Source organism: Dyella sp. 333MFSha, assembly GCF_900102405.1.
Lineage (GTDB): Bacteria > Pseudomonadota > Gammaproteobacteria > Xanthomonadales > Rhodanobacteraceae > Luteibacter > Luteibacter mycovicinus.
Genome location: NZ_FNBR01000003.1, coordinates 1 through 113,401 on the forward strand (window position 1 = coordinate 1; position 113,401 = coordinate 113,401).

General features: G+C 65.6%; 105 protein-coding genes and 4 tRNA genes (1 of these 109 cut by a window edge). 54 read left to right on the forward strand and 55 right to left on the reverse strand.

What is annotated here, in order from left to right:
* From BLT40_RS13320 to BLT40_RS13340, 5 genes are all read right to left on the reverse strand, one after another.
* Positions 1-188, reverse strand: a 188-nt coding sequence (locus BLT40_RS13320) for a GTP-binding protein (protein WP_231873829.1), incomplete at its 3' end; no start/stop codon positions are given.
* A 63-nt stretch (positions 189-251) separates the two neighbouring features.
* Positions 252-327: transfer RNA gene (locus BLT40_RS13325), tRNA-Thr, on the reverse strand.
* Between the two features lie 26 nt (positions 328-353).
* Positions 354-427, reverse strand: a tRNA-Gly gene (locus BLT40_RS13330).
* 17 nt (positions 428-444) lie between these two features.
* Positions 445-530: transfer RNA gene (locus BLT40_RS13335), tRNA-Tyr, on the reverse strand.
* Between the two features lie 169 nt (positions 531-699).
* The gene (locus tag BLT40_RS13340; protein WP_036115531.1) at positions 700-1,185 is read right to left on the reverse strand and encodes an acyl-CoA thioesterase; all 486 of its coding nucleotides are present in this window, start codon (positions 1,183-1,185) and stop codon (positions 700-702) included.
* 102 nt (positions 1,186-1,287) lie between these two features.
* On the opposite strand from BLT40_RS13340, the gene BLT40_RS13345 reads away from it, so the two are divergent.
* From BLT40_RS13345 to BLT40_RS13355, 3 genes are read left to right on the forward strand one after another with little or no spacing between them, the layout of a single operon-like run.
* Entirely contained in the window at positions 1,288-3,204 is a 1,917-nt protein-coding gene (locus tag BLT40_RS13345; protein WP_090353989.1) for a SpoIIE family protein phosphatase, read from the forward strand.
* On the forward strand, positions 3,185-3,610 hold the full coding sequence (locus BLT40_RS13350) for an ATP-binding protein (RefSeq protein WP_052191137.1): 426 nt from the start codon (positions 3,185-3,187) through the stop codon (positions 3,608-3,610). The genes BLT40_RS13345 and BLT40_RS13350 overlap by 20 nt, the downstream gene beginning before the upstream one ends.
* Complete coding sequence (locus BLT40_RS13355) at positions 3,607-3,981, forward strand: STAS domain-containing protein (RefSeq protein WP_036115534.1); 375 nt, start codon at positions 3,607-3,609, stop codon at positions 3,979-3,981. Before BLT40_RS13350 ends, BLT40_RS13355 begins: the two co-directional genes overlap by 4 nt.
* Positions 3,982-3,987: 6 nt before the next feature.
* Here the strand turns inward: BLT40_RS13355 and BLT40_RS13360 are convergent, their stop codons facing one another.
* The 9 genes from BLT40_RS13360 to BLT40_RS13400 form a co-directional block, all read right to left on the reverse strand.
* Positions 3,988-4,458 carry a MarR family winged helix-turn-helix transcriptional regulator gene (locus tag BLT40_RS13360; protein WP_079522489.1) on the reverse strand — a complete coding sequence of 157 codons (471 nt, stop codon included), beginning with the start codon at positions 4,456-4,458 and terminating at the stop codon, positions 3,988-3,990.
* A 113-nt stretch (positions 4,459-4,571) separates the two neighbouring features.
* Positions 4,572-5,663, reverse strand: a complete 1,092-nt coding sequence (ychF, locus tag BLT40_RS13365) for a redox-regulated ATPase YchF (RefSeq protein ID WP_090353993.1) — start codon at positions 5,661-5,663, stop codon at positions 4,572-4,574.
* 34 nt (positions 5,664-5,697) lie between these two features.
* Positions 5,698-6,276 (reverse strand): aminoacyl-tRNA hydrolase, encoded by a 579-nt coding sequence (gene pth / locus BLT40_RS13370; protein WP_036115540.1) that lies wholly within the window; start codon positions 6,274-6,276, stop codon positions 5,698-5,700.
* 51 nt (positions 6,277-6,327) lie between these two features.
* Positions 6,328-6,969, reverse strand: coding sequence for a 50S ribosomal protein L25/general stress protein Ctc (locus BLT40_RS13375; protein ID WP_036115544.1), 642 nt, complete (start codon positions 6,967-6,969; stop codon positions 6,328-6,330).
* 79 nt (positions 6,970-7,048) lie between these two features.
* Positions 7,049-7,987, reverse strand: a complete 939-nt coding sequence (locus BLT40_RS13380) for a ribose-phosphate diphosphokinase (protein WP_036118253.1) — start codon at positions 7,985-7,987, stop codon at positions 7,049-7,051.
* A gap of 71 nt (positions 7,988-8,058) precedes the next feature.
* Positions 8,059-8,135, reverse strand: a tRNA-Gln gene (locus BLT40_RS13385).
* Between the two features lie 66 nt (positions 8,136-8,201).
* Positions 8,202-9,593, reverse strand: coding sequence for a 4-(cytidine 5'-diphospho)-2-C-methyl-D-erythritol kinase (gene ispE, locus BLT40_RS13390; RefSeq protein WP_079522486.1), 1,392 nt, complete (start codon positions 9,591-9,593; stop codon positions 8,202-8,204).
* Positions 9,594-9,636: 43 nt separating this feature from the next.
* Positions 9,637-10,254: a lipoprotein insertase outer membrane protein LolB gene (lolB, locus tag BLT40_RS13395; protein WP_079522485.1), complete on the reverse strand. Its 618-nt coding sequence runs from the start codon at positions 10,252-10,254 to the stop codon at positions 9,637-9,639.
* Between the two features lie 55 nt (positions 10,255-10,309).
* On the reverse strand, positions 10,310-12,016 hold the full coding sequence (locus tag BLT40_RS13400; RefSeq protein ID WP_255364014.1) for a tetratricopeptide repeat protein: 1,707 nt from the start codon (positions 12,014-12,016) through the stop codon (positions 10,310-10,312).
* A gap of 137 nt (positions 12,017-12,153) precedes the next feature.
* Here BLT40_RS13400 and hemA point away from each other — a divergent pair, with 137 nt between their 5' ends.
* Genes hemA through ppk2 form a run of 3 tightly spaced genes read left to right on the forward strand, consistent with a single transcriptional unit; the run spans position 12,154 to position 15,360 of the window.
* Positions 12,154-13,425 carry a glutamyl-tRNA reductase gene (hemA, locus tag BLT40_RS13405; protein WP_036115550.1) on the forward strand — a complete coding sequence of 424 codons (1,272 nt, stop codon included), beginning with the start codon at positions 12,154-12,156 and terminating at the stop codon, positions 13,423-13,425.
* A gap of 31 nt (positions 13,426-13,456) precedes the next feature.
* On the forward strand, positions 13,457-14,536 hold the full coding sequence (gene prfA, locus BLT40_RS13410; RefSeq protein ID WP_090353998.1) for a peptide chain release factor 1: 1,080 nt from the start codon (positions 13,457-13,459) through the stop codon (positions 14,534-14,536).
* 47 nt (positions 14,537-14,583) lie between these two features.
* Positions 14,584-15,360 carry a polyphosphate kinase 2 gene (ppk2, locus tag BLT40_RS13415; RefSeq protein ID WP_079522482.1) on the forward strand — a complete coding sequence of 259 codons (777 nt, stop codon included), beginning with the start codon at positions 14,584-14,586 and terminating at the stop codon, positions 15,358-15,360.
* Here the strand turns inward: ppk2 and BLT40_RS13420 are convergent.
* From BLT40_RS13420 to BLT40_RS13450, 7 genes are all read right to left on the reverse strand, one after another.
* Positions 15,354-16,205: a cytochrome c oxidase assembly protein gene (locus tag BLT40_RS13420; RefSeq protein ID WP_079522481.1), complete on the reverse strand. Its 852-nt coding sequence runs from the start codon at positions 16,203-16,205 to the stop codon at positions 15,354-15,356. The genes ppk2 and BLT40_RS13420 overlap by 7 nt on opposite strands.
* Before the next feature lie 2 nt (positions 16,206-16,207).
* Positions 16,208-18,061, reverse strand: a complete 1,854-nt coding sequence (locus BLT40_RS13425; protein ID WP_079522480.1) for a GldG family protein — start codon at positions 18,059-18,061, stop codon at positions 16,208-16,210.
* 1 nt (position 18,062) lies between these two features.
* Entirely contained in the window at positions 18,063-18,797 is a 735-nt protein-coding gene (locus BLT40_RS13430; RefSeq protein ID WP_090354000.1) for an ABC transporter permease subunit, read from the reverse strand.
* Positions 18,794-19,729, reverse strand: a complete 936-nt coding sequence (locus BLT40_RS13435) for an ABC transporter ATP-binding protein (protein ID WP_036115569.1) — start codon at positions 19,727-19,729, stop codon at positions 18,794-18,796. The genes BLT40_RS13430 and BLT40_RS13435 overlap by 4 nt, the downstream gene beginning before the upstream one ends.
* Before the next feature lie 69 nt (positions 19,730-19,798).
* Complete coding sequence (locus tag BLT40_RS13440) at positions 19,799-21,175, reverse strand: SRPBCC family protein (RefSeq protein ID WP_079522478.1); 1,377 nt, start codon at positions 21,173-21,175, stop codon at positions 19,799-19,801.
* 228 nt (positions 21,176-21,403) lie between these two features.
* A complete protein-coding gene (locus tag BLT40_RS13445; RefSeq protein WP_036115573.1) occupies positions 21,404-22,045 on the reverse strand; it encodes a response regulator in 642 nt (213 codons plus the stop codon).
* Positions 22,042-23,301, reverse strand: coding sequence for a sensor histidine kinase (locus tag BLT40_RS13450; RefSeq protein ID WP_079522477.1), 1,260 nt, complete (start codon positions 23,299-23,301; stop codon positions 22,042-22,044). Before BLT40_RS13450 ends, BLT40_RS13445 begins: the two co-directional genes overlap by 4 nt.
* Before the next feature lie 189 nt (positions 23,302-23,490).
* On the opposite strand from BLT40_RS13450, the gene BLT40_RS13455 reads away from it, so the two are divergent.
* The 6 genes from BLT40_RS13455 (at position 23,491) to BLT40_RS13480 (ending at position 27,272) form a co-directional block, all read left to right on the forward strand.
* Entirely contained in the window at positions 23,491-24,087 is a 597-nt protein-coding gene (locus BLT40_RS13455) for a GNAT family N-acetyltransferase (protein ID WP_079522476.1), read from the forward strand.
* The gene (gene minC / locus BLT40_RS13460) at positions 24,084-24,857 is read left to right on the forward strand and encodes a septum site-determining protein MinC (protein WP_079522475.1); all 774 of its coding nucleotides are present in this window, start codon (positions 24,084-24,086) and stop codon (positions 24,855-24,857) included. The genes BLT40_RS13455 and minC overlap by 4 nt, the downstream gene beginning before the upstream one ends.
* A 34-nt stretch (positions 24,858-24,891) precedes the next feature.
* Complete coding sequence (gene minD / locus BLT40_RS13465) at positions 24,892-25,704, forward strand: septum site-determining protein MinD (protein ID WP_036115578.1); 813 nt, start codon at positions 24,892-24,894, stop codon at positions 25,702-25,704.
* Between the two features lie 2 nt (positions 25,705-25,706).
* Positions 25,707-25,970, forward strand: a complete 264-nt coding sequence (gene minE, locus BLT40_RS13470) for a cell division topological specificity factor MinE (protein ID WP_036115579.1) — start codon at positions 25,707-25,709, stop codon at positions 25,968-25,970.
* Entirely contained in the window at positions 25,967-26,446 is a 480-nt protein-coding gene (locus tag BLT40_RS13475) for a hypothetical protein (protein WP_079522474.1), read from the forward strand. Before minE ends, BLT40_RS13475 begins: the two co-directional genes overlap by 4 nt.
* 148 nt (positions 26,447-26,594) lie before the next feature.
* Entirely contained in the window at positions 26,595-27,272 is a 678-nt protein-coding gene (locus BLT40_RS13480; RefSeq protein ID WP_079522473.1) for a hypothetical protein, read from the forward strand.
* Positions 27,273-27,310: 38 nt separating this feature from the next.
* On the opposite strand, the gene BLT40_RS13485 is transcribed toward BLT40_RS13480, so the two are convergent.
* Complete coding sequence (locus BLT40_RS13485) at positions 27,311-28,579, reverse strand: multidrug effflux MFS transporter (RefSeq protein WP_090354552.1); 1,269 nt, start codon at positions 28,577-28,579, stop codon at positions 27,311-27,313.
* A gap of 114 nt (positions 28,580-28,693) precedes the next feature.
* On the opposite strand from BLT40_RS13485, the gene crcB reads away from it, so the two are divergent.
* From crcB to BLT40_RS13500, 3 genes are read left to right on the forward strand one after another with little or no spacing between them, the layout of a single operon-like run.
* Entirely contained in the window at positions 28,694-29,083 is a 390-nt protein-coding gene (crcB, locus tag BLT40_RS13490) for a fluoride efflux transporter CrcB (protein ID WP_079522472.1), read from the forward strand.
* Between the two features lie 24 nt (positions 29,084-29,107).
* Entirely contained in the window at positions 29,108-30,232 is a 1,125-nt protein-coding gene (cfa, locus tag BLT40_RS13495; protein ID WP_079522471.1) for a cyclopropane fatty acyl phospholipid synthase, read from the forward strand.
* Between the two features lie 35 nt (positions 30,233-30,267).
* A complete protein-coding gene (locus BLT40_RS13500) occupies positions 30,268-31,704 on the forward strand; it encodes an MFS transporter (protein ID WP_090354003.1) in 1,437 nt (478 codons plus the stop codon).
* Here BLT40_RS13500 and BLT40_RS13505 read toward each other — a convergent pair.
* Complete coding sequence (locus tag BLT40_RS13505; RefSeq protein ID WP_139382805.1) at positions 31,636-32,880, reverse strand: carboxylate--amine ligase; 1,245 nt, start codon at positions 32,878-32,880, stop codon at positions 31,636-31,638. The genes BLT40_RS13500 and BLT40_RS13505 overlap by 69 nt on opposite strands.
* Before the next feature lie 113 nt (positions 32,881-32,993).
* Positions 32,994-33,275 carry a hypothetical protein gene (locus tag BLT40_RS13510; RefSeq protein WP_197056550.1) on the reverse strand — a complete coding sequence of 94 codons (282 nt, stop codon included), beginning with the start codon at positions 33,273-33,275 and terminating at the stop codon, positions 32,994-32,996.
* A gap of 161 nt (positions 33,276-33,436) precedes the next feature.
* Here BLT40_RS13510 and BLT40_RS20065 point away from each other — a divergent pair, with 161 nt between their 5' ends.
* On the forward strand, positions 33,437-33,646 hold the full coding sequence (locus BLT40_RS20065) for a hypothetical protein (RefSeq protein ID WP_036115595.1): 210 nt from the start codon (positions 33,437-33,439) through the stop codon (positions 33,644-33,646).
* On the opposite strand, the gene BLT40_RS13515 is transcribed toward BLT40_RS20065, so the two are convergent.
* From BLT40_RS13515 to BLT40_RS13535, 5 genes are all read right to left on the reverse strand, one after another.
* The gene (locus BLT40_RS13515) at positions 33,621-34,055 is read right to left on the reverse strand and encodes a hypothetical protein (RefSeq protein WP_079522467.1); all 435 of its coding nucleotides are present in this window, start codon (positions 34,053-34,055) and stop codon (positions 33,621-33,623) included. The two genes, BLT40_RS20065 and BLT40_RS13515, sit on opposite strands and share 26 nt — an antisense overlap.
* A 116-nt stretch (positions 34,056-34,171) precedes the next feature.
* Positions 34,172-36,607 (reverse strand): GH92 family glycosyl hydrolase, encoded by a 2,436-nt coding sequence (locus BLT40_RS13520; protein WP_090354005.1) that lies wholly within the window; start codon positions 36,605-36,607, stop codon positions 34,172-34,174.
* A gap of 25 nt (positions 36,608-36,632) precedes the next feature.
* Complete coding sequence (locus tag BLT40_RS13525; protein ID WP_255364029.1) at positions 36,633-38,012, reverse strand: glycoside hydrolase family 125 protein; 1,380 nt, start codon at positions 38,010-38,012, stop codon at positions 36,633-36,635.
* A 53-nt stretch (positions 38,013-38,065) separates the two neighbouring features.
* Entirely contained in the window at positions 38,066-40,753 is a 2,688-nt protein-coding gene (locus BLT40_RS13530) for a beta-mannosidase (protein WP_176809181.1), read from the reverse strand.
* Positions 40,750-43,368, reverse strand: a complete 2,619-nt coding sequence (locus BLT40_RS13535) for a TonB-dependent receptor (protein ID WP_079522500.1) — start codon at positions 43,366-43,368, stop codon at positions 40,750-40,752. Before BLT40_RS13535 ends, BLT40_RS13530 begins: the two co-directional genes overlap by 4 nt.
* 723 nt (positions 43,369-44,091) lie before the next feature.
* Between BLT40_RS13535 and BLT40_RS13540 the strand changes: the two genes are divergently transcribed.
* Complete coding sequence (locus BLT40_RS13540; RefSeq protein ID WP_090354010.1) at positions 44,092-45,747, forward strand: DUF3300 domain-containing protein; 1,656 nt, start codon at positions 44,092-44,094, stop codon at positions 45,745-45,747.
* Positions 45,748-45,792: 45 nt separating this feature from the next.
* Here BLT40_RS13540 and zwf read toward each other — a convergent pair whose 3' ends face one another.
* The 4 genes from zwf to recQ form a co-directional block, all read right to left on the reverse strand.
* Entirely contained in the window at positions 45,793-47,646 is a 1,854-nt protein-coding gene (gene zwf, locus BLT40_RS13545) for a glucose-6-phosphate dehydrogenase (protein ID WP_079522462.1), read from the reverse strand.
* Complete coding sequence (locus tag BLT40_RS13550) at positions 47,643-49,469, reverse strand: glycoside hydrolase family 15 protein (protein ID WP_079522461.1); 1,827 nt, start codon at positions 49,467-49,469, stop codon at positions 47,643-47,645. The genes zwf and BLT40_RS13550 overlap by 4 nt, the downstream gene beginning before the upstream one ends.
* Positions 49,470-49,545: 76 nt before the next feature.
* Positions 49,546-51,204: a YbaL family putative K(+) efflux transporter gene (gene ybaL, locus BLT40_RS13555; RefSeq protein ID WP_197056549.1), complete on the reverse strand. Its 1,659-nt coding sequence runs from the start codon at positions 51,202-51,204 to the stop codon at positions 49,546-49,548.
* A 252-nt stretch (positions 51,205-51,456) separates the two neighbouring features.
* On the reverse strand, positions 51,457-53,271 hold the full coding sequence (gene recQ, locus BLT40_RS13560; RefSeq protein WP_090354013.1) for a DNA helicase RecQ: 1,815 nt from the start codon (positions 53,269-53,271) through the stop codon (positions 51,457-51,459).
* 148 nt (positions 53,272-53,419) lie between these two features.
* Between recQ and BLT40_RS13565 the strand changes: the two genes are divergently transcribed.
* Complete coding sequence (locus tag BLT40_RS13565; protein WP_090354016.1) at positions 53,420-53,710, forward strand: hypothetical protein; 291 nt, start codon at positions 53,420-53,422, stop codon at positions 53,708-53,710.
* Positions 53,711-53,716: 6 nt separating this feature from the next.
* Here BLT40_RS13565 and BLT40_RS13570 read toward each other — a convergent pair whose 3' ends face one another.
* Positions 53,717-54,079, reverse strand: a complete 363-nt coding sequence (locus tag BLT40_RS13570; protein WP_090354018.1) for an MGMT family protein — start codon at positions 54,077-54,079, stop codon at positions 53,717-53,719.
* Positions 54,080-54,153: 74 nt separating this feature from the next.
* On the opposite strand from BLT40_RS13570, the gene BLT40_RS13575 reads away from it, so the two are divergent.
* Positions 54,154-54,558, forward strand: a complete 405-nt coding sequence (locus BLT40_RS13575) for a hypothetical protein (RefSeq protein ID WP_036118298.1) — start codon at positions 54,154-54,156, stop codon at positions 54,556-54,558.
* Between the two features lie 36 nt (positions 54,559-54,594).
* Here the strand turns inward: BLT40_RS13575 and BLT40_RS13580 are convergent, their stop codons facing one another.
* Complete coding sequence (locus BLT40_RS13580) at positions 54,595-55,719, reverse strand: inorganic phosphate transporter (RefSeq protein WP_036115614.1); 1,125 nt, start codon at positions 55,717-55,719, stop codon at positions 54,595-54,597.
* Positions 55,720-55,732: 13 nt separating this feature from the next.
* The gene (locus BLT40_RS13585; protein ID WP_036115617.1) at positions 55,733-56,362 is read right to left on the reverse strand and encodes a DUF47 domain-containing protein; all 630 of its coding nucleotides are present in this window, start codon (positions 56,360-56,362) and stop codon (positions 55,733-55,735) included.
* Between the two features lie 143 nt (positions 56,363-56,505).
* Here BLT40_RS13585 and BLT40_RS13590 point away from each other — a divergent pair, with 143 nt between their 5' ends.
* Positions 56,506-57,831 (forward strand): hemolysin family protein, encoded by a 1,326-nt coding sequence (locus BLT40_RS13590; RefSeq protein WP_090354021.1) that lies wholly within the window; start codon positions 56,506-56,508, stop codon positions 57,829-57,831.
* A 30-nt stretch (positions 57,832-57,861) separates the two neighbouring features.
* Here BLT40_RS13590 and BLT40_RS13595 read toward each other — a convergent pair whose 3' ends face one another.
* Positions 57,862-58,632: an RNA methyltransferase gene (locus BLT40_RS13595; protein ID WP_090354024.1), complete on the reverse strand. Its 771-nt coding sequence runs from the start codon at positions 58,630-58,632 to the stop codon at positions 57,862-57,864.
* Positions 58,633-58,767: 135 nt separating this feature from the next.
* Here BLT40_RS13595 and BLT40_RS13600 point away from each other — a divergent pair, with 135 nt between their 5' ends.
* On the forward strand, positions 58,768-59,571 hold the full coding sequence (locus BLT40_RS13600) for an inositol monophosphatase family protein (protein WP_036118304.1): 804 nt from the start codon (positions 58,768-58,770) through the stop codon (positions 59,569-59,571).
* 148 nt (positions 59,572-59,719) lie between these two features.
* A complete protein-coding gene (locus BLT40_RS13605) occupies positions 59,720-60,802 on the forward strand; it encodes a metallophosphoesterase (protein ID WP_090354026.1) in 1,083 nt (360 codons plus the stop codon).
* Here BLT40_RS13605 and hda read toward each other — a convergent pair.
* Genes hda through BLT40_RS13620 form a run of 3 tightly spaced genes read right to left on the reverse strand, consistent with a single transcriptional unit; the run spans position 60,799 to position 63,648 of the window.
* Entirely contained in the window at positions 60,799-61,494 is a 696-nt protein-coding gene (hda, locus tag BLT40_RS13610) for a DnaA regulatory inactivator Hda (RefSeq protein ID WP_090354028.1), read from the reverse strand. The two genes, BLT40_RS13605 and hda, sit on opposite strands and share 4 nt — an antisense overlap.
* Entirely contained in the window at positions 61,491-62,657 is a 1,167-nt protein-coding gene (locus BLT40_RS13615; RefSeq protein ID WP_090354030.1) for an AI-2E family transporter, read from the reverse strand. The genes hda and BLT40_RS13615 overlap by 4 nt, the downstream gene beginning before the upstream one ends.
* A 4-nt stretch (positions 62,658-62,661) precedes the next feature.
* Positions 62,662-63,648, reverse strand: coding sequence for a DUF2066 domain-containing protein (locus BLT40_RS13620; protein ID WP_176809183.1), 987 nt, complete (start codon positions 63,646-63,648; stop codon positions 62,662-62,664).
* A gap of 136 nt (positions 63,649-63,784) precedes the next feature.
* Here BLT40_RS13620 and purM point away from each other — a divergent pair, with 136 nt between their 5' ends.
* The 3 genes from purM (at position 63,785) to BLT40_RS13635 (ending at position 66,263) form a co-directional block, all read left to right on the forward strand.
* On the forward strand, positions 63,785-64,822 hold the full coding sequence (gene purM / locus BLT40_RS13625) for a phosphoribosylformylglycinamidine cyclo-ligase (RefSeq protein ID WP_079522452.1): 1,038 nt from the start codon (positions 63,785-63,787) through the stop codon (positions 64,820-64,822).
* 8 nt (positions 64,823-64,830) lie between these two features.
* Positions 64,831-65,466: a phosphoribosylglycinamide formyltransferase gene (gene purN / locus BLT40_RS13630; protein ID WP_090354035.1), complete on the forward strand. Its 636-nt coding sequence runs from the start codon at positions 64,831-64,833 to the stop codon at positions 65,464-65,466.
* Between the two features lie 98 nt (positions 65,467-65,564).
* Positions 65,565-66,263: a DUF3108 domain-containing protein gene (locus BLT40_RS13635; RefSeq protein ID WP_036115642.1), complete on the forward strand. Its 699-nt coding sequence runs from the start codon at positions 65,565-65,567 to the stop codon at positions 66,261-66,263.
* 113 nt (positions 66,264-66,376) lie between these two features.
* Here the strand turns inward: BLT40_RS13635 and murA are convergent, their stop codons facing one another.
* Together murA and BLT40_RS13645 are read right to left on the reverse strand one after the other, a co-directional pair.
* Complete coding sequence (gene murA / locus BLT40_RS13640; protein WP_036115645.1) at positions 66,377-67,636, reverse strand: UDP-N-acetylglucosamine 1-carboxyvinyltransferase; 1,260 nt, start codon at positions 67,634-67,636, stop codon at positions 66,377-66,379.
* A gap of 57 nt (positions 67,637-67,693) precedes the next feature.
* Entirely contained in the window at positions 67,694-67,933 is a 240-nt protein-coding gene (locus BLT40_RS13645) for a BolA family protein (protein WP_090354037.1), read from the reverse strand.
* Between the two features lie 170 nt (positions 67,934-68,103).
* On the opposite strand from BLT40_RS13645, the gene BLT40_RS13650 reads away from it, so the two are divergent.
* The 12 genes from BLT40_RS13650 (at position 68,104) to ptsP (ending at position 78,138) form a co-directional block, all read left to right on the forward strand.
* The gene (locus BLT40_RS13650) at positions 68,104-69,117 is read left to right on the forward strand and encodes a KpsF/GutQ family sugar-phosphate isomerase (RefSeq protein WP_090354040.1); all 1,014 of its coding nucleotides are present in this window, start codon (positions 68,104-68,106) and stop codon (positions 69,115-69,117) included.
* Between the two features lie 55 nt (positions 69,118-69,172).
* Positions 69,173-69,721, forward strand: coding sequence for a KdsC family phosphatase (locus BLT40_RS13655; RefSeq protein ID WP_090354043.1), 549 nt, complete (start codon positions 69,173-69,175; stop codon positions 69,719-69,721).
* Positions 69,718-70,317 carry an LPS export ABC transporter periplasmic protein LptC gene (gene lptC, locus BLT40_RS13660; RefSeq protein WP_239708968.1) on the forward strand — a complete coding sequence of 200 codons (600 nt, stop codon included), beginning with the start codon at positions 69,718-69,720 and terminating at the stop codon, positions 70,315-70,317. The genes BLT40_RS13655 and lptC overlap by 4 nt, the downstream gene beginning before the upstream one ends.
* A complete protein-coding gene (gene lptA / locus BLT40_RS13665; RefSeq protein ID WP_052191132.1) occupies positions 70,280-70,879 on the forward strand; it encodes a lipopolysaccharide transport periplasmic protein LptA in 600 nt (199 codons plus the stop codon). Before lptC ends, lptA begins: the two co-directional genes overlap by 38 nt.
* A 4-nt stretch (positions 70,880-70,883) precedes the next feature.
* Positions 70,884-71,603, forward strand: coding sequence for an LPS export ABC transporter ATP-binding protein (gene lptB, locus BLT40_RS13670; RefSeq protein ID WP_036115655.1), 720 nt, complete (start codon positions 70,884-70,886; stop codon positions 71,601-71,603).
* Positions 71,604-71,725: 122 nt separating this feature from the next.
* On the forward strand, positions 71,726-73,213 hold the full coding sequence (locus BLT40_RS13675; protein WP_090354046.1) for an RNA polymerase factor sigma-54: 1,488 nt from the start codon (positions 71,726-71,728) through the stop codon (positions 73,211-73,213).
* A gap of 122 nt (positions 73,214-73,335) precedes the next feature.
* Positions 73,336-73,689 (forward strand): ribosome hibernation-promoting factor, HPF/YfiA family, encoded by a 354-nt coding sequence (gene raiA, locus BLT40_RS13680; RefSeq protein ID WP_036115658.1) that lies wholly within the window; start codon positions 73,336-73,338, stop codon positions 73,687-73,689.
* A 116-nt stretch (positions 73,690-73,805) separates the two neighbouring features.
* Complete coding sequence (hprK, locus tag BLT40_RS13685; RefSeq protein ID WP_036115660.1) at positions 73,806-74,756, forward strand: HPr(Ser) kinase/phosphatase; 951 nt, start codon at positions 73,806-73,808, stop codon at positions 74,754-74,756.
* Positions 74,757-74,776: 20 nt separating this feature from the next.
* Positions 74,777-75,658, forward strand: coding sequence for an RNase adapter RapZ (rapZ, locus tag BLT40_RS13690; RefSeq protein WP_176167863.1), 882 nt, complete (start codon positions 74,777-74,779; stop codon positions 75,656-75,658).
* Positions 75,659-75,696: 38 nt separating this feature from the next.
* Entirely contained in the window at positions 75,697-76,089 is a 393-nt protein-coding gene (locus tag BLT40_RS13695) for a PTS sugar transporter subunit IIA (protein WP_043692529.1), read from the forward strand.
* Positions 76,082-76,351 carry an HPr family phosphocarrier protein gene (locus BLT40_RS13700; RefSeq protein WP_079522447.1) on the forward strand — a complete coding sequence of 90 codons (270 nt, stop codon included), beginning with the start codon at positions 76,082-76,084 and terminating at the stop codon, positions 76,349-76,351. Before BLT40_RS13695 ends, BLT40_RS13700 begins: the two co-directional genes overlap by 8 nt.
* Before the next feature lie 32 nt (positions 76,352-76,383).
* On the forward strand, positions 76,384-78,138 hold the full coding sequence (gene ptsP, locus BLT40_RS13705; protein ID WP_079522446.1) for a phosphoenolpyruvate--protein phosphotransferase: 1,755 nt from the start codon (positions 76,384-76,386) through the stop codon (positions 78,136-78,138).
* 615 nt (positions 78,139-78,753) lie between these two features.
* Here the strand turns inward: ptsP and BLT40_RS13710 are convergent.
* Positions 78,754-81,225: an acyl-CoA dehydrogenase gene (locus tag BLT40_RS13710; RefSeq protein WP_090354049.1), complete on the reverse strand. Its 2,472-nt coding sequence runs from the start codon at positions 81,223-81,225 to the stop codon at positions 78,754-78,756.
* Positions 81,226-81,288: 63 nt separating this feature from the next.
* Positions 81,289-82,164, reverse strand: coding sequence for an alpha/beta hydrolase (locus BLT40_RS13715; protein ID WP_090354052.1), 876 nt, complete (start codon positions 82,162-82,164; stop codon positions 81,289-81,291).
* Between the two features lie 140 nt (positions 82,165-82,304).
* On the opposite strand from BLT40_RS13715, the gene BLT40_RS13720 reads away from it, so the two are divergent.
* The 5 genes from BLT40_RS13720 to BLT40_RS13740 all read left to right on the forward strand — a co-directional run bounded on the left by BLT40_RS13720 (position 82,305) and on the right by BLT40_RS13740 (position 86,909).
* Positions 82,305-82,895 carry a TetR/AcrR family transcriptional regulator gene (locus tag BLT40_RS13720; RefSeq protein ID WP_036115672.1) on the forward strand — a complete coding sequence of 197 codons (591 nt, stop codon included), beginning with the start codon at positions 82,305-82,307 and terminating at the stop codon, positions 82,893-82,895.
* A 126-nt stretch (positions 82,896-83,021) separates the two neighbouring features.
* Positions 83,022-84,812, forward strand: a complete 1,791-nt coding sequence (locus tag BLT40_RS13725) for a phosphoenolpyruvate carboxykinase (GTP) (RefSeq protein WP_090354054.1) — start codon at positions 83,022-83,024, stop codon at positions 84,810-84,812.
* Positions 84,813-85,002: 190 nt separating this feature from the next.
* Entirely contained in the window at positions 85,003-85,557 is a 555-nt protein-coding gene (locus BLT40_RS13730; RefSeq protein WP_036115678.1) for an RNA polymerase sigma factor, read from the forward strand.
* Positions 85,554-85,976 (forward strand): hypothetical protein, encoded by a 423-nt coding sequence (locus BLT40_RS13735; protein WP_079522442.1) that lies wholly within the window; start codon positions 85,554-85,556, stop codon positions 85,974-85,976. Before BLT40_RS13730 ends, BLT40_RS13735 begins: the two co-directional genes overlap by 4 nt.
* A 24-nt stretch (positions 85,977-86,000) precedes the next feature.
* Positions 86,001-86,909, forward strand: coding sequence for a DUF4097 family beta strand repeat-containing protein (locus tag BLT40_RS13740; RefSeq protein WP_090354057.1), 909 nt, complete (start codon positions 86,001-86,003; stop codon positions 86,907-86,909).
* Between the two features lie 995 nt (positions 86,910-87,904).
* Here the strand turns inward: BLT40_RS13740 and BLT40_RS13745 are convergent.
* Positions 87,905-88,864, reverse strand: coding sequence for a hypothetical protein (locus tag BLT40_RS13745; protein WP_090354060.1), 960 nt, complete (start codon positions 88,862-88,864; stop codon positions 87,905-87,907).
* A 266-nt stretch (positions 88,865-89,130) separates the two neighbouring features.
* Here BLT40_RS13745 and BLT40_RS13750 point away from each other — a divergent pair, with 266 nt between their 5' ends.
* Complete coding sequence (locus tag BLT40_RS13750) at positions 89,131-92,025, forward strand: bifunctional diguanylate cyclase/phosphodiesterase (protein ID WP_079522822.1); 2,895 nt, start codon at positions 89,131-89,133, stop codon at positions 92,023-92,025.
* A 7-nt stretch (positions 92,026-92,032) separates the two neighbouring features.
* Here BLT40_RS13750 and BLT40_RS13755 read toward each other — a convergent pair whose 3' ends face one another.
* Entirely contained in the window at positions 92,033-92,959 is a 927-nt protein-coding gene (locus tag BLT40_RS13755; protein WP_255364017.1) for an Hsp33 family molecular chaperone HslO, read from the reverse strand.
* A 107-nt stretch (positions 92,960-93,066) separates the two neighbouring features.
* On the opposite strand from BLT40_RS13755, the gene mtgA reads away from it, so the two are divergent.
* Genes mtgA through BLT40_RS13770 form a run of 3 tightly spaced genes read left to right on the forward strand, consistent with a single transcriptional unit; the run spans position 93,067 to position 95,264 of the window.
* Positions 93,067-93,807, forward strand: coding sequence for a monofunctional biosynthetic peptidoglycan transglycosylase (gene mtgA / locus BLT40_RS13760; protein WP_090354064.1), 741 nt, complete (start codon positions 93,067-93,069; stop codon positions 93,805-93,807).
* Between the two features lie 8 nt (positions 93,808-93,815).
* Positions 93,816-94,793, forward strand: coding sequence for a glycosyltransferase family 2 protein (locus BLT40_RS13765; RefSeq protein WP_090354067.1), 978 nt, complete (start codon positions 93,816-93,818; stop codon positions 94,791-94,793).
* Between the two features lie 42 nt (positions 94,794-94,835).
* Positions 94,836-95,264, forward strand: a complete 429-nt coding sequence (locus BLT40_RS13770) for a CBS domain-containing protein (RefSeq protein ID WP_090354069.1) — start codon at positions 94,836-94,838, stop codon at positions 95,262-95,264.
* On the opposite strand, the gene BLT40_RS13775 is transcribed toward BLT40_RS13770, so the two are convergent.
* The gene (locus BLT40_RS13775) at positions 95,254-96,549 is read right to left on the reverse strand and encodes an NTP/NDP exchange transporter (RefSeq protein WP_255364018.1); all 1,296 of its coding nucleotides are present in this window, start codon (positions 96,547-96,549) and stop codon (positions 95,254-95,256) included. The genes BLT40_RS13770 and BLT40_RS13775 overlap by 11 nt on opposite strands.
* Positions 96,550-96,774: 225 nt before the next feature.
* Between BLT40_RS13775 and BLT40_RS13780 the strand changes: the two genes are divergently transcribed.
* On the forward strand, positions 96,775-98,136 hold the full coding sequence (locus BLT40_RS13780; protein ID WP_079522827.1) for a serine hydrolase domain-containing protein: 1,362 nt from the start codon (positions 96,775-96,777) through the stop codon (positions 98,134-98,136).
* A 110-nt stretch (positions 98,137-98,246) separates the two neighbouring features.
* On the opposite strand, the gene BLT40_RS13785 is transcribed toward BLT40_RS13780, so the two are convergent.
* The 3 genes from BLT40_RS13785 to gcvH all read right to left on the reverse strand — a co-directional run bounded on the left by BLT40_RS13785 (position 98,247) and on the right by gcvH (position 101,014).
* Positions 98,247-99,275 carry an energy transducer TonB gene (locus tag BLT40_RS13785; protein ID WP_090354073.1) on the reverse strand — a complete coding sequence of 343 codons (1,029 nt, stop codon included), beginning with the start codon at positions 99,273-99,275 and terminating at the stop codon, positions 98,247-98,249.
* Between the two features lie 270 nt (positions 99,276-99,545).
* Positions 99,546-100,187, reverse strand: coding sequence for a met regulon transcriptional regulator MetJ (metJ, locus tag BLT40_RS20750; protein ID WP_043692504.1), 642 nt, complete (start codon positions 100,185-100,187; stop codon positions 99,546-99,548).
* A gap of 431 nt (positions 100,188-100,618) precedes the next feature.
* Positions 100,619-101,014 carry a glycine cleavage system protein GcvH gene (gene gcvH / locus BLT40_RS13795; protein WP_079522829.1) on the reverse strand — a complete coding sequence of 132 codons (396 nt, stop codon included), beginning with the start codon at positions 101,012-101,014 and terminating at the stop codon, positions 100,619-100,621.
* Between the two features lie 299 nt (positions 101,015-101,313).
* Between gcvH and BLT40_RS13800 the strand changes: the two genes are divergently transcribed.
* Both BLT40_RS13800 and BLT40_RS13805 read left to right on the forward strand, forming a co-directional pair.
* On the forward strand, positions 101,314-102,459 hold the full coding sequence (locus BLT40_RS13800; RefSeq protein WP_176167889.1) for a DUF3103 family protein: 1,146 nt from the start codon (positions 101,314-101,316) through the stop codon (positions 102,457-102,459).
* Between the two features lie 54 nt (positions 102,460-102,513).
* On the forward strand, positions 102,514-102,987 hold the full coding sequence (locus BLT40_RS13805; protein ID WP_079522831.1) for a hypothetical protein: 474 nt from the start codon (positions 102,514-102,516) through the stop codon (positions 102,985-102,987).
* 20 nt (positions 102,988-103,007) lie between these two features.
* Here the strand turns inward: BLT40_RS13805 and gcvT are convergent, their stop codons facing one another.
* Positions 103,008-104,114 carry a glycine cleavage system aminomethyltransferase GcvT gene (gene gcvT / locus BLT40_RS13810; RefSeq protein WP_090354075.1) on the reverse strand — a complete coding sequence of 369 codons (1,107 nt, stop codon included), beginning with the start codon at positions 104,112-104,114 and terminating at the stop codon, positions 103,008-103,010.
* 111 nt (positions 104,115-104,225) lie between these two features.
* On the opposite strand from gcvT, the gene BLT40_RS13815 reads away from it, so the two are divergent.
* Genes BLT40_RS13815 through BLT40_RS13830 form a run of 4 tightly spaced genes read left to right on the forward strand, consistent with a single transcriptional unit; the run spans position 104,226 to position 107,706 of the window.
* The gene (locus tag BLT40_RS13815; RefSeq protein WP_090354079.1) at positions 104,226-105,368 is read left to right on the forward strand and encodes an MlaE family ABC transporter permease; all 1,143 of its coding nucleotides are present in this window, start codon (positions 104,226-104,228) and stop codon (positions 105,366-105,368) included.
* On the forward strand, positions 105,365-106,150 hold the full coding sequence (locus tag BLT40_RS13820) for an ABC transporter ATP-binding protein (protein WP_176167890.1): 786 nt from the start codon (positions 105,365-105,367) through the stop codon (positions 106,148-106,150). Before BLT40_RS13815 ends, BLT40_RS13820 begins: the two co-directional genes overlap by 4 nt.
* 3 nt (positions 106,151-106,153) lie before the next feature.
* Positions 106,154-107,092 (forward strand): MlaD family protein, encoded by a 939-nt coding sequence (locus tag BLT40_RS13825; RefSeq protein ID WP_043692487.1) that lies wholly within the window; start codon positions 106,154-106,156, stop codon positions 107,090-107,092.
* Entirely contained in the window at positions 107,089-107,706 is a 618-nt protein-coding gene (locus tag BLT40_RS13830) for an ABC-type transport auxiliary lipoprotein family protein (protein ID WP_090354083.1), read from the forward strand. Before BLT40_RS13825 ends, BLT40_RS13830 begins: the two co-directional genes overlap by 4 nt.
* Here the strand turns inward: BLT40_RS13830 and BLT40_RS13835 are convergent.
* Positions 107,703-108,266 (reverse strand): alpha-ketoglutarate-dependent dioxygenase AlkB family protein, encoded by a 564-nt coding sequence (locus BLT40_RS13835; RefSeq protein WP_255364019.1) that lies wholly within the window; start codon positions 108,264-108,266, stop codon positions 107,703-107,705. The genes BLT40_RS13830 and BLT40_RS13835 overlap by 4 nt on opposite strands.
* Positions 108,267-108,304: 38 nt before the next feature.
* Entirely contained in the window at positions 108,305-109,705 is a 1,401-nt protein-coding gene (locus BLT40_RS13840; RefSeq protein ID WP_090354086.1) for an amidase, read from the reverse strand.
* A 163-nt stretch (positions 109,706-109,868) separates the two neighbouring features.
* Here BLT40_RS13840 and BLT40_RS13845 point away from each other — a divergent pair, with 163 nt between their 5' ends.
* Entirely contained in the window at positions 109,869-111,476 is a 1,608-nt protein-coding gene (locus BLT40_RS13845) for an electron transfer flavoprotein-ubiquinone oxidoreductase (RefSeq protein ID WP_090354092.1), read from the forward strand.
* A 3-nt stretch (positions 111,477-111,479) separates the two neighbouring features.
* Here BLT40_RS13845 and BLT40_RS13850 read toward each other — a convergent pair whose 3' ends face one another.
* On the reverse strand, positions 111,480-112,412 hold the full coding sequence (locus BLT40_RS13850; RefSeq protein WP_090354095.1) for a glycosyltransferase family 2 protein: 933 nt from the start codon (positions 112,410-112,412) through the stop codon (positions 111,480-111,482).
* A protein-coding gene (locus BLT40_RS13855; RefSeq protein ID WP_090354097.1) for a glycosyltransferase family 2 protein crosses the window boundary here: on the reverse strand, positions 112,412-113,401 show its 3' portion. 12 nt of this gene lie beyond the right edge of the window; only the last 990 of its 1,002 coding nucleotides appear in the window; its start codon lies beyond the right edge, outside the window — the gene reads right to left on this strand; the stop codon is at positions 112,412-112,414. The genes BLT40_RS13850 and BLT40_RS13855 overlap by 1 nt, the downstream gene beginning before the upstream one ends.

A 113,401-nucleotide genomic window follows, 5' to 3' on the forward strand; every position in this document is an offset into this window, starting at 1 on the left:
ATCGTGATGCCGCGTGCCTTCTCTTCCGGCGCCGCATCGATCGAACCGTAGTCCTTGAACTCGCCACCGAAACGCTCGGCGCCGATCTTGGTCAGGGCAGCCGTGAGCGTGGTCTTGCCGTGATCGACGTGACCGATGGTGCCGACGTTGACGTGCGGCTTCTTACGTTCGAACTTACCCTTTGCCATGAGCGCTAAACTCCGCTGGAGCCAATGAGATAGTAAAAAAGGAACCGCCGCGGGCGACGAAGATGGTGCTCATGACTGGAATCGAACCAGCGACCTCTTCCTTACCAAGGAAGTGCTCTACCGACTGAGCTACATGAGCACGAAACGCAGCGCGCGTAAGATCAATGGAGCGGGAGACGGGAATCGAACCCGCACAATCAGCTTGGAAGGCTGAAGTTCTACCATTGAACTACTCCCGCACTGCGCGGAACTCGTTTGGTGGAGGAAGGTGGATTCGAACCACCGAAGGCGTAAGCCAGCAGATTTACAGTCTGCCCCCGTTGGCCGCTTGGGTATTCCTCCAACATAGAACGCCTATTGTCGCGAGCGCCCCGGAAACTGTCAATAACTTCCGCACGTAAAATACACATGCCTTGACCGTTTGCCGACGCCCGGACAGCCCACCGATACGGGTTGTCGGTGAGCGAGCCGCGCAGTGTAACGAGGCGGATCGCCCTTGGGAAGCGTTTTGTCAGGCCTCGCGCGTGGCGAGCACCAGTGGCTCCATCGCACGCGACATTTCCATCAGCTTGAGGGCGTACTCCTGCAGGCGCAGATCCCTCTCTTCCACCGGCTTCCAGGGCGGAACCGGGGTCGGCTTGCCGCCGTCCGCCTTGTCCATGGCCACGAAGACCATCACACAACTGGTGGCCAGACGCTGTTCGCCGCTACGGAGGTCCCGTGCGAGAACGTCCACCGCGAGGTGCATGCTCGACGTGCCGGTATGGATCAGACGGGCGCGGACGGTCACGAGGTCGCCGATGAGAATCGGTGCAAGGAACTGGATGCCACTGACCGAGACGGTCACGCAATAGGCGCCACTCCAGCCCACCGCACAGGCGTACCCTGCCTGATCGAGCCACTTCATGACCATGCCGCCGTGGACTTTGCCGCCGAAGTTCACATCGGTCGGTTGGGCCAGGAAACGGAATTCGACTTCTCGCTGGGTGCCGGACATGCCGCTACCTTGCTGGGGAAAAGTCACATTATGGCCGCTGGGCGGCTTGTCGGACCGCCCCGCGCGGCATAGATTCGAAGCCATCGTCCCCGGGAGCGCCCCATGGTCCTTCGCAGCGTCGCCTCGCGACTCGCCCTGGCAATGCTTTTGGGGTCGGCGATCATCATGGTCGTGACGGGCGGCCTGCTGCTATCCCACACCCGCGAGCAGACGCTTGCCCAGACCCAGCGCGAAGCGGCCGCCGTCGTCCAGTCCGCCGCCGTCCGCATCCAGGGGCGCATCGATGGCGTCGCCACGATCGGGCGCACCGTCGCCGCCCTGCTCCACGATCGTCGCGACCAGGCACCCTCGCTCATTCGCGACGCGCTCGCCGCCAATCCGGAAATCGTCGACATCAGCGCCGCCTTCGTGCCGCGGGACAGCGCGGCGGTACGCGATCAGGACGCCCCGGTGGTACGTCGCGATCCCGACGGCAAGCTGACCGCCGGCAGCCGGAGGACGGACGCGGAGCCCTACTGGACATCCGACTGGTTCGTGCAAGGCCTGAACTGCGACAGCGGCTGTTGGCAAGCGCCATTCCGGATGGCCGGTCGTCCCGAGACCCTGGTGGGCTATTCGGTCGCGATACCGGGCACGAGCCGCATCCCGGTCACCGGCGTCGCCGACGCGACCATCAGCCTCGACTGGCTCCAGCGACTCCTCAGCCAGCTTGGCAAGCCTGAACACGCTTCCGCGTTCGTGGCCGACAGCGACGGCATCTTCCTCGCGCATGACTGGACGTCGTACATCGGCAGCCGGGCCAGCCGCCCTCTGAGGGAGGCCATGGCGACGGGAAAGAACCCGGTACGGCTGACGCCCGAGATGGGCGCGCGCGTGAGCGAGCCCGTCTGGGTCTACTACGTACCGATTCGTGGGACCGGCTGGATCTTCGGACTGAGCATGCCTGAGCGCGCCGTGCTGGCCGACCTCCGGCGCACCTACATGGTGGACATCCTGCTGGGATTGCTGGCGCTCGCCGGCGTCTCTCTCATCGCACTCATCGTCACACGCCGCCTGATGGCCCCACTGGGCGTCCTCGCCGAGCGCGCGGAAAACGTGGCGCGAGGCGACCTGGATTTCGCCCTGCCCGACGTCCGGCGGAACGACGAGGTAGGTCGCCTCACCCGGGCCTTCGACCATATGCGGCATCAGCTCGCGGGCCATATCGATACCGCGAAGCGCACCGCCCGTGAGCAGGAGCGTATCGCCAGCGAGCTGGAGATCGCCCGCCAGATCCAGCTTGCCCTCATCCCGGAACCGCGCTGGCTCGCCGCGGACGGTCGTATCGAGCTGTTTGCCGCGCTGCGCCCGGCCAGTGCGGTGGGCGGCGATCTGTACACGTATTTCGCGCTCGGCGCGAAGCACGTCTGCGTCATGGTCGGCGACGTCTCCGACAAGGGCGTGCCGGCCGCCCTGTTCATGGCGCGGACGATCACTCTCGCGCGCACCATCGCCACGCACGCACGGTCGCCGAGCGACATCCTCGCCGCGCTCAACCGTGAGCTGTGCAAGGGCAACGACACCTGCATGTTCGTCACCCTCCTGTGCGGTGTCGTGGAGACCGAAACCGGGATGCTCAGCATGGCCAGCGCCGGGCACGAACAGCCCGTACTGCACGCCGGCGGAAGCGCCATCCTCGTCGACGTCGAAACCGGCCCCGCCCTCGGCCTCGATCGCGAAGCGCGCTACCCTGTGCGGGTGATGACACTGCTGGGGGGCGACACCGTAATCATGTACACCGATGGCGTCAGCGAAGCGCACGCAGGCAATCAGCGCCTTTATGGCGCGGATGCCTTGCTCGACAGCGTCTCGCGCATCGGCGAAGGCGCGACACCGGAGGCGCTCGTCACCGGCGTTCTGAACGACGTCGACGCTTATGTCGAGGGCGCCCCCGCTTACGACGACATCGCACTGCTCGCGCTGACCTGGCACGACGCCGGGGTGAAAGGAGTCCGCCTCGATGCGGTTGCGCATTCCTAATCGTCTCGAGGACGTGTTTCTTGCCCTCGACCGCGCCGGGAGCGCGCTCGAACGCGGCGACGTCGATCCCGCCTGTCGCACGGACGTCCGCCTCGTGCTCGAAGAGCTGCTGGTGAATACGGTCCGTCATGGCTATCCCGACGGGCGCGACGGCAGCATCGAGATTCAGCTGGACATCGGCAACGACATGGTCCGACTCGAGCTGCGCGACGATGCCATGCCCTTCGATCCGCTGGAACCGGAACCGCCGGAACTCCCTGGCGATATCGCCCTGCGCGACATCGGCGGACTCGGCTTGCATCTTGCACGCAGCATCGCCAGCGATTTCCACTATGCACGCGACGAACACGGCAACCGTGTCGTCATCCGCTTCGATCCATCCCTGTCCGACGAGCCTGCCCCATGACCCTGATCGTTCGCAGTGAATCCCCGACCACCGACCGCAGCACCGTGTGGCTGGAAGGCCGCCTCGATGCGGCGACCTTTGGCGAATTCGACGACGCACTGCGCGATATCACCCCGCTCGTGGACAACGGGGGCACGCTCATCATCGATCTGTCCGCCCTCGATTACATCAGCAGCGCCGGCCTGCGCAGCCTCGCGCAGCTACGCAAACAGATGCAGGATCGTGCCGGCCGCACGCTGCTGCTCAACCCGCAACCGCAGGTGAAGAAGGTTTTCGAGATCGTGAAAGCGGTGCCGGTCGCGGAAGTATTCGCCAGCGTGGCCGAGCTGGATCAGTACCTGGATCACATGCAGCGGCAGATCACCGGCTGAGGTCCGTTAGCCGCTCTTCGCGGTATCGATCAGGCTGGCGCGCAGCGTTTCCAGCTGCGCCTTCAGACCGACGAGTTCATCGATCTCGCAACCGGTCGCGCAGAACACGTCGACGGGAACATGCCCGGTTTTCTCGCGCAACGCCCTGCCTTCGTCGGTGAGCGTGACGAGGACCTGCCGCTCATCGCGCGTACCGCGCGTGCGCACCACGTGGCCCGCTGCCTGCAATCGCTTCAGCAGCGGGGTGAGCGTGGCCGAGTCGAGAAACAGCCGGTCGCCCAGCTCCGACACGGTGATGCCGTCGCGCTCCCACAGCACGAGCATGACAAGGTATTGCGGGTAGGTAAGGTCCAGCTTTGCCAGTAGCTGGCGGTAGAGCTTCCCCATCGCGAGATTCGCGGAATACAGCGAGAAGCACAGCTGCCCGTCGAGGGTACGCGGGGCTTCTACGCCTTCAGGCAGCGATTTCTTGCTCATGCCCCGGAATGTAGGGTCGTGGATATTGAATTGCAAGCGATTGAATTGCGCGGCGCAAAAAAAAGGCCTCGCGCGAGCGAGGCCTTTCTTTCTTTACCGATGGCCCACCAGTATCAGACGTTGAAGCGGAAGTGCAGAATGTCGCCTTCCTTCACCAGGTAATCCTTGCCTTCCAGACGCAGACGCCCTGCTTCCTTCGCGCCCTGCTCGCCGTTGAACTTGATGAAGTCGTCATAGCCCACCGTCTCGGCACGGATGAAACCGCGCTCGAAGTCGGTATGGATGACACCGGCCGCCTGCGGCGCGGTGGACCCGGCGCGGACCTGCCAGGCACGGACTTCCTTCTCGCCGGCGGTGAAATATGTCTGCAGGCCAAGCAGCGTGTAGCCTGCGCGGATGACGCGGTTGAGGCCCGGCTCTTCGAGGCCGAGGTCCTTCAGGAACTCGTCGCGATCGGCGTCGTCGAGCTGGGAGAGCTCTTCTTCGATGGCGGCGCAGATGGGCACGACCTCGGCACCCTCTTCCACGGCACGCGCACGCACGGCGTCGAGGTGCGGATTGTTCTCGAAGCCGTCTTCCGCCACGTTGGCGATGTACATCAGCGGCTTCATCGTGATCAGGAACATGTCGCGGACGAGGGCTTTCTCCTCGGCATCGAGGCCAGCCGCACGGGCCGACTTGCCCTGATCGAGCGCGACACGGAGCTTCTCCAGCACCGGTTTCTTCGCGATCGCGTCCTTGTCGTTGGCCTTGGCCGAACGCGTGGCGCGGTCGAGCGCCTTCAGCACGGCCTCCAGATCGGCCAGCGCCAGCTCGGTATCGATGGTCTCGATATCGGCGATCGGGTCCACCTTGTTCGCCACATGAATGACGTTGCCGTCTTCAAAGCAACGCACGACGTGCGCGATGGCGTCGGTCTCGCGGATGTGCGCGAGGAACTTGTTGCCCAGACCCTCGCCCTTCGACGCGCCCGCCACGAGACCGGCGATGTCGACGAATTCCATGGTGGTGGGAATGACGCGCTGCGGCTTCACGATGCCGGCCAGCGCGGTCAGGCGCAGGTCGGGCACGGGGACGATGCCGGTGTTCGGCTCGATCGTGCAGAACGGGAAGTTGGCGGCGGCGATGCCCGCCTTGGTCAGCGCATTGAAAAGGGTGGACTTGCCGACGTTAGGCAGGCCGACGATGCCGCATTTGATGCCCATGGCGATCTTGGTCCGGTAAAGGTGATTGGTGCGGTCAGGCGACCGTGTGCAGGCGCTTCATCGCCTCTTCGAACTTGCCATCCAGCGCCAGCGGCAGCACGTCGAACGCGCGCCCGATGCCGTGCATGATGGCGTCCTCGTCGGCCGCGTTGGGGCGACCGAGCACCCACGGGGTGACCTTGTCCTTGTGCCCCGGGTGGCCGATGCCGACCCGCAGACGGTGAAACTTGCCGTGCCCGAGATGGGCCACGATGTCACGCAAGCCGTTCTGGCCGCCGTGGCCACCATCGAACTTCATGCGGACGGTGCCGGGCGGGAGGTCCAGTTCGTCGTGGGCGACGAGGCACTCTTCCGGCGCGATCTTGTAGTAGCGCAGCGCTGACGCGACGGCGATGCCACTCTTGTTCATGAATGTCGCGGGCTTGAGCAGCCAGACGGTCTCGCCACCGATACGCAGCTTGCAGGTCTCGCCATGCAGCTTGCCGTCGAAGGTCCAACGCTCCCCCTGGTCCATGGCCAGGGCGTCGACACACCAGAACCCGGCATTGTGCCGGGTCCTGACGTATTCGGCCCCGGGGTTACCGAGGCCGACGATAAGACGAAGTGTCGCCATAGACCGAAGCGGGTGCGGCCCGCGGCGCCGGAGCGCGCGGACCGCCGCCGATTACTTCTTGTCTTCGGTCGAAGCGTCGCCTTCAGCGGCCGGCGCTTCCGGATCGACTTCTTCCTGGATCGAGGCGACGGTCACGACGGCGACGTCGTGTTCCTTGCCCAGGGCCAGTTCCGGGATTTCCACGTTGGCCGGCAGCTTGAGGTCGGACAGGTGGATGATCGAGCCGGCGTCGAGCGTGGCCAGGTCGAGTTCGATGAACTCCGGCAGGTGCTTCGGCAGGCACGAAACCACGACTTCCGTCAGGTTGTGCGAGATGACCAGACCCGAGGTCTTGCCAGCCGGCGACTTTTCCTGGTTGAGGAAGTGGATGGGCACGGCGACCTTGACGGCCTCGTTCTCGTTAACGCGCAGGAAGTCCATGTGCAGCATGAGCTGACGGAACGGGTGCTTCTGCCAGTCCTTGATCAGAACCTTCTGCTTCTTGCCGTCGACCGTGAGGTCGATGACCGAGGAGTAGAACGACTCGAAGCGCGAGCCGAGCAGCACGTCGTTGTGGAGAACCTGGATAGCCTGCGGAGCCTCGTTGGCGCCGTAGACGATAGCCGGCACGTAACCCGCGGTACGAAGGCGGCGGCTCGCACCCTTCCCTTCGATCTTGCGGCTCGTGGCGGTGAGCTGATGATTGGTAGCCATGGTGTTGCCTCAAGTAAACCGCCTCACGGCGGTGGTAAAGGGCTTCCCCGCGACCAGGGAAGCCCGAAAAATCAGATACTTAGTCGATATATAGCGAACTGACCGATTCACCGAAGGCGATCCGGCGGATGGTCTCCGCGAGCAGTTCCGCGACCGACAACTGACGGATTTTCGCACAGTTACGGGCGTTGTCGCGCAACGGCAGCGTATTGGTGACCACCAGCTGGTCGAGCGAGGAGCCTTCGATGTTGGTGATCGCGGCGCCCGACAGCACCGGATGGACGCAGTAGGCGACGACCTTGCGGGCGCCCTTTTCCTTCAGCGCGGCCGCGGCGGCGCACAGGGTGCCGGCGGTATCGACGATGTCGTCGACCAGAATGCAGGTCTTGCCTTCGACGTCGCCGATGATGTTCATGACCGTGGCCACGTTCGCCTTGGGCCGGCGCTTGTCGATGATCGCGAGATCGGCGTCGTCCAGGCGCTTGGCGAGCGCGCGAGCGCGCACCACGCCACCGACGTCGGGGCTGACCACGATCAGGTCGTCCATGCTGTGATGACGCCAGATGTCCGCCAGCAGTACCGGCGAGGCGTACACGTTGTCGACCGGAATATCGAAGAAGCCCTGGATCTGGTCGGCATGCAGGTCGATCGTCAGCACGCGGTCGGCGCCGGCGGTCGCGATCATCTTGGCGGCCAGCTTGGCCGTGATCGGCACGCGCGACGAGCGCGGGCGACGATCCTGGCGGGCATAGCCGAAATACGGCATGACCGCGGTGACGCTGCCGGCCGATGCGCGCTTGAGCGCGTCGATCATGACCAGCAGGTCGAACAGATTCTCCGCACTGGGGGCACCCGTCGGCTGAATGACGAAGACCTCCTGCTTACGGACGTTTTCTTCGATCTCGATCTGCGCTTCGCCATCGCTGAACCGGCCGATGAGGGCCTTGCCGAGCGGGATGCCGAGCCGCGCGGCGACATCGTCGGCGAGCGCACGGTGCGCATTGCCGGTAAACAACATCGGGGTGGACGTGTCCACGGAGGAACTCCTGGCGTGAGATGGGTGGGTATCGGCTATGTGCCACCGTGAGGTGGCTGGGGCGGCAGGATTCGAACCTGCGCATGCGGGAATCAAAATCCCGTGCCTTAACCAGCTTGGCGACGCCCCAACAATTCGTTCCGGCGAGCCATCCGGCCCACCTTGGCTTTGCCGCAGCCCGCGGCCCTTCCCGTCCTTACGACATGTGTCCTTGAGCAGCGTCGATCCGGTCCCGCGTCACCAGCAGCGGGGAAGGATCGATGCCCACCGCCACGTGGGCGACGAAGCCCGCGGGACAGCGTGAGGCGATGCCGAGCGCCGCCTCGTGGGTTCTTGTTTCGAGAAAAATGCAACCGCCGCTGCCGGAAAGCCGCGCGCGACCGAAGCCGCCCAGCCAGTCCAGTGCCGCCGCCACCCGCGGGTGACGCGCGCGAACCACAGGCTCGAAGGCGTTCTCCGCGGAATCCCCGGAAACAAAGGCCGAAATTGTCGCCTGAGGGGCATGACGTGTCAATTCGGGCGCGGCAAAAAGTGCCGCGGTGGGCACGTGCTCGCGGGGATCGACGACGACGTACCAGCGGCGGGGCAGACGGATCGGCGTCAGCTGCTCGCCCACGCCCTCGGCCCAGGCGGAGCGGCCCCTGACGAAGACCGGCACGTCGGCACCGAGGCGGACCGCCAGGGCCGCCAGGGCATCTTCATCCAGGCCCGTTTTCCACAAGGCGTTCAGGCCCACCAGGACGGTGGCGGCATCGGAGCTGCCCCCGCCGAGACCGCCGCCCATGGGTATCCGCTTGAACACCTCGATGTCGGCGCCCAGGGCGGTGCCGGTCTCGGCGGCCAGGAGGCGCGCCGCGCGAACCGTCAGATCGGCATCCTCCGGGACACCCGCCACCGGGGTCGGACGCGCGATCCTTCCATCGTGGCGCACGCGCAGGCGAACCTCGTCGCCCCAGTCCAGCAGGCGGAAAACCGTCTGCAAGGCGTGGTAACCGTTGTCGAGGCGGCCGACGATCCGCAGAAAAAGATTGAGCTTGGCCGGGGCCGGCCAGACGGTCCAGTCGCCCGGCGCCAGCGGGGCCAGGTCGCGACTCATGAACACGCGCAGGTGGTCGGGGAAACCGTTTTCGCGGTCGCGTTCCAGTGCCCGGGCGAAGCCGGGCGCGTGCTTGTCGACCACCACGAAGCCATGCTTCGCGTAGAAAGGCGCATTCCACGGCACGTCGGCCAGCGTGCCCAGGTCGACGCGACGGAAGCCGGCCTCGCGCGCCCACTGACAGGCACGCTCCAGCAGCGCCGCACCGATGCCCTGGCCACCGAAAGCGGGAAGCACGTCGATTTCAGCGATGCCGATCGCATCCGGGCGCCCATCGGTCTCGAGGCAGACGAAACCGACGACCTCGTCATCCACCGTGGCGACCCAGACACGCCCCCGGGAGATCAGTTCGTGGACGATCTCGCGCGGCAAGGCCATGGACGAATACGACGGCCACGCCGGATGTCCACGGAACAACGCCACGGCGGCACGCTCGATGTCGCACAGCCGCTCGGCGTGATCCGCGACGGCGCGGGTGATCTCAAAGTTCATCGCGGGAGCCGGATGTGCACGGGGCGCCGAGTATAGCGGCCACCTATTTCGCGAAGGACCAGTCCTCGATCGCCAGGCGCACCTTGTACGGTGCCTTCTCGGCGAAGACGCGGGCGGGCATGGCCGGCTGGCGCGTGGCATCCCACGTCTTGTAGTCGACGGTCCAGCCGTCCTGGATGAGACGTGAGGGCAAGCGGTCGGCGCCAAACGTGATCTCGGCTGGCCCCGTATCGGCGCGCAGCCCCAGGGCCCAGCGCTTCAGTTCGCCCAGAGGGATCTGCCAGCCCACCGTGCTCGCCATGAGCGACTCGGCGTCGGCGCCATGGCGGGTACCGCCGTCGAGGCCTTCGAGATCGGCACCGTCGGGGCCACCGGTCAGGCGGAACGTACGGCCGGTGATCGGCCCACGCACCGTGAACTCGTAGCGCTCACCGTCCTGCCGCCATGTGAGGCTGCCGGAGTTGCTGTCCTTACCGTCGGAAACCGACAACTTACCCTGGAGCGTCCAGTGGTCGGTATCGGCGAGGCTGCGTTCGCGCTGCTCCTGCATGCCCAGCGTGGCGGCGTCGCCCACGTTGCGCACGGGAGCGCGAGTGGTCGCGCAGGCGGTAAGGAGCAACAGGGGCAGTGCGGCAAGGAGCGTTCTGGCGGTCTGGCGCATGAATACGGGATCTTCTGCAGGAGCGCGCCATGCGCGCGATCGGGGCGGACGCGGCCTAGGGACGCAGCTTTTGTTCGGTCTTCCGCAGCGCCGCGTTTTTCGGGTCGAGGCGGCGCACTTCGTTGAGCACCTTACGTGCCTCATCGTGCTCGCCCCGTGTCCACAGGACTTCGGCGAGGTGCACGCCGATGTCGCCGTCCTTGTGCTGTGTCCAGGCGCCACGCAGGGTGGTCTCGGCCTGGTCCAGCTGCCCTTGCCGGTATTTCAGCCAGCCCCACGAGTCGGCCACGGACGGATCGTCGGGTCGCGCGGCACGGGCGGCCTGGATCAGATTCTGGGCTTCCGGCAGATCGCGGTCGTTGTCGGCGAGGGTGTAACCCAGCGCATTGCTCGCCTCGATGTCGCCGGGCTTCAGCTCGAGGACCTTGCGAAAGTCGGCCACGGCCTGATCGATCTTGCCGGCCTCGGCGTTGGCGAGCCCGCGCGAATACAGCATGTCGGTGTCATCGGCCTTGACCTGCAAGGCCTTGTCATAGGCATTGACCGCCGCGTCGAACCGACGCGCATCCATGTACAGCTCGCCGTCGAGCGCGAAGGCCTTGCGCAGCTGATCGGGGCGGTCGGCGTACTGGGTCTGCAGCTCCGCCACGATCTCGTGCGCGTCGTCGTCCTTGCCCTGCAGGTGCAGGATCACGGCGCTGCGCACGGATGCATCGAAGATCCGCGGATCGTCGTCGCCGACCGCGGCATACCAGTCCAGGGCGTCTTCCTGCTTGCCGAGCAGTTCGGCCAGCTGTCCGAGGGTGAAGGCGTTATCGGCCTGAACGTCATCCGGTTGCCGGCGGATCTCGTCATAGAGCTTGCCCTCGGCCGCCTTGTCGCTGGCACGCGCGGCGAGGGTCATCCGCATAAGGTAAGTGTCGACGTCCTGGCTTCCGGTGGCCAGCACGCGGGCGGCCGCCTTCTCGTCATCGCCCTGCGCCAGCAACGTGGCATACGCGAGGCGGAGATGCGTGTTTTTCGGATCCCTGGCGACCGCCTTGGCGAACAGCCGCTTCGCGCCTTCCTTGTCGCCCGCGCGGAATTTCTGCTGCGCCGCCCAGCCGTACGTGGTGGCGTCGTGGAAACGGGCCTGCGCGCCCTCTCCGATCGTTTTCGCGTAGTCATGCCGACCCAGGCTTTCCCCCAGTTCGGCCATGGCCAGCCAGGCGGTGGAATCGTTGGGAAGCCGCTGCGGCGTGGCGATGCGCTCGAGCAGCTGCCCGGCCTGGGCGGCGTCCCGGGCGGTGACCAGGGTCCGACCGAACTCACGCCAGGCATCGGGGTCGCCGGTGCCGACCATGATCTCCATCTGGCGCTGCGCCTCGGCGGTATCGCCGCGATCCAGAGCCATCCGCGCGCGGGATTCGGCAAGCTCGAGCGGCTTCGCGCCGAGCCTGGCCCAGCGATCCAGCGCTTTCGCGGCGGCGTCCTGGTCATGCACGGCCAGGGCCAGCTCGGTCGCCCGGGCGGCCACACGGGGGTCGTCGCCCAACTGGGCCGCGCGGCCGTAAGCGTCCGATGCCGCCTTGAGATCGTTGGCGGCAAGGGCGAAGTCGCCCGCCATCAGTTGCGCCTGGAGGTCGCGTTCGGGGGGCAGAATCGCCACCTGAAGCCGGTCGAGGGGCTGGACACCCGTGCGTACGGCCTGGGGCGCGGTCCGCGGCGCCGTGGCGCAACCGGACAGGGCCGCGAGGGCACCGACGACCACATATTGACGCACTCGCTTGAACTTGGACCGACCGCTCAGCACACTACTCTCCGATTTCGTCCGATAGCCGATGCAATAAGCCCGGCCCTTGTGAGCGCACAATGCGCCCTTAGCTTAGCCGACGCCACCGAAGCCGACTCCAGCCCGTCATGCCACTCATCGCCCTCGGGCTCAATCACCTCACCGCGCCGGTCAGCCTGCGCGAGCAGGTGGCATTCGACGCCACGGCGACGCCGGAGGCGCTCGATGAGCTTGTCCGGCAACCCGGCGTCGAAGAGGCGATGATCCTCTCCACCTGCAACCGCACCGAGCTGTATTGCAGCGTGACCGAGGGTTTCGAGGGCGTGCCCGGCCAGTGGCTGTCCCGACAGCATCGTCTGACCCCGCAACGGCTGGACGAGTTCCTCTACCGCCATGACGAACACGACGCGGTGCGCCACATGTTCCGGGTGGCGACCGGACTCGACTCCATGGTGCTGGGCGAGCCGCAGATCCTCGGCCAGGTCAAGGACGCCTACCAGCATGCGCGCACGGCCCAGTCGCTGCGCGCCCCGATGGAACGCCTGCTCCAGCACACCTTCGCAGTGGCCAAGCGGGTCCGGACGGACACCCGTATCGGTGCACACACGGTCTCGGTCGCCTACACGGCGGTGCGCCTGGCCGAACAGGTCTTCACGGATCTGCGTCAGGCCTGCGTCCTGCTGATCGGCGCGGGCGAGACGATCGAACTGGCGGCGCGCCATCTGACCGACAAGAAGGTGCGCCGGCTGATCGTGGCCAATCGCACCCTCGAGAACGCCCAGGAACTCGCCAGCCGCTACAGCGGCTATGCCATCTCCCTGGCCGACCTGCCCCGCCACCTCGCCGAGGCCGACATCGTGATCACCTCGACGGCCTCGCGGCTGCCGGTGGTGACGAAGGCAATGGTTACCGATGCCATCGCCGCCCGCCGCCGCCGTCCGATGTTCATGGTCGATATCGCCGTGCCACGCGATATCGAGGCGGAGGTGGCGCAGCTCGACGACGTGTACCTCTACGGCATCGACGACCTGAAGCAGGTCATCGACGAGAACCGCCGGTCCCGCGAAATGGCGGCCCGCGAAGCCGACGCCATCATCGACCTCCAGGTCGAACGCTACATGTCCTGGCGCCGCGCACTCACCCTGCGCAACCCTGCCGTGGACATGCGCCTCGCGGCCGAGACGCAGCGCGACGAAGTGCTGGCCAAGGCGCAGGCCATGCTGGCCAGAGGACGTCCCGCGGAAGAAGCCCTCGCGTTCCTGGCCAATACCCTGACCAACAAGCTGCTGCACGCACCCAGCGCACGCCTGCGCGATGCCGCCCTTTCAGGCGATCTGGACCTGCTTCACGCCGCCGGCCGGCTGTATGGACTGGACCCGGACGACGACGTTTCCGCATGATGTCGGGCTATAGCCCTCTGTCGTGCCTTTGATGACTCCCTCGATCCGCCGCAAACTCGAAGCCCTCGCCGAACGTCACGAGGAAGTCGGCCGCCTGCTCGCGCAGCCGGACGCCCTCGCCGACAACCAGCGCTTTCGCGATCTTTCAAGGGAATACGCCCAGCTCGAGCCTGTCGCCCTGTCCCTGCGGGAGCACGACGAGGCCCAGCGCGAGCTGGCCGAGACCCGCGCCATGCTCGACGATCCCGAGATGCGCGACATGGCCGCGGACGATATCGAGCGGATCGAGGGCCGCCTGACCGAGCTGGATGGCGAGCTGCAGATCCTCCTGCTGCCGAAGGACCCGCGTGACGAGGGCAATCTCTTTCTCGAAGTACGCGCCGGCACCGGTGGCGACGAGGCGGCGATCTTCGCCGGTGACCTTTTCCGCATGTACGCCCGCTATGCGGAGCGACAGCGCTGGCACGTCGAGATCCTCAGCGCGAACGACGGAGAGCATGGCGGGTACAAGGAAATCGTCGCCCGTATCGAGGGCCGCGGCGCCTACTCGAAGCTGAAGTTCGAATCGGGTACCCACCGCGTGCAGCGTGTGCCCGAAACCGAGTCGCAGGGCCGTATCCACACCTCGGCGGCGACCGTGGCGATCCTGCCCGAGCAGGACGATATCGACGAGATCGAAATCCGCGACGGCGACCTCAAGGTCGACACCTTCCGGGCCTCCGGTGCCGGTGGCCAGCATGTGAACAAGACGGACTCGGCCATCCGCATCACCCATCTGCCGACGGGGACGGTGGTCGAATGCCAGGACGAGCGCAGCCAGCACAAGAACCGCGCCCGGGCGATGAGCCTGCTCAAGGCCCGCCTTCTGGACGCGGAGCGGAGCAAGCAGAGTGCCGCGCAGGCCGAATCCCGCCGCCTGCAGGTCGGCTCGGGCGATCGCAGCCAGCGCATCCGCACCTATAACTTCCCGCAGGGACGGATCACCGATCACCGCATCAACCTCACGCTGTACCGGCTCACCGAGGTACTGCAGGGCGATATGGACGAGCTGGTCGACACGCTGACCCGCGAGGCGCAAGCCGACGAGTTGCAAAGTCTGACGGCGGGATGACATTTTCTGCCCCACAATCGGTCACCCTCCCCGCGTGGAACGAACCGATGGGCAAGAAAAAGAAGAAAGCCTACGAACACGACCTCGAAGCCCTGCAGATCGAACTGATCGGCCTGACCCGATGGCTGCGCCGCACCGGCAAACGCATGGTCGTCCTCTTCGAAGGCCGCGATGCCGCCGGCAAGGGCGGCACCATCAAGGCCATCACCGACAAGCTCGATACCCGCGCCGCGCGCGTCGTCGCCCTGGGCAAGCCGTCGCAGGACGAGCAGACCCAGTGGTACTTCCAGCGCTACGTGGCACACCTGCCATCGGCGGGCGAGCTGGTCCTGTTCGACCGCAGCTGGTACAACCGCGCCGTCGTCGAGCCGGTGATGGGCTTCTGCACCGACGAGCAGTACGACGCTTTCATGAAAGCCTGCCCGGCGTTCGAGAAACTGCTGACCGACGACGGCATCATCCTGCTCAAGTACTGGCTTTCCGTGGATCAGCAGGAGCAGGAGGAACGCTTCGCCGAGCGCGCGGAAGATCCGTTGAAACGCTGGAAGCTGTCACCTGTCGACCTCAAGGGACGGGAGAAATACGCCGAAACGGGCGACCTGCGTGACGCCATGATCCAGCACACGCACACGGCCGATGCGCCCTGGTTCGTGGCCGACTTCAACGATCAGAAAACCGGGCGGCTCAACCTGATCCGCCATCTGCTCGACCAGATCCCCGATCAGCTCGTGCCCAACGAGGAAATCGAGTTGCCGCCGCTGAAGGGCAAGCCGAAGAAGGACAAGGTCACCGCCAAGGCGGAAAAGGTGGCGAAGGTCTACTGACGCGCCGCCACGCGACGCACGGGCGCCCGTCGTGGCAGGCGCCCGGCGCGCGAGAGGCGCAGCCACTGCCGCATCGCGAGCAGGCCGCCCGCGGATTCGATCATCGCCGCGGGCACCCACATGATCACTCCTCCGATCAGCTGGCCCGTCAGGACGTTGAGCGTGAAGGCACGACCGCAGATCTCGAAGATCGGATAGAGATCGGTCTTCGAGAAGGTGACGATGGCGCCGGCGACGATCTGCGGCGTCATCGTGATTCCGGGCGACAACACGCGCCATCCGGGTGACATGCGGCCGGGTGGCTTCGGCCGGTGGTCGAGCACCAGCCACCAGTAGGCCAGCCCCGACAGCACCATCGACCAGTTCATCGCGCGGTAGATGCGCCAGTCCAGCATGGCGAGCGTCTGCATGTCGGGAATCAGCCAGACGACGATGAGCGCGACGAAAAGCAGTGTGACGACCGCCGGGTGCAGCAGTATCGCCGACAGTGCGCGCGATACCGGCGAACGCCCGGCGCGACGCAGCCGGATGCGCCACGCCGGCGGAAGGCCGGCCCGCAGCACCGTTCCCGGATAGGAGGCGATGATCAGCAAGGGCGCCAGATGATGGAGAAGCACTTGCTGGATGCGGTGCATGAAAAACTCGTGCTCCGCGAAGTAGTCGAAGTAGGTATGCAGCGCGACGTAGATCATCGCCATACCGAGCCAGAACGCCGCCTTGCGCGCCATCGACACCCGCAGTCGCCGGCACCCCGCCGCATACAGCAGCGCCGTCGCGACGAACACGATCACGAAGACCCAGGAGAACTCCCAGGGAACGATCCACTTCAGCGCGCCGGCGGCCACCGTCAGGCCGCGCGGCGACCGCGACGGGTACGGCGCCAGCCGTAGATCAGGCCGATGAGCGCAACCAGCCCCGGGACGAGCACGATGTTGATGAACTTCAGGCGCAGGCCCAGCGCGTCGATCTCGGCGTTGAGCTGGTGCTGCACGTCGCGCAGTTCCTTGCCGATCGCGAGCTTGCGCTGAAGATACTGCTCGACCTCGCGCCGCTGCTCCGCCGTGGCCGTGCCGCCGCTTCCGCCCTTGCTGGGCTGAAGCTCGGCCAGACGCCGCTGGGTATCGTAGAGCTCGTTCTCCAGCTCGCGTTTCTTGGTCAGGAACTTGCGGTCCGCCGCGGCCTGCAGCGCGCGGACCCGGGTGAACGGCCGCTGCGCATTGACCCGTCCACGAATGGACAGCAAGGCGGTGGACCCGCCAAGGTTGTCGACGATGTTCGAGACGAAGTCGCCGTTATTGGCAAACGGCGTCAGCTGCTGCTGCCCGAGCAACGGCTGCACGTCGATCCACAAGCGATCCGAAAGCAGGTCGGTGTCGGCGACGAGCACGATTTCGCCGGGACCGGCCGCCTGATCGAGGTGCCCCTTCCCCGTACGCTCGGGGAACGCCGTGTGGAAGGTGTCGCGCAGCCGCGCAGCCAGGACATAGCGCTCGTGACTGGGCTCGTAGTTTTCCATCAGCGTCGTCGGATCGTTCGCGGCATCGCGCACGCGCTGCGCGGCGACCACGGCCGCTTCGTCGGACGTCTGCACGAGCGGAATCAATCGCGCCTTCGTGTCCTGCGATAGCTCGAAGTGACCCGCCGTCGAGAAATTCACGCGCTGCAGGCTTGCCGTCACCACATCGTCGTGGTTGAGGTCCTGGGTCCCCAGGCCGAGCATCGCCGGATGGCCGATATTGTTGCCGTTGAGGTCGATCGTCAGCGCATGCGACCGGTCCAGCACGACCTGAGTCGGGTCGAAGACCACGCCCCAGGCCTCGAACAGACGATGCAGATCGGAATCGTGATCGTCCACCGTGCCCCGCGGATCGATCAGGGGCGCGCTGTCCATTTCCGAATCGGGATCGACGAAAACGACAAGGTGTCCGCCGCGCAGCACGTACTGGTCGATCGCATACTGCGCGTCGTCCGACAGGCGCTTGGGATGAACCAGCAGCAACACCTTGATCGACGGATCGATGTGGGTGAGTCCCTCAGGATCGATCGTCGTGACGTCGGCGATCTGGTCCAGCTGATGGAACAGTGTCCACGGCGCTTCGCCGATCACCGGATTGCCTTCCACCGGCAGCGAGCTCACCACCCCGAGTTTCGGCTTTTGCGGCATGCCAAGCTCATAGAGCAGTTTGGCGATGTCGTATTCGACGAACGATTCTCGCGCGGGGTCGAAGAACGGGATCGCCTGGGGCGGCACTTCGCCCGAGCCGTCCATGCCGACGAGGCCGAAGAACACGCGCTCGCCATTGCTGCCACCGGTGGCAGGCGTCAACCCGTAGCCTTCGGCAGCGTCTTCATCATCGGAATAAGGCACCGGGTCGATGACGCGGAACCTTACCCGGCCATGGGCGCGAACCGCGATCTCTCGCAGCATCTCCTGCACACGCTGCTCGTAGCTGCGCAACTGCGGAAGATCGCGCGTGGCGTGGTCGGAGAAATACAGCGTGACGGTCAGCGGCTTGCGCAGGGCATCGACGATCTGCAGCGTGCCCGGCGTCAGGGTGTAGATACGGTCGGCCGTGAGGTCGACGCGTGCCGTGCGCAACGACATCGAGCTGATCGCCACCGCCGCAAGGAAAAGCACGGCGATCGCCACCAGTGCCGCGCGCAGGCGCAACGAACGGGTGATCCTGAAGCGACGGGCCATCTCAGCGCGTCCTCTTCAGGTCGAGCACCACGACACTCGCGCCGAGCCAGGCGACGATGGTGGCGAAGAAGTACACCAGGTCGCGCAGATCGAGTACGCCGCGGGCGATGGCGTTGGCGTGTCGCGCCATGCTCAGCTGCCCCATGGCGCCGATCAGCTTCGGCGGCACCGAGTCCTGGAAAAAATCGAGCACCTGGGGCTGTCCGACCAGGAGCAGGAGGAAGCACACCGACGCGGTCAGGATGAACGCGATGATCTGGCTCCGGGTAGCGGTGGACATGCACGCCCCGATCGCGATGAACGCGCCGGCCATCAGCCAGCTGCCGACGTAGCCGGCGAGGATCACCCCGTTGTCGGGATCGCCGAGGTAATTCACCGTGATCCAGATCGGAAAGGTCAGGACCAGACAAATGCCGATGAAGGCCCAGGCGGCCAGGAACTTGCCCAGCACGGCCTGCGAAATCGAGACCGGCAGCGAGAACAGCAGTTCGAGCGTACCGGACGCCCGCTCCTCGGCCCACATCGACATGGTCACGGCGGGCACCAGCACGAGGTACAGCCAGGGATGCATGTCGAAGAAAGGCTGCAGGTCGGCCAGCCCGCGATCGTAGAAATCGCCGCTGTAAAACGTCAGCGTACCGGCCAGCACGAGGAAGATGACCATGAAGACGTAGGCCACCGGCGTGACGAAATAGCCCCACAACTCGCGGCGCGCGATGGCGGTGACAGCGCTCATGCGTGACCTCCGCGCGGCTGCGTCGTGATCTGCCGGAAGACTTCGTCCAGCCTTCCCTGCTCCAGCTGAATCTCCGAAACCCGCAGATTCTGCGTGCGAAGGAGCGCCTGCACCTCGTCGAGGATCGGCTGCCCCGGTTTCGGGAACACGGTGACCCGCCCATCCAGCGGATCCACTTCCACCATCGACACGCCCGGAATGCGCGCAAGCATCTCGCGGGACACCGCACTGCCCTGCGCGCTGAAGGAAACGGCACCGTGATACCGCGAGCGCGCCTCCAGCTCGGCCGGTGTCGCGTCGGCGAGGAGCTTGCCGTTGGCGATGATCGCGACGCGATTGCACAAAGCGTGCACCTCTTCGAGCAGATGCGTGGAAATCAGGATGGTGCGCTCCCGCGCCATGGCATCGATGAGCATGCGCACGGAATGCTTCTGGTTGGGATCCAGGCCGTCCGTCGGTTCGTCGAGCATCAGTACCGGAGGATCGTGCAGGATCGCCTGCGCGAGGCCGACCCGGCGACGCAGGCCCTTGGACAGGGTACCGATGGTCTGCTCCAGCACGTCTTCCAGTTCGAGACGGGCGACGACCTCATCGAAGCGCCGATACGCGATGTCGCGGTCCAGGCCACGAACCCTGACGATGAACGTAAGGAACTCACGGACCGTCATCTCGCCATAGCTGGGCGCACCCTCCGGCAGGTAGCCCAGGGCGCGCTTGGCCGACAGGGGCTCCTTGCGGACGTCGTGGCCACAGACGCGGGCGGTGCCGGACGTCGGAGTGAGGAACCCCGCGATCATGCGCATGGCCGTGGACTTCCCGGCGCCATTGGGGCCGAGCAGCCCCAGCACCTGGCCCGGTTCGGCACGCAGGGAAAGGGCATCCACCGCGATCAGCGGGCCATAGCAACGGGTCAGTCGGTCGGTCTCGATCATTGACGACAATTAACGCATAAAAAAGCCCCGGGGTTACCGGGGCTCTTCGTGTCGCATGGCTTACGAGGCTTACTGGGCCATCGTCGGCGCGGTGCCCGCTTCGGCCGGAGCCGCAGCGGTACCCGCCGGAGCGGGGGCGGAGGACGAGCCGGCCGGAGCCGATTCTTCCAGGCCCGGCTGCTTCAGGCCGGCTTCCTGTTCCGGAGTCTGCTCCGGAATGTTGTCGCCCTGCAGCGGCAGGTAGATCTCGAACTTCTGCTCGTCGTAACCCTCGATCGTACCGTGGTTGTTGGTCGGCGCCTTCACCTGGATGTCGTAGGGACGGAAGGTGACGTCGTCGAACTTGTAACCATGGGTCTGCGAGTAGGCTTCGAGCATCTGACGCGTCTGCGGCAGGCCGGCACCGGTGCCGTTCCACTCCGCCTTGAGCGCCTTGCCACCGAAGGCGAGAACAGCCTTGACGTTGCCGTCGACGATCACGCGGCCGAGCTTGTCCTTGCTACCCGGCGCGGCCGAATCGGCAGCGGCCGGAGCGGCGGCCGTCGAGGCGGCAGCCGGAGCGGCGGCGTCGAGCGAAGGACGCTGGGCGGCCGTCAGTTCGACGTCCTGACCATTGATCTTCAGCGTGGTGGCGTCGATCTCGGCGGCGACGTCGAACGTATAGTTCTGGTCGCCCCAGTTCGTGGTGAAGGTGATGCGCGGGCTGACGATGTTCACGCCCAGCTTCTTCGCCGCGGCCTGAAGTTCGCCCCAGGCCTTGTCCGACGCGGTATCGACGTCGTCGAGGGTGCGCGGAGCCGTGGTCGACACGAAGAGGATCGGCTTGGCCGGCTGGTCGGCGATGGCCGGAACCATCTTGCTGTAGTCGATGTTCGGGATCGCAGCCATCAGGTTCTGAAGGTTGGACAGGCTGAACTGAATCAGCGCGTCCGGATCGCCGTGGATATAGAGGTTGGAGAAGCGGTTGACCAGGTTGAAGCCGTAGTCGACGTCGTAAGCCCACTTGACCTTGACGAGCTTCTGGCTGCGGCCGGTACGCTCGAGGTTGATGGTGAACTTCTTGTCGCTACCGCGCCAGGCGTTGTCCACGTTCCAGACAATGGTGCCCTTGCCGGCATCGGAGATCTTGGAGAAATCCGGGTCGATCGAGGCGATCTCGAGCGAGCCGTCACCGACCTTCTTGTCGTCGGCCTTCCAGGCAATCTTGGCACCCGGACCGTAGGCCTTGCCCGAAAGCTCGAACTGGACCTTGGGATCGAAGGAGCGAAGGACGGTGTAGTCAGGGAAACGACGGAAGTTGCTAAAAACGTCGTAAACCTGGCGCAAGTCCTTGCTGATCAGCATTTCGCGCTCGACGTGTCCGGCCGAGGGCATAGCCAGCCCGACAACGACGCCCAATACGGCGACGATGACGAGGGCAACGATAAATTCTAACAGACGCGTCATTCCACGGTTCTCCGAACGTCTTACGAACAGGCTCCGCACACGGCCATGGACGCCGCATGGTCACCCCTGAAGAATCGGCCGTGGCTTGGGGTTCGCCAGCGCCGAAAGAGCCGATGGTAGCTGCTCACGACAGGGAACGCCATTGGGTCCCCTGCCCTTTTTCGCAAGCCTGCACAAGCGGATTTTCGGCCGGAAGCTCCCGGACGATGCCGCCCGGTCGAGCCGGGCTCAGACGATCCCGAGTTCCAGCGCCTTCAAGACGGCGCGCGTGCGGTCCCGCACGCCCAGTTTGGAAAGGATGTTGGACACATGGTTTTTCACCGTCCCCTCGGCGACGCGCAGGGAATTGGCGATTTCCTTGTTGCTGTAGCCGCCCGACAGCAGCCGCAGGATCTCGGTCTCGCGTTCGGTCAGCGGATCCGGCTGCTCCAGGCTGGAAAACTGGTTCTGGATGCGACCGACGCCGGCCAGCAGGCGCTGGGTGACCATGGGCGCCACCAGCGAACCGCCGGCGGAAACGGTGCGTACGGCCTCGACGAGCTGATCGAGCGACACGTCTTTCAACAGATACCCACGGGCACCGGCTTTCAGGCCGGACAACACCAGCTGGTCGTCGTCAAAGGTAGTCAGGATGATCGTCGGCGGGAGTTCATTGCGACCGCCCAGGGTCTGCAGGACCTCCAGGCCGCTCATGTTGGGCATGCGCAGATCGAGCAGGACCACGTCCGGCCGTACCTGGGGGATCGTCTGCACCGCCTGGGCGCCGTCGGCGCATTCCGCCACGACGCGGATATCGCCGGCGAGGTCCAGCAAGGAGCGGATGCCCTGGCGCACCAGGTTCTGATCGTCAACGAGGCAGACGGAAATCATGGGTGGTCCTCGGAAGGAACGGAAAGTGTGGCACGCGGGAGGGCCTCGGCGTCATCCGTGACCTCCAGCGTGTGACGAGCCGGGGCGTGGGCCAGCGTGGGCTCCTCACCCAGTGGCAGGCGGGCGGTCAGGGCGAATCCGCCCTGCATCCCGCCCCCGAAGGTGACCGTCCCGCCGAACTCGGCGAGACGTTCGCGCATGCCGTTCAGGCCGTTGCCCGGGTGGAACTGGGTACTGCCACGACCGTCGTCGCGCGCGTCCAGACAGAGTTCGTCCGGCCCGGTATGACGGAAGGTCAGCCAGAGATTGCGAGCGTTGGCGTGACGGACCGTATTGGTGAGGATCTCCTGGGCGCAACGCAACAGCATCTGCGCCCGACGCGGATCCTCCACGCCGAAACGCGGCGGGACGCTCAGGTGCACGGCCAGCCCAGGCACGCCTTCCGTGAGACTGCGCAGGGCCTGGGTGAGATCGATGGCGTCGTCCTGACGCAACTCGCTGACCACCTCGCGCACGTCCGCCAACAGCTGCTTGGCGGTTTTCTGCGCCTTCAGCACATGTTCGCGGGCCGTGTCGTTGGTGAGATGACTCGCGACCTCGAGATTCAGGCTGAGCGCCGTGAGGTGGTGACCGACCAGATCGTGCAGGTCGCGCGCGATGCGCATGCGCTCGGCGATGCGGGTCGACTCAGCCAGCAGCGCGCGGGTCGCGCGCAGTTCCGCGTTCAGATGACGCAGTTCCTCGCGCTCGTCCGCCTGCTGGCTGGCGATCAGCGAGGCGATGAACATCAGGGCCGAGAATCCGAAATAAAGGACCGCCTGCATCACCGAGGCGACCAGCGACCAGCCGACCGCGGCATAGAACAGGGGTATCAGGGCGACGTGCGCCAGCACCATCCAGGCCATCGCCAGGGGCAGGCTGATGATCCAGGGAACCACGGCGGCGACGATCACCAGCAGGAGCGCACTGACGCCGCTCTTGCTCAGCCCGCCCACGGCGAGCGCGGTGCCGGTCAGGATCAGCAGGACGGCGACACGCGTGAAACCGTCCACGCGCGAGCCCAGCTGGCGGGTCAGGAGCCAGTAGACGACGCCGAAGACGAGGTAACACGCGATCCAGGCCAGCAAGGCCATGTCGCCGATCTGGCCTGGCTGGTTACCGGCGCGCTGGATCGACAACGGGAGGCCCGCGCAGAGGTAGGCCAGATAGGTGGCGTACCGCAGCAGCCGGACGTGATTGAACTGAAGCTTGGACATGGCCTCATCATAGGGCCTTGCGCGCCGCCCACCACCTGATAGAAGTCACGCTCCGGCGGGCGGCAAGCGTTGGCTTTACAACGGTTTTACATCCGCGTCGCGCTCCCCGGCGAGTCACGGGCATGCCATAATGCCGCGCATTCGGCGGCCTGGGGGTCGCTTTCCAAGAACACTCAAGCGGAGCAACGAATGGCCCTTGCCATCCGCGACGTGCGCGAGCACGACCTGGATGCCGTGCTCGCACTCAATAACGAGGCAGGCACCGGCATTCTCGCCACGGACATCTCCCGCCTGCGCTACCTGTACGACATCGCGCATTACTTTCGCGTGGCCGAACAGGACGGCCGCATCCTCGGCTTCCTGATCGCCATGCGCCAGGACGCCGACTACACCAGCCCCAATTTCCGCTGGTTCCAGGCCCATTACGAAAGCTTCGTGTATATCGATCGCATCGTGATCGCATCCGAATCGCGCGGACATGGTCTGGGCCGCATTTTCTACTGCGATGTACAAAGTTATGCCGAGGTACGTGTGCCGCTTTTGACCTGCGAAGTCTTCCTTGAACCCCGCGACGACCAGACCGTGCTGTTCCACGGCACCATGGGCTTCCAGGAAGTCGGTCAGCAAAAAATGGGAGAGACCGGCCCGAAGGTGAGCCTGCTCGCCCGTGAACTGCCCAGTTTCCCGTTCGTGCGCGAGCGGTACCTCGAGCAGGACGGCCTGCCCGCCGTCGCATGGCTGGGTGAGCGGAAACGCCCGGCGGATGACGCAGGGGTGCGCGCATGAACGCCCGCGCCGAATCCCTCGAAGCCGCCTGCGACCTCCGCTTCGGCCAGGTCGGTATCGCCTGCGTGCGCCTGCGCCGCGTCGATGCCGCCGCGCTGGTCGAAGAACTCGAACGCCGCGTCCGCTCCGCGCCGCAGATGTTCAACCGCGCCGCCGTGGTCCTCGACCTCTCACACCTGCCGAAGCTGCCGGACGACGGCATGGTCGACGCGCTGCTCGAAGCCATCCGCAGCGCGGGCATGCTGCCCGTCGGCATTGCTTATGGGACGGCGGAGACCGAAGCGCTCGCCGAGCGCATGAATCTCCCGCTTATCGCCAAGTTCCGTGCCCAGTACGAACCCGCGTCGGGCGATGCCGCCGTGCAGGTCGCGCCGCCCGCACCGGGCCGCGCCGAACCGGCCCGCGCTCCGCTGGATAACGACGAAGACGCCGGCGGCGCCACGACAGCCCAGCACCACATCGGCAGCGCCGTGCGCTCCGGCCAGCAGATATACGCCCGCGACCGCGATCTCGTGGTCATGGCTGCCGTCGCCAATGGCGCGGAAGTCATCGCCGATGGTTCCATCCATGTCTACGGCAGCCTGCGCGGCCGTGCCATGGCCGGGGCACAGGGCGACGAGTCGGCACGCATCTTCTGCTCGGATTTCCGTGCCGAGCTGGTGGCTATCGCCGGTCACTACCGCGTGTTTGAAGACATGCCCAAAGAATTCGAGGGCCAGGCCGTCCAGTGCTGGCTCGACAGTGGAAAACTCATGGTCGCACGGCTCTGATGCCGTCCGTCGCAGCAACACTCGGAGACATCTCTTGACAGAAATTATCGTCGTCACCTCCGGCAAGGGCGGAGTCGGCAAGACCACCACCAGCGCCTCCCTCGCCACCGGCCTCGCCATGCAGGGCAAGAAAGTCGCCGTCATCGACTTCGACGTCGGCTTGCGCAATCTCGACCTGATCATGGGCTGCGAGCGGCGCGTGGTTTACGACTTCGTCAATGTCGTGCACGGCGAAGCCACGCTCAAGCAGTCGCTGATCAAGGACAAGCGCCACGAAAACCTCTTCGTGCTCGCCGCCTCGCAGACGCGCGACAAGGACGCCCTGACCCAGGAAGGCGTGGAAAAGGTCCTCGACGAACTTACGAAGGAAAACTTCGACTTCGTCGTCTGCGACTCCCCCGCCGGCATCGAAAAGGGCGCGCACCTGGCGATGTACTTCGCCGACCATGCGGTCGTCGTCGTCAATCCGGAAGTCTCCTCGGTCCGCGACTCCGACCGCATTCTCGGCCTGCTTTCGAGCAAGACCCGTCGTGCGGAAAAGGGCGAGGCACCGATCAAACAGCACCTCCTGCTCACGCGCTACAACCCGAACCGGGTCGAGGCCGGCGAGATGCTCAGCGTCAAGGACGTCGAGGAAATCCTCGGGATCAACGTCGTCGGTGTCATCCCGGAATCGGAGAACGTACTCGCCGCGTCCAACGCGGGCGTGCCGGTCATCCTGGATGACAACTCGAACGCCGGTGCGGCCTATAAGGACACCGTCGCGCGCATTCTGGGCGAAGAGCGTCCGCTTCGCTTCCTCGAGCCGGTCAAGAAGGGCTTCCTCAAGCGCGTGTTCGGAGGCTGAGCATGGGTATCCTCGATTTCCTGAAGCGTAAACCCGAACCGAGCGCCGGCGTCGCCAAAGAGCGTCTGCGCATCATCGTCGCCCAGGAGCGCTCGACGCGCGGCGGTCCCGACTACCTGCCGCTGCTGCGTAACGAGCTGCTCGAAGTGATCCGCAAGTACGTCAACGTCGACGTCGAGGCAGTCAACGTGACGCTCGAACGTGACAGCGGCCACGAAGTACTCGAACTCTCCGTCGCCTTGCCGGACGGCAAGTCCGCGATATGAGTCCGGCCGATCCCGCCGACGCGGTTCTCCGCGTCGGCGACATCGGTTTCGACGAACCGCGGCAGCTGCTCAAAGGTTTCGGCCTCAGCCTCGTCGAGGTCTCCACTGGCGAAACCATACCGGGCAGTTACTGGGGCGACACCGAAGCCGGCATCATCGGCACGACGGTCTACGCGCGCACCGACACCCCGGTCCACTCCCTGCTCCACGAAGCCTGCCACCTCATCGTGCTGCCGGAGGACAAGCGTGCGCTCGTTCACACCGATGCGACGGATTCCATCGAGGAGGAGGATGCCACCTGCTACCTGCAGATCGTGCTCGGCGGACACCTTCCCTCGGTAGGCAGTGCACGCATCATGGAAGACATGGACCGCTGGGGTTACACCTATCGTCTGGGCTCCACGCGAGCCTGGTTCGAGCAGGACGCGCCTGAGGCGCGCGCGTTTCTTCGTGAACGCGGACTGCCTGTCGGCTGACTTGCACAAACCAGGCGTTTTTTTCAGATTTATCCGATTCTAAAGACGGATCGGCTCCCTTAGCCTTGGATCAGGCATCGCCCGACGTTGCCGCGGAGACATCCGTGGGCGTCGAGGTGCGTGAGCCTGTCGGCAATGGAGAAAAACGATGAAGTATGTCATCCCTGGTCCACGGGAGAATCCCCCCGCTCGCGGCAACACGGGCGGCGTCGGCACCGCTACGTCGTCTTACGGTGGCGATATCGTAAAAAGAATCGACCGTCTGGAAACCGACAGCCAGTTCATTCGCCGCGACCTGGATGAGATCCGGGGCGACACGCGCGCCATCAAGGACCAGCTACATTCAATGGATAAGAGACTCACCGTCATCGAACACTCCAGCGACGCGGGATTCCGATCCATCTGCCAAAAAATGGATGCGGGCTTCGCTGCTGTCGATCAGAAGTTCGCTGCCGTCTACCAGAAAATGGATGCGCGCTTCGCTGCTGTCGATCAGAAGTTCGCTGCCGTCTACCAGAAAATGGATGCGGGCTTCGCTGCTGTCGATCAGCAGTTCGCTGCCGTCTACCAGAAAATGGACGCGGGCTTCGCTGCCGTCGACCAGAAAATGGACGCGGGTTTCGCCGCTGTCTACCAGAAAATGGATGCCAACTTTTCATCCATCCACCAGACACTGTCAACGGTCCCGACGAAGCTTCAGCTGGCGCTGATGGCTCTCGCCGGCCTCGCGATGATCCTGGGCTCGGCTTTCGCCGTCGTCGCCGCATTGTTGAGGTCCACAGGCCATGCGGAAGTCGCGAATGTGCTGGACGCGGCACGAGGCTGAAAGTGCTACCCCCCCCTATCTTGCCGCCGGACCGATACTCAACCCGGTTCGTTGCGCTCGATCTGCGAAACCACGCCCGACGCCGCCCCGGCCTTCGCACGCGCCAGGCGGCGGCGCTCCAGCGACACGTACCACAGCCACGCCGCGAGACCGATCAGGCAGATCGTTGTGGCGCCGATGGCAAGAGTCAGCATGTTGTCGGACAGCGCCGGCGAAAGCACGCCGGCCACGAGAGCCGTGAGGATCAGACTGCCGAACGCCTGGACCGATGACACGCCGCCGCGCTGCTCCGGAAAACGGTCCAGCAACAACAACGTCAGCGTCGGGAAGGCCAACTGGACCCCGCACCCATACAGAGCCAGCGGCAGCGTCGACCACGGCACCCGTGGGTGATCCAGCGTCACCGCCAGGATCAGATTGAACGCGCACGACGACAGCATCGACGCATAGCCCCAGGACACCGTGCGGGCCGCACTGGCCCTTCCCGCCACCCGGCCTGAAATGAAGGCACCGGCGACCATACCGCTGACCACCGGCACGAACAGCCACGGAAACCCGCTCGCGCCCAGACCCAGCAGGTCGCGAATCAGATGCGGCGCCGACGCGATATAGAGAAACAAACCGGAGAAATTGACCGACGCCGCGATCGCCAGTGGCCAGAACGGCAGGTCGCTGAGGATCGCCCTATAGCCGCGCAACAGCGGTCGCGGACGAAATACCGTGCGATGCGCAGGCGGATGCGACTCGACCAGGAAATACGAGACGCCCAGGGTCAGCAACGTCGTGAAGCCGGTCAGCGCCCAGAAGATGCCGCGCCAGCCATCGATGCCCAGCAGCCACGCGCCGACGATAGGCGCGATGGCCGGCGCCACGCCGAAGATCATCATCACCTTGGACATCATGCGCTGGGCTTCTTCGCCGTGCATGGTGTCACGCACGACGGCCCGACCCACGACGATGCCGGCGCCGCCGCAAAGACCCTGCAGGATGCGGCAACCCAGCAGGAAGCTGAAGCTCGGCGCCAGGGCCGCACCGACGGACGCCACGGTGTAGACAGCCATCGCGATGACGATCACGGGCTTACGGCCATAGGCGTCCGACAACGCGCCGTGGAACAGACTCATGACCGCATATGCCAGCAGGTAGACGCTCAGCAACTGCTGGAGAGCGACGGCGCCCACCCCGAAGTCGCGGCCGATGTCCGGGAAGCCCGGAAAGATCGCATCGATCGAGAACGGCCCGATCATCGACAGAGCGGCCAGCAGAAACGGCAGGTAGCGCCTCGGGTCGCGCGTCGCGGAGGTCATGGGAGCGGCCATGGCGTTCAGGGGAACGATCAGTATAGCGGCAAGGCTTCGATCCCCTCGCCCGGCTCACCGCAAAGCCCCATAATCGAACCGCCACATCGCATCGAGGGTCACATGGGCTATAGCGGATTTCTTGCTGTGGGGATCGGCGGCGCCGTGGGCAGCCTGCTGCGCTGGTGGCTGGCCGTGGCGCTCAATGCCCTCGTTCCCAACATCCCGCTCGGGACGCTTTGCGCCAATCTGGCCGGCGGCCTGCTGATGGGCGTCACGCTCGGCGTGTTCGACCACTTCCAGACGTTGCCGGTTGAACTACGTCTGCTCATCGCCACCGGCTTTCTCGGCGGGCTCACCACGTTCTCGACGTTCTCGGCGGAATCCACCGGGTTGCTGCTGCGGCAGCAATACGCCTGGTTCGCCGCGCATGTCGCACTGCACCTCATAGGTTCGATCGGAATGACGGTTGCCGGGCTGACGATTGCCCGCGGAGTGCTTCGCCACGTTTGACGAGGATCCAAAGGAGTTCCATCGATGGCTCACGATGTTTCTTCCCTCAAGGCACGTGCACAGATCCTCCTGCAAAAAGCCGGCATCACGCTCGGCGGACAACGCCCGACCGACCTGGTGATTCACGACGAGCGGACCTACGCGCGTGTCTTCGCCCACGGTACGCTCGGTTTTGGCGAGGCCTATATGGATGGCTGGTGGGATGTCGGCGATCTGCCCGCTTTTTTCGCCCGCGTGTTGTCGTCGCACCTCGACGAGTCGGTGCTCACGCTGGACACGCTGATGGCGCATCTCAAGGCGCGGCTGATCAACCGCCAGCGCGGCGCGCACGCCTGGGACGTCGGACGACGTCATTACGACCTGGGTAACGACCTCTTCGAGGCGATGCTTGGCAAACGCATGGTCTATTCGTGTGCCTATTGGGCACACGCCGACAATCTGGATGACGCGCAGGAAGCCAAGCTCGACCTGATATGCCGAAAGCTGGCCCTGCGACCCGGCCAGCGCATCCTCGACATCGGCTGCGGCTGGGGCGAGGCACTGAAGTTCGCCGCCGAGCGCTATGGCGTCAGCGGTGTAGGCGTGACCGTTTCACAGGAGCAGGCCGCCTACGCCCGCGAGCTATGCCGGGGCCTGCCCGTGGAGATCCGCCTGCGGGACTACCGTGAACTCGACGAGCCATTCGACGCGATCCTCTCGGTCGGCATGTTCGAGCACGTCGGCGGCAAGAACTACCGCACATGGTTCGAAGTGGCCCGACGCTGCCTGCGCAAGGATGGCCTCGTTCTGCTGCACACCATCGGCAGTAACGGCGCGCCGGGACGGCCGGACCCATGGATCGACAAGTACATCTTTCCCAATTCGCTGATTCCCTCGATGAGCCAGGTGGCTGGCGCGCTCGAGGGGCTTTTCGTCGTGGAGGACTGGCATAACTTCGGCGCGGACTACGACCGCACGCTGATGGCATGGCGCGCCAACGTGGATGCGGCCTGGCCACGACTGGCCTCACGTTACGACGAGCGCTTCCGCCGGATGTGGAATTTCTACCTGGGCTGCTCCGCGGGTGTCTTCCGCAGCCGTCGCGACCAGTTGTGGCAGCTGACCCTGTCGCCGCACGGCAGGCCCGGCGGGTACCGCGTGCCGCGCTGACGGTATGACCACTTCATGCCTCGTACGGTCGGCGCATGAATCCCAAGGCCACGCTCCCCGACGGTATCGTCGAGACCGATGTCCCCGCGCGGCTCGACCGGCTGCGCTGGGGGCGCTTTCATACCCTGGTGGCCGTGGGCCTCGGGATCACCTGGGTGCTCGACGGGCTCGAGGTGACCATCACCGGCTCCATCGCCGGTGCGCTCAAATCCAGCCCCGTCCTCCACCTTACCGATGGTCAGGTCGGTCTGGCGGGCAGTCTTTACCTCGTCGGTGCCGTGCTGGGCGCGCTTTTCTTCGGGTGGCTTACCGACCGACTCGGGCGGAAGAAGCTGTTCACGGTGACGCTGGGCCTGTATCTGACGGCCACGGCCGCCACGGCTTTCTCGCCGGACTTTCTCACCTTCGTGATCTTCCGCGCACTGACCGGCGCGGGCATCGGCGGCGAGTACGCTGCCATCAACTCGGCCATTCAGGAACTGATTCCCGCACGCTATCGTGGTCACACGGATCTGGTCATCAATGGCAGCTTCTGGATCGGCGCCGCACTGGGCGCGCTCGCCGCCGTAGGCCTGCTCGACATGGGCTGGGTATCCGCCGAGATCGGCTGGCGACTGACCTTCGGGCTGGGCGCCGTACTGGGCCTGGGCATTCTTTTCCTGCGGCACTGGATTCCGGAGAGCCCGCGCTGGCTGATGCTTCACGGTCGCATCGAGGAGGCCGAGGCCGTCGTCGCCGCCATCGAGAAGCGCCTCGGCGTCTCGCCCCCTTCCGAACCGCTGCCACGACTGCGCCTGCGTCCGCGCGGACTGACCCTCGCCGATGTCGCCCGTACACTGTTCCGTGTCTACCCGAAGCGGACCGTCCTGGGCCTGGTACTGATGGCCACGCAGGCGTTTTTCTACAACGCGATCTTCTTCACCTATGCGCTTGTGCTCGGCCGCTTCTACGGAGTGGCCGATGCGGATGTCGGTCTCTATCTGCTCCCATTCGCCGCCGGCAATTTCCTCGGCCCGCTTCTGCTCGGGCGGCTGTTCGACACGCTGGGCCGGCGGACGATGATCGTCGCGACCTATGCACTGTCCGGACTGCTGCTGTTCGTCACCGCCTGGCTCTTCGTGCACGGCCACCTCGACGCGCGAACGCAGACGATCGCCTGGAGCATCGTGTTTTTCTTCGCCTCCGCGGCCGCCAGCTCGGCCTACCTCACCGTCAGCGAGAGCTTCCCACTGGAGTTGCGCGCCCTGGCCATCGCCCTGTTCTACGCCTTCGGCACGGCACTCGGCGGCGTCGCCGGCCCGTGGCTGTTCGGCCGCCTCATCGGCAGTGGCGAGCGCATGTCCATCGGCTGGGGCTACGCGCTAGGTGCTTCGCTGATGCTGATCGGGGCGGCAGCCGCGTGGTTACTTGGCATCGCCGCCGAGCGACGGTCCCTCGAAGATGTCGCCGCCCCGCTCGGCAGGGCCGACTGACAAACCGAACCGTTTACGCAGCAGGCCGCGGATGAAATGCCATGCAGGCCATGGATCGTCGCGGCGGAACACGTGCAGATCAGCACCGACCCACTCCATCAGCAGGCGGATCCAGCCCGGATGCCTGGCCGCCGGGGTAGAACAAATGCTGGCGATATCGTGATACAGGTCCACGCAGGCGATGCCGTCGCGATAGGCACGCGTCGCGCGTTTCACCGGCAGGCCCTGCGCGTCTTGCCAGGCCATTTCGCAGACGTTGACGCCGCTGCGCGCCGCGAACTCCACATAGGTCCAGGCGCGCGTATTCACCTCGATCAGGCGGAACGCGCCGTCGCGCGCATCGCGCTTGAACTCCGCGCTGAAGATGCCCCGGTAGTCCAGTCCATCGAGGACGCGACAGGTGCTGCGCACCGCGTCCGGCACGATCGCGAGCGGCACGGCCTCAGAGCACGAACTGTTGCCGAAGTCCGGAGGCGACATCCGGCGGCGACGACGGGCGAAGAGCCCGGTATACGCGCCCTGCCCGTCACGAAACCCGTCAATGAAGAAATGTTCGCTGGGTGGGCCGGGAACGTACTCCTGCGCCATGACGCGAAACCCCTGCGCGTGGAACCGGGCCCAGGCGTCACGCAATGCGCTCCGTCCTTGCACCCAGACGCCTTTGACGCCCGTGACATCACTGAATTTCTGCGAATTGACCGGCTTGAGGAAGACCCTGTCCAGGGTTTCGAACGGAATCGCCTCCACGTCCGCTGCGTCGGCCAGACGGAAGGTGCGCGGATGTGGCACATGGATCGCCGCCAGATAGCCGGCAAACAGTGACTTGTCCTGAAGCAGGGCCTGCGCATCACGTCGCGCGGTGCTTGCAAGGAAACGCCAGCCGAGCACGCTGTGCGGAAGATCGGCGAGCCACAGCGCGGCATCGTCGGCACCCGGGATGATCACGGCCCGGGCCAGCGGCAGTGCCGCCAGTGCCTCGATGGCTTGCGGCCCCGGACTACCGTCCCAGCCCCGACAGCCGGGTAACGCCCTGAAATAGCGCGATCGCGTGACGATGTCGTCCGGCGGACACGCGACATAGGCAGGGATGCCGGCCAGATGAAGGCTGCGCAGAATGCCCAGTGCGGTGGGGCCACGCCCCATCACGATGGCAGGCAACCGTTGATCCGTTTGCATCACGCCCCCTGTCGGGCACCGCGCCGGAGTGGCGCACCCTGCAGGTCCAATGTGACATCGGTATCGACCGGGGCACAGATCGCCACACGATCTATGCCGTGCGGACGAGGGCGTCAGACCGGAGCGTCAGCCACGGCGAAGGGGAGCACGCCCGGTTCCCGGCCCTCCGCCTGGCGACGCGGCGGGGCCTGACGCGGTACGGATGGCGAGGTGCGCCCCAGTGTGATGTTCTTGGAAGCGCGGACTTCGCGATTGGCGAATGTCCAGATCTCACCCGTGGCCGTGATGAACACCGTCCAGTACAGATCAGACTCCGGGCCATAGTCGAGCAGGAAATGGGCAAATCCCTCGCCTTTCGGCGTATTCATGGGCAGCGGCGGATTCAGTTGCAGCATAGGGCTTCTCCTCGTGCCATGGATTTACAAGGAGGCGCCGTCGTGGGCGGGTGAACGTGTTGTGGGTCACGCGTCACCGTACGCGGACAGCATTTTCCTCGCCGGGCCCGCTAAAATGCACCGGACACACAGACAGCCAGTTCACCAGGGGTAACCAGCGCGTGCAGTCACGTAATTTCCGGGTATCGGTCGTCCAGCCCGGTGGCAAGCTAGCCATCGAGGTCGAATTTAATGAGAAAGTGCATGGCCTTTCCGGCGACACGCTATGGCTGTCCCTAGAGGACGACACCCGTGTCGAGGACGCCGAAGCGCTTCGCGCGCTGCTGGAGCGGGTGGGTCACCGCATCACGGTAACGAACGTACGCTCCTGACGGGCGCGCTGGCGCTGTCTTTCACCGCCACCGCCAGCGGCACCACGGTCGGCAGCAGCCGATGGTTGGTGCCGTGCACCTTGCCGCAACCCATGCATTCGCGCGTCGTCCCGAGCCCGCGGCGCGCCGCCCGCGGAGACGCCAGCAGGCAGCCGCACACGTAGCAACCCGCGATGACACCGCGGTCCCAGAGGCGCAGCCTCAGCAACTGGATGGCAGCCGAGCCGACGGCCACGAAAAGACCGCCGGCGAAGAGCCAGGCGGGCAGATTGGAATAAAGAGACACCAGTCCAAAATCGCCCGGCGTCTGCTGGGCGGCCCGGGTCACGCCAGCGGCCAACGATCCCGTACCGAAGGCCAGAAGGCTCGGCATGAACAGTCGAAGATACATACGCCCGGCGTAAGACATGTCTGAAAACCCTCCCCCGCCGGCCCTTCCGGCGCGAGGAGAGTGTCGTTACCGGGGTCTAGCCGCCGTGAATGGGCTCGGATGGCGGGCGACGCAGCGTTGCAGGGTCGAAAGCCTTACGCGCTGGGGGCGCTACCGAAGGATGGCGGGCGGTCCGCCAGCGCCTTGCCGAATTCGACATTGGGTTTGTCCCCCATCACGAAGCTCAGCGTGCCACCCGCCTCCAGGTCCTTGTGGGCGATCCAGCTCTTCGTCCACGGCTTTCCGTTCCACGACACCGACTGGATATACGGGCGCCCGGGTCCGTTGTCTTTCGCCTCGATCACCAGTGTGCGGCCCGCACCCACCTGAACTTCCGCACGATCGAGCAGCGGGCTGCCGAAAACGTAGTGGGTGCTGACGGGATCCACGGCATACAGACCCATCGAGCTCATGATGTACCACGCGCTCATCTGGCCACAGTCTTCGTTGCCCGGAAGGCCATCGGGCTCCGGCAGGTACATGGTCTCGAGCAGCATGCGCACGCGCGCCTGGGTCTTGTGGTGCGCACCGGTGTAAGCGTACAGGTAGGGCATGTGATGCCCCGGTTCGTTGCCAAAGGCGTACTGGCCCACCATGCCGGCGATATCCGGCGGCGCGTTTTCCGGCAGCGTGGGATCGGCATTGAACAAACCGTCGAGCTTGGCCTCGAACGCCTGCTCACCACCGAACAGCCGCATGTAGTTGTACAGATCGTGCTGATTGAGGAACGTAGCCTGCCAGGCATTGGACTCGGTGAAATCGCGCCAGCGCTTCGAATGCCCGATGGCGATGGGATCGAACGGCTGCAGCCATGAGCCGTCTTCCGCACGCGGACGAACAAACTGCATGTCCTTGTCGAACACGTTGACGTAATTCTGCGAGCGCTTGCGCAGCAGCTTCGCCTCGTCGGCGTGACCCAGAGCGTCGGCCATGTGCGCTACCGCCCAGTCGTCGTACGCGTACTCGAGCGTCTTGCTGGCGGCCTCGCCTTCCTTGTCGCTGGGAATGAAGCCGAGCTTGCGGTAGTACGTCAGGCCGAAGTAATCGTCCTGCATGGCACGACGCTGGAACACCGGCCAGGCCTTGGCATAATCGATACCCTTGAAGCCCTTGGCCTGCGCCTCCGCTACGACCACGGCGGAGTGATAACCGATCATGCAGACCGTCTCGATCCCCTGCAGCGGCCAGACCGGCGCGCCACTGGGGCTTTCCACCGCGAGACGGACCAGACCGTCGACCAGGTCGGGTACGCGATCGGACTGGTAGAGCGTGAACAAGGGGTGCTCGGCCCGATAGGTATCCCACAGTGAGTACGTGCTGTAGTTGTGCCGCCCCTCAGGCAACGTGTGCACGGCCTTGTCCATGCCACGATAGCGCCCGTCGAAGTCGCTGAAAACCGTGGGCGCCAGCATCGTGTGATACAGCGAGCTGTAGAACGTCCGCTTGATCTTGTCCGACGACGATTCGATGCGGATCTTCGACAGTTCCTGGATCCACTCGGCCTCGGCCGACGCGCGAACACCGTCGAAGTCCCAGCCGGGAATCTCGTTGTCCAGGTTGCGCATCGCGCCGTCGATGTCCACGCCGGAGATACCGACCTTGACCAGCAGGGGCTCGGATGAGGCCTTGTCGAAGTGCAACGCGGCCTTGAGGTGATTGCCCTTCGCCGTCGTCGACCCCTTGGGCAGCGCCTTGTCCTCGTCGTACAACGTGACGCTGGCGGCGGGACGCGACAGCTTCATCGCGAAGTAGATCACCCGGCCGGAGGCCCATTGCCATACGCGACGACCGCCGACCAGCGTGTCGTTACCGACCAGGGTCAGCTCGGCATCGGTCACGTTGGCGGGCTTGTCCATCGCATCGCCGTAGCCATGCGCCAGATCGAACAGAATGTGCGCGTCGCCTTCCTTGCCGAACGTATAACGATGGATGCCGGCGCGCAGCGTCGCGGTCAGTTCGGCGAGGATGTCGAAGCGGGTGAGCTTGGCGCGGTAGTAACCCGGGTGGGCCTGCTCGCCGGTGTAGTGCGAGCGGTAACCCTTTACGCCACTGCGATAGCCCTTCTCGGGCTTACCGTCGCCCTGCTTCTTCGCATCGAAGCGCGACACGTAATTGACGCCGTCGAAATCGCGGTCGCCAGGCTGCAGCAGCACGGGGCCCATCGAGGGCATGACCAGGAAATCGAGCATGTCGGCCGCACCGGTACCGCTCAGGTGGGTGTGCGAGAAGCCCATGATCGAGCCGTCGCCCTGGTGGTAACCGGACGAACCATCCCACTGCGCGTTGTAGGTGTCCGGGCTCAGCTGGACCATGCCGAACGGTCGGGTCGCACCGGGATAGGTGTGACCGTGACCGCCCGTGCCGACGAAGACGTCGACGTAACGCAAGACGCTGTCACCGACGGTGCCGCCGCCGGATGATGGCGCTTTCAGGCTTTCTTGTACGCCACCGGCCAGCGCGGTGAGGGAGCCTAGCTGACCGATGGCGGTGAAGGCAGCCATCCCTTGCAGAAAACGTCGACGGTTGACCATAAATCGCTCCAGCTCGGATGTCGCGTCAGACGCGACGCAGGGTGTCGGGGTGCTTGTCGGCGAGATGAACGATCAGCTCACCGAAAAGGGTGTTGGCCCAGGCGAACCAGGCTCGCGTGAACTTCTTCGGGTCATCCTGATCGAAGGCTTCGTGCATGAAGCCACTGCCGTTATGCGTGGTCCTGAGCCAGTGCAGGCACTGGCGGATTTCAGCCGCGTCATCCGTCGTGAAAGCCTTCATCATGATCGACATCGGCCAGATCATACGCAGACCTTCATGCGGACCGCCGATACCTTCACCGGCCGTGCCCTTGAAGAAATACGGATTGGCCGTGCTCCAGACGTGCTGACGCGTGCGTGCATAGCGAGCATCATGCTTCGCGCTCTCCAGGTACGGCAGCGCGAGCAGGCTGGGCACGTTGGCGTCGTCCATGAACAACTGGTTACCATAGCCGTCGACTTCGTAGGCCCAGAAATCGTCCTGGCCGTCGTGCATCACGCCGTACTTTTCGACTGCCGCCTCGACCTCGTCGGCCAGCGCATTGGCCTCGCTGGCGAACGCCTGGTCACCGAACAACGTGCCGTGCATCTGTGCAAGGCGACGCAGCGTCACCACCGCGAACAGGTTGCCGGGGATATTGAACGGATAGACCGTCGCATCGTCCGAAGGGCGGAACATGGCGTGGATCATGCCGACCGGACGCGTCGGCTGACCGTAGCCATCGAGGAACTGGCTCTCGGTCGGCTTTGGCGACGGGCGCTGAAACTGGTACGGGCCGTGACCGTCCTTGCGCTGCTGTTCGCGGAAGGTCGTCACGATACTGCGTGTGGCGGCGCGCCACGACTCGTCGAACGGCTCGCGGTCGCCCGTGGTCTGCCAGTAGCCATGTGCGAGGCGTACGGGGTAGCAGAGCGAATCGATCTCCCATTTGCGCTCGGCCACGCCGGGACGCATGTCGGTGATGTCGGCCTGCGCCCAGTCCATCTTGCTCTTGCCCTTGGTATCGGGCAGGAACGCGTTGGCATAGGGGTCGATGAGTATGCAGCGTGCCTGGCGGCGGATCAGGCCACGAAACAGCTTGCGCAGCCCCTCGTCTTTCGGGGTCAGCGGAAGATAAGGCCAGACCTGCGCGGACGAGTCACGCAGCCACATGGCGTCGATATCGCCGGTCACCACGAAGGTATCTTCGTAGCCGTCCAGGCGGCCGAGCTCGACCGTGGTGTCCAGCGTGTTCGGGAAGCAGTTCTCGAAGATCCAGGCGAGCTCGGGATCGGCGATTTTCTTCTTCGTCGCGGCGATGAGGTGTTCCACCGCATCACTGGTGAACTTGCGCTTGCCCACCGGTGGACGCTGACTGGTGAAGCGCGACGCAGCGGCGGCGCCCATGCTCATGCCCCCCATCATCGCGACGCCCGGTGCGAGCGAAAGCCATTTCATCACATTGCGACGGGAGGGATTCACGGCGTGGTCTCCTTCAGGGCATCGACGAGCGAGCGAACGGTAATCGCCCGGCGAAGGGCTTCGGTATCGGTGCTGCCATCGACCTCGATGTCGATGCTTTCACCGGGCAACAGGTCGAACGCGTTCTGCGAAAGACGGACGTCGATATCGCCCGTATCGACCCAGACCGCGCGGGCGAGACGTTTCGCGCTCACCGTCAGCACCAGGCCGTGTGCGCCATCATGCAGTGACGTGGTCAGCTCCGGCGTGGGCAATGCCAGCGTCCGGGCGGCGCCGAAATACAGGAGGTGATGCGCCGCGGGCTTGCCATCCTCCAGCAGATCGAAGGCGGCGACCGTCTTGCGCGGATCGGCGCCCTTGAGCAGCGTCGCATCGTCCACGGTCGCCGCCCGGGTGCTGGACAGCGCCGTCGCGTGCACAGGAATACGGGTCTCCCGCAGCAGCTTGCCGCCCATGTCGTAGACACGAGTGCGCAGGACGGCGTCGAAGTCGCTCGTGCGGTCGGACACGGCGAAGACATCCGTCTTACCATCACGACGCAGCGGCACGACATCCACCGGCGCATAGAAACGCTTCGCGTGGAACTGCAGCGCCTTCCAGCGGTTGAAGTAGTCGACGCTGGCCCAGGACGCGCCCGGCCACACATCGTTCAACTGCCAGTACAACGTACCCATGTTGCGCGGGCGGGCGCTGCGCAGGTGCTCGGCGGCCAGTTCGATCCCTTCGGCCTGCATGACCTGACTGAGGTAGACGAACGACGGGAAATCCTTCGGTTCGCCGTACTCCTGGCGGATGTACAGCAACAGACGCTGGTTGCCGTCGCCGTTGGCGAACTTCTGGTGCGCGCGCATCACCTTCGACTCCGGCTGCATGTCCTCCGGCTGGGCGAAGGCCTTGATCGTGGCCATCACCGGGAAGGACTGCAGACCGTATTCGGACTGGAAGCGCGGCGTGATGTCGAGGTAGTGCGAGATAGGCTCAGAACCCGACCACACTTTCCAGTAATGCATGTCGCCGTCGGTCTCGACATTGGCCGGACCGTCGAAGTCCGTGCTCGGCGAGCTGGCCCAGTACGGCACCTGCGGCGACAGATCCGACACGACCTTGCGCAGCGTCTTGTCGAAGATCGTACGCATGCCGTCTTCGACCTTCTTCACTTCATCGGCGTTGACGAATTTCTGGAAGTCGATGCGATCGGGCCATTCCTCCCAGCCCGTCTGCACTTCGTTGTTACCGGCCCAGAGTACGATCGAGGGGTGATCGCGCAGGCGCGTGACCTGCTCCTCGGCTTCGATGCGGGTGCTCTCGCGGAACGCATCGTCGTACGGCGTCACCGCGCCGCCGAACATGAAGTCCTGCCAGATCATCACACCCAGACGGTCAGCCGCCGCGTAGAACGCGTCGTCCTGGTAGGTGCCGCCGCCCCACAGGCGCAACATGTTCATGTTGGCGTCCTTCGCGGATCGAAGGATGGCTTCCAGCCGCTCGCTGGAGACGCGCGAAGGGAACGCATCGTATGGAATCAGGTTGGCGCCCTTGGCGAAGATCGGCACGCCGTTGACGACAAACGCGAAGCCCCTGCCCCACTGGTCCTTGTCGCGACGCAGCTCGACCTTGCGCAGGCCGGTTTCGCGATCGGCCCCGGCAACCGTCGATCCGCCGGAGTCGACGCTGGCGTGGAACCGGTAGAGATTCGGTTCGCCGTAGCCGACCGGCCACCAGCGTTGCGGATGGTCGATGCTCAGCGGCACCCCGACGTGGTTCTCGCCGGCCTTCAGGGCGACCTCACGCTGTTCGCTACCGGTCTTGCCGTCCGGCCCGGTCCACTCGACCTTGAGGGTGACCGCGCCCGCCTTGTCGGCACGCACGTCGAGTTGCGCGTCCAACCTGGCCACGTCCGCTTCGACCTCGGTCTGAGCGATATGGAAGTCGGCGACGCGGAGGTCATCCCAGCTTTCCAGGCGCACGGGGCGCCAGATACCGAGCGTGACGTAACGCGGACCCCAGTCCCAGCCGTACTGGTAGTTGGCTTTGCGGACGTAGTTGGAGGTCTGCTTACCCTTCGGCTCATCGCCGAAGGACGAATCGAATTCGCCCGGCAACGCATACGGCTGCTTCAGCAGCCACGGCTGCACGCGTGCGATGGGGGACTGCAGGTGCACGGTGAGCGTATTGCTTCCCGCGTGCAGGGTGTTCTTTACCGGCAGGCGCCAGCGGCGGAACATGTTGTCCGCCGAGAGCAGCTTCTTACCGTTGAGGCTGACCTCGGCGAAGGTGTCGAGGCCGTCGAAAACGAGATCGACGTGACCGCGCCTGAGCGTGGCCGCGTCGACGTCGAAGCTGAGCTGGTAGTCCCAGTCGGAGAGGCCGATCCATTGGAGGCTGGCCTCGTTGTCGCGCCAGAACGGGTCGGGGATGTTCTTCCGGGCGAGCAGGTCGGTCTGGATCGCGCCGGGGACGGTGGCGGGTTGCCACTCATCCAGCCGCTCGCACGATGACGTGCATTGCCTAAGTCGTTTCAGCTGGGCTGAGGGTTCGCCAGCAGGGTTGGCTCCCGCCGGCGTGGCGGTATGGGACAGACGGAATTGCCAGCCGACGGAGAGGTCTCTCTCCGTCGGCGTGGCCGCGCCGGCGGCGCCGACGACTAGCCAGGCCGCCAGTGCCAGCGACGCGCGGGGCGTCACAGCTTGAAGCCCATCGTCACCATGTAGGTGCGGCCGTTCTTGTACGCGTTGAGCGGCTGGGCCGGCGTGTTGTTGTAGACCATATACGTCTCGTCCAGCAGGTTGGTGGCGTCGAGCGAAAGGCGGATATGGTCATTTAGCTGATAACCCACCGTCGCGTCCAGTTCACGGAAGATGCCCGTGATCTGCTGCGACTGGAGCTGGGCGATCGACGTGAAGTACGACGAACGCCAGCTATAGGTCAGGCGCGCGCTCCACGGACCCTGCTCGAAGAACGGCGACAGGTTGAACGAGTTCTTCGAGTTGTACGGCAGCGGAAAGTCGTTGCTGGTGTCCGCGTCTGAGTAGGTGTAGTTCGCCAGCATGCCGAAGCCATACGCGAAGTTCTGCTGGTAGGTCAGCGAGGCACCCTTGACCTTGGCCACGCCGGCATTGGTCGGCACCTGCATCTGGTACACGTCGTCGTGCTGCTCGGTCAGGTTGTACTGCGTCTGGGCGACGTTGGTGTTGAGGATGTAGCCCGAGATGCGACGGTAGAACAGCTCAGCGGACAGCACGCTGTTTTCCGAGAAGTACCACTCGGCCGAGGCGTCGTAGTTGGTCGACTTGTACGGCTTGAGGTCGATGTTGCCTGCGGAGCCGGTCAGGGTACGGTCGTCCAGTGCCACGTACGGGGTCATCTGCTGATAGCGCGGACGCGCGATGGCCTTGGCCGCGGCGAAACGCAGCGTCACGTCTTCGGCGGCGTCGAACGCGATGTTGAACGACGGCAGCCAGTCGTGGTACGCGCTGCGCTTGTTCACGGCGGCGTAATTGCCGTTACCGATGCTGTTGTAACCGTCCACCGTGTCACGTGTGCGGAAGTAGCGCGCACCGATGTTGCCGCGATAACCGTCGCCGGCGAAGTCGCCCTGCACGTAGAACGCGCGGTTCTGCTCGGCGATGCTGTAGGTGGCTTTCGGGTCGAGCGACGTGTTCGTGACCAGACTCGACACATAGGCCTTCATCAGGCCCGGATCGATCGTGGTCCAGTTGCCCATGTTGCCGGCCGAGTCGAGCCCGTCGAGGTAGCCGCCCGGCGTGCCGCCGTTGGCAAGGTCGGCGAGGCTGGTACCGGCGTAAGCCGTGGCCGGAATATTGGCCGTGTATGCGTCCTGACCATCCAGATGATTGGTCGCCTTGATGCCGACCGAGATCTGGTTCAGCGGACCCCAGGCGACGTCGTGCGAGAAGTCGAACTGGAAGTAACGTTCGCGATCGTAGCTCGGCGCGTAGCTGTAACCGGCACCGTGAGCGAGCGCGGCGGACGGGTTGTCCGGGCTGTTGTAGTTGATCTGCGGATGCTCGCCGTCGAGCGCGTAATTGAAGCCGCCGAAGTTCTGGAACTGCATGTTCCAGATGCCATCCGAACCGCCGGTGGAGCCGGTGTAACCGACCTGGCTCGACGCCGTCCAGCCGTCACCGAACCAGTCGGCGCGAAGGTTGGCCACACCGGTGTTCACCGTCGAATCGCGCTCGTAACCGTCCAGATAGGTCGACGTGTTGGCGTCGTAGCTACCCGTGGTCGCGACACCGTTCTGGAAACCGAGTGCGGTCGCATTGGCCGCCGAACCGGACCACTCGCCGTAATGGCTCTGGTTGAAGTTGTTGAACTTCTCGGTGACGTAGAGGCCGGTGAAGTTCAGCTCGAACGCGTCGTTCGGCTTCCACTGCAGACCGGTCGACACACCGTCGCGCTTGCGGCGCTGCTGGAACCACGCCGTGTTGACGGCGGTCGGGTAGACGCCCTGCTGGTTCGGCGGGACCACGGCCGGATTGAACTGGTGATCCGGGTTGGTATCGGTCGGATCGTTGACGCGCTGGTAGCCGAAGACTTCGGTGCCCTGGCGGTCGATGATCTTGTCGGAGTGCATGATGGAGCCGAGCACGCCGAAGGTGTTGTCCTGGTTCTTCCAGCTGTAAAGCACCGACGCGTTCGGCTTGCCCTTGTCCGCGCGATCGTTGTAACCGTAGCTCACGGTACCGGTCAGCGTGTTGGCCTTGAGATCCAGCGGACGACGCGTGTTGACGATGACGGTACCGCCGATCGAGCCCTCGTCGATGTTCGCCTGCGGCGTCTTGTAGACCTGCGCATTACCGATGATTTCCGAGGTCAGCAGGCTGTAGTTGAACGAGCGGCTGTCGGGATTGTTCGGATCGGACGTCCAGTTGGTCGAGGCGACGGTCTGGCCGTTGAGCAGCAGGCGGTTGAGCGCCGGATCGGTACCCAGGATGCTGACCTTGTCGCCTTCGCCGAAGTTGCGGTCGACGCTGATACCGGGCAGATGCGAGAGCGATTCGGCCACGTTGGTGTCCGGGAACTTGCCCACGTCTTCGGCCGAGATGGCGTCGACGATGGAGTCGGCGTTGCGTTTCAGGTCGAGCGACTTCTGCAGGCTGGCGCGAATGCCGGTGACCGTCACGGCGCCCAGGTTAGCGGCGTCCTGCGGGTTGGCGTTCGGGTCGGCCGGCTTGGCGGCATCGGTCTTCTTCGTCGTGCTGGCGGCCGGGGCGGGGGAAGCCGCGTCCTGTGCGATCGCGTTGCCGGTGGCCAAGAGGCCGGCGAGGATAGCCATGGAAAGTACGCTGATGCGGGGGTTCACATCGTTCTCCTGAGGAATGCCTGGTGTTTTCGCGAGACGCACGACACCGCGCGGGCTATTGCCCGCGTTGATCGTCATGCGTATCGCCGGATTTCTTTCTGCCCTGCGCCCTGTCGCCGATGCGCCGCCTTCCGGCCCTGCGCTGATCGCGCTCATATCGCGATTGCAACGGTATTACCGAGCGGATTTTTAGGGGCCGCTGACAACGTTGTCAACCGCTTTTTTAACTCGATCTAAAGTCATACAAATGAGCCCAAGTCATTGTCTTGAAAGCGTTTAGCGGAATAATGAAAATACTGCACTGCGGTATATCTCAAGAGCCATTTGGATCGATCCATGCGCTCCTGAGCCCGGGTCGCGATCACGAGAAACGGCGCTGTGACGCGGTTTTTATCGGACCGGACGTCCGGCGGCGCGCGGGGGCGGCGCGATGCCGTCGCTTTGCTGCACTGCAACCAGAAATGCGACGGATTTCACACGTCGGCAGGATCGCGGGGCCGCGAATTTGGACGATTCAAGCGCGCGACTTTGCGGAAAACACCGGTCAAACCCGCAGTTTCTCGCGAAGACCGACGGGCGCATGAACGGGTTCCTCGCAACCGCGCATCGAACCGGCAACAGACAGCGACCAGTCACCCTTCCGGACCGAATCTGCTGGCGACACATCGGCCCCCCGATTTTCTGCAAGGACCTCCCATGAAGCGCGTGAGTCTGCACCTCGTCCGCACCACCCTGCTTTCCGCCTCGCTGGTCGCCGCGCTCGGCGCATGCAACCGCACACCACCGGACGAGGCGCCCGCCGCTGCCAGCGCGCCGGCGGCGCCAGCCAGCGCCGCTCAGGCGACGGCCGATCCCGGCTATGCGCGTCCCACGGCCGACCAGCTTTACGCGCTGGTGTCGCCCATCGCCCTGTTCCCCGACAAGTTGGTCGCACTCACACTCGCCGGCTCGACGCATCCCGATCAGGTCGATGCCGCTCGCGGTTTCCTGGACAGCAATCGCAACCTCAACGGCGGAGCGCTCATCGACGCCGCCGACGCTCAGCCCTGGGATCCAAGCGTGAAGTCCCTCGTGGCCTTCCCCGCCGTTCTCGATCAACTGGCGAACAACCGCGACTGGACCGCGGCGCTCGGCGATGCTTACGCCAACGAGCCGACCGACGTCCTGAATGCGATCCAGGTGATGCGCGACCGCGCACGGTCGCATGGTTCTCTGAAGAGTTCGTCGCAGCAGGTCGTCCAGGTCGACGAGGCGCCGCCTGTCGACGAAGGTGCGAGCGTGGCCTCGATCGTTCCCGCGCCCGCCCGCACGATCGTCATCGAGCAGGCGCAATCCGATGTGGTCTACGTGCCGCAGTACGACCCCGACGTGGTTTATGGCGAACCGGTGTACTCCCGCGTATACCGCACGCACTGGTACGAAGCGCCCGCCACGCGTGGCGAGGTCGTGACCGCCGGACTGGTGTCCTTCGGCGCGGGCATCCTGGTGGGGCAGCTGTTCGCCTCGCACGATCATTACGACCGTCCGCACGGCGGCTGGAACGAGTGGAACACCGCGTGGGGACGTGGGCCGCGGGGCGACTATCGCGGTCGTCCCGCCGTGGTCTACGACAACCACCCCTACGTCGTGAATCGCACCACGATCAACCGCACGGTCAACAACACCTACGTCAATCGTTCGGTGAACATCGACAACCGCCACGACAACGACAACGTCGCGATTCACAACGCGCCACCCCAGGCCCAGCAGCGAGCGCTGCAGCGTCCCGACTTCGACCACATGCAGCGCCCGAACTTCACGGCCGCCATGGCGCATCCGACCGCCGCGAACGAACGACCGGCGCTGCCGCCGCAGGCGCGGCAGGGCGCGTCAGCGCCGCAGGCTGTCGCCCGGCCTGAGCAACAGCCGCCCATTCACGCCATGCAGCACGAAGACCCTCGCGTCGCCAACGTGCATGCCGTCGGCGCCCGTCCGCAACCCTTCGGCGACCGTCATGCGCAACCCGCCGAAGCGCCACGACCCGCTGCGTTCCAACACTCCGCGGAAGCGTCGCGACCGGCCCCGACACCTCGCATCGAGCAGCCGAGGCGTCCGGAACCGGCGTTCCAGCAGGAAGCCCGCCCGCAGGCTCAGCGGGAACCGCAGGTCGAGCGGGAGCCGCGGCCGCAGCGTGAAGCGCAGCCGCAGCGTGAGGCGCAGCCGCAGCGTGAGCCTCTGCCGCAGCAACGCAGCGAACCACCGCGTGAGCGTCCCGCGCCTCAGCAGCACCAGCAGCAAGCCGCGCAGCATCCGCAACCCCGGCACGAAGATCACGCGCCGCCTGCGCACCACGATCACGACAAGCACGACTGAGCAAAAAAAAGCCCCGGATTGACCGGGGCTCGTGATGACGTTCGCTTACTGCTTACGTGGTCGCTTCGCAGCCGCCGCCCTGGTGGGCGACGCCTTACGCGCGGCGACCACCCGCTTTGCGGGCGCTTTTTTCGCCGTCGCCTTTTTGACCGCGACCTTGCGCGCGGAGACGGTCTTCTTCGCCGGCGCCTTTGCCACCGCCGCCGATTTGCGCGCAGGCGCCGTCTTCTTCACCGACGTCGCACGCAACGACTTCTTCGCCGCCGCACGCTTCTTCGTGGCGCGACCTTCCGCCGACTTCGTCGACGAAGGCAACACATCCGACTTCGGCTTGGCCGTACGACGCGCGTTGAGCTCAGCCGCCGAATTCAGCGGACGCCAGGAGCGACCGCCCATGGCCAGGAGCGTGTCCGACGAGGCCGGACCCGCGCTGCCCGACGCATAGTTCGGGAAGTCCGCCGGCGTGCGCTGCGCCCAGTCGTCGAGAATCGGCTGCACCGCGCGCCAGCAGGCTTCGACCATGTCGGCGCGCTGGAACAGCGTGGCGTCACCGGTCATGCAGTCATACAGCAGCGTTTCGTAGCCCACGTTCGGCTCGGCGCGGAACCAGTCCGCGTACTTGAAGTCCATCCGCACCGGCGCGAGTTCCACGCGCGGGCCGGGACGCTTGACGTCGAACTGCAGCGAGATGCCTTCATCCGGCTGAATCTGCAGTACGAGCCAGTCGGGACCGAATGCATCCATGCCCGTGCCACGGAACGGGGCGAACGGCGCGGACTTGAAGCGGATGGCGATTTCCGTCGTGCGACGACCCATGTGCTTGCCGGTGCGCAGATAGAACGGCACGCCCGACCAGCGCCAGGTGTCGATCGACAGCTTCATGGCGACGAAGGTCTCGGTGACCGAGTCCGGTGCGACATTGGGCTCATCACGGTACGACGTGGCCAGTTCGTTGTTCACCGCGCCCGGACCGTACTGGCCGCGGACGGCGTCTTCCGGCTGGATCGGACGGATGGCTTCGATGGTTTCCGCCTTGCGCGTACGCACGGCTTCCGCGTCGAAAGAGGTCGGCGGTTCCATCGCGACCATCGCCAGCAGCTGGAACAGATGATTGGGCACCATGTCTCGCAGCGCACCGGTCTGCTCGTAGAACGAGCCACGACGCTCGACACCTACCGTCTCGGCCACGGTGATCTGCACGTGGTCGATGCGGTCGCGGTTCCAGATCGGCTCGAACAGGCCGTTGGCGAAACGGAACGCCATGATGTTCTGCACCGTCTCCTTGCCGAGGAAGTGGTCGATGCGATAGATCTGGTCTTCGCGCAGCACCTTGAGGATGCGCTCGTTCAGCGCGTGCGCCGAGGCGAGATCGTGACCGAATGGCTTTTCGATGATGACGCGGCGCCAGAACTCGCCGTCGGCACCGCCGTCGTCCACGAGGCCGGCGTTCCGCAGCTGTTCGATCACGTCGCCGAAGAAGCGCTCGGGCGTGGCGAGGTAGAACAGCACGTTGCCCTGGGTGCCGCGACGCTTCTCGGCGTCGCGCAGCTTGACCGCCAGGCTCTGGAACGCCGACAGATCGTCGAAGTCGCCCGCGTGGTAGGTCATCTGAGAGCTCAGCCAGCCCCAGGCGTCTTCGTCGAGCTTGCCGCCGCCATTGCTGACGTACTTCTCGAGCGACGTGTGCAGGCTCTTGCGCCAGGCGTTGTCGGTCATCTTGCCGTGGTTGAAGCCGATGATCGAGAAGTTGTCGGACAGCAGTCCGGTGCGGCGCATGTTGTAGAGCGCGGGAACGACGAGGCGGCTGGTGAGATCACCGGCGGCGCCGAAAATCACGACGGTACACGGGTCGGCCGGGTGAGCGCGCGAGGTAACGCGCTTCGTGGGGGCGGGGCTCATGCACGGACTCCTTGGGGATGTTGGGCTTCGGGGGTGGCGTGGATGTCGGCGGTCGCGCTGTAACCATGCGCCAGGCTAAAGGCGGCATTAATCAACGCAACGTGCGAAAAGGCTTGTGGGAAATTGCCCAACAGCCGTTTCGACCGTGGATCGTACTCCTCCGCGAGCAGTCCGAGGTCGTTCGTGAGGCCGATCAGGCGCACGAAAAGCTCGCGCGCCTCGTCCAGGCGCCCCAGCAGGACATAGTTTTCCACCAGCCAGAAACTGCACGGCAGGAACTCGCCCTCGCCCGGCGGCAGCCCGTCGACGCCGCTGCGTGTGTCGTAGCGGCGTACGAACCCATCGACCAGCAGATCCTCTTCGATGGCCCGCACCGTCGCGACGATCCGGGGATCGTCACGCGGCAGGAAATCGGTGAGGGTGACGATCAGCAGGCTGGCATCGAGTTCTCTGGAGCCATACGACTGCACGAAGCAACCGCGCTCGGGATCCACGCCTTTGGCGAGGATGTCGGCCTTGACCTCATCGGCGATGGTGCGCCATCGCTGCGAAAATGCCGGGTCACGGCCTTCGCGGTCCTGTTCGGAAGCCCGCTGGAAGGCCAGCCATGCCATCACCTTCGAATGGACGAAGTGGCGCGGCTCGCCGCGGATTTCCCAGATGCCTTCGTCGGGGTGGCGCCAGATGCTGGCGAGATGCTCGAGGAAGACGTTCTGCACCTCGTCGGCCTCGGGCTGCATCGCGACGCCGTGCTTCACCGCGTGCGAGAACGCACCCACCAGCTCACCGAAGATATCGAGCTGAAACTGGTTCGAAGCCGCGTTGCCCACGCGTACCGGCTTTGCGCCTTCGTAACCGTCCAGCCAGTCGAGTTCGTATTCCTCGAGGCGGCGCTCACCGGCGATCCCGTAAAGCACCTGGAGCTGGTCCGGCGACCCGGCCACCGCGCGTCGCACCCAGTCCCGCCAGGCACTGGCTTCATCGTGGTAGCCCGCGTTCACCAGCGCGGAGAGGACGAAGGTGGCGTCGCGGGCCCAGCAGAACCGGTAATCCCAGTTACGCTCGCCGCCGAATTGTTCCGGCAGCGACGTCGTGGGCGCGGCCACGATGCCGCCCGTGGGGAGATAGCTCAGGCCTTTGAGGACGACCAGCGAGCGGCGGACGATCTCGCTCCACTCGCCGGCGCCATTGCAGCGCCCCGACCAGTCTTCCCAGAAGGCCAGCGACTTCTCCAGCGCGTCGTAAGGATCGATCGCTTCGGGAGGGGACAAATGCGACGGGCCCCAGGCCATCACGAAGGGAATGGAATCACCCATGGACACGGCGAAGCGGGCCACGCTGTGCATCCCTTCCCCTTCGACCGAGACGGGACTGCGGACGACCAGCATGTCCGGCCCGGCGACCGCCGTCACGGTCCGCTCGTCAACCCGCGTCACCCACGGCATGGCGTTGCCATAGTCGAAGCGAATGGTCAGCACGGCCTCGAAGTCGACCCGGCCTTCGACGCCCTCGACGATGCGGGTCACCCCGACCTGGTCGCCGGCGAACGGCATGAAGTCGATCACGCGGGCGACACCGGTGGCCGTGCGCCATTCCGTTTCGAGGATCAGGGAGCCGTCGACGTAGCCGCGCCGGACCGTGGCATCCGGGTCGGCGGGAGCGATACGCCAGCGCCCGTTGTTCTCGTTACCCAGCAAGGCGGCGAAGCAGGCGGCGGAGTCGAAACGTGGCAAACACAGCCAGTCGATCGATCCGTCCTTCGCCACCAGCGCCGCGCTGCGGCAGTTGCCGAGCATCGCGTAGTCTTCGATCCGGGATGCCATCGTGTCCTCGTCGCCAGCGGGTAGTCCCTTTTACGGTAGCCAGCCACGCGTTAGAACGACGTATCCGGGGCCGGTTTCAGTGCCCCGATGGCGCCCGCTGCGGGAGCGACGCGTTGAACATGCTGTGGGCCACTTCCTGTTCGCCATAGATGACCTGCGTGGCACCCATGCCATCCATGTGAGCCACACATTCTTGCGAATGGGCACGCGCGACGATCGGCAGGTCGGGGCGCAACGCACGCGCCGCACGTACCACCTGCCCCCCTTCGAAGGGGTCCGATACCGCCACGATCAGGGATCGTGCGCCGGCAAGGTTGGCCTCGGCCAGCACGAGCGCGGCAGCCGCATTGCCGATGACGATCTCGGCACCGTGCTGCTCGCGCAGTTCGCGCACGGCGTCTTCGTCGGTCTCGATCACGAGCGTACGCGTACCCGTGGCCTGCAACTCGGCGAACACGCGGCGACCTACCCGGCCAAACCCGACCAGCACGGTGTGACCCGCCAGCGATGGATCGGTGTGCTCGTCCGGCGCATCGCGGTCATGCCGCGCGATCCACCTGTCGAGCGCACCGAACAGCAGCGGATTGACCAGGATCGAGACGATGGCCGCGGCGAGCAGAATGTCTCGCGCCTCCTCGCTGAGCAGATGCAGGGAGACGCCCAGCCCCGCCAGGATGAAAGAGAACTCGCCGATCTGGGCGAGACTGGTCGCGATGGTCAGCGCGGTCTTCTTCGGACGACCGAATGCACGAACGATGGCGAACGCGGCGACCGACTTGCCGATGATGATGATCAGGCAGGCGGCCAGGACGATCCACGGCTGCTCGACGAGGATATGCGGGTTGAACAGCATGCCGATGGAGACGAAGAACAGCACCGCGAAAGCGTCGCGCAACGGCAGTGTTTCTTCCGCGGCCTGCTGCGAGAGCTTGGACTCGCCCATCATCATGCCGGCGAAGAAAGCGCCGAGTTCGAAGGAGACGTCGAACAGGTGCGCCGCGCCGAAGGCGATACCGAGGGCGATGGCGAGAACGGCCAGACGGAAGAGTTCACGCGAGCCGGTGCCGGAGACCGCCTGCAACGTCCATGGGATCACGCGCTTCCCGACGATCAGCATCAGCGCCACGAACACGATGACCTTGCCGATGGTCCAGGCCACGGTCTCGGCCAGCGCCATCATGCTCGGCGGGTGATCGCCCTGCTCCGCCCCGAGGAAGCCACCGATGGCGGGCAGCAGGACCAGCGCCAGCACCATGGCCAGGTCTTCGACGATCAGCCAGCCGACGGCGATACGTCCGCGATCGCTGTCGAGCAGGCGACGTTCTTCCATCGCACGGAGCAGCACCACCGTACTGGCGACGGAAAGCGCGAGACCGAAGACGAAGCCCTGCGCCACCGGCCAGCCAAGACCCCAGCCAAGCAGCATGCCAAGACCGGTCGCCACGCCCATCTGCACCGCGGCGCCGGGGATGGAAATCGCCTTTACCGCGAGCAGGTCTTTGAGCGAGAAGTGCAGACCCACGCCGAACATCAGCAGAATCACGCCGAGGTCGGCGAGCTCCTGAGCGATGCCCGCGTCGGCCACATAGCCCGGGGTGAACGGCCCGGCGACCACACCGGCGACGAGGTAACCGGCCAGGACCGGAAGTCGCAATCGATGCGCGATGGCGCCAAAGATGAAGGCGAGTACGAGGCCACCGACGATGGTGGCGATGAGTGGCGTGGCGTCGTGCATGGGCATCTCCTGGGCATGCACCCTCGTCTCGTCACGTCGGTCAGACGAACGTATCGATGTCGGGCAATCCCCATAGAGTTGGGGATCGCGCGGCGCGCACGCAAGCGTTTCCGGCCATTTTTTTCAATCGCGGCGAGGACTTGAGGATAATCTCAATCGCACCCGCGCAGGTAGGAGCGCGCCTTGCGCGCGATGGGTGGTGCCGCGTCATCGCGTTGTTGGCTTTTCGCGCGCGGGGCGCGCTCCTACGGGTCAGCCGGGGCCATTCAACACCGCCAGAAAATCCTTCCCGTAACGCTTCAGCTTGTTCTCGCCGACACCACTGATCGACCCCAGTTCGTCCTCGTTTTCCGGCAGCGCCCGCAACATCGCCAGCAAAGTCGCATCATGGAAAATGACGTATGCAGGCACCCCATGCGCCTTTGCCAGTTCCGCGCGGACGCGACGCAGTTCGTTCCACAACGGCATCTCGATCTCTTCGATGCCCAGGGAGCCGCCGGCGACGGCAGGCGACGGACGCGAGTTGCGCTTGCCTTTCGACGGCCGTGCGTCCTCGCGCAGCCACACCTTGCGCTCGCTTTTCAGGACCGGTCCGCTTTCCTTCGACAAACGCAGCGTACCGAAGCCTTCGGGATCCGCTTCGACCAGGCCCGCAGCCAGCAGCTGGCGGAACACCGAGCGCCACTGCGTTGCATCCATGTCCGCGCCGATACCGAACACGCTCAGCGTGTCGTGACCGAGATCGCGTACCCGCTCACCCGCCTCGCCGCGCAGGATCTCGATCAGATGGCCGGCGCCATAACGCTGACCGCTGCGATAGATGCATGACATCGCCTTCTGCGCCGCGGTCGTGGCATCCCAGGTCCTGGGCGGCACCAGGCAGTTGTCGCAGTTGCCACAGGGCTCGGGATACACCTCGGCGAACGCCTCCAGCAGAAGCTGGCGACGGCAGCGTGTGGCCTCGGCATAACCGAGCAGCGAGTCGAGCTTGAGGCGCTCCACCCGCTTGCGGTCGTCGCCCGAGTCCGACTGGGAAATCATCTGACTCATGGTCACGACATCGCCCAGGCCGTAAATCATCCAGGCTTCCGCCGGCAGGCCGTCACGACCGGCACGGCCGGTCTCCTGGTAGTAGCCTTCCATGCTGCGCGGCAGATCGAGGTGGGCGACGAAGCGGACGTCCGGCTTGTCGATGCCCATGCCGAACGCGACGGTGGCGACCATGACGATGCCGTCTTCGCGCAGGAAGCGCTGCTGGTGGCGCTGGCGTACTTCGCCATCCAGACCGGCGTGATACGGAAGCGCGTCCACGCCCGCTTCGGCCAGCCAGGCGGCGGTCTCATCGACCTTGCGGCGGCTGAGGCAATAGATGACACCGGCTTCGCCACGATGGGCGTCGAGAAAATCGAGCAACTGGCGCCGTGCGTTCTGCCGTGGTGCCACGCGATAGCGGATGTTCGGCCGGTCGAAACTGGAAACGAAACGGCGCGCCTGGTGCAGGCCGAGGCGCTCGACGATTTCTTCGCGGGTGCGCTCGTCGGCCGTCGCGGTGAGCGCGATGCGCGGTACTTCCGGAAAGCGCTCGTGCAGGATCGCGAGTTCGCGGTATTCGGGACGAAAATCGTGTCCCCACTGCGAGACGCAATGGGCCTCGTCGATAGCGAACAAGGCAATGGGAATGCGATCCAGCAGGCCGAGGAAGCGGCCCGTGAGCAGCCGCTCGGGCGCGACATACAGCATGTCGAGTTCGCCGGCGAGCAGGAGCTCCTCGATCTCGCGCTGGGTGGCGGCGTCGAGACTGGAATTGAGATAGCGCGCCTTGACGCCGGCTTCGGTCAGCGCGTCGACCTGGTCCTGCATCAGCGCGATCAGCGGTGACACCACGATGCCTGTGCCATACCGCATCAGTGCCGGAATCTGGAAGCACAGCGACTTGCCGCCGCCGGTGGGCATCAGGACGAGGGCGTCGGCCCCGCCGGCGACCTCCTCGACGATGGCCTGCTGCTGGCCGCGGAACTCGGGGTAACCGAAAACGGAGTGAAGGAGATCTAGGGCCTGGGACTGCATCCGCACATGCTAACAAACGGACGTGCCGGATCGGCCTTTACCTGCGCCTCAAGCCTCGGTAGGCCCACGCCGTTAACGGAAGAAGGTGATGTCCCCGGGTAGCGGACGGGCACCTAATGAAGCCACATCGCCCGAGGGGGAGCGCCATATGAACACTGCCATAGCCCTTTCCGCCGCCGTCGCGGTCAGCCTGTTCGCCAGCGCCCTCCCGGCCCGGGCGCAGCAAGGCGGTATCCGCTTCGAAGGCCGCGTCGTCGAACGAACATGCGGGATGCGCGCGGAACGCCCCGACTGTCCACCGGACCGCGCCGCCACCGCAACCGTCCGCGTCCTGCGCGAGATGTCCGCGCTGACGTCCCTGCACGCCGACCTTCTGGACTACGCGATGCAACGCCGCTCGGGGGAAACCTGGGAACTGGTCGAGGTCAGCTACCGGTGATCGCGCTCAGCCGCCCCAGATCGCACGGTCGAGGTCGTGGTCCAGGCCGAACGCGCTCATGGGGACGCGGCCGTCCTTCACCGTGACGCCCTCGGCCTTGAGCAGCCGGCACTGCTCGCGATAACCCCCCGTTCCCACGGGTATCCCGATGCGGCCGTCCGCGCGAAGCACGCGGTGCCAGGGTAGCTTCATCCGGTCGGGCGCATCGCCGAGCACCCGGCCGATCAGTCTGGCGCGTCCGGGATACCCGGCGCGAGCCGCGATCGCGCCATAACTGGCGACCCTCCCACGCGGGATGGCGGCGACCGTTTCGATGATCCGCGTCGCCCGGAGGGCGCGGGCCTCGTCGTCGTCGAGTTCATCGGCCATGGTCGTTTCGTGCATGTTCGGAAGAGGCGTTGAGCGTACCATCGGTGGTCCCCGGACAGATTCACAAGGCGACCATGCGGCACTTCGAAGCGATTCGCTCCCATGTCGGCGGCATCCACAAGCTCCGCCACAACGAGCCATACCTGATCAGCTTCGACCTGGAGCTGCCCGATGGCAGGCATCAGGGCATCTATCTGGCCGAACTGGAAGACGCCGAGGGCCAGCGCTTCCTGCGGCTGTCCACGCCGATCGGACCACTCTCGGGCGTCGATGCGCGCCGCTGCCTTCGCTTCAACTGGGAGCAGCGCACGGGCTATCTGGCGGAGGCGGATCTCGACGGATCGCCCTACCTGCACCTCTGCGAGAACCGTCCCTACGACTACCTGGACGAGCGCGAGCTGGCGCGGATCGTCGAGGAACTGGGCGCCACGGGCGACCAGCTCGAGCAGGTGGTGAACGGCGAGGCGGACGCCCTGTAAGAGGGCGCCCTGCGGGCGATCAGTCCGGCACGCGAATCAGAAAAACAAGCGGCCGAGCTTCACCAGGGCGTACCCCAGCGCCGCCGTGATCGGCAACGTCAGGATCCACGCCCATACCATCCGCTCGACGACCGACCAGCGGATGGCGTTGAACCGCTTGGCCGCGCCCACGCCCATGATCGAGGCGGACACGTTGTGCGTCGTGGAGACCGGCACGCCCAGCATCGACGCCGTGAGAATGACCGCCGCCGAACTGCCTTCGGCGGCGAAACCATTGATCGGGTGCAGCTTGACCATCTTGTGGCCCAGCGTCTTGATGATGCGCCAGCCACCGCCGGCGGTGCCGCCCGCCATCGTCAGCGCGCAGACCACCTTCACCCAGACCGGGATCGGAAAGCCGCCGGGCGCCGCCGGATCGTGCGGAATACGCAGGAAGTGCAACAGCGCCGGCAGATGATCGAACTGCCCCGCCGCCGTGGCACCGGCCAGGGCCAGGGCGATGATGCCCATGCTCTTCTGGGCGTCGTTCATACCGTGGGACAGACCCATGGCGCTGGCCGAGAGGATCTGCGCCTTGCCGAAGAAGCTGTTCACGAACGGAGTGCGACCAAAACGATGCAGAGGCCCCTTCTGGCGGGAGAAGAACCCAAGCAACGCATAGAGGGCGCCCATCAGCAGGAAGCCAATGACGAAGCCGAGGAAGGGCGACACGATCATCGGCACGATGACCTTGGGTACCACGCCCTTGCCCAGCCACCAGTGCTCCCCACCCTGCCACCAGATGATCGAGTGAAGGTTGCCGTCGGAAGCGGCCAGCGCGGCGCCGCACAGTCCGCCAACCAGCGCGTGACTCGAACTGGACGGCAGGCCGAGCCACCAGGTGATGAGGTTCCAGATGGTCGCGCCCAGCAGCGCGCTGATCAACAGGTGCGAACCGACGTCGACCACGCCGGTGTCCACCAGGCCCGAGGCGATCGTCGCCGCCACGGCCGTGCCCCACAGGGCGCCTGCGAGGTTGGTGACGGCCGCCAGCAGCACGGCCTGGCCGGGCGTCAGCACCTTGGTCGCCACCACGGTGGCGATGGAGTTCGCCGTGTCGTGGAAGCCATTGATGTAGGTGAACGCGAGGGCGATCAGGACGACCGCGATAACCATGCTCATGGGGCGGCCGCCGTCAGGAGTTCTTGAGCACGATGGAGTAGACGACGTTGCCGACGTCGCGGCACTTGTCGACCGCTTTTTCCACCAGCTCGAACAGGTCCTTGGCGAGGATCGCCTTGAGCGGATCCGAGCCTTCGGCGTACAGCGTGCGGTAGGGATCCAGCAGCAGGCGGTCGGCCTCGGATTCCAGCGCCTGGAGCTGGTCGCGAAGCTTCTTAACCGGGTCGATCTTCAGGCCATGACGCAGTTGCCCGATCATCTGGACGACCACCTCGGCCGAGCGCTCGAGCAGGGCGGCGCGCTGAGCGAAGTCGATGCCATGGAGGCGTTCGGCGACGATGACGTAGCGTTCGGCGAACTTCTCGATGGTCTTGGGAATCTTGTACAGCGCCGAGTTGAGCGCCTCGATGTCTTCCCGGTCCAGCGCGGTGACGAAGGTGTTGACCAGTTCCTCGCCGATCTGCCCGTGCAGGGCCTTCTCGCGGGCGCGCGCCGTGCTGAAAGCGGCCATGACCGGCGTGCGGTCGGTCTTGGTGACCAGTTCGTGCATCGCGCGGGCGCTTTCACGCGCGGCTTCCGCACTGGCTTCGAGCAGACCGTAGAACTTGTCGCCCTTACCGAAGATCGTCTGAAGAGAAAACATGGCGTCGCCTGGGGGGAACTGGGGGGGGTTTGTGACGCTAATGTTACCGGAGGGCGACGGCGAGTGCTGCGGTTTGCCCCGCCGTACCGCTCTGTCTGCCTCAACCGGTGTCCTCCACAGTCCGGTCTGCTATATAAGCGCCGATGCCCACCGAACTTCTGCTCGTCCTCGTCCTCTCCCTGGCCAATGCGTTCTTCGCCTTGTCGGAGATGTCGGTCGTCGCTTCGCGTAAAAGCCGGCTCAAGGCCATGGCCCGGGAAAGCCGCCGCGCCCGGGTGGCGCTGCAACTGGCTGAATCGCCGGAGCGCTTCCTGTCCACGGTGCAGGTCGGCATGACCCTGATCATCCTCGTCACAGGCGCGATCGCAGGCGATCAGCTGGGCGAGCACTTCACCGCGCTCCTGCACGGCGGTGGCCCGGGCTGGCTGGAGCCTTACGCTCGCGCGGCCGGCTGGCTGCTCGGCTTCATCTATATGTCGCTGGTCCAGATCGTCATCGGCGAACTGGTGCCCAAGCGCGCGGCGCTCACCGCTCCCGAGCGCATCGCCTGCCAGATCGCGGTCCCCATGCTGGTGATCTCGCGGATCACACTGCCGATGGTCTGGCTGCTCAACCACCTGTCGAGCGGCATCCTGCACGTGCTGCGACTGAACCGGGCCGGCGGCCACTCGGCGGCGACCGAAGAGGAAATCCGTCTGTTGGTCGCCGAGAGCGCCGAGCAGGGCATCCTCGACAGCGACGAACGCAACATGGTCAACCGCGTTCTGCGCCTGGGCGACCGTACGGTGGGCTCGGTCATGACCCCGCGCATGAAGATCGCCTGGCTCGACATCGCGGCGCCCCGGGAGGAGAACCTCGAGGTCCTGCGCGAGTCGCAGTTTTCGCGCTACCCGGTCTACCGGAACGACGAAACCGATGTCGTGGGCACGGTCGAAGTGAAGACACTGATCGGCTCGTTCGAGCGCGGCGACTTCGACCTGTTCGCCCATATCGCCCGGCCGCTCTTCGTCCCGGGCACCGCCCGCGCACTGGACCTGCTCGAAGCCTTCCGCGATGCGGACACGGAGCTGGCACTGGCAGTGGACGAGTACGGCGACATCGAAGGCATGGTGACCCTCAACGATCTGCTGACGGCCGTGGTCGGCGCCACCGCGCCCGCCGCGGACGACACCGAGCACGAGGGCCCGATCGTTCGGCGTGACGACGGCAGCTGGCTGATCGACGGCGGCCTGCCCGCCGACGACCTGCGCGACCTGCTGCAGATCGACCGGCTGCCCAACGAGGAAGAGCACGATTTCCGCACCGTGGCGGGCATGATCACCACCCAGTTCGGGCGCATCCCGCACGCCGGCGAGTCATTCACCTGGCAGGGCAACCGCTTCGAAGTCGTCGACATGGATGGGGCGAGGATCGACAAGGTGCTGGTCAGCACGGCAGGCAGCGAAGAGTCCGTCGTCGACGCGCCATGACCGCTGACGAGCCCCGCAAGGCGACCTGTTTTAGCCGTCGCGCTTGTGCGCGATACCGGCCATGCGCTGCGCGTCGGCCAGAATCCCGTGAAGAATGCGCAGCTCCCGCAACTCGGGACGGGCGCGCAGGAACAGCTTGCGCAGTTTCAGCATGATCGTGGTCGGGGAACGCCCCTTGTGGAACTCGATATCGTCGAGCATCTCTCCCAGGTGCGTGAAGAACCGCTCGAGCTGCTCGGCGTCGGCGGGAATCTCGTCCGGATCGGGCTCGGCCTGCGCCACGACCGGCTGTTCGTCGGCGAGCAGGGCCGTGCGCAGTTCATAAGCGACCACCTGCACCGCCTGCGACAGATTCAGCGAACTGAAGTCGTCGACACTGGGAATGCGGACCATCGCGTGGCAGCGGGCGAGCTCGTCATTCTCCAGTCCCGTGCGCTCGTTGCCGAACACCAGGGCCACCTGCTCGCCGCGGCGGGCGGCGGCGATCGCCTGGGCGGCGCCTTCGCGAGGATCCAGTTCCGGAAGATTGACCCCGCGGCGCCGAGCCGACAGGCCCAGCGAAAAGGTGGCGCCGGCCAGGCCGGCCACCAGATCGTCATGGATCGCGGCCTGGCCGAGCACGTCGTCGGCACCCGCGGCCAGGGCCGTGGCTTCCGGATCGGGGAACCGGTGGGGGGCGACCAGGGTCAGGCGGTCGAAACCCATGGTGCGCATGGCGCGCGCGGCCGAGCCGATATTGCCCGAGTGCGAGGTGCGGACAAGGACGAAACGGAGGCGGTCGTGGAGCTCGGAGAGGGCCATGGGCGACGGGCGTGCTGGATGGAGGACCGGAAAGTCTACAACGGCAACGACTTGGGCATAGGGCGAGCCGGTGTTAAACTCACCGACCGACGCGGCCCGACCGCGATCTCCCGTTCTTTTGACAAGTCGATCCCCATGCCAAGACCCGCCGTCAACGTCGCGGCGCGCGCCGCGCGCTCCGCAGGAAACATCATCCTGCGTTACATGAATCGCATCGAGGGCCTCGCGGTCGTCGAAAAGCAACGGATGGACTTCGCGTCCGAGGTCGACCGCCTCGCCGAAGCCGAGATCGTGAAGGAACTTCGCCGCGCCTACCCCACTCACGCCATTCTCGGCGAGGAGTCGGGGCAGATCGGCAAGGGGCCGCTTGTCTGGGTCATCGATCCGCTCGACGGCACCCACAATTACCTGCGTGGCATCCCCCACTTCTGCGTGTCCATCGCGCTGGTGGAAAAGGGCGAGCCGGTCTACGGCGTGGTCTTCGATCCGCTGCGCGATGAGCTGTTCACCGCGAGCAAGGGCGACGGCGCCTACCTCAACGACCGCCGCATCCGTGTCGGCAAGCGCGAAGGTCTCGCCGGTTCGCTGCTCGCCACGGGGTATCCCTACCGCGCGCGCAACCATCTCGAGGCGCAGCTGGCCATGACCGGCGAACTCCTCAAGGAAGCCGAAGACATCCGCCGGATGGGCTCGGCCGCGCTGGATCTGGCCTACGTCGCCGCGGGCCGTCTGGATGGCTTCTTCGAGCCGTCGCTCAACGTATGGGACATCGCCGCGGGTGCTCTGCTCGTGCGCGAGGCCGGTGGCGTCTACGGCGACTTCGGCGGCAAGGAAGGCCTCCCGGAGAGCGGCAACATCATCGCTGGCAACCACAAGGTGGCTGCCGCCATGACCGACGTGATCAAGGCTAACGCTACCGCGCGCCTGCTCGGGGTTTAACGCCCGACGCGGCGAAACCCTACAAGCGGCGAGGCCTTCCCCTCGCCGCTGCTTCACCAAGCCTGACAGACGCTCAGACTCCACCGTCTTACCTTGTCGTCGCGAACGGGACGTTCGCAGCCGCCCACGACGCACAAGGAAACGTACCGTGCAAACCATACTCCCTGGCCGCATCGCGGCCGCGCTCGCCATTACCACGGCCTCCATGCGCAACCTTCTCACGCGTGTGCCTTTGCAGGCAGCCGCGCTATGCCTGGCCTTCACCAGCAGTGGCGCTTACGCGGAAACACCACGAATCATGGTGATCACCTCGGATCCACAGTACCCCTGGACACCGGCCACCGATGCCGGCGAACACTCCGACCTCGCCGACAAGGCACTCGCCGAGGCGCTCATACGCGAACAGTACGAAAGCATCGCGGCTTTCCGGCGCAACTATCCGGGGCAGCACATTCCGGTGATCGTCAACGGCGACCTGACGTCCCAGGCCGCTCCAGGTGAGCAGGAGAAGATCCACGACCTTCTCGGTGTGCTGGGCGACGAAGTCTACTATGGGCTCGGCAACCACGATTATCAGAACAACCTCACCAACTTCGTGTGCTCGGCTCTGACGCACTGCGCGATCGACGCCCTCGACAATCTCGCGCAGCACGTTCATCGCCACCGACAGAAAGGACGCGTGACCGATTTCGACTACGCGGCGTTCGCGGGCGGCCTGTTCACGGGTCTACGCAAGCAAGGGAGCTGGTCGTACGCGTTCACGCCGGACGGCTGGGAGCAGGTGCTCAACCTGCAACTCAACAATTCGCCGGACTATGCCGCAACGATCAACTGGGGGGCCGGGTCGGCGAGCTATCGCTACGAGGTGACACCGAGCACGCCATGGCTTACGCAACACCTCCCAAGATGGAGCACGCCGGGTGCTTACGACTTCCTGCTGGTGCACGTGCACAAGCCCGACGAATTCGCGACCGGGTTTCGCGCGCCCACGCCCTTACAGGCGATGCTGGCGACCCATCGTGTCGCCGCGGTGTTTGCGGGTCATTACCACGGGCGCATGGGCTATTACAGCGGCGGCTTTGGCGCGCCTCCCGTGTTTCTCAGCGGATCGGCATCGCAGCGTACCTATCTCATCGTGGAGCACTGGCCGGAGTCGATGAAGCTGAGGGTGTACGGCGTTCGCGACAACGATCCGGCGAAACGCGAGTTGATCCGCGAGATCGACGTCTAGTCGTTCTTCAGAAGGTTACGCAGGAACGGCACCGTCACGCGTCGCTGTGCGGCGAGTGACGCGCGATCCAGGGTATCGAGCAGATCGAGTAAGGTACCCAGGTCGCGCGCATGATGCGCGAACAACCAGTCCAGGACGATGTCGTCCAGCTCGATGCCGCGAGCCCCCGCCTGCTCGCGCAGCACGACCCGGCGCTCCATGTCGCCCAGTGGCTTCAGCAGAGCCTGGGTCAGCGAGCCCAGTCGCGAACGGAGATCCGGCAGCGCGATGTCGAGCGACACGGGCGCACCCAGTGCCGAGAACAACAGCGTCGCGCCCTCCGCGCGGTACCGGTTGAACGTATCGAACAGCGCGTGCTCCGCGTCCGCCTCGCCAGCGATCGAGTCGATGTCATCGATCGCCAGCACGTCGCTGCCGGCCATGCCGCGAATGGCGTCCGCACGCGACCCGCGCAAGCCCGCCAGCGGCAGGTATTGCGCCGTACGCCCGGAATCGATCGCCGCCTGGCAGGCGGCGATCAGAAGATGCGTACGGCCGCTTCCCAGCGGACCGGCCATGAAGACCCACGGCGCCGATGCATCCACGGCCGCGGCGTGCACGGCGTCGACCGCCGCGGCGTTCTCGCCGGCGTGGAAGTGCTCGAACCGCTGGCGCCTGGGCCAGCGCAGCGCGAGGGGAAGCTGAGTGCTCATGGACCGGGATCGCGAGGCAGGATCGGGTTATCCGGGCGCGGCTTGACCTTTACGTCGACCGCCACATCCACATCGAGCTTCTGAGCCGCCGGCTTGTGCGCGGCCGGCTCCTTGTAGAGGTCGCTCTCGCGGTAACGGGCGAAGACATAGCGGAGCAACACGACGACGACGGAGGCCGCCGGCAGCGCCAGCAGCACGCCGAGGAAACCGAACAGGTGACCGCCCGCCAGCACGGCGAAGATCACCGCGACCGGATGCAGGCCGATCTTGCCACCGACCAGACGCGGCACCAGGACATAGCCCTCGAGCAACTGTCCGATGGTGAAGACGACGCCGACCAGGATCACGTGCGTCCAGTCCCCGTACTGGACCAGCGCCGCGATCAGGGCCGCGACGAAGCCGATCATGAAACCCAGGTACGGCACGAAGCTGAGCAGGCCGGCGACCATGCCGATCAGGGGACCGATCGAGATGCCGACGAGGGTCAGGCCCAGGCCGTAGAAAACGCCAAGCGCCAGCATGACCAGCAACTGGCCGCGGACGAACGCACCGAGCACCTGATCCGACTCGCGCGCCAGACGAACGACCGTCGGCTCGATGGAGCGCGGCAGCAGGCGCTGGATGTGCGCGATCATCGTGTCCCAGTCGCGCAGCAGGTAGAACGCCACGACCGGAATCAGCACGACATTGGTCAGCCAGGTGACGATGCCCATGCCCGACTGCGTGATCTTGGTCATCGCCTTGGCGGCGATGCTGCCGACCGACCCGATGTGCTCCCGTACCGTCGCCAGGAGGCGATCGGTGTCGAAGACGTTGGCGTCCAGGTGCAGGCGCACCTGGATCCACGGCAGCGCGGTGGTGCGCACCCAGTCCACGTAGCGGGGCAGGTTCTCGGACAGATTCTCGAACTGGTGCTCGATCAGCGGCACCAGCAGGAGCAGGACGCCGACGAACACCAGCGAGATGACGGTGAAGACGATGCTGACCGCCCACGAACGCCCCATACCGAGGCGCTGGAGGCGGTCGGCAAGCGGATCGCCCAGGTAAGCCAGCATCGCGGCGATGGCGAACGGCATGAGCACCGGCGCCAGCAGCCAGATCACGAAAATGATGACCGCCGAGATCGCCAGCATCTGCCAGCGGCGGGAAGTGTCGTGGGTCATCGGGTCAGGGGACCCAGCGAACGGCAAGGTCGGCACCGGCGTGCGCGTCGGCGACCAGCACATGGCCGGCGGACGCGTAGCCCGCCACGAGGCGGGCCAGTGGCGCACCGGCGCTGATGTTGAACAGCACGCCGTCGGCCGTCGCGGAAATCGGCGCCACGCTCTTGATCGACGGATCGTTCTGGAAGGTCGCCAACAGGCCCGCGTAATCGGAGGCCGAATGCAGACCCGACACCCAGACCTTGCCGGACGAGCTGCCGCCCTGCGTCGATGCGAACTGGCGGTCCAGCTTGTCGGCCATCGCGTTGGCGCCGTTGCTCAACAGTGCGGCGCGCGCCTCACCGCTGTCCTTCCAGCTCGTCGTCTTGCCGGCCGAGACCAGGGTCCAGTCGGTCTGGTCGTCGCCGATGCTGCCGACCAGCACGACGCCGGTGTTGTACTGGCGCGCCGTCGTGGCGACCGCGGCGGGGTCGCCACTGGCCAGCGCCTTGGCGTCGGGCACGGCGTCGGCGCGCGGGACGACGATCTGATAGCCACGCGTGTCGGCCATCTGCGCCAGCGGGACCAGGTCCTGCTGACCGAGCAGCTTGCCGCTGGCGTCGCGGGCAACGACCAGGACCGGCGCCTTGGGCGCCGCCACCGCCGAGTCGCCGACCGCGAGGATGCGGCGGATGGCGCCCGGGTCGAAGACGATGTCCAGACTCAGTGGCGCACCATTGGCGCCGCCGGTGCGAGCGTACTTGTACTGCTGAACCATGCCGCCCGGCTGCTTCATCGCGTCCGCGTAGCCAGGCTTGCCCCGGGGGTCCGCCCCGTTGGAAGCCCGCGACAGCACCTGAGTCAGGCCGTTGGCGAAGGCCTGATCGCGCACGGCGGCGCTGGTGTCGGCGACCGGCACGGTGACCGTATAAATGGAGGTCTGCGCCACGGCGGAGCCGAGGCAGGTCGCCACGAGGAGCGTCAGGAAGACGATGAGACGGGCTGGGCGCATGGTATGGCGTCGCTTTGTGAAGACGGGAAGTCTGCCCAAACCTTGGCATGCCGTCCATCCAAAGCGCGTGCAGGGCAAGGCCGGGCGCCCGCTTGCTGCTATCATTCCGGGTTTCCAATTCGCGCCGGAACCGCTTATGTCCTCCGACCAGGGCTCCCTCACCTACCGCGACGCAGGCGTCGACATCGATGCCGGCAACGCGCTCGTCGAGCGCATCAAGCCGATGGTCAAGCGGACTTTCCGCCCCGAAGTCATGGGCGGACTGGGCGGCTTCGGCGGCCTGTTCGACCTTTCCGGGCGTTACAAGGAGCCGGTCCTGGTCTCGGGTACCGATGGCGTGGGCACCAAGCTCAAGCTCGCTCACCAGCTGGATCGCCACGATACGATCGGCATCGATCTGGTCGGCATGTGCGTCAACGACGTGCTGGTACAGGGCGCGGAACCGTTGTTCTTTCTGGATTATTTCGCCACCGGCAAGCTCGACGTCGACACCGCGGCGTCCGTCGTCGGCGGCATCGCCCGCGGCTGCGAACTCGCCGGCTGCGCGCTGATCGGCGGTGAAACCGCCGAAATGCCGGACATGTACCCGCCGGGCGAGTACGACCTGGCCGGCTTCACGGTCGGCGCGGTCGAAAAGGCCGCAATGAACGACGGCTCGTCGATCGTCGCCGGCGACGTCATTCTCGGTGTCGCCTCGTCCGGCCCCCATTCCAATGGGTACTCGCTGATCCGCCGCATCCTCGAGCGCGCCGGTTCGCCGCTGGACAGCGACATCGGTGGCGTCAGACTGGTCGACGCGCTGATGGCGCCCACCACCATCTACGTCAAGCCGATCCTCGAGCTGATCGCCAAGGTGCCCGTGCATGGCATGGCACACATCACCGGTGGCGGCCTGAAGGAAAACATCATCCGCGTCGTACCCGACGGCCTCGGCGTGTCGATCGACGCGTCGTCGTGGGAAATGCCGCCCGTGTTCCAGTGGCTGCAGCGCGAAGGCAACGTCACCCGCGACGAAATGTGGCGCACGTTCAACTGCGGCATCGGCTTCACGGTGCTGCTGGCTCAGGACCAGGTCGACGCGGCGAAAGCCGTGCTGGCCGGCCACGGCCTGAACACGTGGACCATCGGCTCGGTCGTCGCCGCCAGCGGCGACGAGCGCGTCCACATCGCCTGAGATCATTCGTGGATCGGCCCCTGCGCGTCGCCGCGCTCGCGTCCGGGCGCGGCAGTAATCTCGCCGCGCTGATCGCGGCGCGGCTGCCTGTCGAATTCGTGCTGGTCGGCAGCGACAAGGCCAGGGCCGGAGCGCTCGCTGTCGCGACCGAGGCCGGCATTCCCACCGTCTCGCTCCATCCCCGCGACTTCGCGACGCGTGTCGACTTCGACCGGGCACTGTTCGGCCACGTCGCCGCCAGCGGCGCCGATCTGCTGGTGCTGGCCGGCTATATGCGCATCGTCGACGCCGACGTGGTCGCCGCCTGGGAAGGTCGGGCGATCAACGTCCACCCTTCACTGCTCCCGAAATACCGTGGACTGCATACGCACCGGCAGTGCCTCGAGGCGGGCGACGCGGAGCATGGGGCAAGCGTGCATTTCGTCACCGCGGAGCTGGATGGCGGGCCCGTCGTGGCGCAGGCACGCATCCCTGTGTTGCCGGGCGATACGGAGATATCGCTGGCGGAGCGCCTGCTCGTCGAAGAACACAAGCTGCTGCCGGCCGTGGTCGCGGCGATCGCGTCCGGGCGACTGCGCTGGGAGGGCGGCGCGATTTTCGATGGTCTGCCGCTCACGAGCCCCCTACGCCTCACCGACCTGTAGAAGCGCGCCCCGCGCGCGAGCTCTCCAGACACTCGGACTATCCCCAGCTCGCCACCCCGTCGCCCCGCATTCAGCCACCGCGGCTAGAATCGGGTGTCATGAAGACCTCAATCCTCCGCGCCGGCTTCGCGCTGGCCCTCGCCCTGCCCGCCGCCGCGTTCGCCGCGGCCGTGCCGCAGTCGTTCACGGCTACCTACAACGTCCTTCAGGGCGGCAGCCCGCTCGGTGAAGCCACCATCGTGCTGAAGTCGGCCGGCAACGGCCAGTTCGAGTACACCAACGCCAGCAAGGGCACCGCCGGCCTGGCCGCGGCCCTCGGCGCCAATGCCACCGAAACCTCGCGCTTCGCGTGGGCGGGCCAGGTCCCGCAGGCGGTCAGCTACCACTACCAGATGGATGCGTCGTTCAAGCAGAAGACGCGCGACATCAAGGTTCAGGGGGCGACCGTGCAGGTCCAGGACAACAGCAAGAGCTTCAGCTACGCCGCCGTGCCGGGCATGATCGACCGCAACACCCTGCCGCTGGCACTGGGTGTCGCGCTGCGGGACGGCAAGCAGGAAGCGGCCTTTCCCGTGGCAGTGAAACAGGCCGTCGAGAACCAGCAGTTCAAGGTGTCCGGCAAGGAGAAGATCACGGTTCCGGCCGGCTCGTTCGATACCGTCCGGGTGGATCGCACCGATGCGGACCGCGGCTTCAACGCGTGGTACGCGCCGGCGAAGTATCCGGTGCCGGTAAAGCTGGCGCAGAAAGATGGCGGGGATCTGACCCTCGAGCTGGTGAAGTTCGAGGGTAAATAAACCTCAACTGTAGGAGCGCGCCCTGCGCGCGACGCTCTTCGCGGGCACCTGTCGCGCGCAGGGCGCGCTCCTACAACGAGCTGGATCAGCCGGGCAGGCGGCGGACAGCTGGATCAGCCGGGCAGGCGGCGGATGTGCGCGCCGAGGACGCCGAGCTTCTCTTCGATATTCTCGTAACCACGATCGATGTGGTAGACGCGGTCGACCGTGGTATCGCCTTCGGCGACCAGGCCGGCCAGCACGAGGCAGGCCGAGGCACGCAGGTCGGTGGCCATGATCGGTGCGCCGGTCATCTTCGGCACGCCGGTGATGATCGCCGTGTTGCCTTCGAGACGGATGTCGGCACCCAGACGCTGCAGTTCGAGCGCGTGCATGAAGCGGTTCTCGAAAACCGTTTCGGTGATGACACCCACGCCCTCGGCGACGCAGTTGAGCGCGGTGAACTGCGCCTGCATGTCGGTCGGAAACGCCGGATACGGCGCGGTGACCAGATTGACGGCCTTCGGACGACGTCCCTGCATGTCCAGCTCGATCCAGTCCGGACCAGTGCTGATGTGTGCGCCGGATTCCTCGAGCTTCTGCAGAACGGCATCCATGGTGTCGGCGCGCGCGCCACGGGCGCGGACCTTGCCACCCGTCATCGCCGCGCCGACCAGGAAGGTGCCGGTCTCGATACGGTCGGGCAGCACTTCATAATGCGCGCCGTGCAGGCGCTCGACGCCTTCGACGATCAGCGTCGACGTGCCGACGCCGTCGATCTTCGCGCCCATCGCCATCAGGCAGTGGGCCAGGTCGACCACTTCGGGCTCCTGCGCGGCGTTCTCGATGACCGTCGTGCCCGACGCCAGGGTGGCGGCCATCAGGATGTTCTCGGTACCGGTGACGGTGACCATATCCATGACGATGCGCGCGCCCTTGAGGCGACCGGCCTTTGCCTTGATGAAGCCGTTTTCGACCGTGATCTCGGCGCCCAGCGCCTGCAGGCCACGGATGTGCTGATCGACCGGACGCGAGCCGATGGCGCAGCCGCCGGGCAGCGAAACCTCGGCCTTGCCATGGCGCGCCACCAGCGGCCCGAGCACGAGGATCGACGCACGCATGGTGCGGACCAGATCGTATGGGGCCACGCAGGAATTTTCGGGACGCGGGTCGATGTGCATCTTCATGCGGTCGTCGAGGACGACGCGCACGCCCATCCGGCCGAGCAATTCGATGAACGTGGTGACGTCGTGCAGGTGCGGCACATTGCCGATGCTGACCGGTTCGTCGGCGAGCAGGCAGGAGGCGAGGATGGGGAGCACGGCGTTTTTCGCGCCGGAGATGCTCACCTCACCGTTGAGCGGCTGGCCGCCGCTGATCAGGATCTTGGCCATGGAAAGGGAGTGCCTTGAGAAGGGGAACGAACCGGGAAAGCCGGGCGGCGCGCTGGATCAGCGGCGGCCGGCGGCTTCGTCGGGGGTAAGGGTCTTGAGGCCCAGAGCGTGAATCGCACCGCCCATGAGGTCGCCCAGCGTCGCGTAGACGAGACGGTGACGGGCGAGCGGCAACTTGCCGGCGAACTGTTCCGAGATGACGTCGGCTTCGAAATGAACGCCGTCGTCGCCGCGAACGTCCACCAGGGCGCCGGGCAGGCCGGCTTCGATCAATGCCTGGATGCGCGCAGCGTCCATGGAGTCTCCGATGAGGGGGTCGCCGCAGCCGTGAGGGTTCCGAAACGGACCCTGAACCACCGGTCGATGGCAGCGACGATAAAATGAGAATATGTAATGGTAATGGAAATCCGGTGTCGCAGAAATGGACATCCCGGGTCAGAAGCCACCACCCGGACCTCCGAGGCCGCATGAACGCCCGCACCGCCCCGCCTGCCGATCATCCCGTCGTGAATGCCGATACCATCGTCCGTAGCGCGCGCACCGTGATCGTCACCGAGGCCGCGGCTATCCGTGCCCTGGAGTCGAAGATCGACGCCACCTTCGTCCGGGCCTGTCAGATGATTCTGACCTGCAAGGGACGCGTGGTCGTCTCCGGCATGGGCAAGTCGGGCCATGTCGCCCGCAAGATCGCCGCGACACTGGCCTCCACGGGCACGCCGTCCTTCTTCGTGCATCCGGGCGAGGCCAGCCACGGCGATCTCGGCATGATCCAGCCGGACGACATCCTGCTCGGTATCTCCTACTCCGGCGAGACGGACGAACTCCTCTTCATTCTGCCGGCGGTGAAACGCCAGGGCATCCCGCTGATCGCGATCACCGGCAACCCGAAGTCCTCGCTGGCTCGTCAGGCGGAGGTCAATATCGACGCCAACGTGCCGTCGGAGGCCTGCCCGCACGGACTGGCGCCGACCTCCAGCACGACCGCGGCGCTGGTCATGGGGGACGCGCTCGCCGTCGCACTCCTCGAGGCCCGTGGTTTCACCTCGGACGACTTCGCCCGCTCGCATCCGGCCGGCAGCCTCGGGCGCCGCCTGCTGCTGCATATCGCCGATGTCATGCATACGGGTGACGACGTGCCGCGCGTCGGCGTGGAAGCCTCCGTCAGCGAAGCGCTCGTCGAGATGACCCGCAAGCACCTGGGCATGACCGCCGTGGTGGATAACGAAGGACGTCTGCTGGGCGTCTTTACCGACGGCGATCTTCGTCGCGCCCTCGACGACGACGATGTCGATCTGCGCAACGCCACCGTCGGCCAGCTGATGACCCGCGGGCCCAAGACCATCGGCTCGGACAAGCTGGCCGTCGAAGCCGCCCAGCTTATGGAAAAACACCAGATCAACGCGCTGCTGGTCACCGACCCCTCCGGCCAGGTGGTCGGCGCGCTCAACATCCACGACCTGCTCCGCGCCCGCGTCGTCTGACGACCCGGTCCCGGCGCGCCTCGCGCGCGCCCTTTTCGTCCCCATATCGAAACCCATGGCCTACACCCACTACACCGACATCCCCGCCGATATCGCCGAACGCGCGGCCCGCGTTCGCGTCGTCGTCTTCGACGTGGATGGCACCCTGACGGACGGCCGCCTGTGGTACGCCGAGGACGGCCGCGAGACCAAGGTTTTCCACGTGCATGACGGTCTGGGCCTGAAACGTCTTCAGGAAAACGGCGTCAAGGTCGCCATCATCACGGCCCGGATCAGTCACCCGGTGTCGCTGCGCGCCGAAGAACTGGGCATTCCCCACGTCTATCAGGGTCAGAAGGACAAACGGGCCTGCCTCAACGCCCTGCTCGACGCCCTCCGCCTGACGCCGGACCAGGCCGCCTTTGTCGGCGACGACCTGCCGGACCTGCCGGCCATGGGCATCGCCGGCCTGGCCGTGGCCGTGGCCAACGCCCACCCCTGGGTGGCCGAGCGCGCCCATTGGCGCACCCGGCTGTCCGGTGGCTATGGCGCCGCCCGCGAGGTCGCCGACATGATCCTCGCCGCCCAGGGCAAGGCCGAAGCCGAACGGGACCGCTGGCTGTGAGCGCCTTCAACCTGCTCAAGGACCGCAGTACCGGCGGTATCGCCGGCATGCTCCTGGTCGCACTGGGCGCCAGCGTACTGCTCTATTACTGGGTCGCCCCGGAGAAGAAGCTGCAGGACTTCGTCGGTCCGCCGCGCTCGGGCTACGTCCTGACCAACTTCGACCTCGACTCCTACAACGAACAGGGCAAGCTGGCCTTCACGCTCATCGCGCCACATCTGGAGCGCCGCGAGGGTGACGATTCGCTGTACATCAATGCGCCCGACTTCGTGCTGCCCTCGACCAAGGAAGTCGACGTGCCGCCGTGGAAGGGGCATTCGCAGTACGGCTGGGTCAACAAGGACGGCAGCATGCTGAAGCTGCAGGGCAAGGTGCACATGGACCGCGTCGCCTTCGCGCAGACGCCGCCGGCCAGCATCGACACCTCCGAGGTCACCGCGTGGCCCAAGCGGAACTACCTGGAGACCGCCGAGGCGGCCCGTATCGTCCAGGGAACCTCTACAATGAACGGCGTTGGCATGCGCGCCAATCTCGATACCAAGCACCTGGAGCTTCTCGATGCAGTCCACACCACGTATCTGCCGCCCAAGCGCTAACGCGCTGCTTGCGCTGCTTGGCCTGGCGCTCGTGGCCAGCCTGCCGGCCGCCGCCAAGCAGTCCGATCGCAACCAGCCGGCCGACGTCGTCTCCAAGTCGTTCGATGGCTCCCAGCAGCCCAACGGCAAGGTGATCTGGACGGGAAGCGTCGTCCTGACCCAGGGCACCCTGAAGATCACCGGCAGCAAGGCGACGGGTTATTTCGACGCCGACAGCCAGCTCAACCGGGTGGTCGTCGACGGCAGCCCCGCCACCATCCATCAGCTGGACGATTGCGACCAGCCGATGGACGGCAAGGCTTCCAACATCGACTACAAGATCGACAAGGACTTTGCCGTGCTGACCGGCGGTGCCCATGTCAACCAGCCGGCGAAGGGCAGTGCCGATGGCGACAAGCTCACCTACAACACCCAGAACAGCACGATGACGGGCGAAAGCAACGGTCCCGCACCCGTACACATGACCTTCCAGCCGAAGAGCACCACGCCGGGCGCACCCGCCAAGGCGGCCGGCGCCTGCCCCACTCCGGCGGCCGCGGCCGCACCTGCCAGGAAGCCCTGACCCGATGCTTTCAGCCCAAGGCCTGCAGAAGCGCTTCCGCGCACGCAAGGTAGTCCGTGACTTCGCCTTCTCCATCCGCGAAGGTGAGGTCGTCGGCCTTCTCGGCCCCAACGGCGCCGGCAAGACGACCTGCTTCTACATGGTGGTCGGGCTGATCCAGGCCGACGCGGGCGTGATCAAGCTCGATCAGCAGGACATCACCGGCCTGCCCATGCACGCGCGCGCCAAGCTCGGCATCGGATATCTGCCGCAGGAAGCCTCGGTCTTCCGCCGCCTCAGCGTGTCGGACAACATCATGGCGGTGCTCGAACTGCGCGACGGCATGACGCAGAAGCAGCGCGACGACGAACTCGACAGCCTGCTCGACGAACTGAAGATCGCGCACATCGCCGATCAGAAGGGCATCAGCCTGTCCGGCGGCGAGCGTCGTCGCGTCGAAATCGCCCGGGCGCTGGCGGCACGCCCGCGCTACATGCTGCTCGATGAGCCGTTCGCCGGCGTCGATCCCATTTCCGTGGGCGAGATCCAGCGCATCGTGCGACACCTCAAGGAACGCGGCATCGGCGTGCTGATCACCGATCACAACGTCCGCGAAACGCTCGGCATCTGCGACCGCGCGTACATCCTCAACGACGGTGAGGTCCTCTCGCGCGGTACGCCTCAGCACATCCTCGCCGATGAGAAGGTGCGCGAGGTGTATCTGGGTCGTGAATTCCGCATCTAGAGCGCGTCACCGGCCATCTGCGCCGACGCGCAGATTCGGCCAGAGGTGCTAGCCGGCCGGACCGCTGGTTTGTGGAGGCCGCAAGGGGTTAGGATGGATTCGACACCTCACGCATCGAAGGCATGAAACCCGGACTTCAGTTTCGCCTGCATCAGCAGCTCACGCTGACCCCGCAGCTACAGCAGGCCATTCGTCTGCTCCAGCTGTCGCAGCTGGAGCTCGAAGCGGAACTCCGCCAGATCGCGGAGAGCAACCCGCTGCTCGAGTTTGCCGAAGATGCGGAATCCGACGCGGATGCCGACGGCGACGCCGCGGACGAGAACGGTTTCGACGCGGAGTTCCCGTCCCGCCAGGAGCTCCCGGCCAAGTCCTCGAAGGAGGACGAGTCCACCGCCACCCCGTCCGAAGAACTCGCCCCGGAGTGGGATGACGATCGCTTCCACGGCGAGGCGGGTGACTACGCTGGCGCCCCATCGCGTTCGAACGGTGGTGACGAAGACGGTTTCGAGCCGCAGAATGCCGCGCCGGAAAGCCTCCAGCAGCACCTGGAGTGGCAGCTCAATCTTTCCCAGTTCTCCCCACGCGACCACGCGATCGCCACCGCGATCATCCACGCGCTGGACGAGGACGGGTACCTGCGCGACGGGGTCGAGGCGGTGGAAGTCGCGCTGCCCGCCGAACTGCGGGCCAGTGCCGGGGAGATCGAAGCGGTACGCCAGCGCGTGCAGCGATTCGATCCCACCGGCATCGCCAGCCTCGATCTGCGCGACTGTCTGCTCTGCCAGCTCTCGCAGTTTTCGACCGAAACACCGTTCCGCGACCTGGCGATCCGTATCGTCCTTGAAGAGCTGGAGCTCCTCGCGCGAAACGACAGCGTCAAGATCGCCCGTCGGCTCAAGGCCGCCGAGAACGAGGTGGCCAGCGCCGCGGCGCTGATCCGCAGCCTCGATCCGCGCCCGGGCGCCGCGCTGGATGCCACGCCCGTCGAATACGTCGCGCCCGATGTGTACGCACGGCGGGAAGCGGGTCGCTGGACGGTCAGCCTCAACGCCGACGCGCAGCCCCGGCTGGGGCTCAACCAGCATTACTGCAACCTCATCGCCCGCGCGCGCGGCGACGACGCCACCTGGATGAAGGGCCAGCTGCAGGAAGCCCGCTGGTTGCTGAAGAGTCTGCAGTCGCGCGCCGAAACCCTGACCAAGGTCGCGGAAGTCATCGTCCGCCGCCAGAGCGCCTTCCTCGATTACGGCCCCGAGGCCATGCATCCGCTGGTGTTGCGTGAGGTCGCCGAAGAAGTCGGCATGCACGAATCGACGATTTCACGGGTCACCACCCGGAAATACATGCACACGCCGCGCGGCACCTTCGAACTCAAGCATTTCTTTTCCAGTGGCGTGGCGACGGAAGACGGCGGCAGCGCATCCGCCACCGCCATCCAGGCCATGTTGCGCAAGCTCATCACGGGCGAGGACGCACGCCGCCCCTTGTCCGACCAGGCCCTCGCCGAGGAGCTCCATCGACGCGGAATTCAGGTCGCACGCCGTACGGTCGCCAAGTACCGTGAAGCGATGCGAATTCCCAGCTCCAGCGAACGCGTTCGCGCAGGTTGAGAAACATCGGGGGGAACCCCGGCGGAGGTCCACGGTCTCATCAGTTCAGGCTTGAGGAGCGGCAACCCCGCCGTTCCGATCTCGTCGCCATAAGGCGACACCCTCAGCAAGAAGGAGGCGTCATGCAAATCCAGATCAGCGGCCAGCACGTCCATATCACCCCCGCTCTGCGCGAGCGCGTGGAACAGCAAATCGGCCGCTTCGAACGCCTTTTCGACAATATCAAAGCCCTCGACGTGGTCCTTTCCGTCGACAAGAACGAGCACAAGGCCGGAGGCACCCTGCACTGTGCCGGCACCCGGCTCCATGGCGAAGGCGTGGCCCGCCTGGAAGACGACAACAAGGGCGACACCCTTTATTCCGCCATCGACGCCATGATCGGCAAACTCGCCGACCAGCTTCGCAAGCACAAAGAGAAGCTGAAGGATCACCATAACGCCGAAGGCCGCGACGCGCGCGTTGCCAGCACCGACTGACGCGAGCGCCCGGCGGCCGCTCGCGCGCGCCGCCGGGCCTCCTCCCGCGTGTTGATGGCACAATAGCCCCAGCCGGCGCCCTCACGCCGGCTTCGCCATCTAAAGGGATCACACGCGTGGATCGGCTCACCGCCAGACAACTCTTCGACGGCGTCTACGAACGTATGGCGCTTCGCTGGGCCGCCGGCATGCGCGGCGAGGCCCGCGTGCTCGAGCCCAATGCCAAGCAGAGCCGCCGTCCTTCGCTGGTCGGCTACCTCAACGTGATCTACCCGAACAAGGTGCAGATCATCGGCACGGAGGAGCTCAACTACCTCGACGGCCTCGAATCGCGCCAGCGCTGGGAGGTCATCCACAAGATCGCCGCCTACCAGCCGGCCGCGCTGATCGTCACGAAAGATCAGTCGATCCCCTCCGACCTGCGTGAAGTCGCGGAAGAAACCGACACACCGCTGTGGCAGAGCACCAAGCGCGGCCACGAGCTGCTCACGTATCTGCAGTACCACCTGGCGCGGACGCTCGCACCCCGGGTCACGCTTCATGGCGTCTTCCTCGAGGTGTTTTCCATCGGCGTGCTGATCACCGGCGACCCGGGCTCCGGCAAAAGCGAGCTGGCGCTGGAACTCATCAGTCGCGGCCACCGCCTGGTCGCCGACGACGCGACCGAATTCACCCTCATCGCGCCAGACGTCATAGACGGCGCCTGCCCCGAGCTGCTGCAGGACCTCCTCGAGGTGCGCGGCCTGGGTGTGCTCAACATCCGCGAGATGTTCGGCCACACGGCGGTCAAGCCATCGAAATACCTGCGTCTGGTCGTGCACCTCAAGCCGTTGACCTCCGGTGAAGACATCGACGCGATGACCCGCCTTACCGGCGACGTCAGCCGGCGTAACGTGCTGGATGTGGACGTGCCCAAGATCACCATTCCCGTCGCTCCCGGCCGTAACCTCGCGGTGCTGGTGGAGGCGGCCGTGCGCAATCACGTGCTCAAGAGCAAGGGCATCGATCCCGCACAAACCTTCATCGACCGGCAGGCGCACCAGATGCGCCGCCTGCCGCCGTGGTGACCGACGTGACCGAGCAAACCATGAGCCCCATCGTCGAACCTGGCGCCATCCATCTGGTCGTCCTTACCGGTATGTCCGGCGGCGGCAAGACGGTCGCCCTGCGTGCGCTGGAAGACCTCGAGTTTTACTGCGTCGACAACATGCCCGCCGAGCTGATTCCCCAGCTCGTCGCCGCCGTCAGCCAGGGCGAGCACGGACCGCGCCGTCGCATCGCCGTGGGCGTCGACGTGCGCAACCGGCGCATCGACCTCTCGCGCATGCCTCACGTGCTTTCCGAGCTTTCCACGGCGGGCGTCCACGTCCATCTGATCTTCCTGGACAGCCGCGACGACGTCCTGATCAAGCGCTACTCCGAGACCCGCCGCCGTCACCCGCTGGCGGCGGAAAAACTCTCGCTGGCCGATTCCATCGCCGAAGAGCGCCGCTTGCTGCGGCCCCTGGTCTCGATCGCGGAAAAAGTCATCGACTCCAGCGACCTCAACGTCCATCAGCTGCGACGGCTGTTCGCCACGGGATACGCCGCCGCCTCGGACGGCACGACACTGCTCTTCGAGTCGTTCGCCTACCGCCGTGGTTTGCCCTCCGACGCCGATTTCGTCTTCGACGCCCGCTGCCTGCCCAACCCCCACTGGGACCCCCGCCTGCGCCCGTTCTCGGGCCGGGACCTCCCCGTACGCGAGTTCCTCGACGCGAATCCGCTCGTGGGCGAGTACTATGCGGACGTCGCCCGCTGGCTCGACACCTGGTTGCCGCGCTTCGAGGGCGAGGATCGTAGCTATGTCACGGTCTCGATCGGCTGCACGGGCGGACGTCACCGCTCGGTCTATCTGGTCGAGAAGCTGGCCCAGCATTTCCGCTCGGAACGCGGCAACGTACTTACCTTTCATCGCGAGCTAGAGTGAGCCATGACCCAGCCCATGCCAGTACGAGAAACCGGGCGATGAGCGTCGGCGTCCTCCTCATGACCCACGAAGCCGTCGGCAAGGCGCTGATTTCGGCGGCCCGCCACGTCATGCCCAAGCTGCCACTCGAAGTCGATGCCGTCGAGGTTCCACCCAGTTCGGATCCGGACGTCATGCGGACGCTGACCGCGAAGCATGCGCGCGACCTCGACCACGGTGACGGCGTGCTGGTGCTCGCCGACCTTTACGGCGCCACCCCGTGCAATATCGGCCTCTCGCTGGCCGAGCTGGGCGTCCACCTGCGTTGCGTATCCGGCCTCAACCTGCCGATGCTGCTTCGTGTCCTCAACTATTCGGAAAAATCGCTGACCGAACTGGCCGACATCGCGGCCGCTGGCGGTCGCGGAGGGATCTTCATCGACCATGCTTGAACGGGACATCGTGGTATCCAACCGGCTGGGCCTTCACGCTCGTGCTTCAGCCAAGCTCGTACAGCTGGTGGCGGGGTTCAAGTCGACGGTATGGCTGATCAGCAAGGGGCGTGAAGTCAACGCGCAGAGCATCATGGGCGTCATGATGCTGGCCGCGGGCATGGGCACCTCGCTCGTCGTGCGCGCCGAGGGTGAAGATGAAGAAGCCGCGCTCAACGCCGTGGTCGATCTGTTCGATCGCAAATTCGACGAGGGTGCCTGAACGATGATGCCGCCGCACAGGACGAGCCCCCCATGAGATACGTGCTGACCGGCACGCAAGCCGCCCGGGGCATGGCCCTCGGTCGCGCGCGTCTGGTCCAGCCGAGCATCTACGCCGTCGACACGCGGATGCTCGAGGACAACGAAATCGCTCCCGAGATCGAGCGCCTGCACAAGGCGATCGATACCGCCCGCACGGAGTTGCGTGAGCTGCGTGGCAAGCTGCACGGCGCGCTGGCCCGCGAAGTCGGCGATTTCATCGACGCGCACAGTCTGCTGCTCGATGACGAGGAACTACTGCGCGGCCTGGACGAACTCGTCGCCGTCGGTCACTACACCGCGAGTGCCGCGCTCAAGATGCAGCGCGATCGTCTCGCGGCGGTGTTCGACGCCATGAACGACCCCTACCTGAAGAGCCGCGGCGAGGACATCGACCAGGTGATCGGCCGGGTCATGTCCGCCCTGCTCCAACAGTCCAGCCGCGAAGAACGCAAACTGGCCGCCCGCGTGGGCGAGATCGTCGTCAGCGATACCGTCGCTCCGGCGGATATGGCCAGCATGGCGGGACAGGGCATGCTCGGCGTCATCGCCAGCGCCGGCAGCATCTACTCGCACAGCGCGATTCTCGCGCGCAGCTTCAACCTGCCCATGCTGGTGGGCACGAAGGACGCGCTGGCGACGATCAACGACGACGACCTCGTACTGATCGACGCCGAACACGGCGAAGTCATCGTTCATCCCACCGCCCAGGACCTCGCCCGTTACCGCCAGTGGCAGCGCCAGGCCGCCGCGGAGGGCCGTCGCCTCGCCGCGCTGGCCACAGCGCCGACGCTGACCCGCGACGGTGCTCACGTCCGCCTGTATGCCAACGCGGAGCTTGCCGGCGATATCACCCTCGCCCGCTCGCGCGGCGCCGACGGCGTCGGCCTGTACCGTTCGGAATTTTTGTTCCTGCGCCAGCGCGGCCTGCCTTCGGAAGAAGAGCAGTTCGTCGCCTATCGCGACGTCGTCCTCGGCATGGGTGGCCTCCCGGTCACCATCCGCACGCTCGACCTCGGTGCGGACAAGGCCGACTCCGCCGGACTCGCGATCCGCGGCGAAGACAACCCGGCACTCGGCGTACGCGGCGTCCGTCTGTCGCTGCGCTATCCCGACATCTTCAGCGTGCAGCTGCGCGCCATTCTGCGTGCCGCCTGTTACGGCCCCGTGCGCATCCTGGTACCGATGATCACCCACCTCGGTGAGATGACCGAGGTGCGACGGCTGATCAAGAAGGCACGCGAAGACCTCGCCCGCGCCGGTCAGGAATTGCCTGAGCGCCTCGACATCGGCGCCATGATCGAAGTACCCGCCGCCGCTATCGGCGTCACATCGATCCTCGAGAAGGCCGACTTCCTCGCGATCGGCACCAACGATCTGGCCCAGTACGTGCTGGCCGCCGATCGCAACAACGACGCGCTCGACGGCATCTACGATCCGCTCCAGCCAGCGTTCCTGCGCCTCATCGCGCATGTCATCGCCAGCGCCCGCCGCGCGAAAAAACCGGTAAGCCTGTGCGGCGAGATCGCGGGAGACACGCAGTTCACCGCGTTGTTGCTGGCGATGGGGCTGGAGGAGTTCAGCATGCACCCGGGACAGTTGCTGCAGGTTCGCGACCGGCTGACGCAGCTGGACTGCCGTGCGCTCCGGCGTGCGGCGCCGCGCCTGTTCCGTGCGCACACCCGCGACGATGTCGAAGCGCGGCTGCAGGAAGTCGAAGCGCTGCAGGACGGCTGCGCCGAAAGCTAGGATTACCGCTGTACTGTAGGAGCGAGCCTGCTCGCGACCCAATGCACCTCAGTCTGGTCGATCGCAGGGCTCGGCTGCGCCATCGCTTTCGTCCTTGCGCGCTGAGGCAAGGGAGTCGCCGGCTGCCATGCCTGTCGCTACGTCCTCCTACGGCCTTCGCCTTCGTGCGGAAGCGCTCCAGGCACGGCAGCCGACGACTCCCCTCGAACGTGGCATCAAATTGAAGGGCGAGCACGAAGAGATCGTTCGCAGACACGGTTGAAGACCCCCCGGCGTCCAGACGGGCCAATGAGGTTCATCGTGCGAGCGACGGTGGCACGCGTTGCGTTTTGGCGTGCGACAACTCGCGGCGGAGTGAATCGCCAGCGGGGCCGGCTCCTACATGAGCCGGTTTGCCTCAACGGTAGGAGGGGCGTCGCCGGCTGCCGTTTCTGGAGCGCTTCCGCACGAAGGCGAAGGCCGTAGGAGGACTTAGCGACAGAAATGGCAGCCGGCGACGCCCCTGCCCTAAGGCGAGGCTTTGAAGCGAATGCGAGGGCGAAGCCGAGCCCCGCACCAGAAGAAAAAAAAAGCCGCGATCGCTCGCGGCCTTTTCCGTGAAGCGATACGAACGACTTATGCCGCGCGCACCTTCTTCATCGCTTCCGCATTGCGCACCACGTTCGCGCGCAGCTCTTCGCTGTCGAAGTCATCGACCGAGATGAACTCGGCGACACCGTCACGCACACGCTGCAGCAGGTCGCGCTCCGCGGCGTTGATGGCGCCCAGCTTCTCGGCTTCGGCAAGCTGCTCGTTGTACGTGTGTGCCTTCAGCTGACCACCCTTGAGCGCCTTGACGAACTTGCGCTCCACCGGCTCGGCGGCGATGACGTCCGGCAGCAGCGCATTCATGCGACCGACCGTGTTGTTTTGCGTTGGCGTCAGGTAGCTCCACGTGGTCAGACGATCGCGGGCTTCGCTGGGCGCCGTGATCAGCGCGGCGACGCGACGGCCGAGGCGATCCGACGGCGGCACTTCGCGACGACCGAACGGGAACACCAGCGCACGCAGGAGCCAGGCTACCGGGCGGACCGGGAAGTTGCGGATCACGCCGTCCAGCGCCATCTGCATGTTCCACACGCACTGGTGGAACGCCCACGCCAGCAGCGGACGATCCGCTTCCGGACGGCCCGTGTCTTCGTAGCGCTTGAGCATCGCGCTGGCGATGTAGAGGTACGAAAGCACGTCACCCAGACGGGCCGACAGCTTTTCCTTGAACTTAAGCTTTCCACCCAGCACGCCCATGGCGACGTCCGCGCAGAGTGCCAGCGCGGCGGAGTAACGGTTGAGCTTGCGGTAGTAACGACGGGTGTACGCATCGCCCGCGGTGTCGCCGATCTTCGCCGCGGTGATGCCCAGCACGAAGCTGCGGATCGCGTTGGAGAAGCCGAAACCGATGTGACCGAACAGCGCCTTGTCGAAGGTCTTCAGACGCTCGCGATAGTCCGCGATACCGAGGGCCTGCATTTCCTTCAGGACATAAGGATGGCAGCGGATGGCACCCTGACCGAAGATCATCAGGCTGCGCGTCATGATGTTCGCGCCCTCCACCGTGATGGCGATGGGCACCGACTGCCAGCCGCGACCCATATAGTTCTTCGGACCGAGGATGACGCCCTTGCCGCCGTGCACGTCCATCGCGTCGGATGCGATCTGGCGGCACCATTCCGTGGCGTGATACTTCGCGATCGCCGACGGTACGGCCGGCTTCTCACCGCGGTCGACCGCGGCGGCCGTGGCACGCGACAGCGCCTGCATGGCGTAGGTCAGGCCGCCGATACGGGCAAGTGCTTCCTCCACACCTTCGAAACGGCCGATGGCGAGGCCGAACTGCTTGCGCATACGGGCATAGGAGCCCGTCGCCGAGACCGCCATGCGCGACGCGCCCGTGGCGTTGGACGGCAGGGAGATGGCGCGACCCACCGACAGGCACTCGACCAGCATGCGCCAGCCCTGGCCGGCCATGTGCGGACCGCCGATGAGGACGGACAGCGGCACGAACATGTCCTTGCCGTGCACCGGACCGTTCTGGAACGGAGTGTTGAGCGGGAAATGGCGACGGCCGATTTCCAGCCCCGGGGTTTCGCGCGGCAGCAGCGCCAGCGTGATGCCGAGGTCTTCCTTCTCACCCAGCAGCTTGTCCGGGTCGTACATGCGGAAGGCCAGACCGACGATGGTCGCGACCGGCGCCAGCGTGATGTAACGCTTGTCGAAGGTGAGACGGATGCCGACAGTTTCTTCGCCGTTCCACATGCCCTTGGTGACGATGCCGAAATCCGGAATCGACGTGGCGTCCGAACCTGCGTACGGGCCGGTCAACGCGAAGCACGGGATTTCACGGCCGTCGGCCAGACGCGGCAGGTAATGGTTTTTCTGCTCGTCGCTGCCGTAGTGCATCAGCAGCTCGCCCGGTCCGAGCGAATTGGGAACGGCCACGGTGGAGGCGACGGTCTGCGACATGCTGGACAGCTTCTGCAGCACGGCCGAGTGAGCCAGCGCGGAGAAGCCGAGGCCGCCATAGCTCTTGGGAATGATCATGCCGAAGAACTTGTTCTTCTTGATGAACTCCCAGACGTTCGGCGGCAGGTCGGCCAGTTCGTGGGTGATCTGCCAGTCGTCGATCATGCTGCAGAGTTCTTCGACGGGGCCGTCGAGGAAGGCCTGCTCTTCGGTCGAGAGTTCCGGCTTCGGCTGGCGGAGCAGTTCCGACCATTCCGGCTTGCCGGAGAACAGCTGGCCCTCGAAACCGACGGTGCCGGCTTCGAGCGCGGTCTGTTCGGTATCGGACAGCTTCGGCGTCACCTTGGCGAACATCGACAGCAGCGGTGCGCTGATCTTCTTGCGGCGGAAATCCACCATCAGCAGCGGTGCGGCGATGAGCGCCAGCAGGATGAGCAGCACGACGGTGGTCACCGGCGCGCCGGCAAGCAAGCCGACGACGACGATGGTGACACCCGTGGCGATGGCCCACGTCTTCAGGGACGTGCGGTGGTAAGCGCAGGCACCGGAGGCGATGAGCGCCGCCAGCACAACCAGGATCGCAGACATCGGAATCACCTCGTTACAGTCGAACAGTGGAAACAGCGGATAGACAATGCGTGAAACGGTGGATCAAAGCTCGAGCATGAAGCGCGCGATCTCGCGGGTGAACGCGTCGTTTGCGTCGCCGGCGACCATATGGGTCGCATCATGCAGTGCCACGTGGCGCGCATGCGGCACGAGGCGAAGGAATTCTTCCACGGTGTGGCTGGAGACGACGTCACTGCGCGTACCGGAAAGCAGCAGCACGGGGACGTCGACGTTGGCGGCGGCCTCGAAAAGCCGCGGCTGGTAGCGCTCGCTTTCGGCCACCACGCCGTCGAGCAGAGCCGGATCCCAGTGCCAGCGCAGGCGTCCGTCACCACCCGGCCGCAGCAGCGGCTTCAGCTGCGACTCCGTCTTGCGCTCGCGGCGCTGCGGCAGGTACGCCTCGATGGCCGAGGCCGCCTCGTCGTAATTCGCGAAACCGTCAGGGTGCGCACGCATGAAGCCGAGAATACGTTCGACCCCGGCGGTTTCCCAACGCGGCGTGATGTCGACGAGGACCAGCGCCGAAAACGGCGACGCCCCGCCGGACTCGCCCGCCGCGATCAGGCCGAGCAGACCACCCATCGAGGCCCCGACCAGGACGGGAGGCCGGCCGTCCGGCGAGGTCGCCACGCCGGCCACCGCAAGCAGGTCGCCGACGAACTGCTCCATGTGGTATTCGCCTCGCGGGACACGCTCGCTCTCACCGTGACCCCGGGCGTCGAAGGTGGTCGCATCGAAGCCCTGCGCCGCCAGCGTACGTGCCGCGCCGGTCCAGGCGTGCCGGGTCTGCCCGAAGCCGTGAGCGAACAGCAGCCCCGGCGAGCGTTCACCCGGCCAGCGCTCGGTCGCGAGCACGATCCCGTCGATCGAGACGAGACTCGCCTTGGCGGAACTGATGTGGACGGGATCGGCAACCATACGGCGGAGTATGTAGCGGGTCGACGGGTGCGTCAATACGCCCGCGTACGGTCATGCAATAACAGCCAAGTCAAGGTCTTATGCAGCATGCACCGAAGGGCACGGATTGCAAACGGCGACGGCTCCGCTACCATGCGCCGATGAACGACGGTGCCAAGAACGAACGAGTCCGCCTCTCCGCCGAAGACTGGGAAGACGGCGCCCTGGCCCTTATCGCCGAGCAAGGCGTCGGCGCCCTCGCCGTCGAGGCGCTCGCGCGCCGGCTCGGCGTGACCAAGGGCAGCTTCTACTGGCACTTCCGCACGCGCGAAGCCCTGCTTCAGGCCGCGCTGGAGCGTTGGGAAGAGTACGGCGAACGCGAGGTGCTGGCCGAGATCGAGCGCATCCCTGACCCGCTGAAGCGCTTTCCGGAGCTCTTTCGCCGCGTGGCCCACGAGATGCAGCCGCATCGCGTCTACGCGGCCCTGCTCAAAGCGCTGGATCATCCGCAGGTGGTGCCGGTGATGTCGCGCGTGTCGCAGCGGCGTATGGAGTTCCTCACGCGGCTGTATCAGGAAGCGGGCCTGGATCCCGTGGTGGCGCTGCACCGTGCACGGCTGACGTATGCCGCCTATGTCGGGTTCCTGCAGCTCAACTTCACGCTGGGTCTGCCGCGCCTGAGTCATGAGGAGTTCGATGCGTATGTCGAGCACATGATTGCGACGTTGACGCCGGCGCATGTGAACGACTGAGGCGAGAGGGTCGCGCGCGATGCGCGCTCCTACAGGGGTACGGCTCGATTTGTTGCGCCGTGCCTTGCCAATACCACGAAGCGCAAACTACTGTCTTCAGGGACTTTTACCTGGAGACCACAACGGATGCGTTCGAACGGCAGTTCTCTTGAAGCATTGAACCGATGGGTGGACGAGGTCGCAAGGCTGACCGACCCCGCCTCCGTTCGCTGGTGTGACGGCTCGGAAGGCGAATACGCCGACCTCATCCAGACGATGCTTGCCAGCGGCGATCTCGTGCCGTTGAACGAGGCGACCAACCCGCGCAGCTATCTGCATCGCTCGCATCCGTCCGACGTCGCGCGCGTCGAACACCTGACCTTCGTCTGCACGCCGAAGCAGGACGATGCCGGTCCGAACAATCACTGGATGGCGCCTGCGGACGCGCACGCGAAGATCGACGCCCTGTTCGCCGGCGCCATGCGCGGGCGCGTCATGTATGTAATTCCCTATTGCATGGGACCGATCGACTCGCCGCTGTCCCGCTGCGGCGTGGAGATCACCGACAGCCCGTACGTCGTCGCCAACATGCGGATCATGACGCGCATGGGCGCCCCTGCCCTGGCGCGGATCGAGCGCGAAGGTCGCTTCGTCAAAGGACTCCATTCGACGGGCGACCTGGACCCGGAACGCCGCTTCATCATGCATTTCCCCGAGGAGCTGTCGATCAAGTCGATCGGCTCCGGTTACGGCGGCAATGCGCTGCTCGGCAAGAAATGCCACGCCCTGCGCATCGCCAGCTATCAGGCACGTCAGGAAGGCTGGCTCGCCGAGCACATGCTTATCGTCGGCATCGAGAACCCGCAGGGTGAGAAGCACTACATCGCCGCGGCGTTCCCATCCGCCTGCGGCAAGACCAACCTGGCCATGCTGATTCCGGCCGAGGGTTACCGGAAGGCGGGCTGGAAGGTCTGGACCGTGGGCGACGACATCTGCTGGATGACGCCGGGTGCCGATGGGCGCCTCTGGGCGATCAATCCCGAGGCGGGGTATTTCGGTGTCGCACCGGGCACGAGCGCGGGTACGAACCCGACCGCGCTGGAGACCCTGGGACACGATGCGATCTTCACCAATGTCGCGCTGACCGCCGACAACCGGCCGTGGTGGGAAGGCCTCGGCGACGGCGAGCCGGTGACCGACTGGCAAGGCCGCGCGTTCGATCATGCCAATGGCCCTGCCGCGCATCCCAACTCGCGCTTCACCGTCAGCGCCAGGCAGTGCCCGAGCTGGGCGCCGGAGTCGGAAGACGCGGCAGGCGTCCCCATCTCGGCCATCGTCTTCGGCGGACGTCGCCCCTCGCTGGTGCCGCTGGTCTTCGAAGCGAAAGACTGGGCGCACGGCGTACTGATTGGCGCGGCGATGGGGTCGGAAACCACGGCGGCGGCGACCGGTGCGGTCGGCGTGCTTCGTCGGGACTCCATGGCGATGAAGCCGTTCTGCGGCTACAACTTCGCCGATTACTTCGCGCACTGGCTGTCGTTCGACAAGCCGGGCGCGAAACTCCCGCGGATCTTCCACGTCAACTGGTTCCGCAAGGATGGCGAAGGGCGTTTCATGTGGCCCGGTTATGGCGAGAACCTGCGGGTACTGGACTGGATGATTCAGCGGGTCGCCGGCAAGGCCGAGGGTGTCGAGACGCCGATCGGGGTGGTTCCCGCGAAGGGCGAGCTCAATACGAATGGACTGACCGTTGCGCCCGCGACGCTCGACGACCTGCTCCACGTCGATCTCGAGGGCTGGTCCGAAGAACTCAGGGCGATCGACCTTTATCTCGATGGGTTTGGCGAACGGATGCCGGCGCGGTTGAAAGCTGAGCGGGTACGCGTCAGCGAGGCTTTGCAGAAAGCCATGGAGACCCGGGAAACCCATGTAGCCTAGAGCCAGCGCCCTGTAGGAGCGCGCCTCGCGCGCGAAGGCCGCCCCCGACGCGGCCTGACTACGGCATGCCCTTCGCGCGCAGGGCGCGCTCCAACGGTGGCGGCGTGGCCGCCCCCTGTTAAACCGTTTTCCCCTTGCCCGCATCCAAGCTGGCAAGATGAATGCCCTATGCCTCGCCGCCACGTCCTTCATGCAGCCTGAGCTGCCCGTCGCATCGACCGATGACGACGTCGTGCGCGCGGCGATCGGTGGCGACCGCAAGGCTTTCGAGACGCTTTACCGTCGGCACGCCGACCGGGTCTACGGCGCGGTACTGCGCCTGGCCGCCTTCGATCACGCCCGTGCGGAAGACCTGACCCAGGAGGCCTTCGTCCGCGCCTGGCAGAAGCTGGAAAGCTTCCGCTTCGAAAGCGCCTTCGGCACGTGGGTCTACCGTCTGGCCGTGAACGTCGCACTCATGTCCATACGCGCCCGCAACGCCGACCCCGTCACCATCATGGACGACGAACATCTGCCGGACATCACGTCCACCGACAATCCCGTCCGCGCCATCGAGCGCGACGAGCTGGAAAAGGCCATCGCGGCACTGCCACCGCGAGCCCGCGCGGTCCTCGTACTGCACGACGTGGAAGGCTGGAAACACGAAGAGATCTCCATCGAGCTGGGCATGGCGGTGGGGTCTTCAAAAGCACAGTTACACCGTGCGCGCGGGCTCCTCCGCCGTGCACTGGGAGAGACGCCATGAACGAACTCGACTATCTGCGCCAGATGCGCTCGCTCAACCGCCCGGTCACGCCGCATCGCGACCTGTGGGCCGATATCGACGCCCGCCTCGGCGAAGCGCCTGCGATCGCTCAGCCGCGCCGGCGTCGCGCACAGCCCTGGCTAATGGCCGCCGCCATCGCCGGTGTCGCGGTCCTGAGCGGCGGCGTCGGCCTTCATCTGGCCAGGCCCACCGGCAGCGATGGCATGGCCAGCACGACGCAGGCCTGGAAGCCGGCCGATCCGCGCCTGTCCGGCGCGGCGGTCGAACTCGACGCCGCCCACATGGAGCTCACTCAGGCCATGAAGGACTCCCCCGACTCACCCGCGCTGCAGCGCCTGCTGCTACGCACCGAACGCCAGCGCGATCGTCTGCGCAATTTTGAAAAGCAAGCCGGCTAACGCGAACAGCCAGGACAAACCGCTATGAAAACGCTCTACCTCACTCCCCTGCTGCTGGCGCTCTCGATCGGTCAGGCATTCGCCTCGACACCGATCAACCTGTCGAAAGACATCCGTCCGACCGCGAAGGTAAGCATCGACAACGTCAAGGGCGAAGTCACCGTGACCGCCTGGGACAAGAACCAGGTGCAGGTCTCCGGCACGCTCGGCGACGGCGCCCGTCCGCTCGAGATCGAAGGCAACGACCAGAACGTCGACATTCATGTCGATGGCGACGAGAAGAAAGGCAACTGGTTCAGCTGGGGCAACGACACCCGCATGCAGCCCACGGTACTCAACGTGCGCGTGCCGCGCGGCGTGTCCGTCGATATCAATGTCGTGAGCGCCCCCGTCAGTGTCGACGGCCTCGACGGCGGCAAGATCGACATCAACTCCGTGAGCGGTCGCATTCGCGCCAACCTGCGCTCACCCAACGTCAGCATGCAGACCGTGAGCGGCACGATCGACCTCGCCGGTCGTTCGGACAAGGCCGAACTGCAGACCGTCTCCGGCGACATCACGGCACCTCAGGTCACGGAGCGCGTCGAGGCCCAGACGGTCTCCGGCCGCATGACGATCGGTGGCGGTCCATGGAAGGAAGCGAGCTTCAGCACGGTCTCCGGGGACACCCAGGTCACCGGTGGCCCGGCACGCGACGGCAAGATCAACGTCGACTCGATGAGCGGCGATGTCCAGCTGCAGCTGCCGACCGACACCTCGGCAAAGCTCGAGGCCTCGACCTTCAGCGGCGAGATCCGCAGCGACTTCGGCAGCCCGTCCAAGGGTGACGATGGTCCGGGTAAGGAGCTGAAGACCACCCTGGGCGGTGGCAACGGTTTCATTCACGTCGAGTCGTTCAGCGGCGACGTGCGATTGAGGGGCCAGGGGCGCTGAGGCGCTTCGATGGGTGAAGGACGGAGTTGTTTTTTCGGCTCGGCTTCGCCATCGCCTTTGGCTTTGTCGCGGCGTGCGGTGTCGCGTTGAAGAGCCGGCGGATGCCACCCTCGCGTCCACGCCTGCGGCGATCCCTCAGGGAAGGGCCGCTCCGCGGCCGTATTTCAATGGCCTTCGGCCGGGTCGGGCTCCGACGGGGGGTTTTCGAGTCGGCTGTCCCTGCCTCCCCGAAAACGGCCGGTCATCCCTGACCGGCCCCCTGCGGGCCTCTTCCAGTCGGAGCCCTCGCCTGCGGCTACCGGACGCGAGGGTGGCACCCGCCGGCTCTTTCGGGGACTGAGGCAGCGTGGGGTCGAGCGGCGGTTCGCTTCGTTGGCTGGGAACGCTCGCTTGCCTGGGGTGCATGGCCTCGTTCGCCTTAGTAAGGCTGAGGGTTCGCGAACAGGGTTCGCTCCTACCGCACGGCGACCGCAATGGGGGGATACATGGCGGCCTGTAGGAGCGCGCCCTGCGCGCGAAAAGCCAACGAAGCGAAGAAGCCACACCCCGCTCGACCACCAACCCACCTCAGTACACCAAAGAGACGGCGGGGGTGACCCTCGAGGCCGGTAGCCGCAGGCGAGGGCTTCGACTGGACAAGGCCGCGCAGGCGGGGCCGGTCAGGGATGACCGGCCGTTTTCGGGGAGGCAGGGACAGCCGACTCGAAAACCCCCAGGCGAAGCCCGACCCCGCCCGTAGCGCAATAAGCATACGGCCGCGATAGCGGCCCTTCCTTGAGGGGTCGCCGCAGGCGTGGCCGCGAGGGTCACCCCCGCCGGCTCTCCAACACGACACGACACGCCGCGACAAAGCCAAACGCGATGGCGCAAGCCGAGCCCAGCCATTGCCGCCAAGCCGGCCAGCCGCCGCGGGATCGTCAGCAGGGCCGGCGTCCACCGGATGGGCTGCCATCCGCAGCGCCATAAACGAAGAACCCGCCTTGCGGCGGGTTCGTTCAGAGGTCCTGGTGGTACTGGACGTAAGGTGTTCGCGAGGAGTCAGGCTCGGGACCCGCCGGGGTCGCGGGGGCGTTGCCCGAGGACCAGACGTTCTGTGCACCGACCGAGAGCTCGCCACGCCATGGCAGGCGGAAGGTGACGCCGAGGTCCACCGCGCTCCAGCGGCGATCCGGGTTCAGGCCATTCACGATGTTGGCTTCCGGCTGCATGGTGCGGCCGGTGATGGCGCCCGACACGGAGCCGCGATCGACGCCGAAGCTCAGCGCTTTCTGGTCGACCGAGCCGATGCCCAGCAGATTGCCCGGCAGCAGGCGGATGCGGCCGACGCTGGCGCCGACGTCTATACCGCTGCGCGCACCGAGATCGACCCTGCCATGGGCATTGAGCTCGGTGCTGGACGAAAGGGCGCTGATGGGAAGGCCCGATGCGGTCGACAGGCCCGGCAGCACGCGCGGGAGCGCCGCGCCACCACCCGTCGGACGGCTCGAGCCAACCCCCAGACCGAGGCTGTAACCCGTACCACGGTAGGTCGCGCCGACTTCGCTGCCGACGATGCGCGGCGGCGCGCCCGGCGTGTAGCAACGGTTGTCGAGGCCACCCGGCGCCGCGGCGGCGCAGGATTCGGCCGAGTTGGCCCAGCCCTGTCCGCTGACACTGGCATGGGCCTGGAGGCGCGGGCCGAGATCGTACTGCAGGCCACTGGACAGGAACGGGCCGGCATCGACCGCGTGGAGGGCCAGCGGCTTGCTGGGATCGGCGCGATCGTCAACCTGGATGGCGAGCATCCGGCCATCGGGCGCGCGCCACAGCGGCAAGGAACCCTGGCTCGTCTGCGCGTAGGCGTCGGGCTGCTTGGCCAGCAGACGGGACGCCGTGGCGTCCGGACCCACCGGCGCACTCTGACCTGCCGCGGCGAGCGGCATCAGAAGTAGCAACGTGAGTAAGGATCGGCGCATGTCGGGTCTGGTCGTAAGCGGCTGAAGGTTTCCTCCCCGTGCCCTCGCCTTCAGCCCGGCGAGAACGACCCGACTATACCCCGTTTTACTTTTTACTAACACCCCGGGAGGGTCGAGGTTCAGGAAAAAGATTACCTGCCGTTTAGTACGACGGGAGGAACCGGGGCGCGTGGGGCGCAACGGGTTCAGCAACCTGCGAGGGCCTTCGCACGGCTGCGTTAACGCATATAGACTGGCCCGACCACGACCGGAATCTTCGTCAGGCGATGACCATAGCTCCATCCCAAAGCCCGACATCGCAAACGCCCGGCACCGGGGAGGTCGAGCCGCTGCATGACGCCGTCGAGCGCCTGCTGAGAGCGGCCGATGCCGATGGGGTCCGCGACGAGTGCGAGGCGTTCGCGCGCTGTTTGCTGCCCGATGCCCGGGTCGCATGGCTACGTGTCGACGATGCGCCGATGGCGGCCGGCACCACGCTGGACCTCGCTGTCGACCCGCAGTCCGGTCGCACGCTGGGCTTCGGCACCGACGACCGGGACGCTTCCGCCTGGACCGACATGGTGTCCTGGCTGGGCAGGCTTGCCTCGGCCCGACTGCGCCAGCTTGCGGAGACCGCCAATCTTTACGAGGCGATCTCACGCCTCGCGCAGGCTGAACGGCTGCAGCGCGCGCTCTACGCCATTGCCGAGCAGGCGGGTGCCGAGCACAACATGAAGGACATGATGAGTGCGCTGCACAGCATCGTGGGCAGCCTCATGTATGCCGAGAACTTCTTCATCGTCCTCTACGACGCGCAAAACCGGACCGTACGCTTTCCGTATTTCGTCGATACGGTCGACGACGACATGCCGGATCCCGAAGGCATCCGTCTGATCGACGCGATCGAGAATTCGCTGACCTGGCACGTACTGCAGAGCGGGCGTTCGATGATGGGCGCCAGCTCCGAGCTGGAAAAGAGCCTCCCGGGTCCGCGCGTGGCGATCGGCCCGCCCAGTGACGACTGGCTCGGCGTACCGATGAAGCGCGGTGACGACGTGGTGGGTGCGCTGGTCGTGCAGAGTTATCGCGACGACACGCGCTACACCGAAAACGACCGCGAACTCCTCACCTATGTCGCGCAGCACGTGCAGACGGCGCTCGAACGGCGCCAGGCGCACGAGGAACTCGAGCGACGCGTGACCACGCGAACCGCCGCCCTGCGCGAGGCGAACCGTGTGCTTCGTCAGCAGGTCCTGCAGCGCCAGCGCGGCGAACGCCTGCAGGCGGCGCTGTTCCGTATCGCCGAGCTGGCCAATACGTCGGACAGTATCGAGAACTTCTACGCCGCCGTGCATCGCGTCATCGGCGGCCTGCTCTACGCGCGCAACTTCTATATCGCGCTGCTCTCGGAGGATCAGAACAAGCTGACCTTCCCCTACTCCGTCGACGAACTCGACGGCGTGCGCGAGCCGCGCGAGCTGGGGCGTGGCCTCACCGAATTCGTGCTGCGTAACGGCAAGGCGCTGCTGGCCGATCGCGACGAGATCGACCGCCTCAATCGCGACCAGGTCCTGTCCACCAGCGGCGCGCGCTCACTGCACTGGCTGGGCGTTCCGCTGATCTGGAACGAAAAGTCGATGGGCGTGCTCGCGGTGCAGAGCTATTCGCCCGAACACACGTACAGCGCGCGCGACCAGGAATTGCTGACCTTCGTCAGCTACCACATCGCCAACGCGCTGCAGCGCAAGTACACGACCGAATCGCTGAAGCAGGCTTACGCCAGCCTCGAGCGACGCGTCACCGAGCGTACCCGTGCCCTGGCGCTGGCCAACCGCGACCTGCGCGAGCAGATCGCCGAGCGCGAACGCGTCGAACGCCGGCTCAAATACGAAACCCTGCACGACTCGCTTACCGGCCTGCCCAACCGCACGCTGCTCCTGCAGCGACTCGAGCAGGCGCTCAACCATTACCGCGAGAACCCGGGCGAACTGTTCGCCGTGCTGTTCATCGACCTCGACCGCTTCAAGGTGATCAACGACTCGGTCGGGCACCTGGTCGGCGACGATCTCCTCTTTCAGGTCGGCGGGCGCGTGCGTGCCTGCCTGAAGACGCGCGACGTCGTCGCGCGCCTGGGCGGCGACGAGTTCGCCGTGCTGGTCGAGGGCATCACCGATCCGCAGGCGGCCACGCACATCGCGGAGCGCATCATCGCGCAGTTGCAGACGCCCTTCCGGCTGGGCGCGAAGGAGATCTTCACCTCTGCATCCATCGGTATCGCGCTGCCGACGCCCGAATACACGCGACCGGAAGAACTGCTGCGCGACGCCGACTCGGCCATGTATCGCGCGAAGGACGAGGGACGCCATCGCGCCGCCGTCTTCGATGATCGCCTGCGCCGTGAAGCGCTTTCACTGCTCGAGCTCGAGGGCGACCTTCGGCGGGCGATCACCCGCAATGAATTCGTGCCGTTCTTCCAGCCGATCGTCGAACTGGCTACCTTGCGCGTCGTCGGCTACGAGGCGCTGCTGCGCTGGCGCCATCCCGAGCGCGGCTTGCTGCCGCCCGGCGAATTCCTCGCGGTTGCCGAGGACACCGGTTGTTCGGAAGCCATCGACTGGCAGATCTTCGAGCAGGTGGCGCGACAGGCCCGTGCGCTCACGCGCGACGAGGGCTTCATCAGCATCAACGTGTCGGGCAGTCATTTCCGCTCGGCCGATCTCGACCAGCGGTTGCTGGACCTGTTCGCGCAGCACGGCGTACCCGCGCGCTGCATTCGCGTCGAGGTGACCGAGCGCGCGCTGCTGGAGAATCCCGCGCAGGTCAAACGCATTCTCGAGCACCTGCGCGAGCACGGTGTCGGCATCGCGCTGGATGACTTCGGTACCGGGTACTCGTCACTGAGCTATCTGCATCAGTATCCGATCGAGACGCTGAAGATCGACCGTTCGTTTGTCATCGAGCTTCCGGCGGAAGACGATCAGGCGCATAGCACGGCGGTCGTCCGGGCCATCCAGGCGCTGGCGGACTCGCTGCGCATGCAGGTGATCGCCGAGGGCATCGAAACCGAATCGCAGATGCGGGTGCTGCAGCGCATCGGCTGCCGGTTCGGTCAGGGGTTTCTGTTCGCGCAGCCACAGCCAGCGAGCAAGTGGCTGGGAGCGCCACTGTCGCTGGATGCCTGAGCGCGGTTTACTGCAGCGTCGAGGGGGCGGGAGGGGTCTCGGCCTGCGTGAGCAGACGCTCGGCATCCACGCGATCGAACACATACCGCGTGGCGCAGAACTCGCAGATCACCTCGATCTCGCCGTCGCGATCCTCGAGGGTCGCCTCGACCTCGTCGCGCCCCAGCGCGCGTAACATGCCTTCCACGCGCTCCTGTGAACACGTGCAGCCAAACGCGAGCGGCTTTGGCTCGTACAGGCGAACGGTTTCCTCGTGATAGAGCCGGAACAGCAGCTCCTCCGGGCGCGTCGACAGCATCTCGCTGGCGCTCAGCGTGGCCGTCAGGTGACCGACACGCTCCCAGGCGTCGTCGTCCTGTTCAGCGGCGCTGTGTCCGCCCTCTCCCGCTACCGGTTGCAGGATGAGGCCAACCGCGTGTACGCCATCTGCCGCCAGAAGAATGCGCGCGGGCAGCTGCTCCGACCGCAGGAAGTAGTTTTCCAGCGCCTCGGCGAGCGACGACGTGTCGAGGTCGACCAGGCCCTGGTAGCGACCGCGGTCGATCTGGCCGATGGTGATGGCGAGCGCGGCGTCGGGCAGCTCGCTCAGATCGAGCTTGCCGTCCGTCACCGGCATGTCGCCCTCGTCGAATCGCGCCAGCCCGCGCAGGCGGCCCTTGTCGGTGCATTCCGCGAAGAGGAGGCGCAGCGCGCCCTGACTCTTGAACTCCAGGGACAGCGAGCCTTCGAATTTGACGTTGCCGGTCAGCAGCGCGGATGCCGCGACGGCCTGCCCCAGCGTGTCGCGAAGCTCCGCGGAGTAATCGACGCGGGAGGCGATGTCCTGCCAGCTGGCGCCGAGCCGCACGAGTACGCCGCGCACACCCGCCTTCTCGAGCAGGAAGCGGTGCAGCACGTCCTCGGACGCAAGGGTATCGACGATCGAATCGGTCACGGTGGCCTCCTGGTGATCCGACGGGAGATGGGGATGGGTCGGCCCGGCGACAAGCCTGCATGGGCACAGGCCCCTTATACTGCGCCATCCTCCTTTCGCGTGCCCTCATGAGCCCGACGCCCCGCTCGCTGCCCCGCCGCATCGTCCATCTCGCCGGCCTGCTCATCGTCTCGTGGGTCGCACTGTCGGTCCTGGTGGTGTTCGTGCTGCGCTTCGTGCCGCCGTGGACCAGCGCGATGATCATGGAGCGCCGGGTGGCCGCGCTGGTCACCGGAGAGACCGGTTTCACCTATCGTCACCACTGGGTGCCATGGGAGCGCGTATCGCCCCAGGTGGGCCTGGCCATGGTCGCTGGCGAAGACCAGAAATTCCCCTATCACCACGGCTTCGACGTCGATGCCATCCAGGACGCGATCGATGCGGCCGACGAGGGCAAGCGCCTGCGCGGGGCCAGCACGATCAGCCAGCAGGTCGCCAAGAACCTGTTTCTGTGGAACGGCCGCAGTTTCGTGCGCAAGGGCGCCGAGGCCTATTTCACCGTGCTCATCGAGGCCTTGTGGCCGAAGCAGCGCATCCTCGAGGTGTACATGAACATCGTGGAGCTCGGTGACGGCATCTACGGTGTGGGCGCCGCAAGCGACACCTTCTTTCACACCACGCCCGATCGCCTGGGTGTGCCGCAGGCAGCCCGGCTTGCGGCCGTCCTGCCCAATCCCCGCCGCTTCCACGTCGAGGCGCCCAGCGCTTACGTCCAGCGTCGCGCGGCGTGGATCTCGCAGCAGATGAGCCAGCTCGGCGGCCCGGCCTATCTCACTCGCCCGGCCCCCGTCGCCGGTCGCGTACGCTGAGCGCCACCATGACGTATTCACTGGCCATCGTCGTCCCGGCATATAACGAAGCGCAGGTCATCGACGACTTCCACGCGCGTATCGCCGCGGTGCTCGACGGGCTCGACGCGGATGCGCGGGTGATCTACGTCGACGACGGCAGCCGCGACGAGACCTGGTCGCTGATCGAGCGCATCGCCCAGGCGGATGCCCGCGTCGTCGCCCTGCGCTTGTCGCGCAACTTCGGCAAGGAGGCCGCGATGACGGCCGGTCTCGATGCCGCGGACGCCGACGCGGTCGTCGTGATCGATGCGGACCTGCAGGATCCCCCCGAGTTGATCCCCACCCTCATCGCCCGCTGGCGCGAAGGCTTCGACGTCGTCTACGCGACCCGCGGCGAGCGCGACGGCGAGACGCGCTTCAAGAAGTTCACCTCGGCGGCGTTCTATCGCGTCATGGAGCGGGTGGCCGACACACCGCTTCCGCGCGACACGGGGGACTTCCGCCTGCTCTCGCGCCGCGCGGTCGAGGCACTGCACGGCCTGCGCGAGCGCCAGCGATTCATGAAGGGACTCTTCGCGTGGATCGGCTACCGGCAGACCTCCGTGGTGTATCACCGCGACGCGCGCCACGCCGGTACGACCAAGTGGAATTACTGGCGCCTGGGCAACCTCGCCGTCGAGGGCATCACCTCGTTCTCCACGGCACCCCTGCGTATCGCCACCTGGCTCGGGGTGTCCGCCGCGGGCCTGGCCTTTCTCTACGGCGTATGGGTGCTGCTCAAGGTATGCATCTGGGGCGACCCCGTCCGCGGCTACCCCACGCTGCTGGTCGTGATCCTGTTCCTGGGCGGCGCCCAGCTGCTGGCGCTGGGCGTTATCGGCGAGTACATCGGCCGCACCTACGCGGAATCCAAGCGACGGCCGATCTATTACGTCGAGTCGCGGCGCGGCGCGCCCTCTTCACCTGATCCTTACCCTCGCCCGCGCGCACCCGGCGTAGACTGATCTCCTCGCGGCGGCACGCCGCGCGGCAGCGGAGAGTCGAGCATGCAGCAGGTCAAGCATCTCCTGGAAGGCAAGGGCAAAGCCGTCTACGCCGTGGCGCCCGATGCCTCGGTCTACGAGGCGATCCGGCAAATGGCGGATAAGAACGTCGGCGCGCTGGTGGTCATCAAAGGCAGTGAACTGGTCGGCATCGTTTCCGAGCGCGACTATGCGCGCAAGGTCATCCTGAAGGACCGGTCGTCACGCGACACGCCGGTGGCTGAGATCATGACGGCCAGCGTCATCACGGTCGCCAGCGACGCCACGGTGGATGAATGCATGCGGCTGTGTACCGACGGACGGCTTCGCCATCTGCCCGTCCTCGACGGCACGAGCATCGTCGGCGTCGTGTCCATCGGCGATCTGGTCAAGGCCGTGATCTCCGAACAGCGCGAGACCATCAACCAGCTCGAGAGCTACATCACGAGCTAGACCGGGTCCCATCGTCGCGTTGCTCGGGCAGCAGGTCGGGCGATTTCGCCGCACGCCGGCCCATCTCGGCCGCCACGCAGGCGAGACCCGCGGCGGTCAGGCCGATCGCCGTGATGCCCACACCCGCGCCACGTATGGCGACAAGGCCCGACGTCACCACCAGGTCGCCGAAGCGCCAGACAGCGGTCTCGATAAAGTTCTTGCCCTTGTAGCGCACTTCGCGCGGCGTGCGGGTGTACAGGGCGTCGGACGCCGGCTTGGTCATGCCGTAGGTCATGCCGCGCGAGCCGACCAGCACGATCGCGATCACCGGCACCGTCCAGCCGAAGACATGCAGGTCGATCAGTCCGAGCACCGACAGGCCGAGCAGCAGCACCATATTGACCAGCGCCGGCAGAACCATGGCCCAGACCACGCCCAGCCCGCGCATGATCAGCGGGGTGAGCGTCAGCTGCAGCAACGCACCGAAGCAGTTGGTCCACAGATCGAGATCGGCATAGAAGGCCGTGCGTGCCGCGTTGTCGGCGAAGTGCCCCTTGGTGTAATCCGCCATCAACGTGTAGCCCATCGTGGCGATGCCGTCCCCAAGCAGCATCAGCACGAGCATGTACCGCAGGAACGGCTGCGAGAACGCCGCCTTCGCGCCTTGCAGGATCGATCCGCCGACCGGCGCGCCTTCGCTTTCATCGTTCAGGTCACGCCGTGCCGAGAGCGCGAGCAGCGCACCCAGCGCCAGCAGCAGGAACGCCGCGGAGACGACGAGCATCGCGGGCACCCCGAGGCGCTGGACGAGCAGCCGCGTCAGCAAGGGACCAAGCAGCGCGCCCGCCATGCCGCCTGCCGCGATGAACGGGAACATCAGCCGCGCCTGCTGGCTGCGGTAGACATCCGCCATGAAACTCCAGAAGAGCGACACGACGAAGAGATTGAACACACTGACCCAGACGAAGAATATCCGCCCCAGCGCCACCGCACCGATGCGGTCCTGGGCGACGAAAGCCGGGATGAACGCGAGCATCGAGGCGGCAAAGAACACATAGCTGCTGCCGATCACCAGCTTGCGCGGAAATCGCGAGACCAGCCAGCCGAAGACCGGTGTCAGCGCCAGCATCACCACGAAGACGATCGCGTAGAACTGCGGCAACGACTGCGATCCGGCCGCTCCCGCGAGCTGATCGCGCACCGGACGGAGCACGTAGTACGACGTCATCACGAAGAAGAAGGCGATGACGGAGAGCGTGAGGGTCCTCGCCTCGTCCCTGGCGAAGGGTCGACGTTCGTTCACGGTGGGTCCGGGGTCGGCGGGATGCGCGAGAAGCCTAGCATGGCTCGCCGGGAAGACCGGATCGTGAAGGGGAACCGGGTCGCCGTTTTCGTGAAGCCGCCCGTCCGTTGTAGACAGCGATGAAGTACACGACAATGACAGCGACGATGATCAGAAAAACGATCCATCCCATGACGTTTCCCTCCCTTCGGCGTGTCCGTCACGCCTCGCTTTCGCGAGAATAGCATGTCGTTTCGATCCGCCTCCCTGCTGGCCTGTGCGCTCGCCTGCGCCGCCACCGCCCCCTTCGCCCTCGCCGCTCCGACACCGCAGAAGCCGCCGCAGAAACCCCCGGTCGTTCATGTCGACCCTACGTCGGAAAAGCTGCCTGCGGAGCGCGTGAAGGAAACGATCGAGAACTACAACCGCTGGATGGACGCGGCCGAAGCCCGCGACGCCGCCCCCGCGATCGTCACCGCCGTGATCGTCGACGACAAGGTCGTGTACGAGCGCGCCATCGGCTACGCCAACGCGAAGACGAAGGAAGCCGCCACCCCGGAAACCGTGTTCCGCCTGGCGTCGCTGTCGAAGGCCTTCGCCACGGGCGTCACTGCCGTGCTGGTCCGTGAAGGTTTCCTCAGCTGGGACACCAAGCTGATCGACACCATTCCGTATTTCAAGCTCAAGGACATGGAAGCGGCGCAGCAGGCGACCGTGCGCGACATCCTCGGTCAGCGCCTCGGTCTGCCGCGCAACACGTACGACAACATGCTCGAGGCCGACGCCCCCTACGAGGAGCTCGTCCGCAAGCTGGACGAGGTGGACCTCTCCTGCAAGGTGGGCGCGTGCTACGGCTATCAGAACGTCGCCTTCAGCATGATCGGCGACGTGATCTACGCCACCACCGGCGATTATTTCTTTCGGCAGGTCGAACGTCGCATCTTCGCCCCGCTGGGCATGACCACCGCCAGCTACGGCCGGGACGCGCTCGAAGCCAGCAAGAGCTGGGCGCGCCCGCATCGCGGCGGTCCGCACAACTGGATTCCCTACGAGCCCAACGACAGTTACTACCGTGTCGCCCCCGCCGCCGGCGTCAACGCCAGCCTGCGCGACATGGAGCAGTGGCTGATGGCCCAGATGGGTGGACGTCCGGACGTCCTGCCCACGCCGTCGCTGGATGTCCTGCACGCGCCCGAGGTCGACACGCCGTCGGAAGTCCACTCGCTGCCCTGGCGACGCGCGCGCGTCACCGACGCGCACTACGCGCTGGGCTGGCGCGTATTCAAGTACGCCAATGAAGACCTGATCTTCCATGCGGGCGCGGTCTCGGGCTATCGCACGATGATCGGCTTCTTTCCCAAGTATCACGCCGGTGTCGTGACCATGTGGAACGGCGCGGGTCCGGTCCCGGCGGGTCTGATGCCGATGGTGTTCGACAGCCTGCTCGGGCTCAACCACGTCGACTGGGCGGGTGTCGAAGGGAGCGTGCGTGCGGCACCGGTGGCCAAGGCGGCACCCGCCACGAAAACCAAAGCGAAAGGCAAGGCGGCGCCCGTGAAGAAGACGGCACCGGCGAAGGCTTCTAAGAAAAAGAAGAAGCCGGAGTGAATGAGGTTCAGGCCTCCGGGCTATGGCGGCCGTGACGGTTTCATACGACCGATAGCCAAAAAAGAAACGGCCCCGATGGGCCGTTTCTTTTTGGTGCGGCTGGTGATGATTTACCGGCCGAGGTTGAACTGCAGGCGGCGGCGCAGGGTGACGGTCATCGGCTCGCCGTTGCGCGTGGCGGCCTTGTACTCCCAGCGGCTGACGGCATCGATCGCGGAGCGGTCGAAGATATGCTTCGGCTGAGCGTCGACCACATTGACGTTCGCAACGCGACCGTCGGGACCGACGGTCAGCTCGACGTCGACCCAGCCTTCCTGGTTCGCGCGCATCGCGGCGGTCGGATAGCGCGGGTTGACCTGACGGATAAGGACGGCATCGCTGATGGCCCCGCCCTCCGAGGCAGCCGGCGCGGCGGCCGGTCGTGCGACGGGTGCGGCGACGGGCACCGCCTGCTGCGCCTGAGCGACACGAGCCGCCTGCTCGCGTGCGGCCTGGGCGCGCTGCGCCTCGATGGCCGCGGCGGCCTGTTCGGCCTGCTGACGCTGGGTGGCGGCGGCATTCTGCTGCGCGACCTGCTGAGCCTTCTGCGCATCCACCGCCTGCTGCTGCTCGCGGTCCAGCGTCTTGCGCTGTGCGTCGAGCTTCGAACGCAGGATGGTCAGGGTGTAGTTCTCGGGGTCGGCCTTGGCGAGCAGGTCGATCTCGCGCTGCGCTTCATTGAAGTCGCGCTGGTTGATCGTCTGCTCCGTCGCGGCGGAGCCGTAGGAGAACGTCTCGCGCAGCGCATCGGCGGCGACCGGATTGCCGGGCTGCTTCTGCAGCACCTTCATATAGAACTCGAAGGCATTGTTGCCCGCCGGAGCGACGAGGCGCTGCTCGTTCATGGCGGTACGCGCTTCGGCCAGCAGCTGGTCGACGCTGAGTGCATCGACGTTGGCCGGCGGGGCCACGCCGGCCGCGGCAGCCTTCTGCACCGCTACCGGCGCGGGCGTCTCCGCGGCGCGGGCGTCGCGGTAAGGCTTGACGATCAGGAACCAGGCCGCAACGGCGAGCGCGACGACGATGACGATGACGGCGAGCGTCACGGGACTGACCGCGCCACGCTGGCGGCGATCGATAAAGGGTGGACGGTTATCCATGGCGGTCGTACGACTCCGCAAGGCGCGCGCCCCCTGATGGCTTGACGCGGTGGACCCCCCGTCCCCCGCAGCGCGATGTGGCGACAAGGTAACCGTAATGGCCGCGTGAATCCAGCGCGACGCCCTAGGAGGTTTTCCGGGGTAGGTATTCTGCGAACCCCATCAATGAATAACCCCGGCAAGCCGGGGTCAAGGTTTCGAAGTGTCTCCCCGCGCTGGGCACCGCGGGGAGATAATTCGGAAACGTACTTTCTTATTGGAAGGTAACGCTTACTTGGCCTTGGCGGCCCGGGGTGCCCTGGCGGTCTTAGTCGCGCGAACGACCTTCGCCGTGGCGACCTTCTTCGAGGCAGCCTTACGCGGGGCGGCAGCCTTACGCGGAGCAGCCTTGCGAGCGGTCTTCTTGACGGAGGCCTTCTTTACGGAAGCCTTCTTGACTGCCTTCTTGGCAGCGACCTTACGGGTGGACGCCTTGCGGGCGACCTTCTTGACCGCAGCCTTCTTGGCGGTGGCCTTCTTGGCCGGCGACTTGCGGGTCGCAGCCTTCTTGACCGCGACCTTACGGGTCGAAGCCTTCTTCGCCGGCGACTTGCGCGCGGCCGTCTTCTTTACGGTGGACTTCTTCGTCGCTTTCTTGGCGGCGGACTTCTTGGCAGTGGCTTTCTTGGCAGTGGCCATAGTTCTCTTCAGCTCCTCATCAGTTGGCAGTGGTTGCCCAGTAAAAGCGTGGAGGAACGCTTCGACCAGCAGGTCGCTGTTCGTAGCGTGCCTCAAATTGTTCACCTGGCGGCGAGTACGTTCATCGGATAGCAGGCGGAGAATGTGCAGCGGAATCGAGACGGTGATCTTGCGTACCGCACCCGCTTTCGAACCATGCTCCACATACGGCCTGACGAATTTTCCTGTTTCCATTTCCGGGTTCCCCGTCAATTGACGCAAAAGCTATTCCTGAACATTTCCGCTGTCAATAAATTTTGGCTCTAAATTGAAGACGTTGCGGACACATACCGGACGATCGGGAAGTCCACCGGGTTTATCCCCGACGCACCTTCGGCATTAGCAAGGCACTAATGGACTTCCATTCAAAACACACCGCATCTCTTATGCGGTTCAAAAAACACCTTAAATAAAGGCGTTTTTTTGTTCGTTCAAAAAAAACGCCGCAATCGCATCGCACCGCGACAGCGCACGTCGTCGCTCCTGTCACCATCCATCGGGAGGCGAATTTCGGGGATGAACGGAACACGACTGAGGCGAAAAAAAATTTTCGCCGAAGACCCCTCCCGGACAAAAAAATGCCGGTCGAAGACGACCGGCATCGGGGTGAAGCGTCAGCGAGTCGATCAGTGGTCGTCGTGCTCGGCGTGCTCGGCGTACTCGTCGGCGGTCATCAGCTCGTCGAGTTCGCTCTTGTCTTCGATCTTCAGTTTGAAGATCCAGCCACCCTCGTACGCATCTTCGTTGATCGTTTCCGGCTTGTCGGAAAGTACCGTGTTCACCTCGATCACTTCGCCCGACACCGGCGCGTAGATATCGGAGGCGGCCTTGACCGACTCGACGACCGCCGTGCCGTGACCGGCCTGCACGCTGCTGCCCACTTCCGGCAACTCGACGTAGACCAGATCGCCCAGTGCACTCTGCGCGTGGTCGGAGATGCCAACGGTGACCGTGCCGTCCTGTTCGACGCGGACCCACTCGTGGGTTTTTGCAAATTTCAGATCGCCGGGGATTTCGCTCATGGGGTGTTCCTCGTTGTCTCGGGACGGGGGGTGCGTTGGTGCGACGGCCAATTGTCGCCGGTCCGCGCGTTTCGCGAAAGCGTCTGGGAGAAACGCGGGCGCCATGCGCGGCTGCGGGCGTTCGCCTGCCCTCGGGCTACGAACTCCCCTACGTGAACCTAAGGCTTCGCTCGCAGCGCGAGCGAACACACGGGCATACGCTGACAGCCAGCTCGGCAAATCGAGCTGAACCACGAAGGCGACCTCCGACGTCGCCCGCCCCATTCCCCATGGAGAACCTTATGACACGGAAAACCAGGATGACCTGCCTCGCAGCCCTCATCGCCGTCGCGCTCTCGCCGTCGCTGATGGCGACGGACGTTTCCTCCCCCGGCGACGCGCGCGTCGCGCTGGCACGCGACCTCGCCTCGATCCTCCACCAGCCCGCCCTCGATACCGCCATCCGTGACCATCTGGGTAACGGCAAGGCCCCGTTGGCGGAAATTCTCAACGACTACGCCCAGACCGCGGTCGCCGATGGCAAGCAGGACGTCGTGGACGACATGCTCGACCTCGACCGACAGACTGTTCACCTCCGCGGCCTCGACGGCAAGCTCGGCCATATCGCCAGCGTGCGTGTCCACGGTCTGGGCGCACATCCGCGACCCACGAGTCTTCGCGGCTTCTGGACCGCCGCCGTGACCAGCGACGGTTCGACCGGCAAGAAACAGGTCGTCGCGTTCGATCCCGACGGTAAGCGACACAGCTTCGCGGTCGACCAGGCGCCCGACATCCCGATGCTCCTGGTGGAAACCGACGGTACCGCCGCTGTGCAGGCAGGCATGGCCGTACTCAATGAGGCGGTGCGTGGCGCTTCGTCAGGTCGTCGACTGACGACCTTCGCCCGGGCTGACGCTGGCGAAACGAAGGGCGAGTTGCTGACCATCCTCAAGGAAATCTATCTGGAGAAGGATCACGAGCCCAACATTCAGGGCGATGCCGAGGTGTTTGCTGTCGTGTCCGGCGTCGATGCCGCCGGTAAACCCGTCGTTGTCACCCAGGACATGCCCTGGCTCGACCACGACAAGCGCTGGTACACGCCGAGACAGGACCTGATCAACTGGACACAGTTCGGCACCAACTACGTCAACGTGCAGTTCTTTGAAGACGACGGCAACGTCAACTTCCAGAAGCTGGCGTCGGCCCTGACGGAGGCGGTGGGCGACACCGCGCTGGTCGTGTCGCCGGCGGCCCCACCCGCGCTCATCGTGGCGGGCATCTCCCGGATCGGCCAGAAGATACTCGGCGCGATGGAGAGTTCGTGGTTCGAAAACAGCACGGACTACATCGATTCCTTCTACGTGCTGGAACGTGGACACGATTACGGCAGCAAGAACGCTCCGCTGATCGGCGCCCGCGGCGAAGTGAAAATGGTCCTGGCGCCCTACGAGGTCCGCCAGCGTTGACGGGAAGGCCGGGGTGGCACGCCACCCCGGCCTCTCTTGCCATGGAGCAAAACGATGCACCTGCCACTACGCACGACGTTTCTTCTTTTCCTGCTGACCGTGGTCGCGAGCGTACCGTCGACCGCGCGTGCCGTGACGACCGGTCATTCGCCCACCCCGGAAGCCACCACGATGCTGCGGCGCCTTCTGCTTCGCGACGACAAGCGTCCCGATGCGTTCGGTGAGACGTCGATTTTCATCGTGGTCTCCGGGACCGGTGAAGACGGCAAGCCGCGGACCGAAGTCCATCCCCTGCCCTGGGTCAAGCGGGACCGGACCTGGTATGACAGGTCCTATCCGTTGGTGGACTGGCGCCGCTTCACCGGCGGCTACGTCACGCTGCACATCTATGACCGCACGTCCGGCGAGGACGTCGCGCATCTGGATACCTTCTACGTCATCCAGCCGCAGCGCAAATATCTGCTGCAGAACGGCGCAGCGGGCAACGCCGTCCTGTCACTGGAGCCGGGCGCGGCGTCCGCACGCTGACATATATATATGTGTGTACGTCAGTCGGCGATGCCGGGCATGGGCTGACCGTCACGGACGAACGGGAACCTGACCACGCGCACCGGGATCTCACGGCCGCGGATGTCCACGCGCACGTCGCCATGCTCGCCCACCGGAATACGGGCGAAGGCGACCGACTTGCCGAGCGTCGGCGCGAAACCGCCGGAAAGAATCTCGCCGTCGCCGATAGCCGTGAGAACTTTCTGGCCGTGACGGAGCACGCCCTTCTCGTCCATCACCAGACCGACCATGACGCGCGTCACTCCGTCAGCCTTCTGCGACTCCAATGCGGCACGGCCGATGAAGTCGCGGCCTTCGTCGAGCGAGATCGTCCAGGCCAGCGCGGCTTCCCACGGCGTGACCGTCTCGTCCATGTCCTGGCCGTAGAGATTCATGCCCGCTTCGAGGCGCAGGGTGTCGCGCGCACCCAGACCCGCCGGGGCGACGCCCGCCTCGCGCAGCAGATTCCACAGCTCGACGACGCGGCTGTTCGGTACGACGACTTCGAAGCCGTCTTCACCCGTGTAACCGGTGCGGGCGAGGAACAACGGCATGCCGTTGGGACCTTCGACCTCGATGGCGGCGAACTTGCCCAGCTTCGTCGCCTTCTCGCGGACGTCCTCGGGCAGCAGTCCGATCAGCTTCTGTCGGGCGTTCGGACCCTGCACCGCGATCATGCCGAACTCGGGGCGCTCACGGACGGTGACGTCGAAGGCCGCCGCCTGCTTCGTGATCCATGCGAGATCCTTGACGCGCGTCGCCGCATTGACGACCAGACGGAAAAAATCCTCGCGCAGAAAGTAGACGATGAGGTCGTCGATGACACCGCCGTTCTCGTCGAGCATGCAGGTGTAGAGCGCCTTGCCCGATTTGGCCAGCTTGTCGACATTGTTGGCGACCAGCTTGCGAAGGAAGGGACGGACCTTTTCGCCGGTCAGGTCGACGACCGTCATGTGCGACACGTCGAACATGCCGGCGTCCTTGCGGACGGCGTGGTGTTCTTCGATCTGCGAGCCGTAGGCGATCGGCATGTCCCAGCCGCCGAAGTCGACCATGCGGGCACCGAGTTCACGGTGGGTGGCGTTGAGTTCGGTCTTTTCGGTCATCGGAGTACCTTGCGGGGGATGGCGGTGGGATACAGCCCCGCATTATCCGGTCCGACGACAGATAAGGCCAATCGCAGCGCAACACGTCCGGACTAAGGTAGCCTTCCTTCCATGACGACGGCACCCGCCCCCGGCTCCGCCACCCTGACCCGCGACGCGGCGGGCGAACGGCTGTCGATCTCGGACGACTGGACGCTCGCCCACTATCCCGCCCTGCAGCGTCGCGCCAACGAACTGGCCGGATCGATCGGGGCGGACGTCGCCGTCGACATCGCGCGACTCGGGGCGATGGACACCTCCGGCGCCTTCGTCATCGCCGAACTGCTCGGCAGTGCCCGCACCCAGCAACTGGCCCAGCATGAGGACCTGCCCGCTGCGCGGCGCGCGCTGCTGAAGACCGTGGGCGATGCCATCGACGCCTACTGCAAGGGCGTGAAGCGCAAGCGCGACGCCGGCTTCGTCGAAGCACTGGAGCGGATCGGCAGGTCGCTCGAAGGTTTCTGGAAACAGACCGCGAAGCTGCTGGCTTTCATCGGGATCACCCTGCAGGGATTTCTCGCCACGGTCTGGCAACCGAAGCGCTGGCGGGTCACCTCACTGGTGTCGCACATCGAGCAGACCGGTCTGGACGCGGTACCGATCCTGGCGCTGCTCTCCTTCATGGTCGGTGCGGTGGTCGCCTTCCTCGGCTCGACCGCGCTGGCCAGCTACGGCGCCAGCATCTTCACCGTCGATCTGATCGGCTTCGCCTTCCTGCGCGAGTTCGGCGTCCTGCTGACCTCGATCCTGCTCGCCGGCCGGACCGCCAGCGCCTTCACCGCGCAGATCGGTTCGATGAAGGCGCGGGAAGAGATCGATGCCATCCGGACGCTGGGCCTGGACCCGGTCGAACTGCTCGTTCTGCCCCGCGTGCTCGCTCTGCTGATCGCCCTGCCCCTGCTCACCTTCATCGCCATGATCGCCGGCATCGTCGGTGGCGGCGTGGTCTGCATGGCGGTCCTGAAGATGTCGCCGTCGATGTTCCTGTCGATGTTCCAGGCCGACATCTCGCTGACCCAGTTTCTGGTCGGCATCGCCAAGGCGCCCGTCTTCGCTTTCATGATCGGGGTGATCGGCTGCATGGAAGGCTTCAAGGTATCGGGCAGTGCGCAGTCCGTCGGCGAACACACCACCTCGGCGGTGGTGCAGTCCATCTTCGTGGTGATCCTGCTCGATGCCCTCGCCGCCCTCTTCTATATGGAGATGGGCTGGTGAGCGCGCGCGAGACCGTCATCGAAGTACGTGGGCTGGTCAATCGCTTCGGCGCGCAGACCGTGCACGAGAACCTCGACCTCGATGTCTATCGGGGCGAGATCATCGGCGTCGTCGGCGGATCGGGTACCGGCAAGTCGGTCCTGCTGCGGACCATCGTCGGGCTCGTTCGACCGGTTGCCGGTGAAGTGCGGGTCTTCGGGGAAGACCTGCTCTCGCTGCCGGCGGAAAAACGGTCGCTCGTGGAGCGTCGCTTCGGCGTGCTGTTCCAGAGTGGCGCGCTGTTCTCGTCGCTGACCGTCGCCGAGAACGTCGCGCTCCCGCTCGTCGAACACGCCGGTCTCGACCGCCTGGACGCGCAGCGGCTGGCGGGCGTCAAGCTGGCCTTGTCCGGACTGCCGGTGGATGCGGGGCGTAAGTATCCCTCGCAACTGTCGGGCGGCATGATCAAGCGCGCGGCACTGGCCCGCGCGCTGGCGCTGGATCCCGAGATCCTGTTTCTCGACGAGCCGACCGCGGGACTCGACCCGATCAGCGCGGCGGCGTTCGACAGCCTCCTCGTCACCCTGCGCGACGCGCTGGGTCTCACCGTTTTTCTGGTCACCCACGACCTGGACACCTTGTATTCCACCTGCGACCGCGTCGCCGTGTTGTCGCAGCGGCGCGTGCTCGCCGCGGCGCCGATCGATGAGGTCGCCCGCACCGACGACGCCTGGGTCCAGGCCTATTTCAACGGACCGCGCGGTCGCGCGGCCACCCTCGCCGCCCACCGAGGCAAGGACTGAGTCATGGAAACACGTGCCCACCACGTCTTGATAGGACTGTTCGCGGTCCTCGTCGTCCTGTTCGGCCTGGCCTTCGGGGTCTGGCTGGCCAAGGCTCACTCCGATCAGGAGTGGAACTATTACGACATCGTATTCAATGAGGCGGTCACCGGCCTGTCGAAGGGCGGCGCGGTGCAGTACAACGGCATCCGCCTCGGCGATGTCACGCAGCTGCGTCTGGATCCTGAAGACCCGCGCCGCGTGCTGGCCCGTGTCCGCCTGACCGGCGACACACCGTTGCGCAAGGACACGCACGCCAAGCTGGCCGTCACGGGTGTGACCGGTGTGGCCATCATCCAGCTTTCCGGCGGTTCGCCCGGCAGCCCGCTGCTGGTGGGTCATGACGGCGAAGTGCCGGTCATCATGGCCGACCCGTCCCCGCTCGCGCGACTCCTCGCCGGCGGCGAGGACCTGATCACCAATATCAGTCAGGCCGCCGCGCAGGCCAAGGATCTGCTGTCCAAGGACAACGTGCAGCGCATCGAGCGCACGCTGGATCATCTGGACAAGACCACCGCGGTCATCGCCGACGAGCGTGAGGACATCCGCTCGCTCATCAGGCAGCTGAATACGACGACGCAGGAAGCGAGCGCCACCCTCGCCGAGAGCCGCACGCTGGTGCACAACGCCAACGGTCTGGTCGAAGGCCAGGGCAAGGCGACGCTGGAGAGCGCGCAGCGGGCGATGGCGTCACTGGAGCATTCGATGGCCTCGGTCGACCGCCTGCTCAATGACAACGCCGACGCGATCAATGGCGGCGCCGCCAGTCTGGGCGACCTCGCTCCGGCATTGCGTGAGCTGCGCGACACGCTGGGTTCGCTGCGCTCGATCACCCGCCGTCTCGACGAAAACCCCAGCGGCTACCTGTTCGGCCGCGAGAAGACCAAGGAGTTCACACCATGAGCCGTGCCCGCTTCGCCGCTCCACTGCTCATCGCCCTGCTGGCCGGTTGCTCGATCCTGCCGAAGGCGGAAACGCCACGTATCTATACGTTACCGGCGGCGCCGGGCGCACGACCCGCCGCCTCGGCGGCGACGCCAGTCAGCTGGTCGCTACGTATCGCCTCACCCAATGCACCGCGCGCGCTGGACAATGCGCGCATCGCGGTGGTGCCCGAAGCGAACACCATTACGGTGTACGCGGGCGCGCGCTGGGCGGACAGCGTGCCGCACCTGGTGCGCGATCGCTTCGCGGATGCGTTCCGAGACAGCGGGCGTGTTTCAGCCATCAGTACCGATGACAGCAATCTCGGCGCGGACGTCGAGCTGGGCGGGTCGCTAGCCGCGTTTCAGACGGAGTATGTCGGTGGCGCGCCGGAAGTGGTGATTCGCTTCGATGCGATTCTCGCCAGTACGCGAAAGCACCAGATCGTCGCGTCGCGACGGTTCGAGGTGCACGAGCCGGTCAGTGGGAAGGAAGTGCCGCAGGTGGTCGAGGCGTTCGGGCGGGCGATGGATAAGGTGTCGCGGGATGTGGTGAGCTGGACGTTGGCGTCCCAGGAACAGGAGCATCGCTAACCCGGCTGGCGACGCTCGCCAATGTCACGAAAGGTCAGATTGAGCCGAGCCTCCGCGACCCGCTTCCTGACCGGCAGCTCGTGCTTATAGAGCCGCTGGGTCTCTCCGCCCATCCGTAACAGGCTGCCATGCGGCAGGGCGATGGCGACAGGCTCGCCCCCTGCCTTCGCCCGGAAACGAAACGTACGCTCCGCTCCCAGACTGACCGAGGCGATCACCGGTGCCACGCCAAGCTCCGGCTCGTCGTCGCTGTGCCAGCCCATGCGGTCGGAACCATCGCGATAGAGATTCGCCAGCACGCTGTTGAACGACGCATCGCACGCTGCCGCCACGCGATCGCGCAACGCGAGTAACGTCGGCGTCCAGGGCCGCGGCGCGAAGCGCGTGCCCGAATAGCGGTACGTCGCCGTTTCGTCGCCGATCCAGGCACTGAGTCGCGGCGAGTCCACGACCCGACCGAACATGCGGATACGGTGAACCTCCCAGGGCAGCCGGTCACGCAGCTCATCGAGCAGCGCGTCGGCTTCCTCGCGCGTCAGCCAGGCCGGCGCAAACGTCACGTCGGCACCGGGCAGATCGATACGCTGCCAGTCCGGGATCAGGCGGGCTCCACCGGATACGCGGGCTCGGCATCCAGCGACGATGCGCAGACAGCGGCCAGTTCGAGCAGACGCAGGTCGGAACCGCGCGCGCCGATCAGCTGCATACCGATGGGCAGGCCGTTGGGCAACGTACCCATGGGGATACTGACAGCCGGACAACCGGCCAGGCTGGCGAAACCGCACAGATCCGCCTGCGACGCCGGGACCGGGCCGTCCAGCGGGAACGCGCCCTGCGGCGTGGTCGGAAGCACCAGAACGTCGACCTGGGCGAACAGACGACGCATCTTGAGCGTCGCCGCGTCCAGGACAAGATCGGCCGCCGCGTATTCAGCGGCGGATTTCTTCGTCGCAAAACCGACCATGTCGCGGAAAGCGTTCGAGACCGGGTAGGCCTCGTCGGCCAGCTCGGCGGCGAAGGTGTTGATCATCTCCGCTTCCATCAGCAGCAGGCCGGCACGACGCGTCTTCGCGAAATCCCAGTCGGAGAAGTCGACACTGCGACGTTCACCGAGCTCGCCCTGCAGGCGCGCCAGCGCGGCTTCGAACACGTCGATCACGTCGCGCTCGACACCTACCGCCGCCAGATCGGGCAGGAAACCGGCACGCAGGTTGCCCGGCTCCCAGTCCGGCGGCGAGAACGCGACACGACGGCGGCGCGAGCGCGGATCGTCCGCGTCATAGCCGGCGAGCGTCTGCAGCAGGACCGTGAGGTCGTCGACGCCGCGCGCCAGCAGGCCCACCGCATCGAGCCGCCGCGCGGCCGGCACCAGGCCACGCGCGGAAATTTCGCCGTGTGTCGGCTTGAGGGCGTAGATGCCGCAATAGCTCGCAGGAACGCGGATCGAACCGAGGCTGTCCGAGCCGATGGCGGCCACGGCCATGCCGGAGGCCACCGCCGCGGCCGCACCGCCGGACGAACCGCCCGCCGTGTAACCGAGCCGGTGCGGATTGTGCGTCGCGCCATGAAACGGGTTGTTGGTGGTAAGGCCGAGCGCACCTTCATCCATATTGGTCTTGCCAAGCAGCACCGCGCCTGAGGCACGCAGGCGCGCCACGACATGCGCATCCTCCTCCGGTACGACGGTGCGGCGCCGCATACCCGCGCGCGTCGGCACGCCGGCGACGTCGAAATTGTCCTTGATCGCGATCGGCATGCCGTCGAGGCGGCCGATCACACCGTCCCGGCGACGCCGGTCGGCGGCCAGCGACTGCTCCTGGATCAGGGAAACGCTGTAATCGGAAAAAGCATTCAGACGCGGGTTCAGACGCTCGATCGCGTCCTGGTAAACGTCGGACAGGGCCTGGGGCTGGACCCTTCCAATAGCCAGCCAGTGCAGAATCTGCAGTAGCGTGGCGCGGCGCATGTCGTTATCGGCGACCGGCGGCATCGTATTCATGAACTCTCCTTGCGCTTGGGGCGATTATGAACGCGATATGTGAAAGTGATGCAAGGCTTAATGACGCGAACGTGTTTGAAACGCCCCATTTGCCCCTCTGGCGGCGAAAACGGACAATGCCAGGTCAACCCTCCCCAGCCAGCCGAGTTTGAGTGAGCCAGCCATGAGCGAACGCGAAACCATGGAATACGACCTCGTCGTCGTCGGGGCCGGCCCCGCCGGTCTCGCGTTCGCGATGCGTACGAAACAACTCAACCCGGAAATCACCGTCTGCGTGATCGAGAAGGCATCCACGATCGGCGCGCAGATTCTCTCCGGCGCGGTGATCGAGACGGCGCCCCTCGACCGCCTGCTACCGGAATGGCGCAAGGCGCCGCCGCCGGTCTGCGTGCCGGTGACGAAGGACGAGTTCTGGCTGCTGCGCGACCACGCCTCGGGCAGCAAGCTGCCGGTGACGCCGCCGCAGATGAACAACCACGGCAACGTCATCGTCAGCCTCGGCGCACTCTGCGCGTGGCTGGCGCCTCAGGCGGAAGCGCTGGGCGTCGACGTCTTTCCCGGCTATGCGGCCGCCGAAGCGCTGTTCGACGAGAGCGGGGCGGTGAACGGCGTGCGCATCGGCGACATGGGCGTGGCACGCGATGGCACGCACAAACCCGGCTATACCGAAGGCATCGACATCCGCGCGAAGGTCACGGTGCTGGCCGAAGGCTGTCGCGGACACATCAGCAAGACGCTGATCAGACACTTCGACCTCGATAAGGACAGCGACCCGCAGACCTACGGCATCGGCATCAAGGAGCTCTGGCAGCTGCAGCCCGGCCGCGGCGAAGCCGGCAAGGTGGTGCACACCGCCGGCTGGCCGCTCGCCAACGACACCTACGGCGGCAGCTTCCTCTATCACCTCGACAACGACCGCGTGGCCATCGGCTTTGTCGTCGGCCTCGATTATCCCGATCCCAAATTCTCGCCGTTCGAGGCGTTCCAGCAGTTCAAGCACCACCCGAACGTAAAGAGCCTGCTCGAGGGCGGCACGATCGTCTCCGCCGGCGCACGCGCCATCGTCGAAGGTGGCGCGCAGTCCCTGCCGAAGGTGGAGATGCCGGGCGCGATCCTCATCGGCGACTCCGCCGGTCTGGTCAACGTGCCCAAGATCAAGGGCACGCATCAGGCGATCGCCTCGGGCATGCTGGCCGCGGAGCACCTCGTGGCATCGCAGCTCTCGCCCGCCGGCTGGGATGCGGCGTTGCGTGACTCGGCGGTCGTCGCCGAACTGAAGAAGGTGCGCAACATCCGCCCGGGCTTCAACAAGGGTCTGTGGTTCGGCCTGATCAACGCCGCGTGGGAAACCGTGACCGGCGGCCGCTCGCCGTGGACGCTGAAGAACCACGCGGACTGGTCGTCGCTGGGCAAGCTCGGCCAGTACGAGACCCCGAAGAAGGACTACGTCGACCGCACACTGGCACCGCGAGACCGGCTCGCCAGCGTGTACTTCGCCGCGACCGAGCACGATGAGGACCAGCCGGTGCACCTGAAGGTGGCCGACACTTCGATCTGCATCGACCGGTGCACGACTGAGTATGGGAATCCGTGCGAGAAATTCTGCCCGGCGGGCGTTTACGAGATGGTGCAGGATGAGGGCGGCAGGCGGCTGCAGATCAATTCGGCGAACTGCGTGCATTGCAAGACGTGCGATATCAAGGACCCGTATCAGATCATTACCTGGGTGACGCCTGAGGGCGGGTCCGGGCCGAATTATCAGAACCTCTGACGATCAGAGGCGACCGAGCAACGCGGCCAGCACGAGGCCCGCGTTGCCGATGGCGGTCTGGCGATAGAGCCCCGCACGGGCGAAGTTCCACGCGCGTGGCAACAGCCAACCCGACCGACCGGCGACGAAGCGATCGAAGCGCTGGCGATTCTCATCGCTGAGATCGTCGCGCATTCCTGCCAGCAGTTCGACATTGAAGTCGTTCCACTCGCGATGGCGGCCACCGACCATGTCGGCCATGCGGCGCAGCCGTGCGCCGAAGCCCGCGTTGGAACCGATGATGTTTTCGGCGTGCTGGCGATAGCCGATGGTCGGCTCGCGGTCGTAGACGACCAGGCCACCCGCGCCTGAGACGACCAGATACGCCCACCAGTCGTGCGAGACGACCTTCGCTGTCTCCGGCGCGCGGCACATGAGCGCACGGGCACGCCGGTTGATCAGCATGGTGTTGCCACCGGCCAGACTCTGTACCAGCGCATTGGCGAAGGATGGACGCCGGGCGAACAGCGGCGACATGCCGAAGGGCTTGCCCGCCTCATCGACGAGGCGGGACCTGCCGCCGTAGAGAGCCGCCTGCTCCTGCCCTGCCGCGACGATCGCGGCGAGCGCTTTTTCGAGCTTGTCCGTATCCCAGATGTCGTCCTGGTCGCTGAAGGCCAGGTAGTCGCCATCGATGCCTTCGCGGTGAAGCATCGACATGAAATTACGCGAGTAGCCAGCGCGCGGGCCTTGCCACAGAACCATGCGGTCGGCGCCGAGGCGTTCGCGATAGGTCAGCAGGATGGCCAGCGTGTCGTCGGTGGAGCCGTCATCGGAGACGTGGATCGTCCAGTCGGTGTGGGTCTGGGCGATGATGGAGTCGAGTTGTTCGGGGAGGTGGTGGGCGCCGTTGTAGGTGGCCAGGAGGATGGCGATGTGGGGGGTGGTGGCGGACATCAGCCGACTCTCAGGAGATCGCGCAGGGCGGAGCGGATACCGGTGCCGAAGCGGGTGTAGCGGCCGGTGGACCATTCGCGTGCAATTGTCGGCAAGCGGCACCATCTTGGACGGTCACCCAAGGAAAGTCTCACCTGGAGGTGGTCGCGCATTGAACCGGCAAGACGAATGTGTTCTGTGCTGACGCGCGCCTGTCTCAGGCGCTCCATCAGGATGTCGAGACGAACGACATCATCGTGAATCAACCGCCCACTCGAACGAAACATGTCGGCAAGACGCTGACCGGTCCTGCGCGGTGACATACCGATCTGGTTCGCGGCATGTTGCCTGTAGTCGATTAGGGGATCATCCAGGATCACAATCTGCCCGGTGGCAGCAGCCAGCGTAGCTAACCAGGCATCATGCACCCAGGCCGTCGGCAATGGGAGCGCGACATCCAGTAGTTCGCGTCGAAACGCCGACGCGGCTCCAGTCGCCAAATTGCGCCGCAGATACACCGAAAAGGATTTTCCACCGGCAACACTGGAACGCTCACTCTCCGTCACCTCCAGCGCCTCGAAAAGTCCGTTACCCAGATCCGAACCGTGTGCATCAACGAGCCGCGCGTCCGAGTGAACGAACATCGTCTCCGGCTCGCCTTCGAACGCGGCAAGCATGGTATCGACCTTATCGGGGTGCCAAGCATCATCCTGGTCGCAGAGAAAAATCACATCCCCATTCGCGAGAGTGAGTGCTTCGGAAAAATTCCGAACGTAGCCAAGGCGTTCGTGCCGACGAACCAGGCTGACGTCGATTCCCCGGGTCCGTGCATTCGCAGCAAAGGATTCCAGAAGCCCCCATGTACCATCTCCTGACGCATCGTCAGAGATCACAATCTCATCAGGTATGCGACTTTGGGCGAGAATGGTGCTGAGCTGCTCTGCGATATACGCTTCGCCGTTGTAAGTGCAGGCAACCACGCTAATTTTTATTGCGGGCGCTCGATAAGG

Coding starts and splice junctions, on each gene's coding strand:
- BLT40_RS13765 (WP_090354067.1), top strand. CDS start 93,816: ATGACGTATTCACTGGCCATCGTCGTCCCGGCATATAACGAAGCGCAG.
- BLT40_RS13425 (WP_079522480.1), bottom strand. CDS start 18,061: ATGGCCCGTCGCTTCAGGATCACCCGTTCGTTGCGCCTGCGCGCGGCA.
- BLT40_RS13650 (WP_090354040.1), top strand. CDS start 68,104: ATGAACGCCCGCACCGCCCCGCCTGCCGATCATCCCGTCGTGAATGCC.
- BLT40_RS13750 (WP_079522822.1), top strand. CDS start 89,131: ATGACCATAGCTCCATCCCAAAGCCCGACATCGCAAACGCCCGGCACC.
- BLT40_RS13710 (WP_090354049.1), bottom strand. CDS start 81,225: ATGTCTGCGATCCTGGTTGTGCTGGCGGCGCTCATCGCCTCCGGTGCC.
- lolB (WP_079522485.1), bottom strand. CDS start 10,254: ATGCGCCAGACCGCCAGAACGCTCCTTGCCGCACTGCCCCTGTTGCTC.
- ybaL (WP_197056549.1), bottom strand. CDS start 51,204: ATGCACGACGCCACGCCACTCATCGCCACCATCGTCGGTGGCCTCGTA.
- BLT40_RS13535 (WP_079522500.1), bottom strand. CDS start 43,368: ATGGCTATCCTCGCCGGCCTCTTGGCCACCGGCAACGCGATCGCACAG.
- BLT40_RS13645 (WP_090354037.1), bottom strand. CDS start 67,933: ATGGACGCTGCGCGCATCCAGGCATTGATCGAAGCCGGCCTGCCCGGC.
- BLT40_RS13805 (WP_079522831.1), top strand. CDS start 102,514: ATGCACCTGCCACTACGCACGACGTTTCTTCTTTTCCTGCTGACCGTG.
- BLT40_RS13350 (WP_052191137.1), top strand. CDS start 3,185: ATGCGGTTGCGCATTCCTAATCGTCTCGAGGACGTGTTTCTTGCCCTC.
- BLT40_RS13850 (WP_090354095.1), bottom strand. CDS start 112,412: ATGTCCGCCACCACCCCCCACATCGCCATCCTCCTGGCCACCTACAAC.
- BLT40_RS13575 (WP_036118298.1), top strand. CDS start 54,154: ATGCGGCACTTCGAAGCGATTCGCTCCCATGTCGGCGGCATCCACAAG.
- BLT40_RS13480 (WP_079522473.1), top strand. CDS start 26,595: ATGAAGTATGTCATCCCTGGTCCACGGGAGAATCCCCCCGCTCGCGGC.
- BLT40_RS13800 (WP_176167889.1), top strand. CDS start 101,314: ATGACCTGCCTCGCAGCCCTCATCGCCGTCGCGCTCTCGCCGTCGCTG.
- lptA (WP_052191132.1), top strand. CDS start 70,280: ATGCAGTCCACACCACGTATCTGCCGCCCAAGCGCTAACGCGCTGCTT.
- BLT40_RS13345 (WP_090353989.1), top strand. CDS start 1,288: ATGGTCCTTCGCAGCGTCGCCTCGCGACTCGCCCTGGCAATGCTTTTG.
- BLT40_RS13375 (WP_036115544.1), bottom strand. CDS start 6,969: ATGGCTACCAATCATCAGCTCACCGCCACGAGCCGCAAGATCGAAGGG.
- BLT40_RS13740 (WP_090354057.1), top strand. CDS start 86,001: ATGAAAACGCTCTACCTCACTCCCCTGCTGCTGGCGCTCTCGATCGGT.
- BLT40_RS13830 (WP_090354083.1), top strand. CDS start 107,089: ATGAGCCGTGCCCGCTTCGCCGCTCCACTGCTCATCGCCCTGCTGGCC.
- gcvT (WP_090354075.1), bottom strand. CDS start 104,114: ATGACCGAAAAGACCGAACTCAACGCCACCCACCGTGAACTCGGTGCC.
- BLT40_RS13580 (WP_036115614.1), bottom strand. CDS start 55,719: ATGAGCATGGTTATCGCGGTCGTCCTGATCGCCCTCGCGTTCACCTAC.
- BLT40_RS13455 (WP_079522476.1), top strand. CDS start 23,491: ATGGCCCTTGCCATCCGCGACGTGCGCGAGCACGACCTGGATGCCGTG.
- cfa (WP_079522471.1), top strand. CDS start 29,108: ATGGCTCACGATGTTTCTTCCCTCAAGGCACGTGCACAGATCCTCCTG.
- BLT40_RS13720 (WP_036115672.1), top strand. CDS start 82,305: ATGAACGACGGTGCCAAGAACGAACGAGTCCGCCTCTCCGCCGAAGAC.
- ptsP (WP_079522446.1), top strand. CDS start 76,384: ATGAGATACGTGCTGACCGGCACGCAAGCCGCCCGGGGCATGGCCCTC.
- BLT40_RS13590 (WP_090354021.1), top strand. CDS start 56,506: ATGCCCACCGAACTTCTGCTCGTCCTCGTCCTCTCCCTGGCCAATGCG.
- lptB (WP_036115655.1), top strand. CDS start 70,884: ATGCTTTCAGCCCAAGGCCTGCAGAAGCGCTTCCGCGCACGCAAGGTA.
- ychF (WP_090353993.1), bottom strand. CDS start 5,663: ATGGGCATCAAATGCGGCATCGTCGGCCTGCCTAACGTCGGCAAGTCC.
- BLT40_RS13840 (WP_090354086.1), bottom strand. CDS start 109,705: ATGAATACGATGCCGCCGGTCGCCGATAACGACATGCGCCGCGCCACG.
- recQ (WP_090354013.1), bottom strand. CDS start 53,271: ATGCAGTCCCAGGCCCTAGATCTCCTTCACTCCGTTTTCGGTTACCCC.
- hemA (WP_036115550.1), top strand. CDS start 12,154: ATGCCACTCATCGCCCTCGGGCTCAATCACCTCACCGCGCCGGTCAGC.
- BLT40_RS13600 (WP_036118304.1), top strand. CDS start 58,768: ATGCCAAGACCCGCCGTCAACGTCGCGGCGCGCGCCGCGCGCTCCGCA.
- BLT40_RS13445 (WP_036115573.1), bottom strand. CDS start 22,045: ATGATTTCCGTCTGCCTCGTTGACGATCAGAACCTGGTGCGCCAGGGC.
- BLT40_RS13675 (WP_090354046.1), top strand. CDS start 71,726: ATGAAACCCGGACTTCAGTTTCGCCTGCATCAGCAGCTCACGCTGACC.
- BLT40_RS13360 (WP_079522489.1), bottom strand. CDS start 4,458: ATGAGCAAGAAATCGCTGCCTGAAGGCGTAGAAGCCCCGCGTACCCTC.
- BLT40_RS13815 (WP_090354079.1), top strand. CDS start 104,226: ATGACGACGGCACCCGCCCCCGGCTCCGCCACCCTGACCCGCGACGCG.
- ispE (WP_079522486.1), bottom strand. CDS start 9,593: ATGAACTTTGAGATCACCCGCGCCGTCGCGGATCACGCCGAGCGGCTG.
- BLT40_RS13635 (WP_036115642.1), top strand. CDS start 65,565: ATGAAGACCTCAATCCTCCGCGCCGGCTTCGCGCTGGCCCTCGCCCTG.
- BLT40_RS13475 (WP_079522474.1), top strand. CDS start 25,967: ATGAGTCCGGCCGATCCCGCCGACGCGGTTCTCCGCGTCGGCGACATC.
- minE (WP_036115579.1), top strand. CDS start 25,707: ATGGGTATCCTCGATTTCCTGAAGCGTAAACCCGAACCGAGCGCCGGC.
- BLT40_RS13655 (WP_090354043.1), top strand. CDS start 69,173: ATGGCCTACACCCACTACACCGACATCCCCGCCGATATCGCCGAACGC.
- metJ (WP_043692504.1), bottom strand. CDS start 100,187: ATGGAAACAGGAAAATTCGTCAGGCCGTATGTGGAGCATGGTTCGAAA.
- BLT40_RS13780 (WP_079522827.1), top strand. CDS start 96,775: ATGTCGTTTCGATCCGCCTCCCTGCTGGCCTGTGCGCTCGCCTGCGCC.
- BLT40_RS13620 (WP_176809183.1), bottom strand. CDS start 63,648: ATGCGCCCAGCCCGTCTCATCGTCTTCCTGACGCTCCTCGTGGCGACC.
- BLT40_RS13510 (WP_197056550.1), bottom strand. CDS start 33,275: ATGCTGCAACTGAATCCGCCGCTGCCCATGAATACGCCGAAAGGCGAG.
- BLT40_RS13505 (WP_139382805.1), bottom strand. CDS start 32,880: ATGCAAACGGATCAACGGTTGCCTGCCATCGTGATGGGGCGTGGCCCC.
- murA (WP_036115645.1), bottom strand. CDS start 67,636: ATGGCCAAGATCCTGATCAGCGGCGGCCAGCCGCTCAACGGTGAGGTG.
- minC (WP_079522475.1), top strand. CDS start 24,084: ATGAACGCCCGCGCCGAATCCCTCGAAGCCGCCTGCGACCTCCGCTTC.
- BLT40_RS13845 (WP_090354092.1), top strand. CDS start 109,869: ATGAGCGAACGCGAAACCATGGAATACGACCTCGTCGTCGTCGGGGCC.
- zwf (WP_079522462.1), bottom strand. CDS start 47,646: ATGAGCCCCGCCCCCACGAAGCGCGTTACCTCGCGCGCTCACCCGGCC.
- ppk2 (WP_079522482.1), top strand. CDS start 14,584: ATGGGCAAGAAAAAGAAGAAAGCCTACGAACACGACCTCGAAGCCCTG.
- mtgA (WP_090354064.1), top strand. CDS start 93,067: ATGAGCCCGACGCCCCGCTCGCTGCCCCGCCGCATCGTCCATCTCGCC.
- BLT40_RS13725 (WP_090354054.1), top strand. CDS start 83,022: ATGCGTTCGAACGGCAGTTCTCTTGAAGCATTGAACCGATGGGTGGAC.
- BLT40_RS13450 (WP_079522477.1), bottom strand. CDS start 23,301: ATGTCCAAGCTTCAGTTCAATCACGTCCGGCTGCTGCGGTACGCCACC.
- BLT40_RS13435 (WP_036115569.1), bottom strand. CDS start 19,729: ATGATCGAGACCGACCGACTGACCCGTTGCTATGGCCCGCTGATCGCG.
- BLT40_RS13565 (WP_090354016.1), top strand. CDS start 53,420: ATGAACACTGCCATAGCCCTTTCCGCCGCCGTCGCGGTCAGCCTGTTC.
- BLT40_RS13500 (WP_090354003.1), top strand. CDS start 30,268: ATGAATCCCAAGGCCACGCTCCCCGACGGTATCGTCGAGACCGATGTC.
- BLT40_RS13340 (WP_036115531.1), bottom strand. CDS start 1,185: ATGTCCGGCACCCAGCGAGAAGTCGAATTCCGTTTCCTGGCCCAACCG.
- BLT40_RS13520 (WP_090354005.1), bottom strand. CDS start 36,607: ATGGTCAACCGTCGACGTTTTCTGCAAGGGATGGCTGCCTTCACCGCC.
- rapZ (WP_176167863.1), top strand. CDS start 74,777: ATGAGCCCCATCGTCGAACCTGGCGCCATCCATCTGGTCGTCCTTACC.
- pth (WP_036115540.1), bottom strand. CDS start 6,276: ATGGCGACACTTCGTCTTATCGTCGGCCTCGGTAACCCCGGGGCCGAA.
- BLT40_RS13595 (WP_090354024.1), bottom strand. CDS start 58,632: ATGGCCCTCTCCGAGCTCCACGACCGCCTCCGTTTCGTCCTTGTCCGC.
- BLT40_RS13735 (WP_079522442.1), top strand. CDS start 85,554: ATGAACGAACTCGACTATCTGCGCCAGATGCGCTCGCTCAACCGCCCG.
- purM (WP_079522452.1), top strand. CDS start 63,785: ATGTCCTCCGACCAGGGCTCCCTCACCTACCGCGACGCAGGCGTCGAC.
- BLT40_RS13695 (WP_043692529.1), top strand. CDS start 75,697: ATGAGCGTCGGCGTCCTCCTCATGACCCACGAAGCCGTCGGCAAGGCG.
- BLT40_RS13785 (WP_090354073.1), bottom strand. CDS start 99,275: ATGGATAACCGTCCACCCTTTATCGATCGCCGCCAGCGTGGCGCGGTC.
- BLT40_RS13525 (WP_255364029.1), bottom strand. CDS start 38,012: ATGATGGGGGGCATGAGCATGGGCGCCGCCGCTGCGTCGCGCTTCACC.
- BLT40_RS13380 (WP_036118253.1), bottom strand. CDS start 7,987: ATGTTGTTTACCGGCAATGCGCACCGTGCGCTCGCCGACGATGTCGCC.
- BLT40_RS13430 (WP_090354000.1), bottom strand. CDS start 18,797: ATGAGCGCTGTCACCGCCATCGCGCGCCGCGAGTTGTGGGGCTATTTC.
- BLT40_RS13730 (WP_036115678.1), top strand. CDS start 85,003: ATGCAGCCTGAGCTGCCCGTCGCATCGACCGATGACGACGTCGTGCGC.
- BLT40_RS13355 (WP_036115534.1), top strand. CDS start 3,607: ATGACCCTGATCGTTCGCAGTGAATCCCCGACCACCGACCGCAGCACC.
- BLT40_RS13540 (WP_090354010.1), top strand. CDS start 44,092: ATGAAGCGCGTGAGTCTGCACCTCGTCCGCACCACCCTGCTTTCCGCC.
- BLT40_RS13700 (WP_079522447.1), top strand. CDS start 76,082: ATGCTTGAACGGGACATCGTGGTATCCAACCGGCTGGGCCTTCACGCT.
- BLT40_RS13715 (WP_090354052.1), bottom strand. CDS start 82,164: ATGGTTGCCGATCCCGTCCACATCAGTTCCGCCAAGGCGAGTCTCGTC.
- BLT40_RS13440 (WP_079522478.1), bottom strand. CDS start 21,175: ATGACGCGTCTGTTAGAATTTATCGTTGCCCTCGTCATCGTCGCCGTA.
- BLT40_RS13615 (WP_090354030.1), bottom strand. CDS start 62,657: ATGACCCACGACACTTCCCGCCGCTGGCAGATGCTGGCGATCTCGGCG.
- prfA (WP_090353998.1), top strand. CDS start 13,457: ATGACTCCCTCGATCCGCCGCAAACTCGAAGCCCTCGCCGAACGTCAC.
- BLT40_RS13585 (WP_036115617.1), bottom strand. CDS start 56,362: ATGTTTTCTCTTCAGACGATCTTCGGTAAGGGCGACAAGTTCTACGGT.
- BLT40_RS13570 (WP_090354018.1), bottom strand. CDS start 54,079: ATGGCCGATGAACTCGACGACGACGAGGCCCGCGCCCTCCGGGCGACG.
- BLT40_RS13745 (WP_090354060.1), bottom strand. CDS start 88,864: ATGCGCCGATCCTTACTCACGTTGCTACTTCTGATGCCGCTCGCCGCG.
- crcB (WP_079522472.1), top strand. CDS start 28,694: ATGGGCTATAGCGGATTTCTTGCTGTGGGGATCGGCGGCGCCGTGGGC.
- BLT40_RS13550 (WP_079522461.1), bottom strand. CDS start 49,469: ATGGCATCCCGGATCGAAGACTACGCGATGCTCGGCAACTGCCGCAGC.
- BLT40_RS13770 (WP_090354069.1), top strand. CDS start 94,836: ATGCAGCAGGTCAAGCATCTCCTGGAAGGCAAGGGCAAAGCCGTCTAC.
- hda (WP_090354028.1), bottom strand. CDS start 61,494: ATGAGCACTCAGCTTCCCCTCGCGCTGCGCTGGCCCAGGCGCCAGCGG.
- BLT40_RS13485 (WP_090354552.1), bottom strand. CDS start 28,579: ATGACCTCCGCGACGCGCGACCCGAGGCGCTACCTGCCGTTTCTGCTG.
- gcvH (WP_079522829.1), bottom strand. CDS start 101,014: ATGAGCGAAATCCCCGGCGATCTGAAATTTGCAAAAACCCACGAGTGG.
- BLT40_RS13825 (WP_043692487.1), top strand. CDS start 106,154: ATGGAAACACGTGCCCACCACGTCTTGATAGGACTGTTCGCGGTCCTC.
- raiA (WP_036115658.1), top strand. CDS start 73,336: ATGCAAATCCAGATCAGCGGCCAGCACGTCCATATCACCCCCGCTCTG.
- BLT40_RS13515 (WP_079522467.1), bottom strand. CDS start 34,055: ATGTCTTACGCCGGGCGTATGTATCTTCGACTGTTCATGCCGAGCCTT.